This window comes from Arthrobacter sp. P1_B4 (assembly GCF_056406555.1).
The window spans coordinates 1-112,345 of record NZ_JBFTZW010000006.1 but is presented as its reverse complement, the minus strand read 5'-3'; the positions used below and the strand labels follow the sequence as shown (position 1 = coordinate 112,345).

Sequence of the window (112,345 nt, the reverse complement as noted above, 5' to 3'; positions counted from 1 at the left end):
GCAACGCCGCGTCCGCCGCGTCCGCCGCGGCCCCGGCCGCCGCCCCGGCCGCCGCCATGGCCGCCGCAGGAGTGTTGGCGGCGGAGTCCTCCCGGCCGAACCGCGGCAGGACGTACGCCGTGAGGGCGAGGGCCACCATGGCACCGACGGCGCCGGTGAGCACGAAGCTGACGCGGACCGGCACCAGGGCGCCCAGGAGGCCGCCCAGGGCCAGCGCGCCAATGGAGACGGCACGCGTCATCCCGCCGACAATCGCCATCGCCTGGCCGCGCCCGCTCTCCGGAATCCGCAGGATCGCGATCGCCCCGAAACAGGCGTTCAGGACGCCGCAGGCCACTCCCGTCCCTGTGTAGGCCACAAAAAGCAGTTCCACGCTCGGGACCATCCCGGTGAGGACCAGGCACGCCGAGGCTCCGGTCATGGCGGCCAGCAGCACGCGCAGCCGGACCCGAGGCGTCCTGATCCTGCCGGCCATCGCGGCCCCGGCCGCCATGCCGAGGCCGAAGGCTGCGGACAGGAGGCCGTACTGGATTTCGGTGGCGCCAAGTTCGTTGCGGGCCAGGAACACCTCGAGCACGTTGGTGGCTTCGCCGACGACGATGAAGAACATCGCCCCCAGGACCAGGGCCCAGACCAGGCTGTCCCGGCGGATCAGGCGCAGCCCGTCCAGCAGCGCGGGCTTCGCCTGGCCGGCACGTTCGGCCGCCGTGCCGCGGCGGGTGCGGATCAGCAGCGCGCCCAGCCCCATGGCGACGTAGCAGCCGCTGGCCACGGTGAACACCAGCCCGGTCCCGCCCCAGCCGCTGAGCAGGCCGCCCGCGGCGGGACCTGCCATCCCCGCGATCATGATGGTCGCCTGCATGGTCCCCATGGCCCGGGGCGTGCGGTCCTCTCCGACGATCCGCGGCAGCAGGGCCTGCCAGGTGGGGCTGGCCACGGACTGGGCCGCGTCGAGCAGGAACGTCATGGCAAACAGCACGGGCAGATAGTTCTCCAGGTACTGCATGCCAAGCCCCATGCCGGCGACGGCGGCGGCGCTGACCGCCGAACTCGCCGTCGCCAGCGTGCGCGAATCCATGGTGTCGGCGAGCCGGCCGGCCCACGGGGCCAGGAGGACCAGCGGCAGCGCTGAGCACAGCAGGTACGCGGCCACGAGCCAGGGCCCGGCGACAGGAGTTTCGCCGGCGGCGGCCGCGTTCTGCAGATGCAGCATGACGCTGACGACGACGGCGCCCATCCCCGCCGTCGCCACGAACCGGGCGGTGCCGGCAATCAGGAAGTCGCGGTTGCGCCACAGGGGCCGCGCGCCGGTTGCGGGTGCCGGCAATTTATGAAGTGTATGTTTCATAAAAAGGAACCTAGTCCGGCGGCAAAACAAATGTCAAGCATTTCTTTCATAGTTTGGCGGGGCTGGATACACTGGAGGAGTGAACGCAGAAACCCCGACGGCGGAGTCAATGGCTCCGCCGGCCACCAGGCGCCGGCACCGTCCGGAGAAGCAAGTGGAAATCACCGACCCGAAGGCGATCCGTGCCTTGGCCCACGCCGCCCGGCTGGAGGTCATTTCCGAACTGTATTCCACGCAGGTGAGCCGGACGGCCACCGAGCTTGCCGCGCAGACCGGGCTGACTCCCAGTGCCATGAGCTACCACCTGCGGGCACTGCAGAAGTGGGGCATCGTGATTCCCGCCGCCACCGCGGGGGATGCCCGGGAGCGGCGCTGGCAGGCCGCCGGTACAGATTTCACCATCCACTCGCTGGGGGGAGTGGCCAGCCCCGAACTCGCCGTCCTGGACCTCGAGCTCGACGCCTACCGCCGCCGGGTCCGTGCCTACGCCACGGCCCGCAACGCCCGGCGCGAGAGCGGCGATACCGCCGACGGACCGTCCTCGGTGGTACTGGCCAGCAATCTGCTGTACCTGACGCCGGACCAGCGCGCCGAACTGACGCGGCGGATCTTCGACCTGCTGCGGGACTACGAACTCGAGGATCCGGACCACCTGCCCGAAGGTGCCGAACGTATGGCCACGATGTGGTCGATGATTCCGGACGACCGCGGCCCGGCGGCCGCCAAACCCGCCGCCGGCAAGCCCGCCGCCGGCAAGGACTGAGCCCGCCGCCGGGAGGGCCTGAACCGGTCGCGGGCACGGCGCCGAACCGCATCCGGGGCCCGCGCAGGGGCCGGCCGGCACGTGGCCCTATTGCGGCCGGAAGCCGCGTCCGCCGGGCCGTCATTTCCGGCCGGATGCGCGGGATTCTGCAAAATATGGTGAACTAGGCGGGTATGGGCGCATCTGCCCGAGCCACCTTTTTCTGTAGGAGCACCGTGCCAAGCAAGGCCAAAACCGGCAAGAAACTCGTGATTGTGGAGTCTCCCGCCAAGAGCAAGACCATCGCCAAGTACCTCGGCGAAGGCTTCATAGTGGAGGCCTCCATTGGTCACATCCGCGACCTCCCGCAGCCCTCGGAGCTCCCCGCGGAACTGAAGAAGACCCCGCTGGGCAAGTTCGCCGTCGACATCGACAACGACTTCAAGCCTTACTACGTGGTGTCCTCGGACAAGAAGAAGAAGGTCGCCGAGCTCAAGGCGCAGCTCAAAGACGCCGATGCTCTCTATCTCGCAACCGATGGGGACCGCGAGGGCGAGGCCATCGCGTGGCACCTGCTGGAAGTGCTCAAGCCCAAGGTTCCCGTCTACCGGATGACCTTCGGTGAAATCACCAAGGAAGCCATCCACCGGGCCATGGACAACCTGCGCGATGTCGACCAGGACCTGGTCGACGCCCAGGAGACCCGGCGCGTCCTGGACCGGCTCTACGGCTATGAGATCTCCCCGGTGCTGTGGCGCAAGGTGGCCCGCGGCCTCTCCGCAGGCCGCGTGCAGTCCGTCGTCACCCGCATGGTGGTGGACCGCGAACGTGAGCGGATGGCCTTCAAGGCCGCCTCCTACTGGGACCTCACCGGCCAGTTCGGCGCCGGTTCCGGCTCCTTCAAAGCCAAACTCGCCGCCGTCGACGGTGCCAAGGTCGCCAGCGGCCGGGACTTCAACGACAACGGCGAGCTCACCTCCCGCAACGCCGTCCACCTCAACGAGGAACTCGCCACCTCGCTCGCGGCGGGGCTGCAGGACGCCGACTTCCGCGTCCGCTCCGTCGACACCAAGCCGTACACCCGCCGCCCGGCGGCGCCGTTCACCACCTCCACCCTGCAGCAGGAGGCCGGCCGCAAGCTGCGGTTCTCCTCGAAGAGCACGATGCAGGTGGCCCAGCGGCTCTACGAAAACGGTTACATCACGTATATGCGTACGGACTCGTCCGCGCTGAGCAACGAGGCCGTCACGGCCGCCCGGCGCCAGGCCTCCGAGCTGTACGGCCCCGAGTACGTGCCGCAGTCGCCGCGGGTCTACAGCGGCAAGGCAGCGAACGCGCAGGAAGCCCACGAGGCCATCCGTCCCGCCGGCGACTCCTTCCGCACCCCGGCCCAGGTGGCCCAGCAGCTCTCCGGTGACGAATTCCGCCTGTACGAGCTCATCTGGAAGCGCACGGTCGCCTCGCAGATGGCTGACGCTAAGGGCTCCACCGCCACGATCCGCCTCGGCGCCGTCACCGTTGGCGACCCGGCCGACCGCCGCGATGCCGAATTCTCGGCGTCGGGCACCGTCATCACCTTCCCCGGCTTCCTCGCCGCCTACGAAGAAGGCAAGGACGAAAGCCGCGGCGACGACGAGTCCGAGGAAGCACGCCGGCTGCCCAACGTGGCCAAGGACGACGCGCTCACTGCCAGCGACATTGTCGCCGTCGGCCACGAGACCTCGCCGCCGCCGCGCTACACCGAAGCCTCGCTGACTGCGGAGCTGGAAAAGAAGGGCATCGGCCGCCCGTCGACCTATGCCTCCACCATCTCCACGATCCAGGACCGCGGCTACGTCCGGAAGCAGGGCTCTGCGCTGGTCCCGAGCTGGATCGCGTTCTCCGTGATCCGGCTCCTCGAACAGCACTTCCACGACTACGTGGACTACGAGTTCACGGCCGACATGGAAGCGGACCTGGACAAGATCGCCAACGGCCAGGCGGCCGGACCCGCGTGGCTCAAGCACTTCTACTTCGGTGAGGACTCCGAGCCCGGCCTGCTGAGCATCGTGAACAACCTCGGCGAGATCGATGCCCGCGAGATCAACTCCATCCCGATCACGGACGCGATCACCCTCCGGGTCGGCAAGTTCGGCCCGTACCTGGAAAGCTCCACCGCGACGGTGGATCCCGAGACCGGCGAGGTGGTTGAGGCGGCCCGCGCCAACGTCCCCGAGGACCTGGCCCCGGACGAGCTCACGGCCGCCAAAGCCGTTGAACTCATGGAGACCGCTGCCCCGGAGGAGCGCGTCCTCGGCGCGGACCCGCACACCGGGCACACGATCGTGGCCAAGAACGGCCGCTACGGCGCGTACGTCACCGAGATCATCCCGGAGATGACCGAGGAACAGCTGGCCAACCAGCCCGTTGAGTATTACAAGAACGGCAAGCCCAAGCCGCCGAAGAAGCCCGTCAAGGCCAAGCCGCGCACCGGGTCCCTGTTCGCGTCCATGAGCGTGGACAGCATCACGCTGGACGAGGCGCTGCAGCTCATGAGCCTGCCCCGCGTGCTTGGGCAGGACGCCGACGGCAACCCGATCACGGTGCAGAACGGCCGGTTCGGCCCGTACCTGAAGAAGGGCACGGACTCCCGCTCCATCGGCTCCGAAGAGGAGATCTTCACGATCACGCTCGAGGCGGCGCTGGAGATCTACTCGCAGCCCAAGCAGCGCGGCGCCCGCGCCGCCGTTCCGCCGCTGGCCGAATTCGGACCGGACCCGGTCTCGGAGAAGAACATCGTGGTGAAGGAAGGCCGGTTCGGCCCGTACATCACCGACGGCATCACCAACATCACGGTGCCGCGCACCACCTCGATCGAGGAGCTGACCCGGGAACGCGCCGTCGAACTCCTCGCGGAGAAGCGGGCCAAGGGCCCGGTCAAGCGCACGACGACGGCCCGCAAGGCGCCCGCGCGGAAGGCCCCGGCCAAGAAGTAGGCAGCACGCCGAAATCGCCGGAAACCTGCCGATTCGCCGGAAATTACCGGCGAATCCGCAGGTTTCCGGCGATTTTGCGTTTGCGGACCGGCCGTGGACGTGATCGAGTAGGAATATGACTGAACAGCCCGCACACCTGGACAACCAGCCGCTGAACGAACTCGAGGAGCAGCTCGCCCGGGGGGAGCAGCCGGACGCCAACCCGGTGGACGTGATCCTGGCCTTCCTCAACAACGAGGTCTATGTGGTCAGCTCCGACGCCCTCGAGGGCCCCGACTCGCAGGTGGAGCCGCTGGTCCTCGCCAACTCCTCCGGCAAGCCCGTCCTGGCCGTTTTCTCGCACCCGAGCCGCGTCACCGAGCAGTATCTCGCCGCCGCGCCGAACGTGCTGGGCACGCAGGGCGCCGCGATCATCGGCAACCTCGGCGCCGAGCTCGGCATGGTGATCAACCCCGGCGCCGCCTACGGCTTTGAAATCGACCCGGAGGGCGTGGCCAACATCCGCCGCGACTTCAAGCCAACCGACGAGCCCGCTGACGGCACTGCCGACCCGGCTTAGGCCCCCGATCGGCCAGACTGCGACGGCGGTATTCTTCGCGAATACCGCCGTCGCAGCTAGGCCGGCCGCTCCGTGGGGGGGAATAATGGCAGCATGCGTCTAGGCGTCCTCGACATCGGGTCCAACACTGTCCATCTCCTGCTGGTCGACGCCCATCCCGGCGCCCGGCCGGTCCCCTACGCCTCGCATAAACGGCGGCTGTCGCTCGTGCAGTACCTCGACGACGACGGCAACATTGACGACGACGGGCAGCATGAACTAGTCGAGTTCGTCCTCGAGGCGTGGGAATTCGCGGCCAAGCACAAAGCCGACGACCTCCTCGCGTTCTGCACCTCGGCCATCCGCGAGGCCACCAACGGCGCTGACGTCCTGGCCCGCGTCAAACATGAAACCACCGTCACCCTCCGGGAGCTCACGGGCAGCGAAGAGGCGTCCATGACCTTCTTTGCCGTCCGGCGCTGGTACGGCTGGGGTGCCGGGCCCATCCTGAACCTGGACATCGGCGGCGGCTCCTTCGAGATGGCCCTCGGACAGGACGAGCTGCCCGAGCTGGCAATGTCCGTTCCGCTCGGTGCCAGCCGGCTGACACGCGACTGGCTGCCCGAGGACCCGCCCTCGGCCAAGAGCATCAAGGAGTTGCGCCGCTACATCCGCTCCACGCTCAAACCCGCGGTGCGCAAATTCGAGAAGCTGGGCCCGCCCAACCTCGTCGCGGGCACGTCCAAAACTTTCCGGTCCCTCGCCAGGATTGCCGGGGCCGCCCCCAGCGGCGCCGGGCCCTACGTCAAGCGGGAGCTGCTGGCCCTCGACCTCGGGCTCTGGGCGCAGCGGATCTCGGCCATGGAGATAGGGGACAGGCTCCACCTGCCCGGCGTCTCCGAGGCCCGCGCGCCGCAGGTCCTCGCCGGCGCCCTCGTCGCGGAAGCGGCACTGGAAATGTTCAAGTTCGACAGCATGGTGACCTGCCCGTGGGCCCTGCGTGAGGGACTCATCCTCCGCCGCCTGGACCAGCTTGTGTTTGAGGGGCCGATCGATCCCGCGCCGCATGTGGCAGAGCAACCGCCGGCGCGGCTCCAGTCGCCGGAAAAGGCTCTCTGAGACGGCTTGGGCCAGTGGCGGGTGTCGCGACTGTGTCGATCCGGAGCGTCCTCGATCGTGTAATTGCTGAGAGGCCGGCACGGCGCCGGCTGATTCGACAAGGAGGCACCCGAAATGACGCAGTACCTGCTCAGCATTTACCAGCCGGACGGCCCCGCCCCGGACCCTGAGTTCCTCGAACCCATCATGCGTGACCTGGCGGCCCTGAACCATGAAATGCAGGCGGCGGGGGCCTGGGTGTTCGCCGCGGGTCTCCACCCGGCGGAGTCCGCGACAGTCCTGCGGCCCAACGGTGGCGAGATCCTGGTGACCGATGGGCCGTTCACCGAAGGCAAGGAGCACCTCGGCGGATTCACCGTGATCGAGGCCGAGGATCTGGACGCGGCCCTTGGCTGGGCAAGGAAGCTGGCCGGCGCCACCACACTTCCCGTTGAAATCCGTCCGTTCCAGCACTAGCCGCCGGGTCGGGGGTGCTGGTGTGGGTGACCGCCGTGGAGATGAGGCAGCGACCGAGGCGGACATCGCCCGGGTGTTCCGGCGCGAGTACGGCCGCGCCGTAGCCGTTCTGACGCGGACGTTCGGGAACATCGATATTGCCGAGGACGCCGTCCAGGATGCCTTTACCGCGGCGGTCCAGCACTGGCCCTCGGCCGGCGTCCCGCCCAGCCCGGCTGGCTGGATCATCACGACGGCACGGCACCGGGCGATTGACCGGCTGCGGCGGGAAGCCTCACGCGAGGACAAGCACGCACAGGCGGCCCTGCTCGCGGCGGCGCGGTCCGGGGCCGGACCCGCGCCGGCCGCCGAAGAGCAGTTCCTGGCGGAGCAGTCAGGGGTCGAGGACGTGGACGACGATACTTTGCGGCTGATTTTCACGTGCTGCCATCCTGCCCTGGCCGGGTCCGCCCAGGTGGCGCTGACGCTGCGGCTTCTGGGTGGATTGACGACGGCGGAAATCGCCAGGGCCTTCCTGGTCCCGGAAACGACCATGGCGCAGCGGCTGGTCCGGGCCAAAGCGAAAATCCGGGATGCCAAAGTCCCCTACCGGGTCCCGCAGGGCGCCGACCTGCCCGAACGGCTGCAATCGGTGCTGGCGGTGGTCTACCTCATCTTCAACGAGGGCTACAACGCGGGCCCCTCCGACGGCCCGGAACGTGAGGAGCTCTGCACGGAAGCTATCCGGCTCGGCAGGCTGTTGGCGTCGCTGATGCCGGACGAGCCGGAAGCGGCGGGACTGCTGGCGCTGATGCTGCTCATCGAGTCCCGCCGCGCCGCGCGATTCACGCCCGACGGGGGACTGGTGCTGCTCGCGGCCCAGGACCGGGGGCACTGGGACGGCGCCCTGGCCGCCGAAGGCCGTGAGCTGGTGCGCCGGTGCCTGCGCCGGAACCGGCCCGGACCGTATCAGCTCCAGGCGGCGATCAACGCCGTCCACAGCGACGCCGCGACCGCCGGGGACACCGACTGGGCGCAGATCCTGCAGTTGTATGACCAGCTCCTGGCCGTCGCGCCGGGTCCTGTCGTGGCGCTGAACCGCGCCGTGGCCCTGGCAGAGCTCCACGGGCCCGTTGCCGGGCTGGCGGCGGTCGAGGGCCTGGGACTGGACAACTACTACCTCTTCCACGCCGTCCGCGCAGATTTCCTGGTGCGCCTGCGCCGCTATCCGGAGGCCGCCGAAGGCTACAGGCGGGCGCTGGCGCTTGCCGGCAGCGCGGCGGAACGCCGGTTCCTGGAAGGCAAGCTTCGCAGCCCGGTGTTCGGCGGGGCCGCAGACGGTTAGAAAGCAGACGGTTAGAAAGCAGGGCCGGGCCGCGCCCCGTGACGGGGCCGTTCACGCCGGTTAAAAGAGTAGGGCCGGGCGATCTGGAGCAGGACTTGGGGGAACTCTGCTGCAAATCGCCCGGCGCACCGCCGGCTCCGGGGGAACCGGCTATCATCACTCGCACCTGTTGAGGCACTTTCAAAGATAATGGCCGATCATGGGTGCGCAGCGAGTTTTCCCTGTGTGTTCGCTGGCAATCCGACGGCGCCCGCCGGGTGGTGGCCGGCTCCGCCGCAGGGGCTTTAAACGGCAAAGGCACCGGCGGTACGCTGCGGGAAAATGGGAAAACCCGCTGCAACCACCGGTGCCGCGCAGGCATCCGCATGCCTGCTGCATCACTCGCACCCTCAATGAGGTAGTTACAACGTTAGGTTCCAAAGTTGTGCGCTGACTGCGCTGAAGGTGGGAGCTGGCTGGGAATCACGTCAGACTGCAATGATGGGGACATGAGCAACCGAATCGCATTCCTGGGCTGTGGGTCAATGAACGAGGCAATTATGGCGGGGCTGATCGACGGCGGCGTCGACCCGGGCGACATTGTCGCGACAGTCCGCCGGGCCGGGCGCGCGGCCGAGCTGGCCCAGCGCCACCACGGGATCACCGCCATCGCGGGCGAAGAAGAGCCCGACAACAATAAACAGGCCGCCACCGGCTCCGCCGTCGTGATCCTGGGAGTCAAACCCGTGGGGATCGCGGACCTGGCCCGGGAAATCAGCGGATCCCTTTCACCCGGAACGATCGTCATCAGCGTTGCGGCCGCCGTGTCACTGGAGCAGCTGGAGGCGGCGCTGCCGGCCGGCCAGCCCGTCATCCGCACGATGCCGAACACACCGGCGAAGCTGGGCCGCGGCGTCGTCTCCGTCTCGCCCGGGACCAGCTGCTCCGCCGGGCAGCTCCAGCGCGCCAAGGACATCCTCGCCGCCGCCGGCACGGTCGTGGAGATCCCGGAAGAGCAGGTGGACGCCCTCTCCGCGATCAGCGGCTCGGGCCCGGCCTACGCCTTCTACCTGGCGGAGGCCATGGCCGAGGCCGGGGCACGACTGGGCCTGGACCCGGAGCTGTCGCTGTTGCTGGCCCGCGAGACCGTCGCCGGGGCGGGCTTCATGCTGGCTGAGCCGGGCGCGGATCCTGCCGCATTGCGCAAGGCGGTCACGAGCCCGAACGGCACCACGGAACGGGCCATCGCCACCTTTGACGAGCGCGGACTGCCGGCCATCATTGCCGACGGCGCCCGCGCGGCGGCTGAGCGCGCCGCAGAAATCACCCGACAGCTCGCCTGAGCCGGCCCGGGCGGACACCGGAGCAGGCCGCGGCTCCGGTTTCCGCAGGCTCCGGTTGTGGCCTAGGGGCGGGCAGCGAACCGTTCGAGCAGGTCCACGTGGCCCGAAACGATGAGCATGTCCCGCGAGGAAACCTTGGTTTCCGGCCGCGCGTAGGTGAAGTCCTCGCCCGGGGACTTCACGCCCACGATCGTGACGCCGTACTTGGACCGGACCTTGGACTCATCGAGGGTGAAGCCCACGGTCTCGCGCGGCGGGTACATCTTGACGATCGCGAAGTCGTCGTCAAACTCGATGAAGTCCAGCATGCGCCCGGAGACCAGGTGCGCGGCACGGACGCCGGCGTCGGCCTCCGGGTAGATGACGTGGTTGGCGCCGATGCGGGTGAGGATCTTGCCGTGCGAGGGCGTGATCGCCTTGACCCAGAGGTGTTCGATTCCGAGGTCCACGAGGTTGACGGTGATCAGCACCGAGGATTCGATCGAGGTGCCCACGCCCACGACGGCGGAACTGAATTCCTGGGCGCCGAGCTGGCGGAGGGCATCGATGTTGGTGGCGTCGGCTTCCACCACGTGCGTCAGGACGCTCGCCCACTTCTGGACGAGGCTGCGGTCGCGTTCGATGGCCAGGACCTCCCGGCCCTGTTTGACCAGCTGTTCTGCGGTGGATGCACCAAAACGGCCCAGCCCGATCACCAGCACGGGGGCGTTGTGGGCGGGGCGGTTGACGGCGCCTGAGGAACTAGCCAATGATCGGTCTCTCTTCCGGGTAGTGGTACAGCTGGCTGCGCTGGCGCAGGGCCAGGCCGGCGGCAAGGGTGACCGTCCCGACGCGCCCGGCAAACATGAGCAAAGCGAGGACGTAAACCCCCTCCGGCGGCAACTCTGCACTGAGGTTGGTGCTGAGGCCCACCGTGGCGAAGGCGGAAATGGTTTCAAACAGGACCCGGTCCAGGGAGGCATGGCTGATGTGCAGGAGCAGGAGGGCCGAGACCGAGACGAGGGTGGCGCCGGCGACGATCACCGAGATGGCCACGCGCATGGTGCCCTCGGGGATGGTGCGGCCGTAGATTTTCACGTCCGCGTCGCCGCGGGCCTCGGCGGTGATCGCCAGGAACATCACGGCGATGGTGGTGACCTTGATGCCGCCCGCCGTGGATGCGGAACCTCCGCCGGCGAACATGAGGGCATCGGAGAGCAACATGGTGGTGGACTCCATGTGGTTCTGGTCCACGAGGTTGAAGCCGCCGGAGCGCAACATGACTGAGGCAAAGAGCGCGTGCGTGATCTTGTCGCCGAGGTCCATGTCCCCGATGGTGCGCAGGTTGTCCCACTCCAGGAAGCCCCACAGGACCGTGCCGGCGGCCAGGAGTATGAAGGACACCTGGATGGTCAGCTTGGTGTGGAGGTTCCATTTCTTCCACCGCAGCCCGTTCTGGTGCAGCACCATGACGACAGGGAAGCCCAGGCTGCCCAGGAACACGCCGAGCATCAACGGGACGAGGATCCAGAGATCGGTTTCGTAGGGGACGATTCCGTCCGAATGCGGCGTGAAACCGGCGTTGTTGAACGATGAAATGGCGTAGAAGACCCCGTGCCAGACGGCCTGCGGGAAACTCTCCCCAAGGAGCAGGAAGCGGGGGATCAGGGTCACGGCCAGGGCCGCCTCGATCACGACGGAGGTCACGATCACGATCCGGAGCAGCGTGCCGACTTCGCCGAGCCGGCCGGCGTTCATGGCCTCTTGGGCGATCAGCTTGCCGCGGACACCAAGTCTCTTGCTCACCATGAGCGCCAGCAGCGACGCGAGGGTCAAGGTGCCCAGGCCGCCCACGAAAATGCCGACCAGGATCACGAGCTGGCCGAAGAAGGACCAGTGCACAGCCGTGGAGACCACGGTCAGGCCCGTGACGCAGACAGCTGACGACGCGGTGAAGAACGCCTGATGCAGCGGTGTGACCTGTCCCGTCGCGGAAGCTAAGGGCAGCGAGAGCAAAGCGGTGAAGACCAAGATCACGACGCCGAACGCCGAGAGCGCCAGGCGGGCGGGCGAGCTGTTCGCGATGCTGTCAATGAAGTCGCGCAGGCGTGTGAAGATCCACAGGCCTTCCCGCTCCGGCATGCCTGGCTGCCAGCTGGCCGGGCTCGTGGACCTCGACTGGCTTTGCGTCATGTTCTTCCTCGGTTGAAACTTCTTCCCCAAGTAGTAAACCACTAAACACCGGGTAATGGCCGGGGGAACGCCCGTGCGCGCGCGGGAAGCCGGGGACCGCTCGGGTAGCCTGTGATTGATGACATTCCTGCCCGGACTCGCTCAGACCGCGCTGCCAACGACGGTGGTGTGGGCCCCAGCCATGACTGCCTACAACTTTGGCCACTCCCACCCGATGGCGCCGGAGCGCATGGAGCTCACAGCGAAGCTGGCCGGCAGCCTTGGACTGCTGGATCTGGAGCACGTCTCGGTGGCGGCTCCGGACGTCGCCACCGACGCGGAGCTGTGCGCGGTCCACAGCCCGGAGTTTGTGGCCGCCGTGCGGCGCGTGAGCGCAAACCCGGACACCTCCGACCACGCCAGGGGTCTCGGAACCGAGGACGACCCCGCCTTTGCCGGCATGCACGAAGCCAGCGCGCGGCTGGCCGGCGGTTCCCTGCTGGCGGCCGCAGCTGTCCTCGACGGCAGCGCCGTGCGGGCCGTGAACTTCGGCGGCGGGATGCACCACGCCTCCCGGGAGCGCGCGAGCGGTTTTTGCATCTACAACGACGCCGCCCTCGCGGTCCAGCGGCTGCTCGACGGCGGCGTCCGGCGGGTGGCCTACGTCGACGTCGATGCGCACCACGGCGACGGCACGCAAAGCATCTTCTGGGACGATCCGCGCGTCCTGACCATTTCGCTGCACGAATCCGGACTGACCCTCTTCCCGGGCACCGGGTTTGCCAACGAGATCGGCGGACCGAACGCGCAGGGCAGCGCCGTGAACGTCGCCCTCCCGGCCGGCACCGTTGACGCCGGGTGGCTGCGGGCCTTCCACGCCGTCGTGCCCCAGCTCATTGGCGCGTTCGAACCGGAAGTGATCGTCAGCCAGCACGGCTGCGACTCGCACCGGCTTGACCCGCTCACGCACCTGAACATCAGTGTGGACGGCCAGCGCGAGGCCGCCACGGCGATCGGCAACCTCGCCGCCCGCTATTGCGAGAACCGGTGGATTTCCACCGGGGGCGGCGGCTACAACGTGGTCAGCGTGGTCCCGCGGTCCTGGAGCCACCTCATAGCCATCGCCGCCGGCCGCCCGGTGCCGTTGCGCACCCCGGTTCCGGAGGACTGGCGCAACTACGTCAGAGACAAGTACGGCGCCAGGTTCGGCGTGGAGCCCCCCGAGACGATGGGCGACGACGTGGACCTCTGGTGGCGGTCCTGGGAAGTGGGTTTCGACCCCAACGACGAGGTGGACCGCACCATCATGGCCACCCGCAAGGAAGTGTTTCCCCTGCACGGACTGGATCCCTGGTTCGACTGAATCCGGGCCGGGCTTGGGGGCTTGCACCAACGGAACAATTCGTGGATGCCATCTGGCGTATATGTCGCTAGTGTGGAGGGCATGGTGACAGACGACGTATTTGCCGTCATTGCTGAGGCAACCAGGCGTGACATTCTGATAGCCCTCCGCAAGGGGGACAAAGCGGTGGGGGAACTGGTCCAGGAGCTTGAAGCAAGCCAGCCCACCATTTCCAAGCATCTCAAAGTCCTCCGCGAAGCGGACCTGGTGAGCATGCGCGCCCAGGGCCAGAAGCGGTATTACACGCTCAACCCCAAGCCGCTCGCCGGGATCGCCACCTGGCTGCAGGCGTTCGACGTCGGCCCCGCCGCGACGGCGGACGCGGCCGCCGCCCTCCACCCCGAAGCCGGCCCCGCCGCCGTCCCGGAAGGCCTGGCCGCCGCGGTTCCGCAACCTGCCGTCCCGCAACCGGTCGCCGCGCAACCCGCCGCAGCACTGGCGGGCCGCCCTGCCGGCAGCCCGCTGAGCCCCGCCGTCGTCATTCCGGTGGGAACGGCGGGGGACGACAAAATGCCCCAGCAGATCGGGCGGACCGTGGGCCGGGCCGCCACCAGGGCCGCCGATCTCCTGGCCAACCTGCCCAAGTTCGGCCGCAAGAAGTAGGCTGTCCTGCCCCGCGTATGCCGCCCTGGGTATGCGCTGCGGCCATCCGTTTCGCCCAAAGTGGCACCCGGCCGATCGTTTGGGCGCCCGTGGCTTGCCAGGGGTGCTAGGTGCGGAGGATCCGCACGTGCCCGGGCGTGAGCTCCGCGACCCGGCTGACGCCCAGCAGTGCCATGGTGCGTTCCATGTCCTTCTCCAGGATTTGGAGGGCACGGTCCACACCGGCCCGCCCGCCGGCCATGAGCCCGTACAGGTAGGCGCGGCCGATCAGCGTGAAGTCGGCGCCGAGGGCGAGGGCGGCGATGATGTCCGCGCCGCTCATGATGCCGGTGTCCAGGATGATCGCCGCGTCGCTGCGGTCCGCCTTCAGCGCCGCGGAGACCTCCGGGAGCAGGTGGAACGGAATCGGTGCCCGGTCCAGCTGGCGGCCGCCGTGGTTGGAGAGCACAATCCCGTCCGCGCCATGGTCCACCACCTTGCGGGCGTCGTCGACCGTCTGGATGCCCTTGACCACGAGCTTGCCCTTCCACGTCTCGCGCAGCCAGTCGAGGTCGGCAAAGGTCAGGGTGGGATCGAACATGGAGTTGATGAGGTCCGCGACCGTGCCCGTGTAGCGGGACAGCGACGCGAAAGTCATCGGCTCGTGGGTGAGGAAGTTGAACCACCACGCGGGCCGGTAGGACGCATCCAGTACGGTCTTGAGTGTCAGGGCGGGCGGGATGGTCATGCCGTTGCGGACGTCGCGGAGCCTGGCGCCGGCGACGGCGGTGTCCACCGTGACCATGAGCGTGTCATTGCCCGCCGCGGCGGCACGCTGGATCAGTTCCAGTGAACGCTCCCGGTCCGTCCACAGGTACAGCTGGAACCAGTTGCGGCCCGTGGGTGCGGCGGCGGCCACGTCCTCGAGCGACGCCGTGCCCATGGTGGAGAGGGTGTACGGAATGCCGGCGGCTGCGGCGGCCTGGGAACCGGCATATTCGCCCTCGGACTGCATCATCCGGGTGAAGCCGGTGGGCGCGATCCCCACCGGGAGGCGGGACGGCCCGCCCAGGATGTCAGTGCTGAGGTCGATGCTGGAGACGTCCCGCAGGACCCCGGGCCGGAATTCAATGTCCAGGAACGCCTGGCGGGCGCGGCGGAGGGAGATTTCGGCCTCGGCGGCGCCGTCCGTGTAATCGAAGGGCGCCTGGGGTGTGCGGCGCTTGGCCATGTCCCGCAGGTCCCAGATGGTGCTGGCACGGCGCAGCCTGGCGGCCCTGCTGAATTCCGGCTTCTTGAACTGCATCAGGGGAGCAAGGTCGGCGTACTTGGGCACGCGGCGCTTCAGCGCGGCAGGGAGCCCGCGGGCGGCCGCGGCTGTGTGCTGCCCGGACGCGGAGACAGCAGGGCCAGGGGCCGTGGCCGCGGGAGTGGTCGGAGCCTCGGGGTTGCCGGGCGGGACGGTGTGCGTCATGGCTGCCTCCATTTGCGGATCGGATGCTGTGCTGGGTTTCCTCACACTCTAGGTGGTGCCGGTGTGCCGCGAAATGTCATTTCGCGGCAGCGCCGGCGAACACTGCCGCGACGTGCCTGCCCGGCGACCACGTACTCCTGGCCGCCCGGAACTAGCCGCCCGCGAATTGTTACGCCCGGCGTTTGCTCCGGCCGCGGCTCCGGGGCTATCGTCAGCGCTATGACTAACCGTTGGTATGCGTATTTTTCGTTGGCTCTGGAGGGGCCCGCGTCTAACTGACACGCATCCAACTTTCCTTCAGAGCCAACAGGGCAGAGATTATTCTCTGCCCTTCGCCATTTCTTCGGCGGGTTCTGACCAGGGCCCGCTCCGCACCCGGAACAGGACCCGAATATGAGCATCGAAGCAGCCACCGGCCCCCAACACTCCACCTCGAACCTGCGCGTCAGCGAGTTCACCCCGCTGCCCACCCCGCAAGACCTCATGGCGGAACTGCCCCTGGAGGCCCGCCTGGCCGAAGTGGTCGGACGGGGCCGGGACGAGGTCCGGGCCATCATGGACGGTGTGGACGGCAGGCTGCTCGTCATCGTGGGCCCCTGCTCCATCCACGACCCCAAGGCGGGCCTGGAATACGCCCGCCGGCTGGTCAGCCAGGCAGAGAAGCACCGCGAAGACCTGCTGATCGTCATGCGCACCTACTTCGAAAAGCCGCGCACCACGGTGGGCTGGAAGGGCCTGATCAACGACCCCCGGCTGGACGGCAGCCACGACATCGCCGCGGGCCTGCGCGCGGCCCGGTCCTTCCTGCGCCAGGTCACCGCCCTCGGCCTGCCCACCGCCACCGAGTTCCTTGAGCCCATCAGCCCCCAGTACGTCGCGGACCTGGTCGCCTGGGGCGCGATCGGCGCCCGCACCACGGAGAGCCAGATCCACCGCCAGCTGGCCTCCGGGCTGTCGATGCCGATCGGCTTCAAGAACGGGACCGACGGTGATCTCCAGGTGGCGCTGGACGCGTGCAGCGCCGCCGCTGCCGCCCAGGCGTTCCTCGGGATCGACGACGACGGCCGGGCGGCGCTTGTGGCTACCGCCGGCAACCCGGACACCCACGTCATCCTCCGCGGCGGACGCAAGGGCCCCAACTACTCAGCCGCCGATGTTGAAGCGGCCTCAGCGAAACTCGCCGCGAAGCAGCTCAACCCCCGTCTGATCGTCGACGCCAGCCACGCCAACAGCGGCAAAAACCACCACCGCCAGGCCGAGGTCGCCCTCGAAATCGGTGCGCAGCTCGAAAGTGCCGGAGCCGCCGCCGGGGCCATCGCCGGCGTCATGCTCGAGAGCTTCCTGGTGGGCGGGGCCCAGAACCTTGATGTCAACGCCGTTACCGGCTCCGGACGGGACGGGCTGGTCTATGGCCAGAGCGTCACGGATGCCTGCATGGACTGGGACGTGACGGCGTCGGTACTGGGCCAGCTGGCCGCCTCGGCCCGCACGCGGCGGACCCGTGCCTGAGGGAAGAGCAGGAGGAGGGGCGTGCCGCGGGATTTTCGAGATTCCTGCGGAAACCGTGTGGGGATTCCTGAGGAAGTCTTTCACTTTGGCACCATGAGCAACTAGTGTTGCTAACACATGGTTGTTTGATGGCTCAGCATCGGCACACCGCCATGTCAACAGGTGGGGCTGCCGTTCGCTTGAGCAAAGGAATAGGGAAATGTCTACGGAGGCCAACTTCTCCAAGGCCCGTTTTTTGACCGTGGCCGAAGTCGCGGAACTTATGCGGGTATCGAAAATGACTGTGTACCGTCTTGTGCATTCGGGGGAGATGCCGGCCGTGCGGTTCGGCCGCTCCTACCGCGTGCCGGAAAACGCCGTCGAGCAGTACCTCAAGGGTGCCGTCGTCGACCGGAATGACGGCCACGCCGGAACTGGCTGATCAGTCAGCGGCAACATTCACAGCGTGAATCGACTGCTTTGGGTCCCGCACGGGACCCGCGGTCGTGGGGTGCCTCGCAGAGGCGGTACCCTGTTAAGGAACGTTTTACGTCATTGTAAGAACCTGTCAGTTGCTTCAGTCTGCTGCTTAGCCCGCGGACCCTTCCCAACAGGCAGGTACTGCATCTAGCCGGTAAGGAACTTTCGTGGGTTCAGTTATTAAGAAGCGTCGCAAGCGTATGGCCAAGAAGAAGCACCGCAAGCTGCTTCGCAAGACGCGCCACCAGCGTCGCAATAAGAAGTAGCAATACTTCGAAATGCATGAAATGCCCGTTGCCTTCCAGGCGACGGGCATTTTTCTTGCTCAGGCCTCGCCCGGATCCCCGGCGTCGGCCCGGAATCCCAGCGGAAAGCCGCGGGCGGCCTAGCGGCTGGGGCCGCGGAAGCGGGAGAACCCCCGCCACAGGCCGTAGATGGCCCCTCCGACCGTCGCGGCCTTGAAGCCCAGAGTGGCGGCGCGCCGGCCGGCACGGAAGTCGTAGACCGGCCAGTTGTGCTCGCGGGCGTAGCGGCGCAGTTTGGAGTCGGGATTGATGGCAACGGGGTGCCCCACCATGCTCAGCAACGGGATGTCGTTGTGGGAATCGCTGTACGCCCAGCAGCGGCTCAGGTCCAGGCCCTGCTCCTCAGCAATGTGCTGGACCGCGACCGCTTTGGCCGGTCCATGGAGGATCTCGCCCACAAGCCGTCCCGTGTACGAGCCGTCCATGATCTCGCCAACTGTGCCCAGCGCCCCGGTCAGGCCCAGCCGGGCGGCAATGACAGTGGCCACCTCGATCGGCGTCGCCGTGACGAGCCATACTTTGCGCCCGACCCGGAGATGCTGTTCGGCCAGGGCCTTTGCCCCCGGCCAGATCCGCGACTCAATCATCTCGTCGTAGACCTCTTCGCCCAACGCCTCGATGTCCTTGGCCGTGATGCCGGCGGCCAGCGTCAGGGCGGAATCGCGGACTGCGTGGACGTCATCCATGTTTTCGCCGCGCAGCACGAACATGAACTGCTTCCAGGCGAACCCGGCAGCCTGCGGCAGGGTGAAGGCGCCACGCTGGTAAAGCTTGCGGGCGACATGGAAAAGGCTTGCGCCCTTCATGAGGGTGTTGTCGACGTCGAAAAATGCGGCCTCGCCGTGCTGCGTCGATGCAGCAGGCTCATTGGCCACAATGACGTATTTCTCCTCGGGCATGCCACGAGTCTAGTCAATGACAGGCCCCCGGCCGCCCGCGGGACGCGCGACGCGACGGCAGGACGGGCCCGGACCCGGGCGGACTGCGCCGCGCGTCGACGCCGAAGTGGCCGCCGGGCTACGGTGGATGCATGGCCAAACCCGCACACTTACCCGATGTAGTTCTGATCACCAAGGCTGACTGCCACCTGTGCACAGAGGCGCGCGCCGCCGTCGGCCGGGTCACCGCTGCGCTCGGAATAGATTGGTCGGAAAAATCGGTGGACGACGACGCCGGGCTGCGGGAACGTTTCGCCGAGGAGATCCCGGTGGTGCTGGTCAACGGCGTCCAGCGGGATTTCTGGAAGATCGACGAGGCCCGCCTGACCCGGACCCTGCAACGGGTCCTCGACCAGCCCTCCTGACGGCGGGGTGCTTTGTTGCGTGATGCGCGGGGGCTCTAGAGTGGGAAGCACAACGCGACGCAATGGAGCAGATAGTGACTTCGCTGGATTCATCTCCCGGGCCTGTTCCCGGGGAAGCCGGGACTGCGGCCAAACAGATTCCGCCCGCGGCCGTGGCCCGGCTGACCATCTATCTGCGCGCCCTGACCACGCTGCTGGCTGACGGTGTGGACCGGGTCTCGTCCGAGTCGCTGGCCGAGGCCTCCGGAGTGAGCTCCTCGACGCTGCGCAAGGACCTATCCTATGTTGGCTCCTACGGAACCCGGGGTGTCGGTTATGAGGTCCAGTACCTCAACCGCAACATCGCCGCCGCCCTCGGGTTGACGCACGACTGGAAAGTCGCGATCGTCGGTGCGGGCAACCTCGGCAAAGCCCTGGCCCGGTACGGCGGATTCGAGTCTCGAGGCTTTGACATTGTGGCAATTTTCGACGCCGACCAGATGGTGGTGGGCAGTGAAGTCGGTTGGCTGCGGGTCAGCGACGCCGCCGACCTTGAGCCGGTACTGCAACGGACCGGTGCCAACATGGTGGTCCTCGCTTTGCCCGCGGCGGTGGCCCAGGACGTCTGCGACCGGGTGATAGCCGCCGGCGTGCGGAGCATCCTCAGCTTCGCGCCGGTGATGCTGCAGGTCCCGCCGGGAGTCAACCTGCGCAAGGTGGACATGGCAACGGAACTGCAGATTCTGGCCTATCACGCACAAAGGGCGCAGGACCCGGAAGACGCCGACTAAGATCCGCCAGCCCTCCGGTTCCCGCGCCCGCTGAGTGGTACCCCCCTGGGTGGTTCTTGGCGACGCTACTTCCCGAAGGGGGCTCCGGGCTGTCCATAGGGGTTGGCAAAGGGCTGCCGCTTCTGGAAGTACGGCGCTGCCGCGGGCAAGTAAAGCAGCACGATAGCCGCAATGCCCACGAGTGCCGCCAGGGTGGCGAGGCTGAGCGGGATGATGTTGAAGACCGACAAGGCGGCGAACACGGTGCCCAGGATGCGGGCCCAGTTCCTGCCCTTGCGGACATTGAATGCCACGAGGGCATACAGCCCGGCGCTGATAGCGGCAAACACCACGATGGTGCCGATCAGGACACCCTTGATGGATTCGAAGTCGACGCTCGTGCCGCTCGCTGCCATCTGCTGCTCGAACATGTCCCTGACGGCAGGGGTGTCCAGGGTTCCCAGGGACACCAGCATGGAGATGACCCACAAGGCTCCGGCTGCGATGATCAGCCAGAACGACGTATTGACCAACTGGGGAACCGCGCCCTGAGCCTGCGGCTGGTCGGACGGGTACTGGGCGTAGGGGGACTGGCCGTACGGGGACTGGCCGTACTGCGGTGCCTGCGGGGCGTTCTGGCCGTAGGCGGGAGGTGTCTGCTGGCCGTACTGCGGCGTCTGGGGGGCGTTCTGGCCGTAGGCGGGAGGTGTCTGCTGGCCGTACTGCGGCGTCTGGGGGGCGTTCTGGCCGTAGGCCTGGGGTGTCTGCTGGCCGTACTGCGGCGTCTGCGGGGCGTTCTGGCCGTAGGCCGGGGGTGTCTGCTCGCCGTACTGCGGAGTCTGCGGGGCGTTCTGGCCGTACTGCGGTGCCTGCGGGGCCGGCGTGGATTCCCCGCCCGGCTCGGAGCCGTTGGGAGGCGGGGGCTGGACTGGGGGATTGCTCATGAAGCGGTCCTTTGCGTGTCGATCGAATCGGCCACCGGGATCAGAGATCCTGCCCTGCCCCCAGCATGGTTTAGCTCAACCGTACCGCGGGCCGGCCGCCGTGTGGATCATTCCGGAGAGGTATTCTCAAGCCCCATTCGCTGGCCGGCGCGTGGCGGCGGGGGCGACCCGGCGCTGCCACGATTCCGCGGGTGCCCTGTGCAGCGGCAGGCCTAGATTCGGCCCCGGTTGGCGGCAAACCAGGCCTGTGCGTTCGGCAGCCACATGAGCACGGTCGCAACGAGGCTGATGAGGAAGCCCGGCAGGCCTCCGCCCGCCCGGCCGTCGGCTATGCCGGAACTGATGAGTGCCAGCACCAGGGAGATGCCGGCAAGGATGGTGAGGGCGAAGCGGGCCCATTCCCGGCCTTCCTTCATCTTCATGGCCAGAATGATCTGAGCGGTTGCCAGTGCGAGCGCCACGATCACGAGCAGCAGCACCAGGAGCCCGATTGCCGGCGCAAAGGCGACCAGGACGAAGGACCCGAACAACCCGATGACTCCACCCAGGAGGCCCAGGAGCCCGCCGATCAGCCAGATCCAGTAGGAGACCTTCAGCTCGGTGGGCATTGCGGCAACCTTGAACATGCCGGAGAGCCCGCCGGCAGGCAGTGCATCGCCGAAGTTCCTGGGGCGGTCGGTGGGCATCTCGAAGCGGAATCCGCCGGCCGACGCCGGCTGGCCCTGGTACCCGGGAGGGGGTGCCTGATACCCCGGCGGCGGTGCCTGGTACCCGGGAGGGGGTGCCTGGTATCCGTGAGGGGGCGGCGGGTTGGCGGGAAGCTGCGGTGGGCCGGCGGGCGGGACGCTGCCCGACACCGGCGGCTGGGCGCCCGGCTGCTGCGGAGGTACATCACTCGGGTTGCTCATGGCTCTCACTGTAGACCGCCGTTTCCCTGTTATCTAGGGAATCTGGAGCCGCGTCGCGGTGCCCGACGGCGGCGCCCGAGAGGGGCAGACAGCAGCGGCGAAAAACAACAGCGCCCCGCTTCATCGCGAAGATGAAGCGGGGCGCCGGACCCGGCTGACCGGCGTCGGCCGTCAGGCGCGGACGGGAGTGACCGGGCCGCGACCGTGCTTGATGCTGGCTATGCTGCGGGAGCGATGAAGGCCAGTTCCAGGTTGATGGCAACCTTGTCGCTGACCAGCACGCCGCCGGCTTCGAGGACGGCGTTCCAGGTCAGCCCGAAGTCCTTGCGGCTGATCGTGGTTTCGGCGCTGAGGCCGGCGCGGGTGTTGCCGAAGGGATCGACGGCCACGCCGTTGAATTCGGTCTCGAGGGCCACGGGGCGGGTGATGCCCTTGATGGTGAGGTCGCCCTGGAGCTCGTAGGCGTCGCCCTTGGGGACGATGGTGTTGGAGACAAAGGAGATCTCCGGGAACGTCTCGACGTCGAAGAAATCTTCGCCGCGGACGTGGCCGTCGCGGTTGGCGTCACCGGAGTCGAAGCTTGCGGTCTTGATCGAGGCGTTGACCTTGGAGTCGGTGACGTTCTCGGCGAGATCCAGGGTGGCGGCGGCGTCGGTGAACTGACCGCGGACCTTGCTGATGCCGGCGTGGCGGACGGTGAAGCCGATCTCGCTGTGCGACGGGTCGAGGGTCCAGGTGCCGGTGGTGACGTTTGCGGGAAGTGCCATGGTGGTTCTCCTTGAGTCGGGTTGGTACTACGGTGATTCGTCTGATCGCTAGTTGAAGCATCATTGGTTGAAATCTCAACTAACTGCTTCACCCAGTATAAACATGCATTTGCATCTTTTATTCCAACTCCGGGGAACATTTTTCCAAACTCATCAGTTCTACCTCCCGTAGAAGATTTCAGATCGACCGGCATCTTTGAGAAACTGGTAGACATGCCCCAAGCCACTGTTCATTTGCTCCGCCACGGCGAGGTCCACAATCCCGATGGTGTCCTGTACGGCAGGCTGCCGGAATTCCACCTCTCCGAACTCGGCCGGGAGATGGCCCGCACCCTGGCGGAACACTTCAGGGAGCGGTCCGCGCAAGGGGCCAGGATCGTCCACCTCGCCGCGTCCCCACTGACCCGCGCTCAGGAGACGGCGCAGCCGATCGCCGACGCCCTGGGCCTGGAGATTGCCACCGAATCCCGCATCATCGAGGCCGCCAACTACTTTGAGGGCCTCCGCGTCTCGAAGGCGGAGCTGCTGCGGCCCAAGCACTGGGCCCGGCTGTACAACCCGTTACGGCCCTCCTGGGGTGAGCCGTACAAGGAGCAGGCCGCGCGGGTCATCGCGGCCATTCAGGACGCACGCGTCCGTGCCATCGAACTGGGCGGCAACGGGGCCGAAGCCATCCTTGTCAGCCACCAGCTGCCCATCTGGGCCACGCGGCTCAGCGCCGAAGGCCGGCCGTTGTGGCACGACCCGCGCAAGCGCGAATGCACCCTGACGTCCCTGACTTCCCTGGTGTTCGACGACGCCGGCGGCCTCGTGCGCGTCGACTACAGCGAGCCCGCTGCCGCCCTGCTGCCCGGTGCCGCCAGCACCCCGGGAGCCTGACCATGGCCGCGAACCGCCGCGAAAACATGCCTTTGTCCCGCCGCAGCGTCCTGACCGCCGGCGGGGTCGCGCTGGCCGCGGTGTTCGGGCTGTCCGGCTGTGCCCAGGACGACGCCCTCGCCAAACAGGCCAAGGCCGGGGACAACAAGAACTACGTGGCCGGCGACGGGTCCGTGACCGAGTTCGCCGTCGCGGACCGCAAGAGTCCCGTGGCGCTCAAGGGGACGCTGTTCGACGGCACGGCCGTCACGTCGGCGGACTTCCCCGGCAAAGTGACCGTGCTGAACTTCTGGTTTGCCGCCTGCGCCCCCTGCCGGGTCGAGGCGCCCTCCCTCGAGGCGCTGAACCAGGAATTCAAGACCAAGGGCGTACAGTTCTTCGGCGTGAACCTGCGCGATGAGAAGGCCACGGCCGACGCGTTCGACAAGACCTTCAACCTGACGTACCCGAGCTTCAACGACAAGGACGGCGCCGTGCTGCTGGCCGTCTCCGGCCTCGTGCCGCCCGGCGCCGTGCCCACCACCCTCGTGCTGGACAAGCAGGGCCGCGTCGCCTCCCGGGTCCTGGGCGAAATCCAGCAGGGCACCCTGAAGTCCCTCATCGCCGCCGCCGTGGCCGAGTAGCGCGGCCCACCGTGAACAGCCCCTTCGCTGAAGCCATCCTGAACGGATCGCTGCTGCTTGCCATTCCCGTCGCGCTGCTGGCCGGACTGGTCTCCTTCCTCTCGCCCTGCGTCCTCCCGCTGGTGCCCGGATACCTGGGCTACGTCACGGGTCTGACCGGCGTCGACCTGCAGAAGCAAAAGCGCGGGCGCATGCTGGCCGGCATCGGGCTGTTCGTCCTCGGTTTCTCCGTGATCTTCGTGCTGCTCGGCGGCGCCTTCGGGCAGCTGGGCAGCTTCATCACGGGCTCGCAGAACATGTGGATCACCCAACTGCTGGGCGTCCTGGTGATCGTCATGGGCGTGGTGTTCATGGGCGGCTTCGGCTGGCTCCAGCGCGATGCCAAGATTCATGCCAAACCCCCCGCCGGTCTGTGGGGTGCGCCCTTACTGGGCATCACCTTCGGGCTGGGCTGGGCACCGTGCATCGGTCCGACATATTCGGCCGTCCAGCTGCTTAGCCTGTCCGGCGGCTCCTCGGCGGCCAAGGGGGCGTTCCTGGCGTTCGTCTACAGCCTTGGGCTGGGAATCCCGTTCCTGCTGATCGCCCTGGCCGTGCGCCGCGGCATTGGCGTGATGTCCTTCTTCCGCAACCACCGGCTCGCCATCCAGCGCACCGGCGGAGGCATCCTGATCCTGCTTGGGATCCTGATGGCGAGCGGTGTGTGGGGCACCTGGGTCTCCGGGTTGCAGTACTGGTTCCAAACCGATGTGAATTTGCCAATCTGATGAGCGAGCGCGTGAACGAAAAGAAGAAGTCCCCGAAGCCCGAGGCCGTCCTGCCCACGCTGGGTCCGTTGGGCATGCTCCGGTGGGCGTGGACGCAGCTGACCAGCATGCGCACAGCCCTGTTCCTGCTCTTGCTGCTGGCCGTCGCCGCCGTGCCCGGCTCGCTGTTTCCGCAGCGCCCGGCTAACCCGGCGATTGTCACGCAGTACATCAAGGACCACCCGGACTACGGCTCGATCCTGGACTCGGTGCAGCTCTACGACGTCTACTCCTCGGCCTGGTTTTCCGCGATCTACATCCTGCTGTTCGTCTCGCTGATTGGCTGCGTGATCCCGCGCGCCATCGCGCACTACAAAGCGATGCGCTCCCAGCCCCCTCGCACGCCCGCCCGCCTGTCCAGGCTCCCCGAATACGGCACTCTGGTGATTCCGGCCGACGCCGGGATCCCGGCGTCGGCCGCCATCACCGACGCCGCCGAGCTGCTGAAAAAACGCGGCTACCGCGTCGACGTGCGGGACCGCGACGGCGTCCGCCCGTCCTTGGGTGCCGAGCGCGGCTTCCTGAGGGAAGTCGGCAACCTCGTCTTTCACACCGCGCTGATCGGAGTGCTGGTTTCGGTGGCGGCCGGCGGCCTCTTCGGCTACAGCGGGCAGCGCATCTTGGTGGAGGGCGACACGTTCGTCAACACCCTCGTCGGCTACGACCAGTTCACCCCCGGCACCAATTTCCAGAGCAGCCAGCTGCAGCCCTATTCGGTCCAGCTGGACAAGTTCGACATCACCTTCGACCGTGAATCGAAGGGCAAGTTTGGTCAGCCCATCGACTTCACCGCCGCCGTGACCACGAAGGAAAACCCGGACGCACCCGCCAAGAAGGAGGTGCTCAAGGTCAACGACCCCCTCAGCCTCGGCGGCACCAGCGTGTACCTCACCGGCAACGGCTACGCTCCCGTCGTCACGATTCGCGACGGCGCGGGCAATGTTGCCATGCAGGGACCCGTGGTGGCCAAGCTCCAGGGCGAGAACTACTACTCCTCCGTGGTGATCAAGGTTCCGGACGCCAAACCCGAACAGCTCGCCTTCGCCGGGTTCTTCCTGCCGACGGCGTTTGTCACTGACAAGGGCGTGTCCTTCAGCGGTGATCCGGAGCTCATCAACCCGCAGCTGACCCTGAACTCCTACTTTGGCGACCTCGGCCTGGACGCGGGCTCCCCGCAGAACGTCTTCGAGCTCGACGTCAAGAAGCTCACGCCGCTCAACGCCCGCAACCTGGACACCAAGGGCATCGTCCTGGCACCCGGGAGCAGCTACACGCTGCCGAACGGGAAGGRTTCCATCAGTTTCGACGGCGTCAAGCGCTACATCGGCGTGGACATCCACCACAACCCCGGCCAGCTGTACGCCCTGATCTTCGCGCTCCTGGCCGTGGCCGGGCTCGTGACCTCGCTCTATGTGAACCGCCGCCGCGTCTGGGTCCGCACCGGCGCACACGAGGACGGCCGCACCATGGTGGAGTACGGTCTCCTGGCCCGCGGTGAGGACCACCGCCTGGCCGGGGAGGCCGCGGCAATCCGCAAACTCCTTTCCGACGATTGGCTGTTGGGCGATGAGGCCGCGACCGGCTCCCAGCCCGCTCCCAGCGCAACAGCGGATAATGACCGGGCGGATAAGGCCAGCACGGCAACAGGCAGCACGGGTGCCGGCGGCACGCACGCCGCTCCTGAACAACCCGCAGAAGACTTCATCCAGTCAACAGCCGGCTCTTCCGAGTCGAAGAAGGATCAGTAATGCCGTTCTCGATCAACGAAACCATGGGCCAGTACAGCGAGCTGTTCATGCTGCTGGCCGCCGGCACGTACACGGTGGCGTTCATCGCCTTCGCCTGGGACCTGGCCAAGAGCAGCAAGACGCTGCGCGCGGTGGACCTCAAGGCCGCGGAGCTCTCCGGTGCGGCGGCCGAGGCCAATGCCGCCCGCGTTCCCGTCGGCGTCGGCGCGGGGGCCGCCGGAGCCGACGTCGCCCGCTCCGATGCGGACGTCAGCGGCCCGGCAGGCCGTGCCGAGCGTCCGACGTCGGCCACCTCCCGCCCGGGCACCGCCGCAGGCGCGGGCCAGACCGCCGACGGCAGCATGCGCTACGCCGGTGAGCGGCGTGCCCCCGCCCGCGTCGCCGTCGCGCTGACCGTCCTCGGCGCCGCGATTCATGCGGCCGGCGTGATCACCCGCGCGCTCGGTGCCGGCCGGGTGCCGTGGGGCAACATGTACGAATTCCTCACCACGGGCGCGTTCGTGGCCGTGGCCGTCTTCCTGCTGGTGCTGATCCGCCGCGACCTGCGCTTCCTTGGCACGTTCGTGATCGGCCTGGCCATCATCATGCTGGTTGCCGCCTCCATCGCCTTCTGGACCCCCGTGGGCCATCTCGTGCCGGCGCTGCAGAGCTACTGGCTGATCATCCACGTTTCCATCGCGGTAATGTCCTCGGCCCTGTTCACCCTGACCTTCGCGATGTCCGCGCTGCAGCTCGTGCAGTCGCACCGGCAGAAGACCATCGCCGCGGGCGGTGCCGACAAGCTCGGGTTCATGCGCCTGGTCCCGAACGCCCTGAGCCTGGAGAACCTGTCCTACCGCATCAACGCGATCGCGTTCGTCGGCTGGACGTTTACGCTCATGTTCGGCGCCATCTGGGCGGAGAAAGCCTGGGGCCGGTTCTGGGGCTGGGACACGAAGGAAGTCTGGACGTTCGTGATCTGGGTGGTCTACGCCGGATACCTGCACGCCCGCGCCACCCGCGGCTGGACCGGAACCCGAGCCGCCTGGCTGTCGATCGTCGGCTACCTGTGCGTGGTCTTCAACTTCACGATCGTGAACCAGTTTTTCAACGGCCTGCATTCCTACTCGGGACTGTAAGCCGCACCCCGGCCCATAACCGCACCCGGGCCGTAACCGCACCCGGGCCGGCTGCTTCCGGGGTTGCGCGGAGCCCGCCCCCATCGATTCGCCACAGATGGCCTCTATGCCCCGTGACTAGCGGCCATCTGTGTCAGGTGGGCGCGCTGCGCGGGGGGTGGGGTAGTGCGGCATGGCGTGGCGTGGCGGGCATCTGCGTGCTGGCAGCTGGGCGCGCTGGGCATGGCTGAGGGGCTTCGGGCGGGTGTTTCCGGGGCTGCGCGGGCCCGCCCCCCATCGATTCGCCACAGATGGCCGCTAAGCCGAGGCGCTTAGCGGCCATCCGCGTCAGATTGGTGCGCTGCACGGCGATTATGGCAGTGCGGCATGGCGTGGCGTGGCGGGCATCTGCGTGCTGGCAGCTGGGCGCGCTGGGCATGGCTGCGGGCCTCGGGCGGGTGTTTCCGGGGCTGCGCGGGCCCGCTCTCTCTCGATTTGCCACAGATGGCCTCTATGCCCCGTGACTAGCGGCCATCTGTGTCAGGTGGGAGCGGTTGGGGGCGGGCACGGTGACGTTGCCCGGGCTTCGGGCCTGGGCCGGGAGTCCAGCCGCGCTCCAGCAGCGCCGCACGCACCCGGGTAGCCGCGGCAGGCTCCATCCCAGGGCCGGGCGGGGTCAAGTGCCATTGGGTCAAGACGACGACGCGCCACCCGGCATCCCTGGCGTTCTCATCCCGGAAGATGTCGCTGCGACGCTGGGCCGGACTGGCGTGATGCCCGCCGTCGTACTGAATCGCGATCTTTTCTTCTTCGTAGGCGAGGTCCGGGTCCTGGATCCAGCCGCCGGTCTCATCGAACATCGGGAGGTTGATTGCGGGTTCGGGCAGGCCATGCCGAATCAGGAGCAGCCGGAGTTCGGTCTCTTTGGGGGAGTCCGTGTCGGCGCGTATCAGGGACCGGGCCTGCATAGCCCGCCGGTAGCCCGCCCTGCCTTGCTTCCCGGCGAGGAACGCGTCCAGCTCATGGATCGTGGTCAATGAATTTCTCCGCCGCAGCWGGAAATCCCCGGCGATCACCAAGTCATCGAGGCCTAGTATGCCTGCGAGATCGAACCACGTCCGCAGTGGGGAGGTGCAGCTAACCCTCACCCCAGCTACGATCTCCTCCGGTTCGAGTGCCTGCTGATGGCCCACCACATTCTTATGTCGCACCGCCCGCTGGCCCGGCCGACTCGTCAGATGGATGACAGCCAGGTTCTCCAAGGCCTGCGGCAGGGGAAATCCCCACAACACTGCCGCAGACAGGTGGCTCACGATTGCGCCCGTCACGGCAGTCAGGGCATGCACACGTTTCAGCAGACTGTCCGGGGTGGCGGCCGTGGCGCGCACCCCGTAACAGGGGCTGACGAGATCCCTGGCCCGGGTCCGTCGTCGCCCCACCCCGGCAGTGCGGGCCTCGGCCACAGTGAAGGGCTGGTTTCGAAGATGCGGGGGGAGCTCACTGGGCGGGCGCATACGGGCATTCTGCGCCCGCGCCGAAGGGGCTTGCAGGTTATCCACAGCGCGGGCAGGGTGTGGGGGAGGAGTGGCCGGTGTGGGCAGCAGGGGCGGTCGCGGATGAGGGGCGGCCATTTGCCGGAGATGGCCGCTAAGAGCGTGGGATTCCGGCCATCTGCGGCGAACGGCCGCAGTTGGATGCCCGGGGTGTGACGGGGGACGGCCGGAGATGGGAATGGGGCGTCTGGGCCTGGTGCGCGTACACAATGGCCAGAGGTGGTGTGGGCAGCAGGGGCTGGCGCGAATGAGGGGCAGCTGTTTTCCCGTGGCGGCCATTTGCCGGAGATGGCCGCTAAGAGCGTGGGATTCCGGCCATCTGGGGCGAACGGCCGCAGATGGATGCACGGAACGGTGCTACTGGACTGCTACGTGACTGTTACTTGACCTCGTCGGTGCCGGGCGTTCCGGCGTCGCCGGGTTCGTGGGCACCGCCGGCGCCTTCGCTGCCGCCGGCTTCCGCGTTGCCGGCGTCGTGCTTGCGGTCCTTGGCGTCAAGTTCTTCCTTGAGCTTCTTGAGCCTGTCGGCCTCGGCCTGGTTGCGGTGGCGGATCTCAAGGTTGCGCAGGAATTCGGGGTCGTCATCGGGCGCTACCGGGTGGCTGTACGCGACCGGTGCGGTGTCCGTGGCGCGGGGGCGTCCCATGAGAAACCACAGGGTGGCGCCGACCACGGGGAGGAGGACCTGCACGAAAATCCAGGCGGTCTTGGAGATGCCCCTGGTCAGCCGCGCGTCAGTGCGGATGAGGTCCACCAGTCCATAGACAAACACGGCCAGTATGACGATCGGAACCACTACACGGAGCATATCTTCAGTCTAGCCGTCGGGCGCCTCGACGGCGCCGGTCACTATGCCCGGGTGCTGGCTGCCGGGACCGCGGACGAGGGGAGCGGGATAGCCGAAGCAGCGCGCCGTCCTGGCGGCTAAACTTGAGGCGTGGCTTTCCTCAAATACACCCTTATTCGACTCGCGCTGTTTGCGCCCTTGTTTGCGCTCTTTCTCTACCTGCAGCTGGGAGTGCTCCTGGCCGCCCTGTGCGCCGGAATGATGTCCTTCGCCGTCAGCTTCCTGTTCTTCCAGAAGCAGCGCGACGCGGCCACCGCAACGCTCCACCACCGGTTCTCGGGCAAGGCCAAGCCGATGCGCAGCGCAGGCGAAGTGGCCGACGCCGAGGCCGAAGACCGCCTCGTGGACGAGAACCCCGACATTGCCGTCCGCACGGACAACCGCCCCAAAGATTCCCGGCAACCGGGGGCCTGAGCCCCCGGGTTCGTCCCCTGCAGCCCCGGGGAGCCCCGGGAGACCGCGGCTCAGAGCCCCCGGGCTGGTCCCCTGCCGCCCCGGGGAGCCCCGGGAGACCGCGGCTCAAAGCCCAGGCTTAGAAGCCGTGGCTGAGGACGAGCCCGAGTGAAAACAAGGCGGCGAAGCCGAGGTTGATTAGTCCGGTCTGCTTCAGGACCGGGATAAGGCTCTTGCGGCGCCGCCCGGCGATCATCAGCCAGGACGGCATGAGGCTGGCGGGGATCAGCAGGAGCACGATCAGCATCCATGGCCGGGCGGGGGCCAGGACGATGACCAGCAGGATCGCGACGGCCAGCATCAGCACATAGCTTTCGCGCGCATGCTTGTCCCCGAGCCGAACGGCCAGGGTCTTCTTCCCCGCCTTCCTGTCGGTCGGGATGTCGCGGACGTTGTTGGCCATCAGCAGGGCGCACGCGATCAGCCCCGTGCCGATCGCACCGATGATCGCGGCCAGGCTCAGCTGCCCCGCCTGGGTGTACGTGGTGCCCAGCGTTGCGACGAGGCCGAAGAACACAAACACGAAGACGTCGCCCAGGCCGAGGTAGCCGTACGGGTTCTTGCCGCCGGTATAGCCCCAGGCGGCCAGCACGCAGCCGACGCCGACCAGGATCAGCCACCAGGCCTGCGTGATGATCACGAGGATCAGGCCGAACAGCATCGCCAGCCCGAACGCCGCGAACGCGGCCCGTTTGACGTGCTCCGGGCTGGCCGCGCCCGAGCCCACCAGTCGGAGCGGACCCACCCGGTCCTCATCCGTGCCCCGGATCCCGTCCGAGTAGTCGTTGGCGTAGTTGACGCCGATCTGCAGGAGCAGGGCGACCAGGGCGGCCAGCACGGCGTTCAGCAGGATGAACGAATCCATCTCGTAGGCGGCTGCGCTGCCGATCAGCACCGGTGCGATTGCGGCCGGCAGGGTGCGCAGTCGGGCGCCTTGGATCCATTGTGCGGCTGTGGCCACGGTCAGTACCTCGTTGGTTGGTTGAATGCTCGTTGGTGGTTTGAGTTGCCGGCCGGAAGCCGGAAGCGCTTGTCTATTTTCCCTGATGGAGGGCGTCCAGCAGGACCGTCATGCCCAGCCGGTCCGGTTTCCCGTTGGGCAGCATGAGCAGTTCCGCGGCGGGCAACACTGTTTTCGGGGCCAGTGCGCCGAGCGACGGTGCCCAGGTCTGGTTCCGGCGGTCGGCGAACGCCGCGAGCCCTTCCGGGGAACTGTCGGCCACTGCGACGTACGCGGCCAGGGCGTGGCCCCACTCTGCGGACGGCACGCCGGCGACAAAAGCCGCCCGCACGCCGTCGAGCTTTTCCAGCTCAGCCTGGACATGGGCGGCGGAAACTTTGACGCCGCCGGTGATGACGACGTCGTCGGCCCGGCCGAGCACGGTGAGCCGGCCGTCGGCGTCCAGTTCACCGAGGTCATTGGTCCGGTACCAGCGGACGCCGTCGGCTTCGATGAACGCCACTGCCGAGAGCTCTGGGGCCTGAAGATAGCCGGCGGCAATGGTTGGCCCGCCCAGCAGGATGCGGCCGTCGTCCTCCACCCGGACCAGGACGTCCTCGAGCGGGAAACCGTCGTACACGCACCCGCCGCAGGTCTCGGACGAGCCGTAGGTGGTCACCACCCGCACGCCGGCGTCCCGGGCGGTGTCGAGCAGCTCCGCGGACGCGGGTCCGCCGCCGAGCAGGACGGCGTTGAAGCGCCGCAGCACCGCCAGCGTCTCGGCGGAGGGTGCGTCCAGCAGGCGCTGGAGCTGAGTGGGCACCAGCGAGGTGAAGCGGAGCTTGTCCGTGAGCTCCAGCGCCGCGGCGGTGAAGGCCTCCGGCGTAAAACCGCCGGACAGGTCCATGACCCACGGGCGGGTCCCGGCAAAGAGCGAGCGGACCAGCACCTGGACGCCGGCAACATACTGGACGGGAAGGGCCAGCAGCCACTGGCCCTCGCCCTTGAGCGCAAAGGCTGTCGCCACAGACGAGGCCGCCAGGGCATCGACGGTCAGGACGGTCGCCTTCGGCGTGCCGGTGGACCCGGAGGTCCGGACCACGACGGCCGCGTCCTCGATGCCGGCCGTGTCGGGGAATCCCAGCACCGGCGAGCCGTCCGGCCCGGCGGAGAGTTCGACGGCGGGTCCCTCGCCGTGGAGGGCAGCAGCCAGCGCCTTGAGCGCAGGCTCGATGTTCATGGCTCCGGAAGTCACAGCGCGCCTTAGAAGTAGTACGGGAAAGCGGACCAGTCGGGATCGCGCTTCTCAAGGAAGGCTTCCTTGCCCTCCACGGCCTCGTCCGTCATGTACGCCAGGCGGGTCGCCTCGCCGGCGAAGACCTGCTGGCCGGCCAGGCCGTCGTCGGCCAGGTTGAACGCGAACTTGAGCATGCGGATGGCCTGCGGGGACTGCCGGGCAATGTCGGCGGCGTACTCCAGGGCGACCTCCTCGAGGCGTTCGTGCTCCACGGCCTCGTTCACGGCGCCCAACCGGACCATGTCCTCGGCCGAATATTCACGGGCCAGGAAGAAGATTTCCCGGGCGGACTTCTGGCCGATCTGGCGGGCCAGGAGGGCCGAGCCGTAGCCGGCGTCGAAGCTTCCCACGGTGGCGTCGGTCTGCTTGAACTTGCCGTGCTCGCGGGAAGCGATGGTGAGGTCCGAGACCACGTGGAGGGAGTGCCCGCCGCCGGCTGCCCAGCCGTTGACGACGGCGATGACCACCTTGGGCATGGTGCGCATGAGCCGCTGGACTTCCAGGATGTGCAGCCGGCCGGCGCGGGCGGGATCGATGGATTCCGTCGTTTCGCCCTGTGCGTACCGGTACCCGTCGCGGCCGCGGATCCTCTGGTCCCCGCCCGAGCAGAACGAGTGGCCGCCGTCCTTGGGGGAGGGGCCGTTGCCGGTGAGCAGGACTGTGGCCACGTCCGGGGTCATCCGGGCGTGGTCCATGGCGCGGTAGAGCTCGTCCACGGTGCCGGGCCGGAAGGCATTGCGGACCTCGGGACGGTCGAAGGCGATGCGGACGGTGGGCAGGTCCCGGACCACCGTCCCGTCGGCGGAGCGCTCCACCTGCCGGTGGTAGGTCATGTCCTGGAAGTCGTCGAAACCGGACACGGTGCGCCACCGGGAGGGGTCAAAGACGTCGGATACCTTGGCGGGGATTTCGTTGCTCACAGTCCGAGTCTAGTAATCGCGTCAGCTGATGCAGAACTCGTTGCCTTCCGGGTCCGCCATGGTGTGCCAGGAATGCGGCCCCTGGTTGGCGGACCAGAGGAACGTGGCGCCGCGCGCTTCAAGGGCCGCCCGCACGGCGTCCTTGTCCCCTCCCGCGAGCCGCACGTCCCAATGGACCCGGTTCTTGACCGTCTTTTCCTCCGGGACAATCTGGAACAAAACGCGGTGGGCGGGCGCTTTGGCGTCGAGTTCCTCGGGCGGGCGGATCGCGGCGCCCTCGCGCCACACGAGCTTGCCCCGGTGCGTGGTGGTCTCCGCCTCCGTCGCGAAGCCCTGCTCGATCATGGAGTGGATGAAAGCCTCATCCTGCGGCTCCACGGCCCATTCCAGGGTTTCGGCCCACCAGTCGGCGAGCTCGTGCGGGTTTTTGCAGTCGACGACTATCTGGATTTTCAGTGTCATGGGAAGAACCTACGACGTCGCGGCCTGCGGCGGTAGGGTTCAGGCGCCGCAAGGCACCGGAGGCCCTTGCGGCGTAAGGGAGTCCGCGATCCGCCAGATCGATCCATCCCAGGTCATCAGGTAGTCGAGCTTCCATTCCGAGCAGGACTGCCCGTCGGGACCGTGCTGCGCGTCCTGAACGGTCCTCAGCCGGACGGACGCCGTGAGATCGGGCCCGGCAGCGGATACGTCCTCGACCTCCAGCGTGCGCCAGAACGACGAGCCGAGCCCCTCCCGCCATGTCACGAGTCCACCCATCCGGTCCTGCATCTCGGGTGTCAGTATGGCGAACGCGAGGTCGTATGCGCCGCGGTTGATGGACTGGCCATGAAATACCAGGCTCTGGGTGATGTTGGCGGCCTGCGGGTGATCGGAATTCACCGTAACGTCTATCGCGCTGGTGTCTGCCGGTGCCGGCAGGCCGCAGCTTGTCGGGGACAGCGAAGTGGTGCGGTTCTTCCAGCTCTCGACGGCGAGGACAGCCTTGCGGGCATCCACAGCGAAGGCCGTGCCCTCGGCACTGTAGTTACCTTCGCTGCCTGCACCGAAAACCCAGGCCCGCTTGGAGCTCACGACTCCTGCCACCTTGCCGTCCATGGTCAGCAACGGGCCGCCGCTGTTTCCAGGATTGATGGCGGCGTCGGTCTGGATCAGGTTGCTGACCGTTCTTGCGCCGATTGTCTGCTCCCGGTTCAGTCCGCTGACGCGTCCCGCGGTGAAGGTCAGGTCGGCGTCCAGGGGAAAGCCCAGCGCCGCCACGTCTTCGCCCAGTGCCGGGGGAGCGCTGACGAAGTCGAAGATGTGGCCGCTGACCGGKCGGGCGGTGCGCAAAAGGGCAAGGTCGGCCGCCTCATCAATTCCAAGTACCTGCGCGCTCGAGATTTCTGTTCCGAGGCTGATGCTGATGGCGGCTTGGTCCTTCACGACGTGTGCGGCGGTGACGATGAGGTCATTCTCGATGAGGAAACCGGTACCGACGCCGCCGGCGTCGCACAGCGTGACGTTGATCTTTGCTACTCCGGAGCGGACACTCGCGACGGTGCCGGCCCACCCGCCCGGCTGTCGGCTTCCGGTAGCGACCGGGTCTGGTGCTGTGACGGCCGCCTGGCTGGTTGGCGGCGGGGTCGCCGGCGCTGCAGACGTGGCCGTTGGGGTGGCCGGTGCAGCCGGTGCAGTCGGTGCGGCGCCGGGAAGGGACACGCAGCCGCTCAGCGCGAGAAGTGTCGTCATCGCCGCAGCTGCCGGGAGTGCGAACATTCGGTGGGCGTGGGCTTTCATGGCAGTCCTCCCCAATACAAGGTTGCCGCTCCAGCCCTCCCAAACCATCGCGAAGTGCCCTCAAGATAACGCATGCGCCGGCGAACAACCAGAGGGGAGCCGGGTGCCATGCGTCGCCGCCTTGCTTCGGTTACCCCTGCACTTGCTGCAGCTGTTCAAGCACCTCGGGCGGAATGGCGTAGATGAAGATGACCGCCAGGAGGTTCTTGGAGGCGTGGACGAAGTAGGAGAACATCACGTTCTTCCCGGTCCAGACGTACACGAACACCAGGACGGCGCCCATGGCGAGGTACGGCATCAGCACCTGCAGGGTCATTTGCTCCTGGCCCACGATGTGCAGGGTCGCGAACAGGACCACGGACATGATGCAGCAGACCCAGAGGTTGACCCGGCGGCTCAGCTTGCCGATCAGCAAATGGCGGAAAATGTACTCCTCGACGAACGGGCCGACCAGCACCAGCAGCGGCACCATGAGCCAGACCGGGACCTGCTGCATGAGCGCCTGAAGGCCGGCCTGGTTGGCGGAGGTCTGCACCGGTCCGCTGAGGGCCACGAGAACCGCGGTGAGGATGAGCATCGCCACGACGGTCAGCGGCACCATCAGGGCCGTGAACCAGGGCCTTGTGGCAAGGACGCGGAGATCGCGGACCGCAACATGCCGCGCGGCGGTCAGGGCAAGGACGCCGACCGTTGCGTAGAAGATCAGGTTCACCGCGTAGGACGCCACCGCAGGATTGGGCGATATCTGCAGCAGCAGCGGCTCCAGCAGGCTGCCCGCCACAGCGAATAGACCGGCCACGGCAACATAGAGTCCAACAGTGATGAAATCCAGCGGGGAGAACCGGTAAAGCTCCGGCTGCGGCGCGGGTGGTGTACGGAGAGCTGTGCCCATGCCCCCAGCCTAGCGCCGAGGCAGGAGGACGCGGTCCAGCTGATCCGCGGCGCCATCGCAGACCTGGCGCCCGACGGCGGCACCCGCCTCAGTGCCCAGGGCCTCAGGGCCTCCGTGCCCAGTGACGGCCGGCGGTGCCATACTGAGGACGCAAGCCGCCGTCGGGCAGGCTGGCACCTACTGCGAGGACTCCTTGAGCGAACATCTCCGCCTTTCGGGCGTATCCCACGGCTATGGGGACCGCCAGCTCTTTGCCGGCGTCGACGTTGCCATCACGGCTGGCGAACATGTGGCGATCGTCGGCGAAAACGGCGCGGGCAAATCGACGCTGCTGCGGATCCTGGCCGGATTCGAGGCCCCGGACGAGGGCACGTCCGTCAGCCACGGCCGCGTGGGCTACCTCGCCCAGACCCATGGCCTGCCGGAGCAGTTCACTGTCAGCGACGCGATCGATGCCGCACTGGAATCGCTCCGCGCGCTGGAGGCCGAGCTGGACCGCCTGGAGGACGGGCTGGCCGGCGCGGAAGCGGACGAACTGGAGCGCTACGGAAACCTGCAGACGCAGTACCAGCTCCGGGAAGGCTACGCCGCGGAATCCCGGGTGGAAGCGGCGCTGGACAGGCTCGGCCTGGGCGGGCTGGACCGGATGCGGACACTGGGCTCGCTCTCCGGCGGGGAACAGGAACGGGTGGCGCTGGCCTGCGTTCTCGCCGATCCCGCCGACATTTTGCTCCTGGACGAACCCACCAACCACCTGGACGCGTCCGGCACGGCCTGGCTGGAGGCGCGGCTGGCCGCGCACCGCGGCACGGTGGTGGTGGTCTCCCACGACCGCGTGCTGCTGCGCAAAGTGGCCTCAACCGTGATTGAGGTCGACGCCGAGCGCCGGTCGGTCAACCGGTATGGCAACGGCTACGAGGGCTACCTGCGCGAGAAGGCTGCCGAGCGCCAGCGCTGGGCACAGCAGTACCACGGGTGGCTGGACGCGATGGCGGCCGAACGGCTCCAGGCGGACACGGTTGCCGGCAAGATGGGCTACGCCCGCCAGCGCGACGGCGACAAGATGGGGTTCGACTTCAAGGCCGGCACGTGGCAGAAGGCGGCCACCAGCAAGGTCCGCAACGCCCAGGAGCGTCTGCGCCGGCTGGAGGCAAACCCCATAGACCGTCCCCCGGTGCCCCTGAAACTGGCAACGGATCTGCGGGCGGACGTAGCTGTTGGCCCGGCGCTCGAGGCGAAGGGGGTCGCGGTGCCCGGCCGGCTGGCACCCACGGACTTCCGGGTGGAAGCCGGCCAGAAGATCCTCATTACGGGCCCCAACGGTGCCGGGAAGTCCACGCTGCTCTCCGTCCTCGCCGGCACGCTGGAACCGGCCCAGGGCAAAGTGGTCAGGCACGGCCGGATCGGCTACCTGCAGCAGGAGTTGGAACTCCCGCAGCGCCCGGGACTGCGACTCCTGCCCGCCTCTGCCGCGGGCCTGGGCGGCAACATCGATGAGCACGCCGAGGCGCTGCTGCGCCTGGGGCTCTTCCGGACCAGCGAATTCCACGTGCCGGTGGGCAGCCTTTCCGCGGGGCAGCAACGCAGGCTGGCGCTGGCCCGGCTCCTGCTGGGCGGGTTCGGGACGATGCTGGTGGACGAGCCCACCAACCACCTGGCGCCCGTGCTGGTGGAACAGCTTGAAGCGGCCCTGTCTGAGTTCGCGGGGACACTGGTCATGGTCAGCCACGACCGCGCGCTGGGTGAGTGGTTCAGCACCTGCGCCAGGCGAGGAACGAGCCGAGAAACAAGGCACGGCGCCAGGCAGGAAACCGGGCACGGAAACGGCGCCGGGAACTGGCTCCGGTACACGATGCGGGACGGCGCCCTGGCGTAGCAGAACGATTCGCCGGAGCTGGCGCGGTTCAAATAGAACATTATTCGGCCATTTGACGGATTAGGTGTCATTAATTAGGCATAGCGCCTGACTGCTGTTGCCCGCGTCACGGCCGGTCCGGGAATTCCAGTACGATGGATGAGCCGCGCGAGGGTTTGACTCCTTGTGGGGTTCGGTACATCTTGCTGTCCCACCGGGCAGAAACCCGAATGGAATGTAACCGAATCCCGGTCCCGTCCCGGCCATAATCCGACCTACAAGGAACCGTTGTGCCATCAATTACCCCCACAGAACTCCAGAGCGCGCCCGCGGAATCCGCCGTCGACTCGACCCTCAGCGCCGAGGGCTATAAGAAGACCCTGAGCGGGCGCCACGTAACGATGATCTCGATGGGCGGCGCGATCGGCGTCGGCCTGTTCATGGGCGCCGGCGGACGCCTGGCCTCCACGGGCCCGGCGCTGATCTTCTCCTACGCCATCGCCGGCGTGATCGCCTACCTGCTCATGCGGGCACTGGGCGAGCTCATCATGTACCGCCAGACCTCGGGCTCCTTCGTCAGCTACGCCGGCGAAATGTTCGGCAAGAAGGGCGCCTTCCTCTCCGGCTGGATGTACTTCATCAACTGGGGCATGACCGGGATCGCCGAACTGATCGCGATCGGCCTGTACTTCCAGTTCTTCTTCCCCAACGTGCCGGTGGAAGCCTCCGCGATTGCCGCCCTCGCGCTGCTCGTGGCCGTCAACCTGCTCAGCGTCAAGGCGTTCGGCGAGTTTGAATTCTGGGCGTCCTGCCTCAAGGTCGGCGCCATCCTGATCTTCCTGGCCGTTGGCACCTTCATGGTGGTCACCAACGCCAAGGTCGGCACGGGCCACGCCTCCGTGACCAACCTCTTCGCCGACGACGGCGGAATGTTCCCCAAGGGCGCCCTCGTCATGGTCCTCGTGCTCAACGCCGTGATCTTCGCCTACAACGGCATCGAACTCGTCGGTATCACCGCAGGCGAGATGCAGAACGCCAAGCGCGAAGTGCCCAAGGCGATCCGCGCCGTCGTACTGCGCATTGTGGTGTTCTACGTCGGTTCCGTACTGCTGCTGGCCATGCTGCTGCCCTCCGACCAGTACAAGGCCGGCGTGTCCCCGTTCGTCACCGTGTTTGGCCAGATGGGCCTCGGCTGGGTGGGCGACGTGATGAACATGATCGTCATCACCGCCGCGCTGTCCTCCTGCAACTCGGGCCTGTACTCGATCGGCCGTGTCTTCCGCACGATGGCCAACAACGGGCATGCCCCGCAGTGGCTCACCAAGATGTCCAAGCGCCACGTGCCGTACGCGGCCATCCTTGCGATCGCCGCTTTCTACCTCGTGGGCATCATGCTGAACATCTGGCTGGGCGGCTCGCACGCCTTCGACCTCGCGCTGAACACCGCCTCGATAGGCGTGATCTTCACGTGGGGCGCCATCTTCGCCAGCCAGATCGCGCTGCGCCACCAGAAGGGCCGCGTCTCCAGCCTGCCCATGCCGGGCTCGCCGTGGACCAGCTGGGCCGGGCTGGTCGCACTGCTGGCCATCACCGTGCTGATCGGCTTCGACACCATGACCAGCAAGACCGGCGAGGTCTTCCACCTGGGCCTGTGGACCCTGGCGACCGTTCCGTTCTTCGCCCTGGTGCTGTGGCTGGGCTGGCAGAAGGTCAAGAACAACGCGCCCAAGAGCGAGCTCTACAGCTGAGCCCCACCGGTCCCGGCACGCAGAAACGCGACGGCGGCAGCCACCTGGCAAGGTGGCTGCCGCCGTCGCGTTTAACCGCGCATAATGCGGAGAGCCTTCAGTAGCTGGCGGGGGTGCCGCCGGGCTCAGCCACCGCGTCCGGTGGGATGAAGTCGGCGGCGAGGGCCTCGGAGCCGCGGGCCAGGATGGACACGTCGGCCCCCACCAGAACGAACGCCGCGCCGGCGGCCATGTAGCCACGGGCCGTTGACGGGTTGAAGGCGTTCACGCCGGCAGGCTTTCCGGCCGCTGTGGCGGCGGCAAGGCAGTGTTCGACGGCGGCGCGCACCCGTGGGTGTTCCTGCTGGCCCAACAGGCCCATGGAGGCGGCGAGGTCGGAGGGCCCCAGGAAGATCGCGTCCACGCCCTCCACCGCCAGGATGTTCTCCACAGCGGCAACCGCGGCTTCGGATTCAATCTGGACCGTGACGCTGACGGTGTCGGAGGCGCGGGCGAGGTAGTCCGGGATCCGGTTCCAGCGCGCGGCCCGGGCAAGGGCCGAGCCCACCCCGCGGACGCCGTGGGGCGGGTAGCGGGTGGCGGCCACGGCGGCCTCCGCCTCGGCTGCCGAGTTCACCATGGGGATCAGCAGGTTCTGGACGCCCAGGTCCAGGTACTGCTTGATGAGCACCGTGTCATTCACCGGCGGCCGGACCACCGGATGGACCGGGTAGCCGTGCACGGCCTGCAGTTGGGCCAGGATGGATTCGAGGCCGTTCGGGCTGTGCTCGGCGTCGATCAGGAGCCAGTCCAGGCCGGACCCGGCGCAAAGCTCAGCCACCAGGGGACTGCCCGAACACACCCACATCCCGGCCAGCGGCCGGCCGGCAGCGCCGGTTTGGTTGCGCAGGGCGTGCTTGAAGGTTGCGTCGGGTTCTACTCGAAGCGGCATGTGATGCTCCCCAGGGGTCCGTAGTCGGCGTGCACGGTGTCACCCTTGTAGACCCAGAGGGGTCGGGTGAAGGAGCCGGCGAGGATGATGTCGCCGGCTTTCATGCCATCGCCGTGGGCGGCAATCTTGTTGGCCAGCCAGTGCACGCCGTTGGCCGGGTGGTCCAGGACCCCTGCCGCGACGCCGGTTTCCTCCACGGTCTGGTTCTTGTAGAGGATGGCGGAGACCCAGCGCAGGTCCACGGCGTCCGGGCGGACGGGGTTGCCGCCGATCACCATGGCGCCCATCGCCGCGTTGTCCGCGATGGTGTCCACGATGGTCCGGCCCTCCATTTCGATCCGGGAGTCCAGGATTTCCAGGGCCGGGACCACGTAGTCCGTGGCGGTCAGGACGTCGAAGATGGTGCAGCCGGGACCGGCGAGGTCGGTCTTCAACACGAACGCGAGCTCCACCTCCACGCGGGGATGGGTGTACCGGTCCCAGTCCACGGAGCAGCCGGTTTCCAGCACCATGTCATCGAAGATGGCGCCGTAGTCCGGCTCGGTGATGCCGGTCGCGGCCTGCATCGCCTTGGACGTGAGGCCGATCTTGCGGCCCACGAGCCGGCGTCCGGCGTCCTCGTTGCGCCGCCGCCACAGCCGTTGGACTGCGTAGGAGTCCTCCACCGTCATCCCCGGGTAGCGGGTGGTCAGGCGGGGGACCGGTTTGCGGTTCCGGCCGGCTTCCAGCAGTTCGTCTGCGATGGCCTCGATCGTCGCGGAATCCAGCACGCTAAACCTGCGCCCCGAGCTTGAAGCCCGTCGCTTCTCCGGCGGAGCCGTCCTCTTCCTTTTCCTTGCGGGTGTACGAGAACCCGTCGGCGCCCACGGTCACGGCCATCTCGCTCTTTTCCTCGCGGACGATCACGGGCTGGGGGTTGCCGTCGAGGTCCAGGACCAGGGAGGCTTCGGTGTACCAGGAGGGGACCACGGGGTTGCCCCACCAGTCGCGGCGCTGGTTGTCGTGGACGTCCCAGGTGATGGTGGGGTTGTCCGGGTCGCCGGTGTAGTAGTCCTGGGTGTAGATCTCGATGCGGTGGCCGTCCGGGTCCAGGATGTAGAGGTAGAAGGCGTTGGAGACGCCGTGCCGGCCGGGGCCGCGTTCGATCCGGTCCGAGATGCGCAGGGCGCCCATCTTGTCGCAGATCTGGATGATGTTGTGCTTCTCGTGCGTGGCGAAGGCAATGTGGTGCAGCCGCGGGCCGTTGCCGCCGGTCAGGGCGGTGTCGTGCACAGTCTGCTTGCGGTGCATCCACGCGGCGTACGTGACGCCGTCGGAGTCCTTGATGTCCTCGGAGACGCGGAAGCCCAGGTCCTCGAGGTACGCCCGGCCGCGCGGGACGTCCGGGGTGACCTGGTTGAAGTGGTCCAGCCGGACCAGTTCGCCGGCAGAGTAGAGGTCGTAGCGCTGGGTGAGGCGCTCGACGTGTTCGGTCTCGTAGAAGAATTCGTAGGGGAAGCCCAGCGGATCCTCGACGCGGACGGCGTCGCCAATGCCCTTGGTGAAGCCTTCCTTGCGGCGCTCGGTGCGGCAGCCCAGTTCCTTGTAATAGGCCTCGGCCGCGTCCACCTCTGCCGGCGACTTCACCCGGTAGGCGAAGGCGGCCGCGGCGGCCACGGGCCCCTTGCGCAGCACCAGGTTGTGGTGGATGAACTCTTCCAGGGACCGCAGGTAGATGGTGTTTTCGTCTTCTTCGGTGACGTGCAGGCCCAGCAGGTCCACATAGAACTGGCGGGACTTGGCGAGGTCCGTGACCACGAGTTCCAGGTAGGCGCAGCGGACGATGTCCGGGGCCGGGACAGTGGGGGTGGGGACGAAGTTGGTCATGGTGCTCTCTCTTCTTTGAAAGGGGTCTGGGTGGCGCCGGCGGGAAACTTAGGCGCCGAATTTGGGCGTGTGAACGGTGCCGAGGGTGATGTGGACGGCCTGCTGGTCGGTGTAGAAGTCGATCGAGCGGTAGCCGCCCTCGTGGCCCAGGCCGGAGGCCTTGACGCCGCCGAACGGGGTGCGGAGGTCGCGGACGTTGTGGCTGTTGAGCCAGACCATGCCGGCCTCGACGTTCTGGGAGAAGTTGTGCGCGCGGGTCAGGTTCTGGGTCCAGATGTACGCCGCGAGCCCGTACCTGGTGTTGTTCGCCAGGGCGAGGGCTTCGTCGTCGGTATCAAACGGTGTGATGGCGACGACGGGGCCGAAGATTTCCTCCTGGAAGATCCGCGCGTCCGGGGCGACGTCGGCGAACACGGTGGGGGCGATGTAGTTGCCTGCGGGCAGGTGGTCGGGGCGGCCGCCGCCGGCCAGCAGCCGGCCTTCGGTCTTGCCGATTTCCACGTAGGAGGCCACCTTGGCGTAGTGCTCCGGGTGGACCAGGGCCCCGACCTCGGTCTTGGGGTCGTGCGGGTCCCCGACCACGATGTTTTTGGCCCGGGCGGCGTACTTGTCGCAGAATTCCTCGTACACGCCGCGCTCCACCAGGATCCGGGAGCCGGCGGTGCAGCGTTCGCCGTTGAGGGAGAAGACGCCGAACAGGGCGGAGTCGATCGCGGCGTCGAGGTCGGCGTCGGCGAACACGACGCACGGTGACTTGCCGCCGAGCTCCATGGAGAGGCCCTTGAGGTTGGCCGCGGCGTTGCGGAAGATCGTCTGGCCGGTGGTGGTTTCGCCGGTAAAGGAGATCAGCGGGACGTCCGGGTGCTTGACCAGGGCGTCGCCGGCTTCCTCGCCGAGGCCGTTGACGAGGTTGAACACGCCGTCGGGGAGGCCGGCGTCCTTGAAGATCGTCGCCCACAGCGAGGCCGAGAGCGGGGTGAATTCGGCCGGCTTGAGCACCACGGTGTTGCCGGTGGCCAGGGCCGGGGCGAGCTTCCAGGACTCGAGCATGAACGGGGTGTTCCACGGCGTGATGAGCCCGGCGACGCCGATGGGCTTGCGGTTGACGTAGTTGATCTGGGCGCCGGGGACCTTCATGGCGTCGTCGAACTGGGCCACGATCAGGTCCGCGAAGAAGCGGAAGTTCTCGGCCGCGCGCAGCGCCTGGCCCTTGGCCTGGGTGATGGGCAGGCCGGTGTCGAACGTTTCGAGCTCGGCCAGGCGGGCCTCCTGGGCCTCGACGGCGTCGGCGATCCTGTTCAGGACGCGGGCCCGCTCGCGCGGCTTCATCTTCGGCCATGGGCCGTTGGTGAACGCCTCGCGGGCCGCGGCGACGGCGAGGTCGATGTCTTCCTTCTGGCCGGCGGCGGCGGTGGCGTAGTTGGTGTTGGATACCGGGTCCAGGACATCGAAGGTTGCCCCGCCCACGGAGTCGACGAATTCGCCGTTGATGTAGTGCTGGATGTGGGTGGGAAGGCCCTGCGGGACGTAGTGGGTGGTGGTTTCTGCGGCGGTGAACGTCATTGTTTTTCCTTACTGATAGTGCAACGCGGGGTCACTTACGGCCCATGCCGGGCGCCTCAATGGGCGCTAAGTGACCCCGCGTTGGTTTGGGCGAGGTACGCGTCGAGGGTGGCGCTGCGGTGCCGGCGGGCGGCCTTTTCGATGTCATCCGGGCTGGCGCCGGATTCGATGAGCTGCAGCAGGGCCTCGTGTTCGTCCACGGATTCGTGGGCCCGGCCCGGGACGAAGCGGAACGTGGAGGACCGCAGGGATGCGAGCCGGTTCCAGCCCCGGTGGACGAGGTCCAGGATGTGCGGGTTGGGGCAGTGCTCGAACAGGACGGAGTGGAAGTCCTGGTTCAGCCGGGTGAACCGGACGGGGTCGAAGTGCTGCAGGCACTCGCGCATCTCGGCGTTGACGGCCCGGGCGCGGGCCACGTCGGCCGCCCCGATCAGCGGGGCCGAGAGTGCCGTGGCGGCGCCCTCGACGATGCTGAGGGTCTGCATCGTGTAGAGGTATTCGGTGGGGTCGATTCCGGACACGGTGGCGCCGACATTCCGCTCGAACTTGACCAGGCCCTCGGCCTCGAGCCGGCGGATCGCTTCACGGACCGGCACCACGCTGACGCCCAGGTCCTCGGCGATCTTGGCCAGCACCAGCCGGTAGCCGGGGGAGTAGGTCCCGTCCACGATCCGGGCCTTGACGGCGGCGTAGGCCTGCTCGGATTTGCTGCCGGAGGTTGCCGGCGTGGCTGCGGCCCTGGTTGTGTCAGTCATGGGTTTTGCCTGCTTCCCATTCCTGGTACCGGGTCCGCCAGGCGGCGTTGAGCGGGTAGAGGCCGTCCACGCTGTGGCCCTGCTGCACCATCTCGGCGATGAAGGTTTCCTCGCGTTCCTGAGCGATGGAGTCGTCCGCGAGCTCATCGGCGAGGGCCGGCGGGATCACCAGGATCCCGTCTGCGTCAGCGACGATGATGTCCCCGGGCTGCACGGTGGTGCCGCCGCAGGCGATGGTGATGTCCGTGTCCCAGGGGATGTGCCGGCGGCCCAGGACGGCCGGGTGCGGGTTGGCATAGTAGGTCGGCATGTCCATGGCGGCCACGGCGGTGAAGTCGCGGACGCCACCGTCGGTGATGATGGCGGCGGCGCCGCGGACCTGGGCGCGCAGGGCCAGGATGTCCCCGATCGTGCCGGTGCCCTTTTCGCCGCGGGCCTCCATCACCAGGATCTCGCCCTCGTTGACGGAGTCGATGGCCTTCTTCTGAGCGTTGAAGCCGCCACCGTGGGTCGTGAACAGGTCCTCACGGTTGGGCACGTAGCGCAGGGTCCGGGCCAGGCCCACGATCCGCTTGTCCGGGCGGGTGGAGGTCAGGCCGTCGATGCTGACGTTGTTCAGGCCACGCTTGCGCAGCTGGGAGGACAGGGTGGCGGTGCAGACAGACTCCAGTTTGGCCTTCAGCTCCGGGGACAGGCCCGGCATCCCTGACGACTGGGCGGCAGCAAGGCCGGCCGCTTCACGGGAACCGTAGGCTTCCTCCCGCTGGAGATCATCGGTCTTGGGCCGGGCGCCGAAGTCCGCGAACGGCGTCGTGCCTTCCGACACCCGGGTGACCAGCCGGCCCGTGGAGAGAGCGGAGAGTTCGCCGGCGCTGACTTCCACCTCGACGACGTCGCCCGGTGTGGCAACCGACGCCCCTGCGGGGGTGCCGGTGAGGATGATGTCGCCCTCTTCGAGGGTGAGCAGCTGGGACAGGTCGGCCACGAGCCGGGCGAACGGGAACAGCAGGTCCCCGGTGGTGTCGTCCTGGACCAGTTCACCGTTGTGCCACGTGCGGATCCGCAGTTTGGCGGGATCGACGGCGTCTGCCGCGATCAGGCCCGGGCCCACGGGCGTGAACCCGTCACCGCCCTTGGAGCGGAGGTTGGAGCCCTTGTCCGCGTAGCGGAGGTCGTAGACGCCGAGGTCGTTGCTGGCGGTGACCCATTCGACATGGCTCCACGCATCCTCGAGGCCCACGCGGCGGGCGGTCTTGCCGATGATCAGGGCGATCTCGCCCTCGTAGCCGAGGAGTTCGCAGCCGGCCGGGCGCTCCACGGTTGAAGGCGCTGCTGCCGAACCGAGAGCCAGCGACGACGACGGCTTCAGGAAGTAGGAGGGCTGCCCGGGTGTGCGGCCGCGCTGGGCTGCCCGGCTGGGGTAGTTGATATGCACCGCGATGACCTTGCGGGCCGCGGCCAGGATGTGGTCGGTGACCTGTTCCAAGTGTTACTCCTCATCGAGTACGAAATCGTATACGAAACACTATGGACCGGGAATCGGGGAGCGTCAACCCCTTGCGCGGGGATGTTTGCGGGGGTATTTGCCGGGACCATCTGGCGCACTTGTAACCTGCGTCATATCTGACGTACAGTTTTGGATCAGGGACCGAAATTCTATTATCGAACGTCACGTTCTAATATCGAACACACTAAGCCGGCGACAGGCCGCCACACAACGAAGTGAGGAAAGCCCGTGCATTTCCACCACCACGGCTACGTATCCGGTGACCCGCGGGTCCAGCCGGCCGCCGGCACCGGCATCGACCGGCCCACGCAGCTTCCCGACGAGGTTGATGTGCTGATCGTGGGCTCCGGCCCTGCCGGCATGCTCGCCGCGGCCCAGCTGTCCCAGTTCCCGGGCGTCACCACCCGGATCGTGGAACGCCGGCCGGGCCGGCTCGCGATCGGCCAGGCCGACGGCATCCAGGCCCGCAGCGTCGAGACCTTCCAGGCCTTCGGTTTCGCCGAGCGGATCATCGCCGAGGCGTACCGCATCACGGAGATGGCGTTCTGGAAGCCGGATCCCGCGGACCCCTCGAACATCGTCCGCAGCGCCCGCACCCTCGATGACCCGGGCGGGATCAGCGAGTTCCCGCATCTCATCGTCAACCAGGCCCGCGTGCTCGACTACTTCGCCGAGTTCATGGCCATGTCCCCGAGCCGCATGAGCCCGGACTATGGGCTGGAGTTCCGCGGCCTGGAGGTCACCGGCGAGGGCGAGTACCCGGTCGCCGTGACGCTGGCGCACACCGCCGGTCCTGACGAGGGGCGGGAGCGCGTCGTGCGGGCCAAGTACGTGGTGGGCGCGGACGGCGCCCGCAGCAAGGTGCGCGACTCGATCGGCTGCACCATGGCGGGCGACCAGGCCAACCATGCGTGGGGCGTCATGGACGTGCTCGCCTCCACGGACTTCCCCGACATCCGGCTCAAGTGCGCCATCCAGTCCCACGACGGCGGCAGCATCCTGCTGATCCCGCGCGAGGGCGGGCATCTCTTCCGCATGTATGTCGATCTCGGCGAGGTCGCCGCGGACGACCGCGGTGCGGTCCGCAAGACCACCATCGAACAGATCATCGCCAAGGCCAACGCGATCATGCACCCCTACACGCTCGACGTGCGCAACGTGGCCTGGCACAGCGTGTACGAGGTGGGCCACCGTCTTACCGACAGGTTCGACGACGTCCTCCCGGAGGAGTTGGGCACCCGCACGCCGCGAGTGTTCATCACCGGCGACGCGTGCCACACGCACAGCGCCAAGGCCGGCCAGGGCATGAACGTCTCCATGCAGGACGGCTTCAACATCGGCTGGAAGCTCGGCCACGTGCTGGAGGGACGCAGCCCGGAGAGCCTGCTGTCCACGTACTCGGCCGAGCGGCAGGTGGTCGCGAAGAACCTGATCGACTTCGACAAGGTGTGGTCGACGCTCATGGCGAAGAAGCCCGAGGAGTTTGAAAACCCCTCCGAGCTCGAGGACTTCTACGTGCGCACCGCCGAGTTTCCTGCCGGCTTCATGACCGAGTACTCGCCGTCGATGGTCGTCGCCGAGGCGACGCACCAGCAGCTGGCCACCGGCTTTCCCGTCGGCAAGCGCTTCAAGTCCGCGCCCGTTGTGCGGGTCTGCGACACCAACCCGGTCCAGCTCGGCCACCAGGCCACGGCGGACGGCCGCTGGCGCATCTACGTCTTCGCGGACCAGGCGGCGCCAGGACAACAGGCGGGCGTCCCGTCGCCCGCCTCGGACCTCGCCGCGTGGCTGGCCGCCGCGCCGGACTCGCCGCTCGCCGCCACCCCCGCGGGGTCCGACCGTGATGTCTGGTTCGACGTGAAGGTGATCTACCAGCAGGATCACACGGGCATCGACATCGGCAACGTCCCCGCGGTGTTCAAACCGGAGGTGGGGCCGTTCAGGCTCCCCTACCTCGAAAAGGTCTACGGCACCGACCCGGCGGCGGACATCTTTGAGTTGCGCGGCATCGACCGCGGCGGCGTCATCGTGGTGGTGCGCCCGGACCAGTACGTGGCCAACGTCCTGCCGCTGACGGCGACGGCGGAGCTTGCCGCGTTTTTCGCACCCCTGCTGCGGGCAGGGCGGGCCGCGGCGGTGTGACCGTGGGGTGGCCTTCTTCGCAAGGTTTGTCCAGGCTGGCGGTCAGAGGCCGGCCGCCTGCCTGGACCTGTATTCCGCGGCGGGGTAGACGCCAAGGATGCGCACCTCCGTGGTGAAGAACTCCAGTTCCTCCAGCGCCAGGCTGAGCGGCAAATCCTCGGGGTGCCCCTCGACGTCGGCCATGAACATCGTGGCCGCAAATTCATTGCCTACCATGTAGCTTTCCAGCCGCGTCATGTTCACCCCGTTCGTGGCGAATCCTCCCAGCGCCTTGTAGAGGGCTGAGGGGACATTCCGGACACGGAATACAAAGCTGGTGACTGCCGGTCCGGACAGGATGTCCCGGGCCGGCAGCGGCTCTTCCCGTGCCAGAACCACGAACCGCGTGGTGTTGGAAGGGTCATCCTCGACGGCGGAGGCGAGCACTTCCAGGCCGTAGAGCTGGGCCGCGAGTGGAGGAGCGAGCGACAGTTTTGTGGGATCGTTCCAGTCGCGCACTTCGCGGGCGGACCCGGCGGTATCGCCGGCGATCACGGGGCGCAGGCTGGCGGAGCGGATCAGCCGCCGGCACTGCCCCAACGCGTGGAGGTGGCTGTGGACCTCGGTGGCTGCCTCGATGGTGCTGCCCGGGATGCCCAGCAGGTCGAAGTGAATGGGCAGAAAATACTCGCCGACGATCTGCAGCCCGGACTGTGGCAGCAGCACATGGATATCGGCCACCCTGCCGGCAATGGAGTTTTCGATCGGAATCATGGCCAGGTCGGCGGTGCCGACAGCCACCAGTTCAAAAGCGTCTTCGAAACTCGCGCAGGGAACGCTCTCCAGTTCGGGGAACATCTGCATGCACGCAATATTGGAGTTGGCGCCCGGTTCACCCTGGTACGCAATCTTCTGGGCCATGCTCCGTATGGTTTCACGCCGGGCGCCCTCTCACCCAAGTAAGTCGCGGCAGGGCCGTTTGAGGACCAAAAGCCCCTGCTGCGACTCAGCTGGGGTTCAGATGCTTGGCGAAGTGGTCCTCGATCCGCTGCCAGGCTTCCGGGGCCGATTCCGGATCCGGGCCGATGCCCATGACCCGCATGAGCGGCCGCAGCACCTTCGGCCCGGTCTCCACGTCGTTGAGGAAGGCGTGCCCGGCGTGCGGGAACTCCTTCACGTCGTTCTCCACGCCCAGCCCGTCGAGCACGGCCGCGAGTTTCGCCGCTTCGCCGGGCAGGGTGCGGTCCCGGCCACCGAAGTTGGCCACGATCGGGCAGGCGCCGGCGAGGGCCTCCCCGGGGTCTTTCGGGCGCCGTCCGTAGTTGACGGCGGCGGCGTCGAAGCCGTCGTTGGCCAGCAGCAGGGCGAAGCCGCCGCCCATGCAGAAGCCGATGACGCCGATCTTGCCGGTGGTCCGGCCGGTTTCGCGCAGCCAGTCCCGGGCGGCGGCCAGATCGGTGAAGGCCCGGCCCTCGCCCGCGGACAGCGCGCGCATGGTGGCGACGAGGCAGCGGCGCGCCCCGCCGTCGCTGTACAGGTCAACGGCCAGTGTCAGGTACCCGGCCGCCGCCATCCGGTCGGCGTGGCGGACGGTGATGTCGTCCAGGCCAAACGCCTCATGGACCATCAGGACCGCGGGAAACGGCCCCTCGCCCTGCGGCGTCGCCAGGTAGCCGCGCAGCGCCGGGGAACCGCCGGCGGCGGCGCCGGACCGGCTGAGGTCGGTATTGCTGAGATCCCGGGTGGCGGGCTTATCGCGTCCTGCGTGTGTCCGTGCCATGCTGACCCCTCCGTCGGCTGTGGGGCCATTCTTGCACGGGCACAAAAAAGCGGCGCCGGAAATCCCCCAAAGGAAGATCCGGCGCCGCCAACGTTCTAGGGACTAGTCCTTCTTGAAGGCGTCCTTGACGTTTTCGCCGACCTTCTTCGCGTCGGCTACAACCTGGTCCTTCTGGCCCTCGGCGCGCAGCTGGTCGTTGCCAGTGGCGTTTCCGGCAGTTTCCTTGGCCTTGCCGCCGAGGTGCTCTGCTTCGTTCTGAATCTTGTCTCCGACACCCATGGTGTAGGCCACCTTTCGTTCCGGTTGAAAATACTGTCCGATCAGCCTAACACAAAGCATGCTTACTAATTCAAGGGGTCTCGCGGGGTAATTCTCCGGAGCGTCGTCCGCGGCAGCGGCGGGGCGGTTCGCAAAAGGATGAAATCCCCCCGGCCTGCGGGCTAGGCTCGACGTCATGGACCACACGACCACTCTCACGCAGCACATCAAGGCTCCGGCGGACGCGGTCTGGGCGGTGGTGTCGGACATTCCCGGATCTGCCGCGACCCTGTCCGGCGTCGAATCGATCCAGATGCTCACCGACGGACCCTATGCCGTGGGCACCCGCTGGAAGGAAACCCGCACCATGATGGGGCGCGCGGAAACGGTGGAGATGTGGGTTGCCCAGTCCGAGGCGCCGTCGAACGGCCGGGGCGGCAGCACCACCGTGAAGGCCCTCCAGGGCGGCGCCGGCTACACCACCAGGTTCGCGCTCGCCGAGCGCGGCGGCGGAACCGACCTCACGCTGACCTTTGGCGCCGAAGTCATCAAACCGACCCGGTTCAGCAGGATCATGCTCACCGTGTTCGGTCCGCTCGGGATGCGCATCACCCGCAAGGCGCTTGCAAAAGACCTGGCGGACATCGCGGCCAAGGCCGAGTGCCAGTGATGGTCCGGCGCACCGCGGCGGAGAAAACCCCCAAGGTCACCGCCCCCCGGCTCGCGCCGGTCCGGCCCGGGGATCTGCAGGACGACCCTGCCCCGGAGTTCCGTCGGGGTGTTCGGTACGACGGCGTCCGCTACAGCCGCGCATCGGCAGACGGTCTGGACCTGGGCGGTACGGACTTTGCCGAGTGCGAATTCACCGGGGTGTCCTTCAATGAGACGCAGCTGCGGGGCGCGACTTTCCGTGACTGCATTCTGACCGAGACATACGCCCCGGTGCTGATGGCGGCCCGGACCAGCCTGCGGGATGTCGAGATCGGCAACCCCCGCTGGGGATCGGCGGAGCTCTATGAAAGCGGCTGGCAGTCCGTGCGGATCGACGGCGGCAAACTCGACTACGTGAACCTGCGCGGATCCAAGCTCACGGACGTGCAGATCAGCGACTGCATCATTAACGAGCTGGATCTGGGCTCCTGCACCGCCACGCGCGTCGCCTTGAAGAACTGCACGATCGGCACCCTCGATTTCACCGGAGCCCGGCTCAAGGACTTCGACCTCCGGGGCACCGACTTCCGCACCATCAGCGGTCTGGGCAGTCTGTCCGGCCTCGTCGTCGACGATCACCAGCTCACCCTGCTCGCTCCATTGCTCGCGGCTCATCTGGGCGTCGTCGTCGCGTAATCCGGCGGCATCCGGTTGACCCCCTTGCTCCGCCGTGTAATCTTTATAGAACGAACGGTCGGTAAATTACTCTGCTGCCGGCCCCGCTTTCTTGGTGAAGGATGTTCTCATGGTCGAGGCTTTTCTTGTTGGCGGCGCCCGCACTCCCGTGGGCCGCTACGGCGGCGCCCTCTCCGCAGTCCGCCCCGATGACCTGGCCGCACTGGTAGTCCGCGAGGCTGTGGCCCGCGCCGGCATCGATCCGGACACCATCGACGAGGTCATCCTCGGCAACGCCAACGGTGCCGGCGAAGAGAACCGCAACGTGGCCCGCATGGCCACCCTCCTTGCCGGGCTGCCCCTCCACATCTCCGGCATCACCGTGAACCGGCTCTGCGCCTCCGGGCTCAGCGCCATCATCATGGCCAGCCACATGATCAAGTCCGGCGCCGCGGACATCGTGATCGCCGGCGGCGTCGAATCCATGAGCCGCGCCCCCTGGGTCCAGGAAAAACCCCGGACCGCCTTCGCCAAACCGGGCGAAATCTTCGACACCTCCATCGGCTGGCGTTTCGTCAACCCCCAGTTCACCAAGGGCGAGCTGTCCCGGGACGGCAAAATGACCTACTCCATGCCGGAGACGGCAGAAGAAGTGGGGCGGGTTGACGGCATCTCGCGGGAGGACGCCGACGCCTTCGCCGTCCGCTCCCACGAACGCGCCCTGGCCGCCATCGCCGCCGGCCGCTTCGCCGAGGAAATCGTCCCCGTGACCGTCAAGACCCGCAAGGGCGAGACCGTGGTGGACACCGATGAGGGCCCCCGCGCCGGCACCAGCATGGACGTCCTCGCCGGGCTCCGGCCGGTAGTCAAGGGCGGCTCGATCGTCACCGCCGGCAACTCCTCCACCCTCAACGACGGCGCCTCCGCCATCATCGTTGCCTCGGAGGCCGCGATCCAGAAGCTTGGCCTCACGGCCCGCGCCCGCATCATCGACGGCGCCTCAGCCGGCTGCGAGCCCGAGATCATGGGCATCGGCCCGGTCCCGGCCACCCAGAAGGTGCTCGCCCGTTCCGGGCTCAGCGTCGAGGACCTCGGCGCCGTCGAGCTCAACGAGGCGTTCGCGACCCAGTCCCTGGCCAGCATGCGCCGGCTCGGCCTCGACCCGGAGATCGTGAACCGCGACGGCGGCGCGATCTCCCTGGGTCACCCGCTGGGGTCCTCCGGATCCCGGATCGCCATCACACTGCTGGGCCGGATGGAACGCGAAAACGCCAAAATCGGCCTCGCCACCATGTGCATCGGCGTCGGCCAGGGCACGGCCATGCTGCTGGAGCGCGTCTAGTGGCGGCCCCGGCCCTCGACCCGGCTGGCTTCGGCACGCTCCTGGTCGAAGAGCGCGAGGACCGCGTGGTGGTGGTGCTCAACCGCCCCGAGGTCCGCAACGCGATCGACCAGCAGATGGTCGATGAACTCCACACCGTCTGCGCCCATCTCGAGCGGCACCCCAAAGTCCTCATCATCGCCGGCACGGACGGGGTGTTCGCCTCCGGCGCCGACATCGGCCAGCTGCGCGAACGCCGCCGCGACGATGCCCTGCAGGGCATCAATTCCACCATTTTCGTCCGGATTGCCAAGCTGCCGATGCCCGTCATCGCGGCACTGGACGGCTTCTGCCTCGGCGGCGGCGCCGAACTGGCGTACGCCGCCGACTTCCGGATCGGCACCCCGTCCGTCCGGATCGGCAATCCCGAAACCGGACTCGGCATCCTGGCCGCCGCCGGCGCCAGCTGGCGCCTCAAGGAACTCGTGGGGGAGCCCGTCGCCAAGGAAATGCTGCTCGCCGGTTCCGTGCTGCGCGCAGAACGTGCCCTCGCGGTCAATCTCATCACCGAAATCCATGACCCGTCCGATCTGATGGCCGCGGCCCACAGCGTCGCCGACCGGATTGCCACGCAGGATCCGCTCGCCGTCCGGATCACCAAATCCGTGTTCCATGCCCCGGCCGAGGCGCATCCCCTCATTGACCAGCTGGCACAGGGGATCCTCTTCGAATCCCAGGCCAAGTTCGACCGTATGCAGGCTTTTCTGGATAAGAAATCAGAAAAGAAGTCAGCCAAAGAATCAGGGAAGCAGAAATAGACATGGGCAACTCCGCACTCCCCGCCAACCTTCCCGCCAGTGATCTTCCCAACAGCAACCTTCCCCACTCCGTGGGAGTCCTCGGTGGCGGCCGCATGGGCGCAGGCATCGCCCACGCCTTCCTGATCAACGGAGCCAACGTCGTGGTCGTCGAGCGCGACGAGGCGTCGGCCGAGGCCGCCCGGGAGCGGGTCGAGTCCGCCGCCGCCAAGAGCATTGAGCGCGGCGCCGTGGACGGGAACCTGGACGAGATCGTTTCCCGGCTCGAGGTCACCGTGGACTACGACGACTTCGTCGGCCGGCAGCTTGTGGTCGAGGCCGTTCCGGAGGACTGGGACCTGAAGATCACCGCGCTGCGCGGCATCGAGGAACGGCTCGCCGACGGCGCCTACCTCGCCTCCAACACGTCCTCGCTCTCCGTCAACGGTCTGGCCCGCGAACTGAAGCGGCCGCAGAACTTCCTGGGCCTGCACTTCTTCAACCCGGTGCCGGCGTCGACGCTCATCGAGGTGGTCCTCGGCGAGCAGACTTCCGACGCCCTGGCCCAGGCCGCCCGCGGGTGGGTCGAGGCGCTCGGCAAGACCGCCGTCGTGGTCAACGACGCGCCCGGCTTCGCCTCCTCCAGGCTGGGCGTCGCGATCGCCCTCGAAGCGATGCGCATGGTGGAAGAGGGCGTGGCCACCGCGGAAGACATCGACAACGCCATGGTGCTGGGCTACAAGCACCCCACGGGACCGCTGCGGACCACCGACATTGTGGGCCTGGACGTGCGCCTCGGCATCGCGGAGTACTTGCAGTCCACGCTTGGTGACCGTTTCGCTCCGCCGCAGATCCTCCGCGACAAGGTCGCCCGCGGCGAACTGGGCCGCAAGTCCGGCAAGGGCTTCTTCGACTGGACCAAGTGACCGGCATTCGTGCCTGCCCCTAGGATGGTGCGGTGACCTCCCTGGACCGCCCCGCGATTGCGCCCATCACCCTGACCGGCAAGTACGTCGTCCTTGAGCCGCTGAGCCAGGACCACCATGACGGCCTTGTCGAGGCGGCACGCGACGGCGAGCTGTGGCACCTCTGGTACACCAGCGTGCCCGCCCCGCAGCACATGGCCGCCGAGATTGAGCGTCGCCTGGCCCTGCGGGACAGCGGCGCCATGCTGCCCTTCACCACGCGGCTGCTGGACCCCGCCACGGGCGGGCCGGGCCGGGTGATCGGCATGACCACCTACATGAACATCGACGCCGCCACGCCCCGGGTGGAGATCGGCTCCACCTGGAACGCGGCGTCCGCGCATGGCAGCGGCAGCAACCCGGACTCCAAGTTGCTGCTGCTGCGGCACGCCTTCGAGACGCTGGGCTGCCCCGCCGTCGAGTTCCGGACGCACTGGCTCAACCACCAGTCCCGCGAGGCGATCACGCGGCTGGGGGCCAAACAGGACGGCGTGCTCCGCAGCCACACGCGCAGCGCCGACGGGGCGCTGCGGGACACCGTGGTGTATTCCATCCTGGAACATGAATGGCCGATGGTCCGGAACTCCCTCGAAGCCCGGCTGGCCAAGCGGCGCTAGCGTGCCGAGTAGGCCTTGGCCCCGTTAAGCGATGCGAAGTACGCCTCGTATCCCCGGGCGTTCGGGTGGAAGTTTTCGGGACTGGCGAGGGCCGTACGGCTGAAATTGATCCACGGGGCCGCAGAGTTCACGCCGTGACCTGCGAAAGCGGCCCGCACATCGACGTACTCAGCTCCGGTGGCCCGGGCGGCGGCGGCGATGGAGCCGTTCAGGCCGTCCGCCAGGACCGTGGCCTTGTAGATGAACCGGGACATCGGATCAGCCTGGCCGGGCGCGACCGGATCGTAGAGGTAGGGGTAGCCCGTCACTACAACCTTGGCGTTGGGGGCCGCAGCCTTCACGCGCTGGATCATCGCTGTCACGTCGCTGGACAGCCGATGGCTGGAGATCTGGCCCTCGGCGTAGGCACTGGCTGCATCGCACAGCGGCCCCGCAGCGGGATTGACCATGGCGGCGCCGCAGGAGGCGAGGATTTCCGCAAACCGGAGGTTGTTGCCGCCGGCGGTGATGGTGACGAGCCCGGTGGTCCTGGTCAGCCGCCTGAGCTGGGTGTTGACGACGTCCTGGGTCGTCTTGCCGCTGCAGGCCGCGTTGGCGACGAGTTTGATGGTCTTCGTGTGGGCAGCGAGTTCGGAATAGCTGTTCTCGCTGCGGTAGCAATCATCCAGGTACGGCCCCGCCCCCAGCCCGGCGGCATAGGAGTCTCCGAGCGCGACGTACCGGGTCCTGTCCGCCGCCTCCGCCGGTACCGCCGCCACACCGGCCGCCATGGCCAGGGCGGCGAGACCGGCCGCCAGAGCGGTCCGCCGGCGTCGTAGTTTCAGAGGTCCCATGGTGTTCTCCTCAGTGGCACCCTGGGTTCAGCGCCCGTGCCGTGAAAAAGGTGTTGCGAAGCGTTAACCCCGCACCATGCCAATGGTCCCATTGTGTATAACGTTTGTGAATCCTGCCGCGGATCGCGCCGGTGCGTGTGCTTAGCTTTCTGGATGATGATTCCTGCAGCGCCCCTGGGCCAAGCCAAGGGGCAGGCGGTGCCCGGAACCGTGGAGTGGGAGGGGGCCGTCAACGCGTGGCACGTGGCCGGGGACGTGTTCCGCATGGGACGGCGGGAGTGGCTCACCGAGTCCGGCTGGCGGCAGGTGCACCGCCGGGGCATCCGGACCGTCATCGACCTCCGCAACGAAGCCGAAATCCGGCGTCGGGAGACCGATCCGCCGGTGCGGGCTGAGGCCCTGGCCGGTTTCGACGTCGTGCTGGCCCCCACCGAAGACCCGGACAACCGCGAATTCCGCGAGCTCTGCGTGCCGTACCTCAACGACCCCTCCTGTTATGCGGACAACGCCAGGCTGTTCCCGCACCTGCTGGCCCGGGTCTTCAAGGCGGTGGCCGCCGCGGAGGGCGGTGTGGTCATCCATTGCTCCGCGGGGCGGGACCGGAGCGGCATGATCGCCGCGATGCTCCAGGACCTCGCCGGTGACAGCGACGAGGCCATTGTGAGCGGCTACCAGCGCTCCATGCGGGGCATCAACGAGCACCTCCGGCACGCCGCCGTCCCGCATCCCCACGAGCGTTTCTTGCCTGAGAACGTGCTGGTGCCCCTGCTGGAATCCCGGGGCAAGAGCCTGCTGCAATTTGTCCGCTCCCTCAACACCGCGGACTACCTCTTCCGCCACGGCGTGACGACCCCGGAGCTCGCGGCCATCCTCGGAAAGCTCGACCGATAGGGTGGGCGCAGTTAGGGTAGGCCAGTGAAGACTCCGAAGTTCCAGCCGATGGTGCGGGCCGCCGCTGCCCTCGCGATTGCGCTTGCCGGTACCGTGCCTGCCTTTGCGCTGACCGCGGTCCCGGCCATGGCCGAAGCCAACGCCCCCGCCCCAGTCCCTGCAGACCCGGCGCCGGCTGCGTCGGCGATCGCGACGCCGGTTTCGACGGCGGTCCCGGTCCCGGCTGTGTCTGCGGTCCCGACGGCGGTCCCGGCTGGCGCGCCTTTGGCCGGTTCTTCTCCGGTGCCGTCCGTGACGCCGATCAGCGACGCCGGCCTCGCCGAGGCCGTGCGGCGGGACCTTGGCATGACCCTCGCGGAATTCGACGCCGCCGGTGCGCTTGCCCGCCGGGCCGCCGACGCCGCGCCCTCCCTGCGTGCGCTTCCCGGCTATGTGGGGATCAGCCTCGCCGGCGGCAAGATCGCGGTTGAAGGCAGCGGCGCCGAACTCCGGGCCCGCGTGGCCGAACTGAACGGGTCCGGCCCGGCCGACTTCCTGCTTGCCGCCCCCGCGGCCGCCGCCGCTGTCCCGTCAGCCGCGGAGCTGCTGGCCTCCAGCACCCAGCAACTGTTCGAGGCCTATGTCCGCGAGGTCGGGGCCGCCGGGCTGCAGGCTGTCACCTACACAGACGGCCACTTTGTCATCCGCACCGGCGGCACCAACACGGCGCAGTCCGTTCCGGCTGCCGACGCCCTTCCCGCCGCCGCTGTTCCCGCCGCCGCTGTTCCCGCCGCCGCTGTTCCCGCCGCCGCTGTTCCCGCCTCCGGCACGGGTGTGCAGCCGGCGAAAGCTCCGGGCCCGGTGCCGAAGATGTCCGCGGGCGAATTCGTGGCCCGCTACGCCAACGTGACGCTGGAACAAGGATCCCGGATCACCACCGAGGAGGACTACTTTGGCGGCCAGGGCTACATCGTTGACGGCCTAGCCCTGTGCTCGGCCGGGTTCGGGGCCTTCAGCCCCGCGGGCGAGCCTCTGGTCCTGACCGCCGGGCACTGCGCCGGTGACGGCTCCGCGAAGCAGGCCGAGATCGAAAATCCGGCAGGGGCGCCAGCGGCCGGGGGTGCAGGTTCTGGCGCGGCCGCCGGGATCCTGGGCACCTTCGGGTTCAGCCAGTTCGGCGGCACCGGCAATTCCAAAGTTGCGCCGGACGGCACCAACGTCGGCACGGACATCGCCGTCCTCCACGGCATCAGGAGCGGCCTGGACCTCCAGCCCGCCGTCACCCGATGGGACAAGCCCTCCGACCCGGGGCCGACGTCCGTGAAGATTGTGGGAACAGTGGCTCCTTTCCAGGGCCAGCCCGTGTGCCGGTCCGGCCGGACCACCGGGTGGAGATGCGGCACGGTGGACTCGGTCGGCATCTGGGCCATGGTTGGGCCAAATTCACTACCGCCCGATTATGACAACGATCTCCGGGCGGTCCGGGGCTTCGACTCAACGTCCGTCACCTCCGGCGGCGGGGACTCCGGCGGCCCGTGGATCAGCGGGAACTTCGCCGTCGGGCTGCACACGGGGGCGGAAAGTACCGATCAGGGCGTCCAGACGCGGGCCATCGCGACCAGCCTCGAGGACGCCATGGGCCAGGTCCCCGGCGGTGTCCAACTGCAACTGTTCCTGGCCAAGCCAGCGCTCGCTGCGGCCTCCAACGGAACCGTCACGGCCGGTGAGCCGATTACCGGGCACATCGATGCCGGTCCGGCCTCCGTGGTGGCTCCGAATTCCAAGGTCCGCATCACCGTCCTGAACCAGAAACCAGGCCAGACCTCAGGCCAGAAGGACGGCCAGCCCCTGGAAGTACCGGTCGACGCGTCGGGAAACTGGCAGCTCCCTGCACCGTCGTTGGCCGGGCCCTTCAAGTTCTCGGCTGAGACCGTGAACGGCTTCAGCGGCTCCGGCGCCGTCGCCCTGTCCGTCGATGTCTCCCGCCTCGCGGCTCCGGCCATCACCTCACCGGTGGACGGCCAGCCGGACGGCCCGGGACTCACCGCCATCGAAACCATCGAGGGCACCGGAGAAGCCGGAGGCACGGTGCGGCTCTCCGGCGACTTCACCGGGACCGGGCTCGTCGACGCAGACGGCCGCTGGAGCATCAACGTGGCCGATCAGCCGGTCTTCGGAAAAATTTCGGTCACGGCAGTGCTCACGGCCCCCGGAGAAATGGACAGTCCCGCGGCGACCCGCACCTACACCGTCATTCCGCCGGCTCCGGCGGTGTCGAACCTCAGGGACGGCCAACACCTGCGACAGGACGCCCTGCCAGCCACCATCTTTGGCACGGCCCTTCGAGGTGCCGGCGTGGCCGTGGCTGTGGACGGGGTGGCCGTGGACTCCGTGCAGGCCGGTTCCGGTTTCGGAGCGGGCAATGCCGCGCTCGAGCCCGGGACCGCGCAGACCTTGGCCGGCAGTGCCCGGTGGAGTGTCACGTTCCCCGCGGAACTGGCCGCCGGTGCGCACACCTTGACCGTGACGCAAAGCATTGACGGCGCCGCATCGCCGCCGGCCGCCGTGGCGTTCAGCGTCGACGCCGCGCCCGTTTCCGGGGAAACTCCGGCCGGGCCGCCAGCCGGGACAACGGGATCCGTGCAGCCGGCAACGCCTGGCCAGCCGGCGGTCCCGCAACAGCCCGCCAACCCGGCCGGGGCTCCCGCCGGACCGGTCAAACCGGTGCAAGCTCCCGCCCCGCCGTCGGACACCTCCGTCATTATGGGCRGCACAGCACCGGACAACACGGCACCAGGCAACACGGCACCAGGCAACACGTCGGGCACCACAGGCCAGCTAGCGAGCACGGGCGCAGGCGGGCTCCTGCCCTTGGCGGGTCTCGGCGCCGGTGTCCTGCTGCTCGGCGCGGCCTTCGTGGCGTTCGGCCGGCGCCGGGCGGTGCGTTAGCCGGGGGCTCCAAGCCCGGGCTCGCCGGAAAGCCGCGGGGTCGCCGTACGGCTACGGCGACCCCGCAAGTTTTGGGCGAATCCGGGCGTTCGGGAGGAAACAGCGAGCCGCGGGTTACTGGAAGTCAGCCAGCCAGAGATCCGGGCCGAAAACCTCGTACTGAATGTCCTTGGCGGGGACGCCACCGGCAATCAAGGCGCTCCGAACCGACTTCAGGAACGGCAGGGGGCCGCAGAGGTAGTACTCGGCGTCGTCCGGGAGTTCGACGTCGCTGACGTCCATGAAACCGGAGAGCACGGAACCGGACGCCCCGCCGGTCTCGCGCGCCCCGCCGGTCTCGCGCGCCTCGCCGGTTTCGCCCGCCTCACCGGTCCCCGCTGTCTCCGCGGGAGTCAGGAACCACGTCTTCAGGGTCCCGTCCGCGAGTTTCGCGAGATCGTCCGTGACCTGCGCGCGGAGCGGGAAGGATGCCTCGCTGTCGTCGGCATGCAACAGCATCACCTGGCGTCGTGAACCGGACTGCACCAGGTGGGAGAGCATCCCGGCCATGGGCGTGATGCCGATTCCCGCGCTGGCCATGACCAGGGGCCTGTCCGTGTACTCCAGCACAACGTCGCCGAACGGAGCCGAGAGCACCACCTCGTCGCCTACCTGCACTTCATTGTGGAGCAGACTGGACATCTCGCCGTCGGGAGTCGGAAGCCCGTGGACCCTCTTGACGGCGAACTGCCGGTGCTGGCCGTCATCGGCCTTGGTCAGGCTGTATTGCCGGGGCTGCTGTACGCCGTCGGGCATGGTCATCTTGAGGGTCACGTACTGCCCGGGCAGGGACGGCTTGACGTCCCGTTCGTCGGTCCGCTCGACGACGAACGAGACGACGTCGGCGGTCTCCTGGATCCGCTGCACAACCCGCCACGTCCGCCAAATGGTCTCGGGGGAGAGGTGCACTGCGTTGTACAGCCCGCGCTCCTTGTTGATAAGCAGGTTCGCCATCAGCCAGTAGACCTCGTCCCAGGCGGCGGCGACCTCGGGAGTGACGGCATCGCCCAGAACATCCACGATCGCCCACATGAGGTGGTCGTGGACAATCTGGTACTGGTCCGGGCTTAGTCCCAGCGAGACGTGTTTGTGGGCCACCCGGGAGAGCAGATGGTCCGGCACCTGGTCCGGTTTCTCTACGAGCATGCCGGCGAAGGCCGCGATGGATCCGGCGAGCGCCTGCTGCTGGCGGCCGTCCGCCTGGTTTCCCCGGTTGAAGAGCCCGTCCAGGAGATCCGGCTGCGCCTCGAACATATGTTTGTAGAAGCGCTTGGCGATTTCCTCGATGTGCTCACCGACTACGGGCAGCGTTGCCTGAATGACGGGAAGTGAGGTGTCTGAGAGCATGGTGGATCCCTTCCGGTGAGACCGGTGATACCCGGCGGTGCCGGGCGACTCAGCACTTCCAAGCTAACAGCCGCGGCACCGTGCCTTCCGGGCCGATCGGCCCTACAGCGGGGGCGGGGTCCGGTGTAGGCGGGTGCTCACGCCCTCGGCCCGAGTTCGCCGGAAAGCTCCCGGGTCGCCGGAAAGATACGGCGAACCCGCACGGTTCCGGCGACTCCGAGGGTCGGGGCAGAAGTCAGGCCTTGCGGTCCAGCAGCAGGTTGGTGATCCGCAGCGTGCAGATTCGCTGGCCGGTCTCGTTCGTGATCAGCACCTCGTGGGTGGTCAGTGTGCCGCCCAGATGGATAGGGGTGGCCGTGATCGTGATCAGTCCCTCGCGGGCCGACTTGTGGTGCGTGGCCGAGACGTCGACGCCCACCGCCGTCTTGCCCAGGGTGCTGGCGTGGATGACGGCGGCCCAGGACCCCACGGCCTCGCCCACGGCCAGTGAGGCGCCACCGTGCAGGAGCCCGAACGACTGCCGGTTGCCCTCCACCGGCATGGTCGCGACCACGCGGTCCACGGACTCCTCGACGATCTTCACGCCCATCTTCTCGTCGAGTTCCCCCAGGGTGATTTTCCACAACTCGGTGCTGCCGGTCTCGGGCGTCATAGCGTCTCCTTTGTTGCCGGCCGGCCGGGTCCCGGACGGTCGGTGCCGCCGCGGCTAGTGTGCGGCAGGCCTCCTTCATGTACTGTAGATCATATTACCGAACGGACGGTCAGTAATGTTCCGGCCGTGTTGATCTTGCTCCCCCGTTGGAAGGACCCGTCAACGATGACCACCACAGCCGCACCCGCAGTAGACACTGTCGAGATCGTTCCCAGTTTCATCCGGGGTTCCTGGTGGACTCCCGACGACGCCGCCGCCGCCGGCGCGGCGCCGGTACTGGACGCCAGCACCGGCGAACTCCTGGCGAAGGTGAGCACCGAGGGGCTCGACCTCGCCGCCGTCGTGGATTACGGCCGCACCACCGGCCAGACGGAACTTGGCACGCTGACCTTCCACCAGCGCGCGCTCAAGCTCAAGGAACTGGCGCAGTACCTCAATGGCCGCCGCGAGGAGTTCTACGCGCTCTCGGCGCAGACCGGCGCCACCAAGATCGACTCCATGATCGACATCGACGGCGGCATCGGCGTCCTGTTCACCTTCGGGTCCAAGGGCCGCCGGGAGCTGCCCAACTCCCAGGTGGTGGTGGATGGCCCCATGGAGGTGCTGTCCCGCGACGGCTCGTTCGCCGGTGAGCACATCTACACCCGCATCCCCGGCGTCGCCGTGCAGATTAACGCCTTCAACTTCCCGGTCTGGGGCATGCTGGAGAAGCTTGCCCCGGCCTTCCTCGCCGGCGTCCCCACCATCGTCAAGCCCGCCACCCCCACCGGGTACGTGGCCGCCGCCGTGGTCAAGGCGATCGACGAATCCGGCATCCTGCCCACCGGCTCGCTGCAGCTGATTTCCGGCTCGGTCCGCACGCTGCTGGACCACCTGGACTACCGCGACCTCGTGGCCTTCACCGGCTCCGCGTCGACCGCCAACACGCTCAAGTCGCACCCCAATGTGGTCAAGGGCGGGGTCCGCTTCACGTCCGAGACCGACTCCCTGAATGCCGCGATCCTGGGCCCGGATGCGGTCAAGGGCACACCGGAATTCGACGCCTTCATCAAGTCCCTCGTCACCGAGATGACCGCCAAGGCCGGCCAGAAATGCACCTCGATCCGCCGCGCGATCGTGCCGCAGGAACTCGTCGCCGACGTCACTGCCGCCGTGGGGGACCGCATCCGCGAACGCGTCGTGCTCGGTGATCCCCGCGCCGAGGGCGTCACCATGGGCGCCCTGGCCTCCCTCGAGCAGCTCGCCGACGTGCGCGCCGCCGTACAGTCCATGCTCGACGCCGGCGGGGAGCTCGCCTACGGCACGCTCGACGCGCCCAAGGTCACCAGCGCGGACGGCAGCATCGGCGTCGTCGACGGCGGCGCCTTCATGTCCCCGGTCCTGCTGAGCTGGGCCAACCCGGAGGCCGAGGAAGTCCACTCGCTCGAGGCCTTCGGCCCGGTGTCGTCGGTGATCGGCTACACGGACCTGGCCGACGGCGTCCGCCTCGCCGCCCGCGGCGGCGGCTCGCTCGTCGCCACGGTCTGTACGAACGATCCCGCCGTGGCCCAGCAGCTGGTCACCGGCATCGCGGCCCACCACGGCCGCGTGCTCATGCTCAACCGCGAGGACGCCCGCAGCTCCACCGGCCACGGCTCCCCGGTCCCGCACCTGGTCCACGGCGGTCCCGGCCGCGCCGGCGGCGGCGAAGAGCTCGGCGGGATCCGCTCGGTGATGCACCACATGCAGCGCACCGCCATCCAGGGCTCGCCGAACATGCTCACCGCCGTCACCGGGCTCTGGCACACCGGAGCGGACCGCAACTTCACGCTCGAGACCGAGGGCCAGCACCCGTTCCGGAAATCCCTCGCCACCCTGCACATCGGCGACGCCATCCGCTCGGAGCTGCGCGAGGTCTCGCTGGAGGAAATCACCAAGTTCGCGAACTCCACCGGCGACACCTTCTACGCCCACACCAACCAGGAAGCTGCCGCGGCCAACCCCTTCTTCCCGGGCATCGTGGCGCACGGCTACCTCCTGCTCAGCTGGGCCGCCGGCCTGTTCGTGGAGCCCGCGCCGGGACCGGTCCTGGCCAACTACGGCCTGGAGAACCTGCGGTTCATCACCCCCGTGGCCGCGGGCGATTCCATCCGCGTGACCCTGACGGCCAAGAAGATCACCCCGCGCGAGACCGACGAGTACGGCGAGGTGGCCTGGGACGCCGTCCTGACCAACCAGAACGACGAAATCGTCGCGACTTACGACGTCCTGACCCTCGTCGAGAAGTAGCCTCACCCGACGCTCCCTCACGTCCTGCGGGTCCAGCGCGGACGCTCCCTCACTAGTGCGGGAGCGTCCGCTGTTGTTCTGCCGCGAGTGGGGGAGCGTTGCTTGTTCGGAGGCGCAATTTGTAGGGGCTTTCGACCCCGCTCCGGCGTAAAATCTTGCTCGTAGGAGGTGGCGAAATGACCCTAGTACTCAATAAAGCCACAACAGTCCTGCCAGTTGATGATGCAGAGCGTGCCCGGCATTTCTACGCGGACACTTTGGGGCTCCCGCACCGTGGCGTGGCAGATGACGGAAGCGAATTGTTCGGCTCAGAAGGCGGTCCAATGCTGCAGCTGATGCCAGTCAAGGATGGAATGCATTCAGAGCACACCACCCTGAGCTTCGAAGTCAGCGAGATCGAGCGCACGGTCCAGGAAATGGAAGCCAAGGGCGTCATGTTCCAGGACTACGATCGCCCGGACCTCAAGACCGAGAACCATATTTGTACAACGGATTCAGAGAAGTGCGCCTGGTTCATGGACTCCGAGCACAATATTCTGTGCGTGCACGAGAACATCACCACGGCAGCTGATTACCAGCTCTAAACGGCGGGCAACGGCGGATTTTCGGGCGCTCCGGCTCAGCGGGGCGCCCTTTTCTGTTGCCCGCCGTCATCCAGGGCGCCTCGCCGCCTTCCGGTGGCGCGGGCTGGTCAGCTTCCGTTGTACTCGTCGTCGGTGATGTGCTCGCCCCACGTGGTGGTCGTCGCTGCGTCCTCGCCGTTCTGGAGCATGGCGATATGTTCCATGAAGCAGCCAGGGGCGGCCGCGTGCCAGTGCTCCTCGCCGGGCGGCGTGTAGAGCGTCTGGCCGGGGTGGACTTCGACGATCTTGCCGTCCCGGGTTCCGAACCGGCCAACACCCTGGGTGACGCGGAGGTACTGGCCGTGTTCGTGGGAGTGCCAGGCGGTGCGGGCCCCGGGCGCAAAACGGACGGTCGCGACCACCATCGTCTGATCCGGCTCGTGCGGGAGCGCGATCGGATCGAGCCAGACGTCGCCGGCGAACCGGGCCGGCGGGTTCTTCGCAGTGGGGACAGTGGGTTCGATGTTCATGGTGATCCTTACTCGCTCTCGGTGAAGAGTCGCTTGGCGACGCCCATGGCGGCCATGCCCTTGGGCCAGCCTGCGTAGAGCGTGACATGGGTGATGGCTTCGATGAGTTCTTCCCGGGTGACGCCGTTCTCAATGGCGCGGCCAAGGTGGAAGCCGAGCTGTTCGGTGTTGCCGCCGGCGGTGAGTACGGCGACGGTGATGAGGCTGCGGTCACGGGCCGGAAGCTCCGGGCGGTTCCAGACGTCCGCGAACAGGACGTCGTCGGTGAGCTCGGCGAGCTTCGGGGCGAAGTCTCCGAACATGTTCCGGCCTCCGCCGATCTGTTGGGGTTGGTCAGTCATGATTTTCCTTCTTTCAGTGGAAACTGGAATTGCTGCACAGGGCTTCATGCAGGGCTTCAACCGCCTCGTTGGTCACAGTTGTTTGCGTCGCCGCGCCAGGGGCGTGAGTTCGTTGGCGCCATAGCTGTTGTCGTCCGGGTTGACGGTAACGCCGGGTGCGACGAGCTGGTCGATGCGGTCCAGCACGTCGCTGGCCAAGGTGATGTCCGCGGCGGGCAGGTAAGACTCGAGCTGTTCCATGGTGCGCGGTCCCACGATGGCGGCCGTGACGCCGGGGTGGTTGATCACGAAGGCGATGGCCAGTTCGATGAGCGTCAGCCCGGCTTGTTCAGCGAGGCGGGCGAGTTCTTCTACGATGTCGAGCTTGCGCTGGTTGGCCGGGCTCGTCATGTCGAACCGGGCGTTCGGCCGCGCGGTTGAGGTGGGCGCGGAGGCTGCGTTTTTACGCCAGCGCCCGGAGAGCCAGCCGCCGCTGAGCGGGCTGTAGGTCAGGGTGCCCATACCGTGGCGCTGCACCGTGGGAAGGATGTCCTCCTCGATACCGCGGACCAGGATCGAGTACGGCGGCTGCTCGGTGACAAACCGCTCGAGGTTGCGTTCCCGGGATGCCCATTGGGCTTCCACGATCTGCGACCCGGAATACGACGAGGAGCCGACGTACCGCACCTTCCCTTGGCGGACCAGGTCGGTGAGGGCGCCGAGAGTCTCCTCGACGTCGGTATCCGGGCTGGGCCGGTGCACCTGGTAGAGGTCGATGTAATCGGTGTTCAAGCGGCGAAGGGAGTCTTCGACCGCCCGCATGATCCAGCGGCGGGATCCACCCCGCTGGTTGGGATCGTCCTCGCTCATGGGCATGAAGAACTTCGTGGCGAGGAACACGTCCTCACGCCGGCCTTCCAGTGCCTGCCCGACGATTTCCTCGGATCCCCCGCCGGAGTAGACATCGGCGGTGTCGATGAAGTTGATTCCCGCGTCGAGGGCGCGGTGGATGATTCGAATGGAGTCCGCGGTGTCATTGTTGCCCCAGGGGCCGAACATCATCGCGCCGAGGCATAAGGGACTGACCCGCACGCCGGTGCGGCCAAGGGGACGGTATTCCATGATGGTGCCTTCTCTCTGTCTCAGGCTTCGGGGATGACCATGGCGAAGCGTTCTTCGCGGGCCTCGTCGGGATCCGGTCCGTTGCGCACGCCGGTGTCGAGTGCGTCGATGGCGGCGAGTTCGTCGGCGCCGAGTTCGAAGTCGAAGACGTCGAAGTTCTCCGCGATGCGTGCGGGGTTGGTCGACTTCGGGATGGCTGAGCGGCCCTGCTGCAGGTGCCAGCGGATCATGACCTGGGCGGGGCTTTTTCCGTGTGTTTGTCCGATGCCGGTGATAGTCGGGTCTTCCATCACGTTCCTGCGCTTCTCGCCCCATCCGGGGTAAAAAGTGATGCCTCCGATCGGTGACCACGCCTGGGTAAGGATGCCGTGTTCGGTGTCCTTTGCCTGGACGGCGGGCTGGGCGAAGTACGGGTGCAGCTCAATCTGGTTCACCGCCGGGACGACGTCTGTGGCCGCCAGCAACTGCACCAGGTGGTGCGGCATGAAGTTGCTGACACCGATCGCCCGGACGCGCCCGTCAGCAAGCAGGGTCTCCAGTGCCTTGTACGCGCCGACAGTTCTTTCGAAGCGGTCGGGGGCGGGCTGATGCAGGATGAACAGGTCCAGGTAGTCGACGCCCAGCTTGCCAACAGCCTTCTCCCAGGCGTGCAGCGTCTGGTCGTACCCGTAGTCGCTGACCCAGACTTTGGTCTCGATGAACACGTCGGAACGGTCCAGGCCCGAGTTGCGGATGCCCTCACCGACCTCCCGCTCGTTGCCGTACGCCGCGGCAGTGTCGATGTGCCGGTAGCCGGCCGCCAGCGCCGTTTCGACGGCCGCCGTCGTTTGCTCCGGTGCGCTTTGGAAGACGCCCAGTCCGAGGGCGGGCATCGTGACGCCGTTATTGAGAGTAAGTTCCATGTTCATGCCTTTCACGGTATTCAGGTGTGCGGGATTGTGGGAGGGCACGTGAGTACCCCCTTTTCGGATGTTGACAGGTCAGCGGGCGGCCTCGGCCAGGGGTGCGGGTGCGGCCCCGAGCGGTGTCCGGGCCCGGCGGGCGGCCAGATCAGCGGGCAGAATGAGGGCCGCGGTGACAGCCAGGGCCAGGAGCAGGAGGACACTGCCCGTGGTGAGGGCAGCGCTGACCTGCGTGGCCAGGTGCCCTGCGGCAGCGCCGGCGGCCGGGACAGTGGCTGCGGCCGCGACCGCGATGCCCAGCCCGAGGCAGGTGGCCGGGGAGGCCCAGCCCCCGTCGGCGGTGTTGATGATGCCGAACACGAGCGCGCCGACACCCAGGGTCGCGCTGAGCGCGCCGAACAGGTCGAAGCGGCGGCCGGCCCTGCCGGTTTCCGGGAGGAACCGCGGAGCGAGTGCGATCATCGCGGCGCCGATGGGTACGTTGACGAAGAACCCGGCACGCCAGGAGATCCAGTGGGCCAGCGCCCCGCCGATGACCAGTCCCAGGCTGGCACCCATCCCTGCGGTCGCGCCGTATAACGCCACGGCCCGCGTGCCCTCACGGCCTTCCGGGAAGCTCGCCATGAGCAGGGACAGGGAGGCGGGCGCGACGATCGCCGCCCCGATGCCCTGGATCGCCCGGCCGGCGATCGCCCACCAGCCCGCCGGGGCCAGCCCGATCAGCAGGGACGCGACCGAGAACACCACCAGCCCGAACACGAAGACACGCCGGCGGCCGAGGAGGTCGCCGGCCCGGGCGCCGAGAACCAGCAGGCCGCCGAAGACCAGCGTGTACGCGTCCTGGAGCCAGGAAAGCTCCCCGGTACCCAGCTGGAGATCGGCCTGCAGGCTCGGCAGGGCCGTGAAGATGACCGAGTTGTCCAGCAGGATCATGAAGTAGCTGGCGAGGATGATCGCCAGGATCGCCGCCGGGCGGCCAGTAGCTGCGGGTTCAGGATTCATGTTTTCCATGGAACCGTGATTTCTCAACGGCGGGGAGTCACGGACGTTCCGGGTAATGCCAGTGCCTCCCTCGTCGCATAGGCCGCGGGTAGCGTGGAGGCCATGACACACAGCGACGACGTGCGGAAGTTCCTGACCTCCCGCCGTGCCAGGATCACGCCAGAGGAGGCCGGCCTCCCGGTCTACGGCGGAAACCGCCGCGTTACCGGGCTGCGCCGCGAGGAAGTCGCGATGCTCGCCGGGATGAGCATCGATTACTACATACGCCTTGAGCGCGGAAACCTCTCCGGCGCCTCGGACAGCGTCCTTGAAGCCCTCTGCCGGGCACTTAAGCTTGACGACGCCGAGACGGCCCACCTTTTTGACCTGGCCCGCGCGGCCACGGCCGCTCCCCGGGTGCGGCGAAAGCGCAGCCCGCAGACGGTGCGGCCGAGCGTGCAACGCGTCATTGATGCGATCACGACGGCGCCGGCCTGGGTCCGCAACGACCGCGGGGATGTCCTTGCCGCCAACGAACTCGGCCGTGCCCTCTACCTGGACATGATGGCTGAGCAGGTGACTCCGCCGAACAGTGCACGGTTCACCTTCCTGAACCCGAAAGCGCGGGAGTTCTTCGCCGATTGGGAACGCAGCGCGGACGACATCGTCGCGGTCCTGAGGTCCACCGCCGGGAAAAACCCCTACGACAGGGACCTCACGGACCTGGTCGGAGAGCTTTCGACCCGCAGCGAGGAGTTCCGCACCCGGTGGGCGAGGCACGACGTGAAGTACCACCGCACCGGCCGCAAACGGCTCCACCACCCGATCGTGGGGGACCTGGACCTGAGCTTCGAAGCATTGGAACTGCCCGCGGACCCGGGGCTGCGCATCAACGTCTACACAGCAGATCCCGGGACACCCTCCGAGGACGCCCTGAAAGTCCTCGCCAGCTGGGCCGCCACCCAGCGCGAAACGGCAGCGGCCGCAGTCAGGGAGAAGAAATGACCGACCGTTTCTCCACCGCGCTCATTGTTGGCGCCACCCAGTCAATGCCCGGGTCCGGTGACAATCTTCTTTCGTTCGGATTCGTGCGCGCCGCCCTTCTTCGCCAGCGTTGAGCACGCCTCCTCGATATCCCGGGCGAGCGTGTCGACGTGCTCGCGGCTCATCGTTTCCTTGACCAGCGCACGCATGATCGTCACGTTCTGGGCGTTCGGCGGCAGGGTGTAGGCCGGCACCATCCAGCCGCGTTCGGCCGAGAGCTGCCAGGCAATGTCGAACTCGTCGTACCCGGGGTCGGCGGCGAGCCGGAACGCGACCAGGGGAAGTTGCTCCTCGTCGGGGCCGATGATCTCGAACCGGCCCATGGCCTCCAACTTCTCGGCGAGGGCGCGGGCGTTGGTCTGCATGTTCTGCATGATGTAGGTGTAGCCGGCGCGGCCGTAGCGCACGAAGTTGTAGTACTGGGCGAGGACCATCGACGAGCCGGTGGAGAAGTTCAGGGTGAATGTCGAGTCGGTCTTGCCGAGGTAGTTCTCCTCAAAAACAAGGTCCTTGGCCAGGTCGGCCTTCTCCCGGAAGATCAGCCAGCCGATGCCGGGATAGACCAGTCCGAACTTGTGTCCGGAGACATTGATCGAGCGGACCTGCTCGAGCCGGAAGTCCCACTTGGAGTCCGGGTACAGGAAGGGCCAGACAAACCCCCCGCTGGCCCCGTCCACGTGCAGCGGCACATCAAGGCCCCGCTCACCCTTGATCCGGACCAGCAGGTCGTTGATGCCGGCGATGTCGTCTTTGTGCCCGGTGAACGTCGTGCCCAGCACGGCTGCGACGCCGATCGTGTTCTCATCGATATGGGCCTCCACGTCCTCCGGGCCGATCGTGTACTTCCCCGGCTGCAGGGGCACGATCCGCGGCTCGACGTCGAAGTAGCGGCAGAACTTCTCCCACACAACATGCACGTCGCCGCCGAACACCATGTTAGGGCTCGACGTCGATGCGCCGGCGGCCTCGCGGCGTTTGCGCCAGTTCCACTTCAGGGACAGGCCGCCGAGCATGATCGCCTCGGACGATCCCTGGGTCCGGGCGCCCGTCGTCTCGCCGGGCGCGTGGAAAAGGTCTGCGAGCATCCGAATGCAGCGCTGCTCGATTTCGGCCGTGCGGGGATATTCGGCGTGGTCGATGAAATTGCGGTGCAGGTTCGCTGCGATGATCTGCTGGGCCTGCGGCTCCATCCATGTCGTTACGAAGGTGGCCAGGTTCCGGGCCGGATCACCCTCCAGCGCCAGGTCCTCCGACACCAGCCGCAAAGCGTCCTCAGCAGGAATGCCGGTCTCCGGGAACTCACGGCTCGGAACCTCCTGGGTGACAAATCGGTTGCCGAACAGTGCCACGTCGGCGTCCGCCGGCTGGGAATTTATTGACATCACTTCTCCTCACGAGACTGTTGAAAGGGGGTTACGGATGAGCTCCCCGGTCCGCGGGAACCGAGACGGCGGCGGATTCTGGACTCAGCATCAGAATCGCGCCGGTGAGGAAGCACAGGGCTCCTACGAGGGTGCCGAGAGTGGCCAGGTCGGCGTTCCAGACATCGCCGCTCGACGGTATGACAAAGGCCGCCAGAGCCGAGACGCCGAACGCAACAGAGCCGGCCAGGTTGATCACGCCGATTTTCCACACCCGGGGCCTGGGCCTGCCGGCAATGGCGCGACCGGCATCCCGCAACGCCACACCGCTGGCAACGAGGAAGGCGACTGAACCCAGCGCATCGGGTCGCCACACCCGCTGCTCGGTCAGCGCCACACTGAGATTGACCCGCAATGCGTTTCCCGTACTCCAGTTGAACCACAGCGTGCCGGCAAGTTGAACTGCGCAGGCGAGCCAGCCGAGATTCCGTGGCGCCCACACCCAAAACCAGTGGCGGCGCTTGGCCCCCAGGAACGGGAGGGCGTCAACGGCTTCGCGGTACTGCAGGAAAGACGCACTGGTGAAGAACAGCGAACCGACGAAGAAGGTGATCGCGCACAAGCGCAATCCCACGGCCTCGGCGTATGACGGAACCGCCCCCAAGGCGAACAGACTCGAGCCAATGATGAACAACCACGCGATCCACCGGTCCCGTCCGGTCGAACCTCCCGCGCTCGACATCTCACTTGCATGGCCGGACTTCGAGGCGGCCCGATGGTGGACCTTCCCGCCAGCGTCAGGCGCCGCGGGCCCTTTCGGGCCCGGGACCGGGAGCACGTTGGAGATCACGAAGGCCACCGCCACAGCCACCACCACCTGCGGTGTTACCGCCACACCGTCCACTCCCAGCAGCAGCGTGGCCAGCAGGGTCGACGTCAACGGCAGCCGCAGCATGGCTGCGCACATGGCTCCCATGCCCAWGCCGAGTCCTGCCGCGAGATTCATTCCGGGCAACCCGCTCGCGACAATACCGAGCGCCGCACCGATGAACATCGAAGGGAACACGGGCCCACCACGAAATGCGCTCAGCGAGAGCCCGTAGGCAAAGGCCTTACAAGTGATCAGCAGGAGGAGCGCCGAAAGCGAGTAGTCCGTGGCGTGTTCGACCAGATCCGGAAGGGCGTCCTGCCCCGAGAACAAGACCTGCGTGAAGCTGTTCCCAGAGATCAACTGGTAGGCCATCGCGGCAAGACCGATCAGCAGGCCGAGCCCAGAGGTCACCAATATCCGGTTCAGGTGCACGACCGGACGAAGCGAGAGCCCGACCCAGCGGATCAACCATCCCAACAGCGCGCCGACGACGCCCATGATCACCGCCCAGCCCAGCGTCGCCAGGGTCGGCGGCACCGCAGGCGGCACGACGGGCAGCGCCAGCGAGAAGCTGCCCAGCCCGGTCCAGCCGTCCAGGCCGACGAACACCAGCGCCCCGACGCCGGAAGCGAGCAGTCCGGGCAGGGCCATCAGGCTCAGCGTCATTCCCCCGATCCCGGCGGCCTCCATGATCAGGAATGCACCGAGCACGGGGGATCCGAGCAGGGTACTGATCGCTGCGAAGCTGCCGGCCGACGCCATGATCGTCAGGGCCATCGGCGGAGCGTCCTTCTTCGCCAGGTGCACCGCCAACGCCCCGAGGCCGCCACCGATCGCGATCAGCGGACCCTCCGGCCCGAGCACCGCACCCAGGCTGAGCGTGGTCAGTGCCGCGAGAATAATGCCCACGAGCTCCCGGCCGCTGGGCGGACCGCCGCCCGTCTTGAATCCGAAAGCCGGTGAGTGGCCCGCGGTTCCCGGAAGATACCGTATGGTCGACGCCGTCAACAGCCCACACAGCACCAACCAGGGAACCGGCCACCAGGCAGGAACGGGACCCCCGAGGACTTGTTCCGGCAGGCCGACAAAGACGTACTGCTGGACCACCGCGACCAAAGCGAGAAAGCCGTACGCAATGACCGAGATGGGAACGCCCAAGACCGCAGCCAGCACGAGCGCAGAGATGTACGCCCTGGAACGAATGACGACGGCCGGATCGAAACTGGGCGGCGATGCGGCAGGCTCGCTCATTCCCGGCAACCCGGCGCGGCTGTGACGATTCGGGTGACCCCGAATGTCCTTTTTCCAACTCGGGGCGGCGTGCCCGTCCGGCAACACCGCGGGTCACCGATGATCAACGAGCAGAACATCATCCCTCCTCCTTCCGCCAGACGGCGGGAGCCTTTAGCGAGGTCTCACAAGCGATAGAGGTGGTCCTTCAGATGTTCTCCAAGCTAACCCTTCCAGTGGGGGCGGTCGTCACCCAATGCGGGTGAAAGAGAACCAAAGCGCTGCGGTTCACACCCCAGGTGCCCCCGGTGCCCCCGCTCCGTCCGGGCGTGACCACGGCGTGACCGGGCGCTCCTGCCGGACGCCGTCCACCGTGATGTCCACTCTCTCATTGAAGAAACTGACAAGTCCGTGGATCTGGGCGGCGTCGAGGAGCCGCCGGTCATAGCTCCACGCGACGTTCCTGCCTTGCCCGGAAGCAGGGTAGCTCCAGTAGCTCGCCTGGCCCTTGTACGGGCAGATGGTCCGTTTGGGGCTCTCTTCCATCAGATCCAGCCGCACATCCGACGGCGGAATGTAGTAGCGCACCGGCAGCATGGTTTCGTAGAGCAGCTGCGCGCCGTTCGTCGTGGCGAGAGTGACGCCGTCGAGCCCTACCTCAACGGTGAGCGAGGACGCCCGGATGTCCACACGATGGAACGGATCACGTGGGTGGCCGGTGATCTCCTCGTCGTCCTCGAGCCAGTCGAAGGCGTTGAAATCCAGCACCACGTAGCCGGCGAGGTCGGGGTCCGCCGGCCGGAAGGCGGCGCGGGGCAGCCTCGCATGGGGGGTGACGACGTCGAGCTCCTCACCGGCCGCCGTGTGCCTGCCGAACCCCGTGCGCGGATCCAGTGCCCGCGGCCCCTCCCGGCTCACTCTGAAGCCGTGTTCCGGGACATCGCCCGCCTGCTGCCCCGGCGGCGCCAGTTCGGCCCGGAGGTCGCCTTCGGAAACTGCGTAGATGGGGGTGATGCGTTTGGGCTCCCACACCAAGAGCGCACCCAGAGTGTCGACGACGGCACGCCCGCCCACCATGGCACGGACCCTTTTTGCGGTGGGCTGGTAACGCAAATCGGGGAACGTGCTGAAGAGGACGTCAGATATCTTCGTGGCCATGACTACAGGGTGGGCGTCCGTTATCCTGCCGTCAACGACTGTCCCGGCCACCCGCCGGCCGGCGGGCGGTCAGCGGGGGACGTGTAGGCCGTGGAACGCCATGGTGATGACGTCGTCGGCCAGCTTCTCCGGGGACAGCGAGCCGCCCGGCTTGTACCACTCGACGATCGAGTTGATGGTGCCGAACAGCAGCCGGGTGACGGTGCGGGGGTCAATGTCCTGGCGGAGCGAGCCCTCATCCCGGGCCTCGGAAATCAGTGCGGCGACCTTGTGGTCGAAGGTGCGGCGCCGTTCCAACGCATCCCGCTCGATCTCCGTGTTCCCGCGCAGGCGCAGCAGCAGCGTCACGAAGGGCAGCCGCTCCACCAGCACCGAGATGGTCTGGCGGACCACGAACTCCAGCCGGGCATCGGCCGAACCGGAGGTTGCCCCGGGCTGGTCCAGGATCGCCTCGAGCCCGCCCAGGGCGTGGTCCAGGGCTAGCTTCAGCAGGTCACCCTTGGACGGGACGTGGTGGTAGATCGCGGACTTGGAGATGCCCAGGTTCTCAGCAAGGATACCCATCGAGGTGGCATCGTAGCCGTGGCGGTTGAAGACGTCGACGGCGATGACCAGCACCGACTGCTGGTCATAGCCGGGGCGGCCGCGCTTGGTGGTGGTTGCTGTGCTGGGCATAGTGGCTAGTTTCTCACGATCTGGTGCTCACTCAGCCCTTGGGGCGCATGTCGTAGATCCGGCGCAGCTTGCCGTTGGACCGCTCCAGCGAACCGGGGTCGACGACGTCGACGGTGCAGGAGGAACCGACGTGGATCTTGATCTGCTGCTGCAGGGCCTTGGCAGCCGCCGCCGCGCCCTCGACGCTGACGGCGTCGCGGCGCTCGATCTTGACGGTCATCTGGTCCATCCGATGGCCCTCGGGCCGGGTCAGTTCCAGCTGGAAGTGCGGGCTGAGTTCGGGGATGCGCAGGGCGATCTCCTCGATTTGGGAGGGGAACAGGTTCACGCCGCGCAGGATGATCATGTCGTCGCTGCGGCCGGTGATGCGGCCCATGCGGCGGTGCGCCGGGCGCGCGGTGCCCGGCAGCAGCCGGGTGAGGTCCTTGGTGCGGTACCGGATGATCGGCAGCGCTTCCTTGGTGAGTGAGGTGAAGACGAGCTCGCCCGGTTCGCCGTCGCCCAGCACCACCGTGGGGTCGAAGGCATCAATGATCTCCGGGCGGAAGTGGTCCTCCCAGATGTGGCTGCCGTCCTGCGTTTCGACGGCTTCGCCGGCGACGCCCGGGCCCATGACCTCGGAGAGGCCGTAGATGTCGCAGGCCTTGAGGTTCATGGTGGTCTCGAGCTCGTGCCGCATTTCCTCGGTCCACGGCTCGGCGCCCAGGACCGCGTACTTCAGCGACGTGGAGGCCGGGTCGATGCCCTGCTTCATCATCGCGTCGGCGATGGTCAGCAGGTACGTGGGGGTGGCCAGGATGGCGTCGGGCTTGAAGTCCTGGATGAGCGTGATCTGGCGCTCGGTCTGGCCGCCGGAGATCGGGATGACGGTGCAGCCGAGGGCCTCGGCGCCGGCGTGGGCGCCCATGCCGCCGGTGAACAACCCGTAGCCGTAGGCGTTGTGCACCTTCATGCCGGGCCGGACGCCGGAGGCGCGCAGCGAGCGGGCCACAAGCTTGGCCCAGTCGGCGAGGTCCTTCTTCGTGTAGCCCACCACGGTGGCGCGGCCCGTCGTGCCGGAGCTGGCGTGGATCCGCGCGACCTCGTTCTGCGGCACGGCGAACATGCCGAAGGGGTACTCGAGGCGGAGGTCCTCCTTGGTGGTGAAGGGGAACTTGCCGAGGTCGGAGAGCTCACGCAGGTCCGCCGGGTGGACGCCGGCCTCATCGAACTTGCGCTTGTACAGGGGGACTCGGTCATAGGCGTAGGCCACCGTGTGCTGCAGGCGGCTGAGCTGAAGGGCCTCGAGCTCGTCGCGGGAGATGGTCTCCTCGCGGTCCAGGACAGCGTCAGTTGTGGCGGCGGCAGTTTCTTGGGTCATCAGTGGTTCCCTGTTTCTATTTCTTGGAGATGGTGCGGCTGCGGCCGCGGAACTCGGCGATGAGTTCCCACGTAGGGGCGTCGGTATCGGTGGGGAGCTGGCCCGGTAGGGTTGCTGCGGGGGCCGCGCCGGCCGGTGCCGCCGCCGGGATGCCCGCGCCAGGGTCGGCGGCGTAGATCTGGATGTCGTACAACCCGCTGCGTCCGGTGCTGGCGCGGCGGTTCGCGACGGCGGTCAGCACCTGTCCGCGGAAGGCGGGCTTCAGGAAGTTGATGTCGACGCCGGCAGCAACCGTGATGTTGGAGTCCTCGCCCGGGAGCGGGTTGGCCGGGTTGCAGGCGAGGGCGAAGGCGGTGTCGCCGAAGGCGAAGATCATTCCGCCGTGGGCCATGCCGAAGCCGTTGAGCATTTCCTGCCGGAGCGTCATGCGGATCGTGGCATGCCCGTCGTCCAGCGCCAGGACTTCGATGCCCATCCATTCCGAGGCGTAGTCGTCTTTCAGGATGGGGTGGGTGCCCCCGGAAACCGTCAGTTCAGCCATGCGTCGTTGCCTCCAGCTTTATTTACCGAATGTTCATTAGGTAATCCCATGTGGGTGCCCGCTGTCAAGGGGTGTAAGTATGCTGGGACACATGGCCAAAGGAATTTACGTCAGCGCGACCACCCCGGGCTCCGGCAAGTCCCTCATAGCGCTGGGGCTGGCGGACACCCTCCACCGGCACGCGGACCGGATCGGCTTCTTCAAGCCTGTGGTTCACGGCAACGACGCCGCGGCGGACCCGATGGTGGCGCTGATGAAGGCCCGGTTCGATCTTGATGACCAGCGCTGCCGCGGCGGCCTGACGTTTGCCGAGGTCCGCGGGCTGCTGGCCGAGGGAAACAGGGCCGAGATCGACGCCCGCTGCGTGGAGATCTTCGCCGAAATGTCCCGCCACTGCGACGTGGTGATTGTGGAGGGGACGGACCTCACCGGCCAGGATGCCGCCGTCGAATTCGACCTCAACGCTCGCCTCGCGAACAACCTGGCCGCCTCGATCGTCGCCGTGGTGGGCGCGAAGGGGCGGACCGTCGCGGAGGCTGCCGACGCCGTCGAGGTTGCCCGCAAGGAACTGGCGGCGGAACACTGCAGCCTCCTGGCCATCATGGTGAACCGCGCCGACCCGGAGGACGTGGACGGGATCGTCGCCGCCGTGAAGCCCGGCGCGTCCGGCCGCCCCGTCTACGTCTTCCCCGAGCTGGACGACATCGCACGGCCCACCACCGGGGAGGTGGCCTCGGCCCTTGGGATCCGCCAGGTGGCCGGCCGGCAGGACATGGAACGCGACGTCCATTCCATCAAGGTGGCGGCGATGAACGTGGCCAACTTCCTGCACGTGCTCGACGACGGCGCCCTCGTGATCGTCCCGGGTGACCGTGCGGACGTGATGGTCGCGTGCCTCGCGTCGTCGTTCTCGCCGGAGTTTCCGGTGCCGTCGGCGCTCATCCTCACCGGCGGCCTGGCCCCGGACCCCAACATCTACTCGCTGCTGGCGCAGGCACCATTCCCCGTGTTCGCGGCCCCGGACGATACCTACACCACCGCCAAACGGGTGTCCGAGGTCCGCAGCGAGATCTGGTCGGGGCACCGCCGCAAGGTGGCCTCGGCCGTGGGGCTGTGGGCTAAGCGCGTGGACGAGGCCGAGCTGGTGGAGCGGCTGCACCTGCCGCGGCTGGAGCGGATGACGCCGCTGCGGTTCCTGCACGACCTCATTGAGCGGGCCCGGCTGCAGCGCCGGCACATTGTCCTGCCCGAGGGGAACGACGTGCGGATCCTGCGGGCCGCCGAAATTCTGCACCGGCGGGACGTCTGCGACCTCACGATCCTGGGCAATGAGTCGGCGGTCCGGGAGCTGGCGTCCACCCAGGGCATCGACCTCTCCGGCATGAGCATCGTGGACCCCGCGACGTCGGAGCTGCGCCAGCAGTTTGCCCAGAAGTACGCGGAGCTGCGGGCGCACAAGGGCGTGGACCTGGCCCGGGCGCTGGAAGTCATGCTCGACGGCAGCTACTTCGGCACCATGATGGTGCAGCTCGGCGTGGTGGACGGCATGGTGTCCGGCGCCGCGCACACCACGGCCCACACCATCCGTCCCGCGCTGGAGTTCGTCAAGACCCGGGACGGCGTCAAGATCGTCTCCTCGGTGTTCCTGATGCTGATGCCGGACCGGGTGCTGGTCTACGGCGACTGCGCGGTCAACCCTGACCCGAACGCGGAGCAGCTGGCGGATATCGCGCTGGCCTCAGCCGAGACCGCAGCCCAGTTCGGCGTGGAGCCGCGGGTGGCCATGCTGTCCTACTCCACCGGCGGATCCGGGACCGGGGAAGCAGTGGACAAAGTCCGGCAGGCCACCGAAGTCGTGAAGGACCGCCGCCCGGATCTCGCCGTTGAAGGCCCCATCCAGTACGACGCCGCCGTCGACGCCGCCATCGCCGCGTCCAAGATGCCGGGCTCGTCCGTGGCAGGGCAGGCGACCGTGTTCATCTTCCCGGACCTGAACACCGGCAACAACACCTACAAGGCAGTGCAGCAGTCCTCGGGTGCGGTCGCCGTCGGGCCGGTCCTACAGGGCCTCCGCAAGCCGGTTAACGACCTCTCGCGCGGGTGCACCGTGGAGGACATCGTGAACACGGTGGCCATCACCGCCGTGCAGGCGCAGTCCGTGGAGCCCGCTACCGAGCCGGAACCTGCGGCTGCCCGCGCATAGTCAGCTGTTTTCCTGGTCAGCTGTTTTCCGGCTTCGCCGGACTTTCGGGGTCTTCCTCCTTGGCCGGCTCATCGGCCAGGCCCGCCGGCGTGAGATCCAGGTCCTCCAGATTCTCGGGGGCCTCGGGCGCTTCGCCGACCTCGGCGGCTTTGGGGTTTCCTGTGTCGTCCAGGGCCGGGTTCGCGCCGACGACGCCGGTGGGATCCTGTTTACCGGAACCGCTGGCGGGTTCGGTGCCCGCTGGTTCGGTGCCCTCCGGCTGGGTCGCGTCGTCAGTCATGGAAATCCCCTTCGTGAGTTGTCCAGTTGGTCCGCCGACTCTAGGCGCCCGGCCAGGCTTTCGCAACGGACCGGCTTTCGCAACGGATGGGCGCCACTGGCGTTCCGGCAATTTGGTCCGGCAATTTATAGTGGATCCCACGGAGCGCTCGGCCAGGCTCCGGCGTGATGCCAGTCCCGGCGCACCCTCGGGTAGCGTCGAAGCCAAGGCTTAGGAGGCCCCATGCTCGTGCTCGTCATCAACTCCGGCTCGTCTTCGCTCAAGTACCAGGTGCGCGACGTCGAGGCCGGCAGCGTGCTCACCGAAGGCCTGGTCGAGAAGATCGGCATGGGTGCCGGCGGTGAGGGCGACGGCCAGATCGAGGGCCCGCGCGACCACGCCGAGGCGCTGGAACAAGTGGACGCGGCCATCCACGACGCACTGGGGGACCGCGTACTGGATGCCGTCGGCCACCGCGTGGTGCACGGCGGGGAGCGCTTCGCCGAGCCGGTGCTGGTCAACAACGAGATCACCCGGGCCATTGAGCGGCTGAACCCGCTCGCCCCGTTGCACAACCCCGCCAACGTCCTTGGCATCCGCGCGATCTCGAAGAAGTGGCCCGAACTGCCGCAGGTGGCCGTGTTCGACACCGCCTTCCACCGCACCCTGCCTGAGCACGCCTGGCGCTATGCGGTGCCGGACGAGCTCTACACGAACCATGGGATCCGCCGCTACGGCTTCCACGGCACCTCGCACGAATACGTTGCGCACCGGTCGGCGGCGCTGCTGGACGTTCCGGTCGAGGAGTTCGACGCCGTGATCGCCCACCTGGGGAACGGCGCCTCGGTCACCGCGATCCGGGGCGGCCAGTCAATCGACACGTCCATGGGATTCACGCCCCTCGAGGGACTCGTCATGGGCACCCGATCCGGCGACCTCGACCCGTCCATCCTGGTCTTCCTCGGCCGGAACGGATGGTCACCCGAGGACCTGGATTCGATGCTGAACCGGCAGTCCGGGCTCAAAGGCCTGGCCGGCAACAACGACATGCGCTCCGTGGTCGAGGCCGCGGAAGCCGGCGATGCAAAGGCGGCCATGGCCCTGGCGGTCGCGTCCTACCGGCTCGCGAAGTACATCGGCGGCTACCACGTGGCCGTGGGCGGCGCGAAGGCCCTTGTGTTCACGGCCGGAATCGGCGAGAACTCGCACCAGTTCCGGAACCTGGTGGCGCAGCGGCTCGGTGCCCTCGGCGTCGAGCTCGACGCCGGGCTGAACCGGGAACGGTCCAGGGAACCCCGCGTCATTTCCACCCCGACGTCGGCCCTGCCGGTCCTTGTGGTTCCCACCGACGAGGAACGGGCGATCGCGGAGGCAACGGCCGCCGTCGTCGCGCAGGCCTCCGTTGCTCCGTAGCCGCCCTTTTGGCCGCGCAAAACGGCGCTTCCGGAGCAGCGGATGGGTAGCGTTGGGGACATGAATGAACCCAAGCCGCTGCCTCCGCTGCCCATCCGCACCGAGCGGCTGGTGCTGCGGCGTTTTGCAGCTGCCGACCTCGATGCCTTCCATGCCTACCACTCGCTCCCGGAAACCGCCCGGTTCCTGCCCCGCGAGGCCAAGAGCTACACCCAGTCGATGGAAACGGTGGGGCGATACGCCAACTTCGAGTTCGAGAAGGAGGGTGACTGGGTGGCCCTGGCGATTGAGGCCCAGGATTCGCCCGGGCTCCTCGGCGAGGTGGTGCTGAAGTGGCTGGAGGGGTGCGGGCAGGCCGAGATCGGCTGGAGCCTGGCCCCGGAGGCGCGGGGACGGGGCATCGCCAGCGAGGCCGCCCGGGCACTGCTGAAGCTCGGCTTTGAGGACCTGGGCTTCCACCGCATCGACGCCAAGCTCGATGCCCTGAACACGGCCTCGGCGGCACTCTGTGAACGGCTCGGCATGCGCCTGGAATCACGGCAGGTGGACAAATGGCATTACAAGGGCGAATGGGCCACGGAGGTGGTGTACGCCATCCTCGCGGACGAGTGGAAGGCCCGCTGACCGGGCCCGGCGCTTGAACCCGGGCACCTCCGCCTGGTGCAGCGTAGCGGCCGACTCAACAGTCGGTCTCAAGCTCAACCACGGGCCTCAGGTGCCGGACGAACCAGGCTCATAGGTCCCGTACGTCGGAAGCCCCGCCGACTCATAGACAAGAATCGCGAGTCCGCCCGGCGTCGCCTCATTGCCGACCAGACGCAGGCCCGCCGGGGCGCCTCCGGCCGGAAACAGTTGCCTGCCGTTACCCACCACCACAGGGGCGATCACCAGCCTCAGTTCGTCGATCAGCCCCTTCGCCAGCAGCGACTGGGCCAGCCGGGCACTCCCGTGGATCTGTAACTCCCGGCCGGGCTGCCTCTTCAACTCAGCGACCTGTGCGGGGACGTCCCCGGACAGGATGGTCGTGGGCGTCCAACCAGCCTGCGCCAGGCTCTGCGAGACCACGTACTTCGGCAAACCGTTCATCTTCTCAGAGAACGGATCATCAGGGTCCGTGATTCTCGGCCAGTCCCTCGCAAAGTTGACGTAGGTCCGGCGGCCGAACAGCAACGCATCCGCCTCACCCAGCCAGTGCGCCGCCTGCTGGATGAATTCCTCGTCAAGGTAGGGGACGAACCAACCTCCTTGTGAGAAGCCGTCGCTGGTATCCTCCTCGGGCGATCCAGGACCCTGCGCCACGCCGTCCAATGTGAGGAACTCTGTCAGCGTTAGTCTCATCGTGTTGCCTCTCCGTGCTGCGTGCTGCGTGCTGGGTGCTGGGTGCTGGGTGCTCCGGGTGCCGGGTTCACCGGCCCGGGCTGGGCCTGGAATCACGGCAGGTGGCACTACAAGGACGAACGGGCCACGGAAATGGTGTACACCTTCCCCGCGGATGAATGGAAGGCCCGGCAGCAGGTATCCGGCATCCGACGGCGCAACGAGGCCCCAATCTAAGGGACGCGTCAATCTAAGGGAAGCGCCAATCTAAGGGAAGTACCGACCTGACGGGGAAGCGCTCTGATGCGGTGGCGGTCTGTCGAGACGCCGATCTGACGCAGATGGCCGGAATGAAGTCCTCATTCCGGCCATCTGCGTCAATTCGGGCCCAAGCCGAACCCGATTCGGGCCCAAGCCGAACCCGATTCGGGCCCAACCCGAACCCGATTCGGACCCAAAATCGGTCCTCGCCTTAGGGCGCCGGCGGCGCGGTGGATGCCGGCGCCGGTGAGACCGCGCCCGGTGCGGGAGCCGCGGGTTGCGTCAGCTGCTGCCCTGCCGGCTCCGTGGCACCGGAGCCCGGGGCGGGACCGGACGACGTCGTACCGTCACCCGGCGCCGTGGCTCCCGTGGRCCCCGGGGCCGGGGCCTGCGTGCTGCCGGGGGTGGTTTCGGCAGTGGCTCCCGACGTCGTACCGGGCGTGGCAGCGGTACCGGCACCAGGCGTGGCGGCAGGAGTGGCGCCCGGCGTCGGGGCTGTACCGGCGGACCCGGCCGGGGTGGCGCTCGGATCGGCCTTGATGACCGCCATGATCTGTTCCTTGTACGCGCTGAGCCGGCCCTGGATCTCCGAGAGCGGCTGGTTCCGCAGGTCCTTGCCGTAGGCGGCGATCTCCTGCCACAGCTCGTTGAGCCTGGCCGTGCCGTCGCTGCTCAGGGGCCCATCCAAGGTCAGGACAAGTTGGCTGGCCAGGGCGTAGGTCAGGCACCGGACGCAGTTATAGTTCGCCGACGCCGAGAGATTTTCCGGAACGATCACATCGGTCTGTCCCACAATCAGGACCACCTGGAAGCCCACCGCCACGGCGGCGCAGTCCGCGCAGCTGGCAAACGCGTAGGCCTCATTCCGTGTGTCCACAGTGTCACCGTCCTCGGCCCAGACCAGGGCGAAGGCGACGTCGTAGACCACGGAACCGTCAGTGGTGTTGACCGCTAGCGACTGGTTGCCGTCGTCCTCCGGAGCGGCCGGCTTGTCGAAGGGGAAGACCCAGGAAGGGCCAGCCGGCGCCGCCGCGGGGGCGGCCGTGCTGGCCGTGTCGGACTGCCGGGGCACCAGGACCATGCTCAGCTGCGGGTCCTCGCGTGTGGGCCTCCGGGCGCCCTCCGGCCACAGTGCAACGGTCGTTCCCGACTGGCCCTCGGCCATCCGGGACGCGGCGGAGGCCGGGAAGACGGCGGTGGTGGCGTCGGCCAGGGTGCCGCGCTCGTAGGGCTGGACCGGGCGGTAGGTGTCAGCTCCCGGCCACCAGGCCCAGGCGAGGCCCGCCGCCACCGCCGCGATCGCAACGATGGCGGTGGCACGCTGGAGGGCCTTTCCGCGGGTCTTGCGCCACAGGCCGGTGGCCAGCTGGCGGACCAGGCGCAACAGGATGTAGAAGATGCCCAGCACCGGCAGCGCCAGGCAGGCGATCGCGATCACCCGGACGGCGGCGTCGGCGAGGTCCCCGGTGGCGACGCTGTGGGAAAGCATGGCCTGCTGCTTCAGGCCGTTATCCCAGGCGGTGCCCAGGACGCGCGGCAGGGTGAGCACCATGGTGGCCATGCTGAAGAGCAGCAGGGGGACCGTGACCAGCACCCAGATGGTGACCACGGCCCGCGCCCAGGGCTTCAGGAGCCCGGCTTCGGGATCGGTCTTCCGCCACGGCACCAGGGCCAGCAGCGTGGGCTTGATGCGCTGGAACAGGTCCGGGACACCGGTAGCGTCGGCCAGGATATGGTAGCCGTCGAAGCGGACCAGCGGCATCAGCTGCCGGACCATCTGCAGGATCTGGGTGACCACCACCAGCAGCAGCGCATCGAAGCCGGTGGCCCACCAGATGCCCATGATCGCGACGGCCACGATGGCGTTGAAGTACAGTCCGCCGAGGTCCGTGCGCAGCCGGCCGCCGCGCCCCAGCCGGTAGGAATCCGTGACGTCGGTATAGAAGGCCGGCCACATCAGATACAGGCCGGTCCCCATGGCGCCGGGGGTGGCCCCGCCGCGGCGGGCGGCGGCGGCGTGGCCGAACTCATGGAAACCGGCCGAGAGCACCGTGACCACCAGGATCAAAAGCACCAGTCCGGGGTTGGCAAAGGCCTCATGCGTGGCCGATGCCAGACCCTTGACCATCAGCACCCACCAGCACGTGGCCAGGAAGGCCGCGGTCACGGCCACCACGATCAAGGGGTTGAATAGCGTGGCGAACGGCGCGGTGATCTTCCGGGTGCGGTCCGGATCGGTAACCGAGTACCGGAAGCGCATACCCAGCAGCGGGTTCGATTTCTTTACCGCCGGCTCGGAACCGTCCGCCAGCTGCAGGAGGCCGAGGGGGAGCAGCTGGGAAGTGATCAGGGTGCGGACGTTCTCGGCACTGACGAGCCGTCCGAAACTGTCACTGGCGTGCCCGGCGATTTCTTCCAGGCCCCGCTCGCCGTCGATCGCCTCGAGCACCAGGTACAGCAGTCGGGTGAGCTGGATGGTCTGGCCGTCGGAGCGGCGCACGAGGGACGGGGCTTCCTTGTAACCGGATCCCTTCGCCTCGCCGATCAGCTGGACGCCGGCGGCCCGCACGGGAACCGGCTGCAGGCCGACCGCGGCGGACGACGGCGGGCCGGCAGCGTCGCCGCGTGCGCCGGCGTCGGGCGATGTGGCGCCGCCGGTGGCAGGCAGGGCCGGAGGGCCGTCCTGACCGGACGGCCCTCCGTGCACAGTGCTCATCTAGGTGCTACTGCTTCAGGTCGGACTGCTGGTCAGCCGACGCCGTAGCGTCGCCATGGATGTCCTGGTTGATGATGGCATCCTGCTGGGCGACGGCGAACGCGTTGCTGTCGATGGAGCCGATGTTGGCGCCGACGGCAGCGTCGATCGGCGCGGCCACGTTGGCGTTGGCGGCCACCGCACCATTGATCGGTGCCGCGATGCCGGCGTTGGCGTCCAGGTTCACATCGACGTTGAGCAGGTTGCCGCTGAGGGCACCCGCGGCGCCGGCGGCGGCCCCGACATCCGTCGGCAGCGCACCGCCCAGGTCCGGGGCCGTGCCATCCGGCAAGACGCCGGTGGCATCGGCGGGTACCGTGCCGGCCGGTACAGCGCCGCCGAGATCGGCCGTGGCAGCAGGCGTGACCGGATCCGTGGCAGCGGGCGCTGCGGCAGAACCTGCTGTGGTCCCGGCGTCCGCACCGGTGCCCTGGTCGATGACACTGTCCTGGGTGGAGTCTGCCGTGGCATCGCCCGTGACGCCCTGGTTGATAATGGTGCCCTGGTCTGCGAGGGCCTGGGACTCGGATCCGACGGAGAGGACGTTAGCCGAAGCGCCTGCGTCAATCGGGGCGGCCACGTTGGCGTTGGCCGCGATGCCGAGGTCGATCGGCGCCGCGGCGCTGATCCCGAGGTTCAGGTCGGCGTTCAGGTCCAGGACGGAGGCGACTTCCTTGTCCGGGAGAGCCGTGCCGCCCTGCGCCATCAGCTCATCATCAGTCAACGGGGTCATTCCCTGCTCAACGCTCATAACAAACTCCATCTCCGGCACCCAGTGCCCGGTCAAAGCCCTACGACGCCCCGCCCCCAGCGGACGGGTTCCACGTCGAAATGCCCATCATGCCAGTAAATAGTAAGCATGATGACCAAATATCGGTAGCGGGCTCCCGGATTAACGCCGGAAAGCCCGCTGACCGGCCGGAAAACGCATCGATTGCTCCATAAGTGCCCTAATGGAGGTCCAAAAGGGCGGCTACGGAGCAACCGATGGGGTTCTTACTTCAGTCCGGCCCCGGGCAGCAGTTCGGTGGCGCCGAGGGAATCGGCGACGAACGCGTAGTCCCAGGCCCGTTCGCGCCACTGCACGTATCGGCCCGACGCGCCGCCGTGGCCGCCTTCCATCTCGATTTTCAGAACGACGGGTTCGCCGCCGGTGTTCACCTCGCGCAGCCGCTGCACCCACTTGGCCGGCTCCACGTAGAGCACGCGGGTGTCGTTGAAGCTGGTGACCGCGGCGATCTTCGGGTACGCCACGGCACGGACGTTCTCGTACGGCGTGTACGACTTCATGTACGCGTACACGTCAGGGTCGGTGATCGGGTTGCCCCATTCCTCCCACTCCAGCGCCGACAGCGGCAGGTCGGGGTCCAGGATGGTGGTCAGTGCGTCCACGAACGGGACGGCGGCAACGATCGCCGCGTACTTTTCCGGCGCCAGGTTGGCGACCGCGCCCATGAGCAGGCCGCCGGCGGAGCCGCCCATCGCCGCGATCCGTGCCGGGTCCACCCAGCCGGAACCGGCGAGCCAGTCCGTGGCCGCAATGAAGTCGGTGAACGTGTTTTTCTTGTGCAGCTTCTTGCCGTCGTCGTACCAGTGCCGGCCCAGCTCGCCGCCGCCCCGGATGTGGGCGATCACAAACACGATGCCCCGGTCCAGCAGGGACAACCGGGGGATCCCGAAGCCCGGATCCATGCTCATTTCGTAGGAGCCGTAGCCGTACACCAGGCCGGCCGCCGTCGAATCCTGCCTGACGGAGGCGTGGCGGAGGACCGAGAGCGGAATCCGGGTCCCGTCGGACGCCACTGCCCATTCCCGGGTGGCGACGTAGTCCGACGGCGTGTAGCCGCCCAGCACCGGGCTTTCCTTGCGCAGCAGGAGTTCACCGGCCGGGAGCTCCGGGGTGGGCAGCACAAAGTCGTAGACCCGCGACGGGGTGAAGTAGGAGGTGTAGCCCATCCGGATGACGGGCGCCTCGTAGTCGGAGCCCGCGACGCCGGCGGTATACAGCTCTTCGGTGAACGCAGGCTCCACGGCGGCGCCCTGCTCCGGGGTGCCCAGTCCTGCCAGGGGCAGGACCTGGACCCGTTCAATGGTGTCCTTGCGGACGGAGACCACCGCGTGGGTCGACGTGACGCCGGCGCCGTTGACTCGGACCTGGTCGGAATGGGCGACGACGGTGTCCCAGTGCTGCTCGGCGAGCGGCTTTGCGAGCTCGGCCGGGTCCACCAGCGAGACCATGGAATTGATGGCGTCCCTGTTGTGCGTGAGCAGGATCCGCTCCCGGCCCCGCCCCGAGGCGTCCGCCAGCAGGAACGGCTCGGCCTCGTAGAGGATGCGGTCGTCGCGGGAGATCACGGTGCGCAGGCCGGCGTCGGGGTCATCAAAGCGCAGCAGGCGGGTCTCGCTGAACTCGGAGCAGCCGATGCTGAGCACCAGGTGCCGCCGGTCGGCAGAGAGCTCGAAGCCGAGCCACATGGCGACGTCGTCCTCCTGGTAGATGACCGTGTCCTCGCCGACGGGTGTGCCGAGCACGTGGGACTTGACCTGGTACGGCCGCCACGAATCGTCCACCACGGTATAGAAGATCCGGCTGCCGTCGGGGGAGAAGGAGATGCCGTAGAAGACGTTGTCGATCACATCCGGCAGCAAGTCGCCGGTGCGGAGGTCCTTGATGCGCAGGGTGAAGCGCTCGTCGCCGGCGTTGTCCACGGCGTAGGCGTAGAGGGTGCCGTCGATGGTCGTGGCGGCCCCGCCCACGGCGAAGAACGGCTTGCCCTCGGCCTCGAGGTTGCCATCGAGGAGGACCTCCTCGCCCGGGATGACGACGCCGGCCTCCACGGCCGGGGGAGTCCAGTCCGCGACGCGGTCCCCGGTGTCCTGGCCGCGCACGCGGCAGTGGATGCCGTACTCCTTGCCCTCGACCGAGCGGGTGAAATACCACCAGCCGTCCCTGCGGTTCGGGACGGAAAGGTCAGTTTCCTGGGTGCGGCCCTTGATTTCCTGGAAGATCGCCTCGCGCAGCGGCTCCTGGTGCGCGGTCACGGACTCCTGGTAGGAGTTTTCCGCCTTGAGCAGGTCCACGACCTCTGCGGACTCCTTGTCCCGGAGCCACTCGTAGTTGTCCTCGAACGCGTCGCCGTGATGGGTGCGCACCGAGGGAACTTTCCGGGCGACGGGAGGCTGCGGGGACGGCTGGGCGGGAGTCTGGGTCATGGACCCAATCTACCGAAGAGCGGCGCCTCAATTGCCGTTCTGCAGATTGTTGGCCGCCACGTAGCCGGCGAGCGTTCCCGAGCGCAGTGCGGCGGCGAGCGCTGCGGTCGCGGCAGGGTCCTTCAGGACAATCGACTGGCCGTCCCGGCTGGTCCCGGTGCCGGCGGTCGGCAGGGTGAAGAACACGCCGCGTCCCGGCGGCGTGCTCCGCAGGCCGAAGGCGAGGTTTTCCAGCGACTCCAGGGTGAAGCTTGCGTCCAGGGTCACGTGCGGCAGCACCTTCTTGATGAGTTTGCGGACGGTGCCGCGGTCCGCCAGGCCGCCTTCGGAAGCCAGCTTGGCCATCATGGCTTTCAAGAACGTCTGCTGGTTCCGGACCCGCTGGTAATCGCCATCGGCGAAGGCATGGCGCTCGCGGACAAAGGCCAGGGCCTGCAGCCCGTTGAGGTGGTTCACGCCCGCCGGAAAGTGCACTTTGTCATCTGCTGTGGCGGTGAATGACTGTTTGATGTTGACGTCGACACCGCCGAGCGCATCCGTCATGGCCGCGAACCCTTGAAAATCCAGCATCACCGTGTGGTCGATGTGCGCACCCAGCAGCGCCTCCACCGTCCGCGTMATCAGCGGCAGTCCGCCCAGTTCCAGCGCGGCATTCACCTTCGCGGTTCCGTGGCCGGGGATGTCTACCCAAAGATCGCGCATGATCGAGATGCCGTAGACGCTCTTCCGGTCCGCCGGGAGGTGGATCAGCACAAGGGCGTCGCCGCGCTGGTCGGAGGTGGTGCCGTTGGCCGCCGCCGCCCGCTCATTCACCCGGCTGTCGCTCCCGATCAGCAGGATGTTGAGGGCGACGGCGGGTGGTTCCGGGGTGGGCGTGGGGGTGGGCGCCGGCGTGGGACTGGCCGCCGTCGCGGTCGCGGGCGCGGGGGCGGCGGCCGGTGCCGTAGCTCCGGCCGGGCCGGTGCCACCGGGACGGGGCCCGGGGAGTATGTAGGCCGCGACCGCGACGGCCACCGCGACGGCGACCGCGAGCAGTGCCCCCAGCAGCAGCGTCCGACGGCGGGCGCCTGCCACGGTGGGCGAAGGAGGGGGCGGGGACGCCGCGGAAGCCGCTGCTGCTGGCTCCGGAGCGTTCCCCATAAGCGGACGCTACCATCGCGCCCGGCCACGGACTATGGGTCCAAGGGCCTCTCTGGGCGCCTCACCCGGCCGGGCTTAGTTGCCGTTCTCGAACTTGTTCGCCGCGACGTATTCCCCCAGGGTGCCGGAGGCCATCGCTGCGGAGATCTTCTGGATGGCGTCCGGGTCGGCCAGCACGATCGACTGGCCGTCCGCGGACGTTCCGACGCCGTTGGTGGGCAGCGTGAACATGACGGTGTTCTGTGCCCGGATGTCCTTGAGCTCGAGTCCCAGCCCGGCCACGGCTCCCGAATCAAAGGTCTTGTCCACAGTGACGAACGGCGACACGGCGCCCACCATGTTGTTGATGGTGATCGGGTTGCTCAGCGTCTGGCCGGCGGTGGATTTCTTGATGATGGCCCGCAGGAACTCCTGCTGGTTGCGGACCCGCTGGTAGTCGCCGTCCGCGTAGGCGTGACGTTCGCGGACGAAGGCCAGGGCTTCGGTTCCGTTGAAGGTGTGTTGGCCCGGGGCGAAGGACTGGCCCTTCAGATCGTTCGACGTAAACGGCAGCTTGGTGTTAACGGTCACCCCGCCCAGCGCGTCGGTGAGCCCCTTGAAGCCCTCGAAGTCGATCATCGCCACGTGATCGATGCGCTGCTGGAAGATCGACTCGATGGTCTGCACCATCAGCGGCGTTCCGCCAAGGGCCAGCGCCGAGTTGATTTTCGCCTCGCCGTGCCCGGGGATGTCCACCCAGAGGTCACGCATGACGGACATCGTGTAGATGTTCTTGCGGTCAGCCGGAATGTGCACGAGCATCAGCGTGTCCGCGCGCTGGTCAGTGGGCGTGCTGGCGGTGTCGGGCTCGGCAGCGCCGCGGCTGTCACTGCCCATCACCAGGATGTTCATCGAGGTGTCCGTCTTCTTCGGGCGCGTGGACTCCACCGGGAAGGCCTGGTCGATCTTTCTGCTACCGGAGTCGAAGGTGTGGGCGAGGTTGAAGAGATAGCCGCCAGCCACCACCGCGACGAGCGCCACCACCACGGCGACGGCGATCAGCACGATGCGGCCCCGGCGTTTCTTCGCGGGCCGCCGCTCGCGGAGTTCCGCCCTGCCGGCGTCGTCTGGGCTGTCGAAGGGGTGTGTCATGTGTTCCTCTAAGTTGGCCGGGCATGGTGCCCGGATTCCATTTTGACCAATGCCAGGGCCGCACGGGCGCCGTGGAGGCCCTCAATACAGTACACCGGGCCCGTCTATCAACACTTCCGGCGGTGCGTGGCCTGGTCATCTGGACTGCCTCGGCCCGATAGTATCGGGCGGTGGCCTCACAGAGGGGTCCGGATATCCCCGTGGGGAGGGGCAGATGAAGCATCGCGGCGCGCGGCGTTCGGCCACGGTTGGAGATGCCCGAGTGCCGGGCCGCGGACTCCTTTATGCAGCGTTCCTGCCGGCTTTCCTGTTCCTGCTTGTTGCGGGCCCGGCCATGGTTGCGGACGCCGACCCGATCGGTGGTTCCGTTGCTGGTCCGGCGGCCGAACCGGCACGTGCCTCGTCCGGTTCAACGGGTCCGGCGGAGGGTCACGGTCCTCTCCTCGGTGCAGCATTGCAATGGGGCGAGGATAGCGCGGCGGGGTTCTCTGAACGACTGGGTTCCTCGCCGGGCATATTCAGCCACGATGTCACCCTGCCGGTCCGGGAATCCGAGAAGGCGGATGTCCGCAAGTTCGTCGAGCAGGCAGGCTCCCTGGGCGCCCATGCCCAGCTGACGGTAAAGCCCGCTGTTCCGTTGGAGCAGATCGATGCTGTTAGGGCTCTTGCCTTTGCGCAGGAGATCGGCCGGCTCACGGAGGGGATTCCCGGGAAAGTGTTCATCCGGTTTGCCCCGGACATGAACTCCAGCTGGGTGAGCTGGGGCCAGCAGCCAGCTGCCTATGTGGCCGCCTTTCGGGCGGTGGCAGCCGCGTTTGGCTCCATTGACGACGCCGGCACTGTCATGGTCTGGGAGCCCTTCCTGGCCAAGGATTACCCCTTTGAGCGGAACCGCAACGCGCCCGGGCCCGGCTCTGACGGGTATCGGATCCTGGACTCCAACGGGGACGGTGTCTGGGATGGTGCTGATGACGGCTACTCGCCGTATTATCCCGGGGACGACGTCGTTGAGTGGGTCGGGCTGAGCGCCTACCATGACGATACCCGTGGCGGAGCCGCCGTGAACTCGGTGCCGGCCTCCGGGGAGCTGGCAGACATGCTGACCGGTCACGAGGCCGGTGGGTCCTTCGGCAATTTCTACGGCGCCTACGTCCAAGGACGTGCTAAGCCACTGATGCTCCAGACTGCAGCGTTCTACAGCCCCACAGTGGGCGGCGCAGAGGAGTCCGCCATCAAGCTTTCCTGGTGGGGGCAAGTGCTTGCTGAGTCCTCATCAGAGCGGTTCAGCGGTGTCGAGGCCGTGGTCTGGGATGAGAAAATGAGCACCAGGGACAACGGTGTGGCCGCTATCGACTGGCGGCTGACCGGACGGCCGGACCTCGCGGCAGCGGCCGGAAACCGCTTGGAAAGCTCCACCCTGGTAACGGGACCCGTCACCGCCACCAAAGACCCGAGTGCTTCCGTGCCGGACGCCGGTCAGGTCCTTTCCGGCGGGGCAGTCTGGGGCGTTGGTGCCGCTGTGGTGTTGGTGTTGTTCCTGTTGTGGGCCGCTCCCCGGCGTTTGCGCCGCGTTTCGGGCTGGTCGTACAAGGACCCCTCGTCCCGGGATTCAAGGGTGGACCTCCTGCGTGGGCTCGCCATTGTGTTTGTTGTGGTCAATCACTTGGGCATGACTTCGCTTTTTCAGTTGTTCACCCAGGAGGCCGTGGGCTTCGTGTCCGGGGCGGAACTCTTTGTCCTGTTTTCCGGGTTGGTCCTGGGCATGGTGTTCGGTCCGCGGGTCACGGACCATCTTGGTGACGTGGTGGACCATGCCGGGAGGCGCGCGGGAAAACTGTACGGCACGGCCTTGGTGGTTCTGCTCGGCGTCTTCCTCTTTTCGCTTGTGCCGGCTGTCAATGCGGATGCCCTGACGTCATTCGTTGACCAGGGAACGGGCGCCGCGGGGCGCGGGGGATCGGGCCGCGCCTATGACCTCTACGCGGGAATGGGGTCCCTACTGCAGTTCCCGGTGCCCCCCGAAGTGATCCCCGGGATCCTGCTGTTGAGGTTCGGGCCCTGGCAGTTCAACATCATGGGCCTCTATGTGGTGCTGCTCATCGTCAGCCCCCTGGTACTGGCGGCTCTGTCCCGGGGAAAGGTGCTGTGGGTGCTGGCGTCGTCCGCAGCTCTCTACGCGGCGGGTGCTGTGTTCAGGATCCGGCTGCTGCCCTCGCAGTTCGAGGACTCCTTTCCGCTGATGGTATGGCAGGTCCTCTTCGTGCTCGGTCTGGTGGCCGGGTACCATCGGGCGGCCATCATCGCCTGGCTGGGCCGTCGGACCTGGGTGGTGGTCGCTTGCACGGCGGCCGCGGCCGCACTGGCTTTCCTGTCCTTCTGTAATCCGTATCTTGCCAACGGGTTTGATACCCGGCTGGCCGTCATGCCGGACGCCACCTACCGTGCCATGTACGATGCCTTTTTCGGCCGCACCTATCTGGAGCCGGGAAGGTTGCTGAACGTCGTGCTGTTGGTAGTGGCGGTCTACGCGTTCCTAACGGCCTATTGGAAGCCCGTGGAGCGTATTTTGGGGTGGTTCTTGATTCCCCTCGGACGGGCCACACTCTACGTTTTCATCATGCATGTAGTGCTGATCGCTGTCATATCCAATATCCCCGCCCTGCAGGATGGCCGAGTCCTGGTGAACACGGCCGCGTACGTGGTGGTGCTGGCCGTTCTTTGGGTGATGGTCCGGACACGCTTTCTGTTTCGCGTCATCCCCACCTGACGGGCGCCGCGGCGGCCAGAACCGCCACCAGCCTCCCCAGAGGGTGTGCTACGCGGCCACCTGAAGGCGGGTGAGGAAGATAGCTGTGACGTCGTCATCCGGTTGGGTCTCCCGGTGGAGGTCCTGCAGGAGGGCGGTGAGCTGTGCGGGGGTATGGTCGCGGACGAGGGCTGCGAGGTCATCGAGCGCGGCCAAGGTACCGTCGTAGAGGTCCAGGAGCCCGTCGGTGAAACTCGCGAGGGTCTCTCCCGGGGCGAGGAAAGCATATGCCGTGCCCCACGAGCCTGGTTCACCGAGTCCCAGCGGCAGCCCGCGACAGGGCAGGCGGCGGTAGGAGCCGTCACGGGCGACGATGATGCTCAGGCCGTGACCGGCGTCGGCGTACTCCAGGCGCCCGCTGGCCGGCTCAAGCCTGGCCAGGAAGGCCGTCGCAAAGGTAGCCGTGTTCTCCAGATCCACTGCGAGGAGCCTGCTGGCCCGGTCCAGAACCGCACTGGGCGCGTTGCCTCCAGCACTGCGTACCGCGCTGCGGACGGTGGCGGCCATGAGCGCCGCAGCCGTCCCCTTGCCCATCACATCGGCAAGCATCAGATCCACGCCGTCTTCCGATTCACTCCACGAGTAAAAGTCCCCGCCCACGTCCCCTTTCGGCAGGCAGATCCCGGAAATCTGATAGTGCGGTGCGCCCGGGGTGGAGGATGGCAGTAGGGCCTGCTGCACGGCTCGGGCACGGTCCCGGTCCGCGGAGTCTTGGAGCTCACGTTCGGCCCAGCTTCCGAGTTCATCCAACTGCCGGAGCTGAACCTCGGAAAGCTCACGCGGCTGGGTGTCAAACAGGCAGAGAGTGCCGACCCTGCTGCCCGCATCCACGCTCAGCGGCCGGCCGGCATAAAACCGGACACCGCGCCCGCCGACGACGTCAGGCAGGTCCAAGAACCGCCGGTCCGCCATCGCGTCCGGGACCATCAGGATTTCCGGTTGGGCAATCGCGGCGTCACAGAAGGTGTCCTTCCGGTCGATCTCCCTCAAACCCGTTCCTTGCGGTGACTTCACGAACACCCGGTCGCTGTCCAACAGATTCACTGCGGCTACGGGGACATTGAACAGTTCACGGGCGGCACGGGTGATCCGGTCAAAGCGTTCCTCCGCCCGCGTATCCAACAGGGATAAGCCGTGCAGGGACACCAGCCTGACACGCTCATTCTCGTCGGCTGTTGTCAGATCCACATTCATTTGCCGTCCTCCCAGACCGTCACCGTCAAGAGTACTGTCCAAGACCGGTTCCGGCGCCGGTGAACCGCGGCTCAAGGAGGCGAAGTCAGCTGTGGAGGCGGGCGAACCGCAGAATAGAGAGGATGGCCGGTGCGAGTTCGTCCTCCATCTGGTCGTAGAACTCCTGCCCGCGCCGGTAGGGATCAACGACGTCGTTGTCGGCGGCGTCCGGCGCCAGTGCCAGGTGCCGAACTGACGCCGCCCGGCCGGGGAGTTCCCGCCAAAAGGATGGAGTGTCGCTGGCGGGGGAGGGTGCGGGGGTGTCCGCGTCGCGCTGCTCAAGGACCTTCAGCATCCGGGCAAACTCGCGGATAGTAAAAGTTCGCTTCAGCAAAGAGGCATCCATCTGCATTACCTCGCCGCGGTGTTTAGCGGTCATCGCCAACACCAGATCGGACTCCCGGAGGATCTTTTGCGTCAGTTGGCGCGCCGCAAAACCGTCCGGGGTGCCGCCATACGTCCTGATGATGTCCGCAGAGCTCGGCTGGATCGGATCGCCCACCATGGCCCGCGTGCCGGCGCTTCGAACCACAAAAGTACCGGGCTGCACTTGATCCAGGCCCGCCTGAAGCAGGCGCTCGGCCACCGGCGAGCGGCAGATGTTGCCGGTGCAGACCGTGAGGATCCGAACGGGGCGAGGCGTATCCAAGGTTTATCCAACTTCCATTAGCGAGACTCTTGCCAGCGACGTGGTTTCCGAGTCTAGCCGCGACGGGCCATTCACATCTCCGGGAGAAGATAGGGCCGAGTTCTGTCGTTCTTGAAAATAAAGCATCTTGATATTGAAGATTCACGCTTTTCTGCGTACAGTCGTCCAAGGATGCCGAAACAATCGGCAGGAGCTTGCCCGACTGGGTTCTCCGCCGCACTAGAACTTGGGGTAAATAGATGTCGGAGATCAAGAGCCTGGCCGCACCGAAAGCGAGTTTCGACCGCCGTTCCGTCGTAAAGACCGCCGCGTGGAGCGTGCCTGTTATCGCGGCAGCTATTGCAGCCCCTGCCGCTGCGGCGTCGGGGCGGACTGCGACGGCGGCCTTCGGCGCGTTGGGTTCCGTGTCGTACAAAGGATCGCCGACGAAAACCGGCACGGCCCCCACGGGTTTGGCCATCCACAACACGCCCGGGGCTGCCATCAACGGCAACGCGACCGTTACGCTCACCATCACGCCGACTACTACAGGCAAACCTGGAACCGGTATAGGAACGCTCGCGGGGGGGACGGTGACCGTTGCCGGGAAATTCTCTGCCACCAATGTGTACACGATTACGTTCGTCTGCGCTACGAACATTCCGGGGGGCCAAACTCAAAGCTTTGCCTTCGGGTCATATTCCTACAACGGCAAAAACACTGATCCGGCCGCCAATTACACCATTGCGATGGACGTCACCCTCCCGGGCGGCCGCGTTATGCCAACAACTTCCTCGACGATGCACCTGAACGCGTAGATTCCTCCGGCGCCACGAGCCCAACTGTCCCCTTTGTATTTTACAAGTGATGTAATGGCAGTTATTAATGTGCCGGACTTCGGTGGAGCTGTGCCGAAGCGGGTCTGGCGGGGGCGTTTGGGGGCGGCTGGGGCGGTTCCCGAAAAATCATTCCGGGATTGGGGAAATAGTTGAAGGTCTCCAGTGACCTGAATATTGACGTATTAGCCACCAGTTTCACAGTTCGTTGGGGTGCCGCTGTCACAGACGTGCAGCGGCAAGCAATGACCCGGGCCTGGAGCCGGTGCTTGAGCAGCCCGCGCCCCGTTGCCCCAGGAGGTGCGCCGGTAACGTCAGACCTCCCCTTCACGGCATCCCTTTATTTCGATTCGAAACTGCCGGGCGACGGCGTTAGGCACCTCGGCTCTGACACCTTTGAGGGCCTGGCCGAAGCCGTGACGTCGGAAGTCACCGTCGCCGCCATCCTGGAACGTGCCGGCGAGCTGACCATGCTCCATGCCTGCGGTGTCGCCGATCCCGGCGGCGCCGTGATTGCCCTCGTGGCAAGATCCGGCACGGGCAAGACAACGGCTTCCTCGCAGCTCGCCCGGACCTTTGGCTATGTAACCGACGAAACCGTTGCCATCCGGGTGGACGGCACTGTTGTGCCGTATCCCAAGCCCTTGTCAGTTAAGCAGGTGACGGAAGGTGCCGCCAAACTCCAGGTAGGCCCGGACGAGCTCGGCCTGCAAGTTGCGCCGGACAATCCCCGCATCACGGCCATCGCCCTGCTCGACAGGGTTGCCGGCAGGAAGTACCAGTTGCCTGTCATTGAGCCGGTCCCTCTGGTGGATGCAGTGCTTGCGCTGATTCCGGACACTTCCTCCCAGGCCGTCGTCTTCCAGCCGCTTCAGTCGCTCTGCCGGCTGATCGACAGCGTGGGCGGAGTGTTCCGCGTCAGTTATTCCGAAGCGGCGGACCTAACGGACAGCCTGGCGCCGCTGTTTTTAGCGGAGCCCGCTAACCGGCCGGAAGCCATCACTGCATGGTCTCCCGCCCTGGTAGAGCCGGAAGCGGAGCAGGCAGATCACCAAGCAGGTGAAAAGAAGGCGGAACCCATCCCCACAGGCTGGCTGCGGAGGGCCGAAGCCGTCGACGCGGTGGCGATCGGCGAGGACTTGCTGGTCCTGACGGATACCGAACTCACCCGGCTCAGCGGCATCGGACCCATCATCTGGCAGTCCGCCCGCCGGCCGGTCTCGATGCAGACTCTAGCGAGCCGCATCGAAGCCCGGCATGGCCTGCCTGAGGGCTATGAAGCGTTGCTAGACGCGGCTGTTGACGGACTCGTCGGCCGGGGACTGCTCCTGCGAGGTTAACGCGGTTAATAAGCACACCAACGCGGTCGCCGTACCGTACAGTAAATTTTCGTGTGGGTCGTTGGGGCCAGGCACGGGGGAGAGGACCAAGGCGTGACTGGTTTTGATACGGCCGAGAATAACGGGCAGACACCTGCAGGGCTTGCGCTGGAGGACTACCTGCGCATTGCCCGGGCACGGTGGAAGGGTATTTTGGCTTTCACCTTGGCGCTCACCGTGCTCGCCTTCTGCTGGACCCTCCTGCAGCCTAAGATCTACTCCGCGCAGTCCAGCGGGATCGTCGTGGCAGGCGGCTCGGATAACCTCAGCCTCTCGCTAATGAGCGAGAACCTGGCCCAGACCAAAGCCGCCAAGTACGAGTCTGTGGCCAAGTCCAGGCTGGTGGCCGAGCGCGTCGTCAAGTCTCTGGGCCTCGCCACCTCGCCGGACGCTCTTCTGGGGTCCGTTTCCGTGTCCGTGCCGAAGGAAAGCGCCCAGCTTGCCGTCACTGCCACGTCCACCGACCCCGCAACAGCGCAAAGGGTCGCGGATGCCTGGGTTAAGGGCCTTGCCGAGCAAGTCAAGGAGATGGAAAGCATCCCCGCCGTGGAAGGTTCGAACGTCGTTCCCGTTCCGGTCATCCGGGTGGTAGCACTGGGCGAAGCCGTCCTGCCCACCTCTCCGACATCCCCCAACGTGAAGCTGGCTCTCGGAATCGGTGCCCTGGTCGGTCTGGCCCTCGGACTTCTCTATGCCATGCTTCGCCACCGTCTGGACCGTCGGCTCCGCAGTGCCACTGCGATCGAACGCAGGTTCGGCGTGCCCGTTCTGGGCACGCTCCCGGTGGACCACCGCTTGGACGGCAAGAGCACGGTGCTGGACGACGGGTTCAGCCCCGTCGCGTCGGGCGAGGGTTCGCATGCCATCACCGAGGCCCTGCGGGAGCTCCGGACAAATCTTCAGTACGTCGACGTCGACAATCCCCCGCGGATCATCGTGGTGACAAGTTCCGTGCCGGCCGAGGGCAAATCGACCGTGACGGCCAACCTGGCGGTCACCATGGCCGCCGCTGGCGAGAACGTTGTAGTGGTCGACGGCGACCTGCGCCGCCCCACGCTGGTGGATGTCTTCGACCTGATCCCCGGGGTCGGAGTGACCGACGTGCTGAGCGGCCATGCCGAGCTCGAAGACGTGCTGCAGGAATGGAGCGCGATGCCGAACCTGCGCGTGCTCGGGTCCGGCCGGATCCCGCCGAACCCCAGTGAGCTGTTGGGCTCGCAAGCCATGAAGACGTTGCTCATGACCCTCGCAGAGGACGCCATTGTGCTGGTTGACGCCCCGCCGTTGCTCCCCGTGACGGACGCCGCCGTCCTCGCGCGCATTGCCGACGGAGCAATCGTTGTGGTCAGGTCCGGAAAGACCACCGATGAAGAGCTTGGGAAATCCCTCGGCAACCTCGGGCGGGTCAACGCCAACGTCTTCGGCACCATTCTCAACCGCGTGCCCACCACCGGCGCGGGCTCGTACAGGTACTACACCGCTTATCAATCCGTCGAGCCGGTGGCAGCGCGGTAGCACTGGAGCGACATAGCACTGAAGATATCCCCTTCGAGCAACCGCTCTGAGGGGATATTCATTTCCTGAGAAGTCAGCCCACTCCGCCGGCACGGTCAAGCGGCCAAAACCTTGCCGCCACCTGACCGACTACGGCCGAGGACTTGATGGTCCTCATGCAGTCACCCGCCACAACAGTCAGGTTCCGGCAGGCGATGGCGGAATCCACCGAGACCGAACGGTGGTCTCCCAGCACCACGAGTTCTCCCTCGGGGACCGTGAACGCGGGAACACACCTGAGCGAACGGGGGCTGGTCTGGCAGTCGATGCTGCCTGGCCGAAAAGGCAGATCTTCGAAAATGTAGGGCTCGTCGAGGGGCTGGCCGTCGATTCGCAGTTTGCCATCCTCGCCACAGCAGCTGATGGTTTGGCCGCCGGTCGCCACCACCCGCTTCACCAGGAATCGCTCGTTGGAGGGCCCGATCCCTGTCATATCTCCGAAGGACCGGGCAAGCCCGGCGATGCCGCCGCCGCGTGCCACCGCCGATTCGGACTGCCAGCTGTCCGGACGGGTGAACACCACGATGTCGCCGGGGTGAGGTTCTGAGCCGGCGTAGGAAAGCCGGTTGACCAGGATTCTGTCGCCGCCGCCCGCGGATCCCTGCAGCGTCGGCTCCATCGATCCGGACGGTATCCGGTAGGCCTTCACCAGGAACCCCTGGACCAGGGCGACGGCCACCAGGGCAATCAGCATGTTCAAGACCACGGAGGCCCAGAGGGGGAGCTTCTTGACTGCGCCGATGTTCACGAGTTCAAGCTATCACCGGCGGTCTGGACTCATGACGCCGGCGCAGGCTCGTCCTGCAGCCGGTGATGCAGTCCCTGCCGCGGCGGTAGGGGGGGGCGCCCCCAATACAGTACGCCGGGGCCGCCGATCAACACTTTGTGGCCAACAAACCGGCACATAACGCGAGGTTTCCCGGATATGAAGCACAGTGTTGCCTACGTCACACTCCCTGCCTAGGCTGGGTTGCGGTCGCAGCGTCGCGGCCAAACCGGTCGCAGCGTCGCGGCCAAGCGGTGAATGCACGAACAGGGGAATCGTTTTGAACCACAAACTCCGGGTTCTTGTCAGGCTCGACCTCGATTGCGGTCAGGCAGAAGTAGCAGCGCAGGGACATGTGACGGCGAGGAGCCTCCAGGCCCTGTACGTGGTGGTCAAGCGGGCAAACCACCTGAAAGAAGGACTCCACCTCGTGTTGGATGTCAGCCACGCCGTGGTGGAACCGGCGGCCCTCGAGCAGCTGCGGGAGTGCTCAGCCTCCCACCACCTGCCGGCCGCCATTGATCCGCTTCAGTCTGAATGCCAGCTCAGCATCGTTGCGCCGATGGAATATGCGCCGGCCCCGCGGGTCCGAAGGCTGGCGGCGGCCTAGAGTCCAGCCGCGCCGGGTTCGCCTATCGAACACGTTCCTATCTAAACGCTCGCGTGGCCCCAAGTCCAAAATGTCGACGGGATGGCGCTAGTCGGCAGACGGCCGCTGTCGTTGACGTTTCGTCTCTGCCCGCTGTCCCTTTGCGGCGAGGCGCCGACGGTTCGAGCCCCGGGTGGGTTTGGTGGCACGGCGGCGAGCACCTTCGGGAGCAAGCCCCTCTGCCACGAGGGCGGAGAGCTTGGCCAGGGCGATCTCGCGATTGCGCAGCTGGGAGCGCCGCTCCGACGCCGTCACCGTGATCACCCCGGCGACGAGGCGTTGTCCGAGACGCCTGAACAGCATCAGTCGTTGGTCATCCGAAATCGCCGCCGAGTCGGCAACGCTCCACGAGAGTTCGACGCGGCTGTCCGAGGTGTTGACGTGTTGACCGCCCGGCCCGGACGAGCGCGAGAACCGCCAGCCGAGTTCCGACGCGGGAATCGTGAGCGCGGGTGACACCTCCAGATCCATGCCACTAGCCTTGCACGATATGGGCGAGGGCTGACATTCTCTGTTGTGCGGAGGCCCTGCTGCTTAGATGAAGCCGAAGACGGGCGGGAAGACCACCACCACGACTGTTGCCCAGGCGCTGTAGATCGGCAGGTAGCGTGTTTGCCAGCGCTCGACCACGGTAAACGGGAGGCGGCCGCGCAGGAATCCGACGGAGAGCCACGCCGCGCGCAACAAGTGCACCAGCAACAGCAGGTTCAGGCCGAGCGCGGCGATCTTGTTGGGACTGTAGCCGAACTCGGCGATGCGGGTGAGCATGGCGGTCAGCATCACGGCGTCGACTGCAAGGGCCGCGATGACGAGGGCCAACTGCAAAGCATCGAACAGTCCGGGCGGGGCGAGCGGTTCGCGGGCGGAAATCGAGTAGAGCAGCAGACAGAGGACCAGCACCAGGATCGCGTCCATGAGGATGAGCAGGGTGCGGTCGATCTCGACGAAGCCGCCGGCGGTGGCAAGCACGGCCAGAAGGACCAGCAGCATGGCAATGGTCAGCGGTGTGAAGACGCGGGTCAGGACGGGGGCGATGTTTTCGACCACCTGCTGCTTGGCCTCGACGAGCCAGGTGGCCACCACCAGGGCCCCGGGTACGGCGAACGGCAGGACCCAATCGTCCACGACCGGCTGGAAATTGGCGCCAATGATCCGGAGGGTCGCGAGCGTCAGGGCGATCAGGACCGCGCCGCCGAGCGCCAGCAGCGTGTAGTAGATCGCAAGCTCGCCGGTAAACCGCACGAAGTCCATGCGCCGCGTATCGGATCGCCATCTCCCCCCGACGTACGCCATTCCGGTCAGCACCCACAGGAAGACGGGAGCGTGCAGGGCGGCGAGCATCCCGGTGGCGCCGCCTGGGGCGAAGGGATACAGGTTGAGCACTGCCGCCAGGACGGCAAACGGGACCACCAGCGTCGCCGCCACCTTCCAGGTGAAGCGCCGCTTCCACGCGAAGTATCCGGCCACGAAGGGGAAGACGAGCAGGCCCAGGTTGCGCATCAGGGCGGCGCCATCCTCGATCCAGGCAGCGCCAGCCTTGACCGCCACGCCCGCCCCGACGGCAAGTGCCAGGACGACCACCAGCTCGCGCCATGGTGACGCGTTGCCATCGTCGGAGCCCTCCGGCACCAGGACGAGCTGCTTCCACAGCCGCTCGGAGTGCTCGCGGGCAAACTCGTGTGAGACGGCGTCGAGGTTGCCCAGGCGCTTGATGGCGACCAAGAAGGCCTCCTCGTCATCGAGGCCGGTGGCCTGCCGGTCGGCGATTTGCTCGCGCAGGTGATCCTCCAGCTCGTCCACGTCGGCGGGGGAGATCGCCCGGTTCCGCTGAACGTATCCGCGCCAGCGGTCGATCTGCGCCTCGAGCTCAGCGTGTGGCGCCATCACGCCCACCCCTCAGCCGCGGCCGCGGGCCCCTGGGTGCTCTGCCACACCTGCCGTAGCGCGTCTGCGACGACAGTCCACTGCTCCTGGCGGTCGGCCAGGGCGTCCCGGCCGGCCGCGGTGATGGTGTAGTGCTTGCGCCGGCGCCCGGCATCGGAGGTGCCCCACAGTGAGGACACGTAACCCAGCCGCTCAAGCCGGTGCAGCAGCGGGTAGAGCATCCCGTCGGTCCACTGCATGCCGCCGCCCGAGAGCTCACTCACCCGCTTGAGGATGGCGTAGCCGTACAGGTCGCCCTCGGCCAAAATGCCCAGCACCAGGGGCATGGCCGAGGCGGCGACCAGGTCTTTATCAATCCGCACCGCGCCTCCTATACCTAGAACTGAAAGGTATCAAACCTAGCAGCTCTAGGTATAGATGGCCGGGGCGCAGCGGATTAGCCGCCAACCGTCCTTGACGCATCTCCGGCCTTCCGCATATCCTGAACGAACGGTCGGTAATTATTTATCGGAAATCATTAGGAGCAACCATGGCATCGCAGACCCTGCAGTCAGTGCCCGCCGAGCCATCGCCGGCACGGCATGAACTGAGCCCCGAGGACGCGGCCCGGCTCGACGCCGAGGGCCAGGCCTATTTCGACAAGGTCATGGCGGAAGATTCCCGGATCGAGCCGCGTGACTGGATGCCGCCGGCCTACCGCAAAACGCTCCTGCGTCAGATCTCGCAGCACGCGCACTCGGAGATCATTGGCATGCAGCCCGAGGCTAACTGGATCTCCCGCGCCCCGAGCCTGAAGCGCAAGGCCATCCTCATGGCCAAGGTCCAGGACGAGGCCGGCCACGGTCTCTATCTGTATTCCGCCGCCGAAACCCTCGGCCAGCCGCGCGATCAGATGATGCAGGACCTGATGGACGGCAAGGCTAAGTACTCCTCCATCTTCAACTACCCCGCCCGCACCTGGGCCGACATGGGTGCCATTGGCTGGATGGTCGACGGCGCCGCTATCGCCAACCAGGTGCCGCTCTGCCGCGCCTCCTTCGGCCCCTACGGCCGGGCCATGGTGCGGGTCTGCAAGGAAGAGTCCTTCCACCAGCGCCAGGGCTTCGAGATTCTGCTGGAACTCTCCCACGGCACGCCCGAGCAGAAGCAGATGGCCCAGGACGCGGTGAACCGCTGGTACGCCCCGGCCCTGATGATGTTCGGCCCACCGGATGACGATTCGCCCAACTCCAAGCAGTCCATGGCCTGGAACATCAAGCGGTTCAGCAATGACGAGCTCCGCAACCGGTTTGTCGGCATGATGATGGAGCAGGTCAAGGTCCTCGGCCTGACGCTTCCGGACAAGGACATCCGCTTCAACGAGGAAACCAAGAAGTGGGAGCACGGCCCGCTGGACTGGGCTGAATTCCATGAAGTCCTGGCCGGCCGCGGCCCCTGCAACGCCCAGCGCTTGGAACGGCGCCGCGAGGCACACCACAACGGCACCTGGGTCCGCGAAGCCGCCGCCGCCTACGCGGAAAAACAGAGCCGTAAGCAAGCAGAGAAGGAATCCGCAGCATGACCACCCCCGAACCTCACGCAGGAAACGTCTGGCCCATCTGGGAAGTCTTTGTCCGCTCCAGCCGCGGCCTGTCCCACGTCCACGCTGGTTCCCTGCACGCGCCGGACGCCGCCATGGCCCTGCGCAACGCCCGCGACCTCTACACCCGCCGCAACGAGGGCGTGTCCATCTGGGTTGTCCCGGCTGACGCCATCGCTTCGAGCGATCCGGACGCCAAGGGCTCGTTCTTCGAGTCGCCCCAGGGCAAGGACTACCGGCATGCCACGTACTACACCAAGAGCGAGGGCGTGAAGCACCTGTGAGCACCTCACCCGAAACTGCGGCCGCTGCGGCTCCCGCAGAAACAGAAACCGGCGGCCACGGCGACATCTCCGTCGGCGTCAAGGGCTCCAGCGGCAGCGGTGAGGCCACGGCCAGCGCCACCCGCATCACCCCCGGCAACGCCCTCCGCCCGGAGGACATCGCCCTGGCCGTGAGCCGCGGCACCGCGAAGCCGAGCGAGGACGCTGCCGAGTTCGCCCTGCGCCTGGGTGACGACGCGCTGGTCCTCGCCCAGCGCCTGGGCCACTGGATCTCCCGCGCCCCGGAGCTTGAGGAGGACATTGCCCTCGGCAATATCGCCCTGGACCAGCTGGGCCACGCCCGCTCCTTCCTCAGCTACGCCGGCGGACTCGACGGGCGGAGCGAGGACGACCTCGCCTACTTCCGCCGCGAGCCCGAGTTCCGTTCCGTCGAGATCTTCGAACTCCCGAATGGCGACTTTGCCGTCACTATCGCCCGCCAGTTCGTCGTCAGCTACTACCAGTTCGAGCTGTACAGCCGGCTGACGCAGTCCACCGACGAAACGATCGCCGGCATCGCCGCCAAGGCCGTCAAGGAAGTGGACTACCACCGCGACCACAGCGCCCAGTGGGTCCTCCGCCTGGCCCAGGGCACGGACGAGTCCCGCGAGAAGATGATCCACGGTTTCAAAGTCGTCTGGCCCTTCGTCGATGAGCTGTTCCGCGACGACGAACTCACCGGACGCCTCAGCGAAGCCGGCGCCGCGCCCCAGCCATCGAGCCTGCGCGAGGACTTCGACCGGCTCACCGGCGAGATCCTGGCCGAAGCCGAGCTCGAGGTCCCCAACGTCCAGCCATCACCGGGCGGGGGCCGCCGCGGCCTGCACTCCGAACACCTCGGCTACCTCCTCGCCGAGATGCAGGTGCTCGCCCGCGAGTACCCCGGAGCCAGCTGGTAGAGACCATGGAAATGTTTGTCTCCGATCCGGAAACCGCCGAGCGCCGCAACGCCGCCAAGGGCAATACTGCCCGGGAGAAGGCCTGGGCGGTCGCTGCCACCGTGTGCGACCCCGAAATCCCGGTCCTCACCATCGCGGACCTCGGCATCCTGCGCGATGTCCAGGTCTCGACGGAACCAAGCACTGACGACGGCGGGATGGTTCCCGCCGTCCAGGTCACCATCACCCCGACGTACTCCGGCTGCCCCGCCATGGACGCCATCCGGGATGACCTCACCGCGGTTTTCCACCGTGCGGGGTACCCGAGCGTCCGGGTCGAACTTGTCCTCTCGCCGGCCTGGACCACTGACTGGATGAGTGCCGACGGCAAGGCCAAGCTGGAGCAGTACGGGATAGCCCCACCCTCGGGCCACTCGGCGGCCACCCGGCACGCCGGCCCGGTCCGGCTCTCGCTTGCCGTCAAGTGTCCCCAGTGCTCATCCCTGAACACCAAAGAACTCACCCGCTTCGGTTCCACCTCCTGCAAGGCCCTCTACGTGTGCCAGGACTGCAAGGAACCGTTCGACTACTTCAAAGTCTTGTAAGGAACAGGTGCTTCCATGAAGGTTGTCCGCCAGACCGCCGCGGAGTCGGCCGCAGCCACCGGCCGCCGTCGTGCGTCCTTCCACACCCTGACGGTGGACGAAGTCCGCCGTCTCACCGACGACGCCATCGAGGTGACGTTCGGGGTCCCGGCCGAGCTCGCCGGCCAGTTCGACTACCTGCCGGGCCAGTACGTCGCGCTGCGCACCACTTTGCCCGACGCCGACGGCCAGCCGCACGAGATCCGCCGCAGCTACTCGATCTGTGCCGAACCGCGCAGTTTCGCGGACGGCAGCAGCGAAATCCGCGTGGCCATCAAGAAAGACCTCGGCGGCCTGTTCTCCACGTGGGCCAATGCCGAACTCAAGGCCGGCGACGTCCTGGACGTCATGAGCCCCATGGGTGCCTTTGTCTCCAAGCACGGCCGCGACGGCAAGTCCGTGGAACAGAACGTCATGAACTCCATGAACCATCCGGAAGAGTTGGCGGGGGAGCCCGGCTCATTCGTGGCGATTGCCGCCGGCTCCGGCATCACTCCCGTGATCGCCATTGCCCGCACCCTGCTGGCGGCCCACCCGGAGACCCGCTTTGACCTCGTCTACGCCAACAAGGCTGCGATGGACGTGATGTTCCTTGAAGAACTCGCGGACCTGAAGGACAAATACCCGGCCCGGCTGGCGCTGCACCACGTGCTCTCGCGTGAACAGCGGATCGCGCCGCTGCTCAGCGGCAGGATCGACGCCGAGAAGCTGCAGGCACTGCTGGGCACTGCCATCCACGCCGACGACGTCGACGAATGGTTCCTCTGCGGCCCGTTCGAACTCGTCCAGCTCTGCCGGGACACCCTCGCCGAGCGTGGCGTTGCCCCGGAGCATGTCCGCTTCGAACTGTTCACTTCGGGCAAGCCGGAGCGCCCCGAGGGCAACATTGGCCGGCCCGTGGTCACGGACGAATCCAAGGAAACCTACAAGATCACGTTCAAGCTGGACGGGCTGCAGGGCGAGGTGGCCAGCCCCACCCATGCCCGCGAGTCCATCCTCAACGCCGCTCTCCGGGTCCGTCCCGATGTGCCGTTCGCCTGCGCTGGCGGCGTGTGCGGCACCTGCCGGGCCAAGGTGGTCAGCGGCAATGTCACCATGGACGAGAACTACGCCCTGGAGCAGGATGAGCTCGACAAGGGCTACGTCCTGACCTGCCAGTCCCACCCCACCACCCCGGAAGTCACGGTCGACTTCGACGTTTAAGCTTTTTCGACGTCCAGGCCTTTTCCAATCCAAGGAGCCCCATGATTTCCCTCTCCATCGCCGACGGCGTCGCCGAGGTCGTCCTCGACGCCCCGCACAAGCTGAACTCCCTCGACGAGCAGGCACTCGCGGATTTGTCCCGGGCGTACGACGACGCCGCTGACGCCGCCGCGCGCGGCGACGTCCGGGCGCTGCTGCTCCGCGGCGAGGGCCGGGCCTTTTGCGCCGGCCGTGACATTGCCGGCGTTACACCGGAGAGCGATGACGCGCAGGCCTACCTCGGCGGGCTCGTCCAGCCGCTGCTGAAGAAAATGAGCGCCTTCCCCGCGCCCACGTTCGCCGCCGCCCAGGGCGCCTGCCTCGGCGTGGGGCTGGGGCTGCTGCTGGCCACAGATGTGGTTTACGTGGCAGAGAATGCCAAGGTCGGCTCACCGTTCGCCAAACTCGGCGCCACCCTGGATTCCGGCGGGCATTGGTATTTCACCGAACGCCTCGGCATGCACCGGACCCTGGACCTGATCTACACCGCCGAGCTCATGAGCGGTGCCGACGCCGTGGCGCAGGGCCTGTTCAGCCGGGCCATGCCCGCGGCGGAACTGCTGCAGAATTCCCGCGCAATTGTGGCCAGCGTTGCCACCGGCGCCACGGGTGCGTTCCGGGCCAGCAAGGAGCTCGTCGCGCACATCCGGGACCAGCGGCTGGGGCTGTGGGAGGCCATGGAAGAGGAAAACGCAGAACAGGCACGGCTGTGCAAGAGCGAGGACTACGCCGAGGGTTTCCGGGCTTTCCAGGAGAAGCGCAGCCCGGTTTTCAAGGGTCTTTAGGCTCTCTTGCGGGCCCGACTACCACTTTGCACCTTTGATTTGTAAGGTGCAGCTATGACTTTGGGGAAATCAATCAGAAAAGCCGTCATTCCAGCCGCCGGATTGGGCACACGCTTCCTGCCTGCCACCAAGGCAATGCCGAAGGAGATGCTGCCGGTGGTTGACCAGCCGGCCATCCAGTATGTGGTGGAGGAGGCCGTCAGGGCGGGCCTGACCGATCTGCTGATGATTACCGGCCGCCAGAAGCGGGCGCTGGAGGACCACTTTGACCGCGCCCCGGTCCTGGAACGGACCCTGGAGCTGAAGGGCGATCTGGACCGCTTGGAGGCGATCCAGCACGCCTCCAACCTGGGACCGGTGCACTACGTCCGCCAGGGCGACCCGAAGGGGTTGGGCCACGCGGTCCTGTGTGCCCGCCAGCACGTGGGAGACGAGCCGTTTGCCGTCCTGTTGGGCGATGACCTTATTGACGAGCGCGACGAGCTGCTCAGCACCATGATCGAGGTCCAGGCGAGGACAGGTGGTTCGGTGGTCGCCCTGATCGAAGTGGATCCGGCCCAGATCAGCGCCTATGGCTGTGCGGACATCTCCGCGGTGGAGGGCGAGGACTACTTCCGGGTGAACCGCCTCGTGGAAAAGCCTGCCGTGGAAGACGCTCCGTCCAACCTGGCCGTGATCGGGCGGTACGTGCTCCATCCGGAGGTCTTCGATGTCCTGGAGGAAACGGAACCTGGACGTGGCGGGGAGATCCAGCTGACGGATGCCCTCCAGACCCTGGCCGTGTCCGACTGCGAGGGCGGCGGCGTTTACGGTGTGGTCTTCAAGGGCCGCCGGTACGATACCGGCGACAAGCTCAGCTACCTGAAGGCGGTTATTTCCATCGCCTCAGAGCGTGTTGAATTCGGTGAAGAGCTGAAGACCTGGTTGAAGGAATTTGTAAACTAGGCAGCAAGCTAAACGCGAGACTTCGGCAGGCCCGGCGCTGAAATGCGCCGGGCCTGTTGATGTCTTAAGACCCTGAGCACGGCAGCGGCAAACAGGGCGCCTGCCAGGCAACCCGCGGTGTTGGTCAAAACATCCAGTGGGCTCGCGAAGCGGCTGCTAAGGAACAGCAACTGGCCCAGTTCCATACACGCGGAGGCCAGCAGTCCCAGGGCCGCGATTTGCCACCATTTCCGGCCGGGAAAGGCCAAAGTGGCCGCGATTCCCACGGGGATAAAAAGCACCACGTTGGCGGAGGCCTCCACGAACGCGTAATTAAACCAGCCGGGAAAGCCAAGCGCATGGAGCAAAAATAGAAAGGCGGCAAGTTCGCCTTGGACGGGCCGGTCCACGGGGCTGGGCCAAAAGCCGATAATCGCCAGCAGGATAAATGCACCGCCCAGGACTCCTTGCCAGAGCCGGGGCCGTCCCAGCGTCCTCACAGTGGCCCTAGGAGGTCTTCAGAACGGCCAACGCCGCCGTTCCCAAGGCGACGGTGGCCAGGAGCGTCAAGAGGATGTAGGGGAGCGCCTGTCTGGTGGGCAACGGTATAACAAAGCCCGGATGCCATCTTCTTTTTGTGCGCCAATGTCTCCCCTTAAATTCCGGTCTCCCCATAGCCTTAGTAAATACCACAACTGGCCATGACAGGCCCCATGACGTGTTAACACGAATGGTGGTGGGATTCATCGGTATCCCGATGAACCCCACCACCATCTTTAATGTGGATTGGCTTGGAGCCTAGACTGCAACCTCGGCCTTGGCGCGGCGGCGAACCACCACAACGGAGGTTACGCCGGCTGCCAGGGCACCTGCGCCCACCAGGGACCAGATCATGAGGTTGGAATCAGCGCCGGTGTTGGCCAGCCCGCTAGTTGCGGTGGTGGTCGTGGTCGAAGCGGCCGCTACTGCGGCGCCTTCCACCGTGATGCTCGAGGTAGCGGTGACGCCAGACTCCACACCAGTCGCGGTGATGGTGTAAACGCCCGGCTCGCTGATGCTGAGCGGGAGGGCAAAGGAGCCATTGCCATCGGCCTTAGCGGAGAACTGCTGCGGTGCCAGCGGCAGAGTCATCTTGCCGGGAACGCTCATGCCACGGCCGTTGACGCTTGCCCCCGTCGATGCAGGCTTAGTCCCGGGCGTGACTTTGATGACGAGGCCTTCGCCGGCCTTAAAGCCCTTGCCACGGAAAACGAACTGGGCACCCGGTCCAACAACGCCGTCGGAAACGGCGGCGTTTGCGGGAGGTGCCGGGTAGTGACCGTTGTCGTTGCCGTTGCCCTTGCCGTTGCCCTTGCCGTTGCCCTGGCCGTTGCCCTGGCCGTTGCCGTTGCCCTGGCCCTGACCTTGGCCCTGGTTGTCTGCCATTGCCGGCATTGCGCCCATGAGTGCGATGGAGCTCGCGAGTGTGATTGCCGCAAGTGTTTTTTTCATTCTTGTCCCCCTGAGACCGTGAATACGTGTGTCACGCGATTGTGGAGACTTCCGGCCCCCCGAGCGGCCGCGGATTGAAATCTCATTTGATAAGCCCATGCAGAGACTAGCATCTAAAACGAGTGTGACCAAAGTGAATCAAGTCGCTTTACTTACTGTTAACTTGGCATTTACGTCCCCGCCCCGCAGGCGGAATTCTCGGTGGCCCGGATGACGTCCTTGACAGGCTGAACGGTGGGCGTGACAACCACGGTCGGTTCCGCATGCTGAACGATCTTGCCGAAGGTCAGTTCTACAGTGCTGCTCTGGCCTGGTGCCAGGGCAACGGTGACGGTTCCCACTGGCCTATCGGCGTGGCGGTGGGCGGCGAAGTCCGTCTTCTTTCCGTCAACCGTGGTTGATTCCACGTTGGCTTGCACCGGGCCGTAGGCAATCACATTGGTCTGGACTGTTCCGGGCGGTACGCCGTAAGTGCCGCCGCCTGTGACGTACGCAGGGAGTGACGTTGCTGCGTCGGCGGGGGCCGTGTTGGTGCTGGTGATGCGGACCTTGACCTGCCCGTAGCCGTCGGCCGTGCATTCCTTCACGAGTTGAACAGACCGCTTTACGTAGTAGTCCATCTTGGCGCCGGTTCCATCGTTGAAGTAGACGCCGAACTGCGCGGGGGCAACACTCTTGCCTGCGATAGATCCGCTGAGCGGATAGTTCGCGATGATGTTTTGTTCCGCGGTACTGCCGGACCAGACGAGGACCCGGCCTTCCGCCGCGCCCCGGGTGATGCCTTTGATCAAGCTCTTGGCTTCACCCTTGCCGCTTGATAGGGCTCCGAAGACTTCCTTGGCCACGCCGGCAAAATAGGCGTCCTGCAGTTCGGGGCGTTCGATCTTCGCGTAGACGTCTGAGACAAGCGTCTGAACAACGTTCTTACTTGTCAGCTCAGTAGGGAGCCCGGCCTTTGCTGTAGCAGCCAGCCCGGGATCAGTGATCCGAACGGGGCCGGTCGCATCCAGGATATAGCCCAGCGCCACGGGGTCCAGGGAGAGTACACCAYCCACGTGCACTCCGGTCTTCCGTTCCCACATGGCCTGCGCAGTGGCTGCGGCGGTGGGGAAGTCAGGAGTGAGGTTGACGTCCTGCAAGTATTCGCCCAGCCGCGCGGAATAGATTTGTACCTGCTCGGCATCCACGGGCAACACCGGGGACATCACCCCGACGCCTCCAGCGTTGCTTTGGGCGCCTAACGTCAGCTTGCCGTGCTCCAGCGTCAGGATCGCGAGCGCGCCCGGTATGCCCCCGGAGGAGCGGGCTTCTGCATTGTTCTGAATCATGAGCAGATATTTCCGGTTGCCGTCGGCTCCCAGCATGCCCGGGGCGATTTGGGCCGCATCCGCGGATGCGTCCAGGGCGCCGGTCACTGTTTGGAGTTGATCCCGGGCCCGCGCCAGAGGTTCAGCAACCTGGGGCCACAGATTGCTGGCGTCGATTCCGTCCAGCCGTTCGGCCGAGGCCCGCACAGCGTGCGCAGCGGACGAAACGCTAGGGGAGGCCACTCGCAGGGGTTCCAGGTTTGTCCCCGCCGAGCTGGGCAGAAGGCTGTCCCAGTCAAGGGAATCGAAGACCTTCACTAGAGGCGCAACCCCCAAAGTGGCAACGTCCTCAGCTGATCGAGCCACTTCTGCGACGGCGCTGAAATTTGCACCGATCCAAGGAATCGACCCTGCGATGGTCCAAAGCGGATCATCCGCAGCATCGCGGGCGGCGGAGGCGTGGGATCGGAGGGTATCCGAAGTTTCTTGGGCCTGCTGTGTCTTGCCA

The 112,345-nt window shown here is 67.1% G+C and carries 105 protein-coding genes; 50 read left to right on the top strand and 55 right to left on the bottom strand.

Annotation, left to right across the window (positions count from 1 at the left end):
- Positions 1–1,348, bottom strand: a 1,348-nt coding sequence (locus AC1D1W_RS04930) for an MFS transporter (RefSeq protein ID WP_476943097.1), incomplete at its 3' end; no start/stop codon positions are given.
- Positions 1,349–1,427: 79 nt separating this feature from the next.
- Here AC1D1W_RS04930 and AC1D1W_RS04925 point away from each other — a divergent pair.
- From AC1D1W_RS04925 to proC, 7 genes are all read left to right on the top strand, one after another.
- Positions 1,428–2,111 carry an ArsR/SmtB family transcription factor gene (locus AC1D1W_RS04925; protein ID WP_476943096.1) on the top strand — a complete coding sequence of 228 codons (684 nt, stop codon included), beginning with the start codon at positions 1,428–1,430 and terminating at the stop codon, positions 2,109–2,111.
- 215 nt (positions 2,112–2,326) lie between these two features.
- Positions 2,327–5,065: a type I DNA topoisomerase gene (gene topA, locus AC1D1W_RS04920; protein ID WP_028277717.1), complete on the top strand. Its 2,739-nt coding sequence runs from the start codon at positions 2,327–2,329 to the stop codon at positions 5,063–5,065.
- A gap of 115 nt (positions 5,066–5,180) precedes the next feature.
- On the top strand, positions 5,181–5,624 hold the full coding sequence (locus tag AC1D1W_RS04915) for an SseB family protein (RefSeq protein WP_028277718.1): 444 nt from the start codon (positions 5,181–5,183) through the stop codon (positions 5,622–5,624).
- Positions 5,625–5,717: 93 nt separating this feature from the next.
- Positions 5,718–6,722, top strand: coding sequence for a Ppx/GppA family phosphatase (locus AC1D1W_RS04910; protein WP_043436435.1), 1,005 nt, complete (start codon positions 5,718–5,720; stop codon positions 6,720–6,722).
- Positions 6,723–6,836: 114 nt separating this feature from the next.
- Positions 6,837–7,178 carry a YciI family protein gene (locus AC1D1W_RS04905; protein ID WP_476943095.1) on the top strand — a complete coding sequence of 114 codons (342 nt, stop codon included), beginning with the start codon at positions 6,837–6,839 and terminating at the stop codon, positions 7,176–7,178.
- Between the two features lie 22 nt (positions 7,179–7,200).
- The gene (locus tag AC1D1W_RS04900; RefSeq protein WP_476943094.1) at positions 7,201–8,502 is read left to right on the top strand and encodes an RNA polymerase sigma factor; all 1,302 of its coding nucleotides are present in this window, start codon (positions 7,201–7,203) and stop codon (positions 8,500–8,502) included.
- A 488-nt stretch (positions 8,503–8,990) separates the two neighbouring features.
- Positions 8,991–9,824 (top strand): pyrroline-5-carboxylate reductase, encoded by an 834-nt coding sequence (gene proC / locus AC1D1W_RS04895; protein WP_028277720.1) that lies wholly within the window; start codon positions 8,991–8,993, stop codon positions 9,822–9,824.
- Between the two features lie 62 nt (positions 9,825–9,886).
- Here proC and AC1D1W_RS04890 read toward each other — a convergent pair whose 3' ends face one another.
- Both AC1D1W_RS04890 and AC1D1W_RS04885 read right to left on the bottom strand, forming a co-directional pair.
- Positions 9,887–10,525 (bottom strand): potassium channel family protein, encoded by a 639-nt coding sequence (locus AC1D1W_RS04890; RefSeq protein ID WP_028277721.1) that lies wholly within the window; start codon positions 10,523–10,525, stop codon positions 9,887–9,889.
- A 40-nt stretch (positions 10,526–10,565) separates the two neighbouring features.
- The gene (locus tag AC1D1W_RS04885) at positions 10,566–11,996 is read right to left on the bottom strand and encodes a TrkH family potassium uptake protein (RefSeq protein ID WP_243182131.1); all 1,431 of its coding nucleotides are present in this window, start codon (positions 11,994–11,996) and stop codon (positions 10,566–10,568) included.
- Between the two features lie 118 nt (positions 11,997–12,114).
- Between AC1D1W_RS04885 and AC1D1W_RS04880 the strand changes: the two genes are divergently transcribed.
- Both AC1D1W_RS04880 and AC1D1W_RS04875 read left to right on the top strand, forming a co-directional pair.
- Positions 12,115–13,338, top strand: a complete 1,224-nt coding sequence (locus AC1D1W_RS04880) for an acetoin utilization protein AcuC (protein WP_476943093.1) — start codon at positions 12,115–12,117, stop codon at positions 13,336–13,338.
- Positions 13,339–13,419: 81 nt separating this feature from the next.
- Positions 13,420–13,980 carry an ArsR/SmtB family transcription factor gene (locus tag AC1D1W_RS04875; RefSeq protein WP_243182144.1) on the top strand — a complete coding sequence of 187 codons (561 nt, stop codon included), beginning with the start codon at positions 13,420–13,422 and terminating at the stop codon, positions 13,978–13,980.
- Between the two features lie 106 nt (positions 13,981–14,086).
- On the opposite strand, the gene AC1D1W_RS04870 is transcribed toward AC1D1W_RS04875, so the two are convergent.
- Entirely contained in the window at positions 14,087–15,433 is a 1,347-nt protein-coding gene (locus AC1D1W_RS04870; RefSeq protein WP_476943092.1) for an alpha-hydroxy acid oxidase, read from the bottom strand.
- Between the two features lie 393 nt (positions 15,434–15,826).
- Between AC1D1W_RS04870 and AC1D1W_RS04865 the strand changes: the two genes are divergently transcribed.
- From AC1D1W_RS04865 to AC1D1W_RS04855, 3 genes are all read left to right on the top strand, one after another.
- Positions 15,827–16,942: a 3-deoxy-7-phosphoheptulonate synthase gene (locus AC1D1W_RS04865; protein ID WP_476943091.1), complete on the top strand. Its 1,116-nt coding sequence runs from the start codon at positions 15,827–15,829 to the stop codon at positions 16,940–16,942.
- 199 nt (positions 16,943–17,141) lie between these two features.
- Positions 17,142–17,363, top strand: a complete 222-nt coding sequence (locus AC1D1W_RS04860; protein ID WP_018775046.1) for a helix-turn-helix domain-containing protein — start codon at positions 17,142–17,144, stop codon at positions 17,361–17,363.
- Between the two features lie 205 nt (positions 17,364–17,568).
- Positions 17,569–17,667, top strand: coding sequence for a 30S ribosomal protein bS22 (locus tag AC1D1W_RS04855; RefSeq protein WP_003792170.1), 99 nt, complete (start codon positions 17,569–17,571; stop codon positions 17,665–17,667).
- 119 nt (positions 17,668–17,786) lie between these two features.
- Here AC1D1W_RS04855 and AC1D1W_RS04850 read toward each other — a convergent pair whose 3' ends face one another.
- The gene (locus tag AC1D1W_RS04850; RefSeq protein ID WP_243182128.1) at positions 17,787–18,605 is read right to left on the bottom strand and encodes an HAD family hydrolase; all 819 of its coding nucleotides are present in this window, start codon (positions 18,603–18,605) and stop codon (positions 17,787–17,789) included.
- A gap of 131 nt (positions 18,606–18,736) precedes the next feature.
- Between AC1D1W_RS04850 and AC1D1W_RS04845 the strand changes: the two genes are divergently transcribed.
- Positions 18,737–19,009: a glutaredoxin family protein gene (locus AC1D1W_RS04845; protein WP_476943090.1), complete on the top strand. Its 273-nt coding sequence runs from the start codon at positions 18,737–18,739 to the stop codon at positions 19,007–19,009.
- Between the two features lie 74 nt (positions 19,010–19,083).
- A complete protein-coding gene (locus AC1D1W_RS04840; protein WP_476943089.1) occupies positions 19,084–19,779 on the top strand; it encodes a redox-sensing transcriptional repressor Rex in 696 nt (231 codons plus the stop codon).
- A gap of 65 nt (positions 19,780–19,844) precedes the next feature.
- Here AC1D1W_RS04840 and AC1D1W_RS04835 read toward each other — a convergent pair whose 3' ends face one another.
- The 3 genes from AC1D1W_RS04835 to AC1D1W_RS04825 form a co-directional block, all read right to left on the bottom strand.
- A complete protein-coding gene (locus AC1D1W_RS04835; protein WP_476943088.1) occupies positions 19,845–20,702 on the bottom strand; it encodes a hypothetical protein in 858 nt (285 codons plus the stop codon).
- A 212-nt stretch (positions 20,703–20,914) separates the two neighbouring features.
- Positions 20,915–21,610, bottom strand: a complete 696-nt coding sequence (locus AC1D1W_RS04830; RefSeq protein WP_476943087.1) for a hypothetical protein — start codon at positions 21,608–21,610, stop codon at positions 20,915–20,917.
- Between the two features lie 218 nt (positions 21,611–21,828).
- Positions 21,829–22,377 carry a YceI family protein gene (locus AC1D1W_RS04825; RefSeq protein ID WP_028278101.1) on the bottom strand — a complete coding sequence of 183 codons (549 nt, stop codon included), beginning with the start codon at positions 22,375–22,377 and terminating at the stop codon, positions 21,829–21,831.
- Between the two features lie 213 nt (positions 22,378–22,590).
- Here AC1D1W_RS04825 and AC1D1W_RS04820 point away from each other — a divergent pair, with 213 nt between their 5' ends.
- From AC1D1W_RS04820 to ccsB, 5 genes are read left to right on the top strand one after another with little or no spacing between them, the layout of a single operon-like run.
- On the top strand, positions 22,591–23,256 hold the full coding sequence (locus AC1D1W_RS04820) for a histidine phosphatase family protein (RefSeq protein WP_476943086.1): 666 nt from the start codon (positions 22,591–22,593) through the stop codon (positions 23,254–23,256).
- 2 nt (positions 23,257–23,258) lie between these two features.
- Positions 23,259–23,879, top strand: coding sequence for a TlpA family protein disulfide reductase (locus tag AC1D1W_RS04815; protein ID WP_243182123.1), 621 nt, complete (start codon positions 23,259–23,261; stop codon positions 23,877–23,879).
- 11 nt (positions 23,880–23,890) lie between these two features.
- A complete protein-coding gene (locus tag AC1D1W_RS04810; protein WP_243182122.1) occupies positions 23,891–24,646 on the top strand; it encodes a cytochrome c biogenesis CcdA family protein in 756 nt (251 codons plus the stop codon).
- Positions 24,646–26,433, top strand: coding sequence for a cytochrome c biogenesis protein ResB (gene resB / locus AC1D1W_RS04805; RefSeq protein WP_476943085.1), 1,788 nt, complete (start codon positions 24,646–24,648; stop codon positions 26,431–26,433). Before AC1D1W_RS04810 ends, resB begins: the two co-directional genes overlap by 1 nt.
- A complete protein-coding gene (gene ccsB, locus AC1D1W_RS04800; RefSeq protein ID WP_459385545.1) occupies positions 26,433–27,551 on the top strand; it encodes a c-type cytochrome biogenesis protein CcsB in 1,119 nt (372 codons plus the stop codon). Before resB ends, ccsB begins: the two co-directional genes overlap by 1 nt.
- 503 nt (positions 27,552–28,054) lie before the next feature.
- Here ccsB and AC1D1W_RS04795 read toward each other — a convergent pair.
- Both AC1D1W_RS04795 and AC1D1W_RS04790 read right to left on the bottom strand, forming a co-directional pair.
- On the bottom strand, positions 28,055–28,567 hold the full coding sequence (locus AC1D1W_RS04795) for an endonuclease domain-containing protein (protein WP_243182119.1): 513 nt from the start codon (positions 28,565–28,567) through the stop codon (positions 28,055–28,057).
- Positions 28,568–29,462: 895 nt separating this feature from the next.
- Complete coding sequence (locus tag AC1D1W_RS04790; RefSeq protein ID WP_028276410.1) at positions 29,463–29,891, bottom strand: PLD nuclease N-terminal domain-containing protein; 429 nt, start codon at positions 29,889–29,891, stop codon at positions 29,463–29,465.
- Between the two features lie 129 nt (positions 29,892–30,020).
- Here AC1D1W_RS04790 and AC1D1W_RS04785 point away from each other — a divergent pair, with 129 nt between their 5' ends.
- A complete protein-coding gene (locus tag AC1D1W_RS04785; protein ID WP_018775060.1) occupies positions 30,021–30,344 on the top strand; it encodes a DUF4229 domain-containing protein in 324 nt (107 codons plus the stop codon).
- 118 nt (positions 30,345–30,462) lie between these two features.
- Here the strand turns inward: AC1D1W_RS04785 and AC1D1W_RS04780 are convergent, their stop codons facing one another.
- The 6 genes from AC1D1W_RS04780 to AC1D1W_RS04755 form a co-directional block, all read right to left on the bottom strand.
- Positions 30,463–31,344: a 1,4-dihydroxy-2-naphthoate polyprenyltransferase gene (locus AC1D1W_RS04780; protein WP_079554823.1), complete on the bottom strand. Its 882-nt coding sequence runs from the start codon at positions 31,342–31,344 to the stop codon at positions 30,463–30,465.
- Between the two features lie 73 nt (positions 31,345–31,417).
- On the bottom strand, positions 31,418–32,563 hold the full coding sequence (locus AC1D1W_RS04775; protein WP_476943099.1) for an AMP-binding protein: 1,146 nt from the start codon (positions 32,561–32,563) through the stop codon (positions 31,418–31,420).
- A 23-nt stretch (positions 32,564–32,586) separates the two neighbouring features.
- Positions 32,587–33,540: a 1,4-dihydroxy-2-naphthoyl-CoA synthase gene (locus AC1D1W_RS04770; RefSeq protein WP_243182118.1), complete on the bottom strand. Its 954-nt coding sequence runs from the start codon at positions 33,538–33,540 to the stop codon at positions 32,587–32,589.
- A gap of 21 nt (positions 33,541–33,561) precedes the next feature.
- Entirely contained in the window at positions 33,562–34,002 is a 441-nt protein-coding gene (locus tag AC1D1W_RS04765; protein ID WP_028276406.1) for a VOC family protein, read from the bottom strand.
- A 39-nt stretch (positions 34,003–34,041) separates the two neighbouring features.
- Positions 34,042–35,319, bottom strand: coding sequence for a S1C family serine protease (locus AC1D1W_RS04760; protein WP_243182117.1), 1,278 nt, complete (start codon positions 35,317–35,319; stop codon positions 34,042–34,044).
- Positions 35,320–35,449: 130 nt separating this feature from the next.
- Complete coding sequence (locus AC1D1W_RS04755) at positions 35,450–36,211, bottom strand: CPBP family intramembrane glutamic endopeptidase (protein ID WP_243182116.1); 762 nt, start codon at positions 36,209–36,211, stop codon at positions 35,450–35,452.
- Positions 36,212–36,404: 193 nt separating this feature from the next.
- Here AC1D1W_RS04755 and AC1D1W_RS04750 point away from each other — a divergent pair, with 193 nt between their 5' ends.
- Both AC1D1W_RS04750 and AC1D1W_RS04745 read left to right on the top strand, forming a co-directional pair.
- Positions 36,405–38,087: an ABC-F family ATP-binding cassette domain-containing protein gene (locus AC1D1W_RS04750; protein WP_476943084.1), complete on the top strand. Its 1,683-nt coding sequence runs from the start codon at positions 36,405–36,407 to the stop codon at positions 38,085–38,087.
- A 269-nt stretch (positions 38,088–38,356) separates the two neighbouring features.
- On the top strand, positions 38,357–39,814 hold the full coding sequence (locus AC1D1W_RS04745; protein WP_476943083.1) for an amino acid permease: 1,458 nt from the start codon (positions 38,357–38,359) through the stop codon (positions 39,812–39,814).
- Between the two features lie 97 nt (positions 39,815–39,911).
- Here the strand turns inward: AC1D1W_RS04745 and AC1D1W_RS04740 are convergent, their stop codons facing one another.
- The 6 genes from AC1D1W_RS04740 to AC1D1W_RS04715 are packed head-to-tail and all read right to left on the bottom strand — an operon-like array spanning position 39,912 to position 46,415.
- The gene (locus AC1D1W_RS04740) at positions 39,912–40,745 is read right to left on the bottom strand and encodes an aldolase/citrate lyase family protein (protein WP_459385539.1); all 834 of its coding nucleotides are present in this window, start codon (positions 40,743–40,745) and stop codon (positions 39,912–39,914) included.
- Positions 40,730–41,515, bottom strand: a complete 786-nt coding sequence (gene hpaH / locus AC1D1W_RS04735) for a 2-oxo-hept-4-ene-1,7-dioate hydratase (protein WP_243181941.1) — start codon at positions 41,513–41,515, stop codon at positions 40,730–40,732. The genes AC1D1W_RS04740 and hpaH overlap by 16 nt, the downstream gene beginning before the upstream one ends.
- A gap of 1 nt (position 41,516) precedes the next feature.
- A complete protein-coding gene (gene hpaD, locus AC1D1W_RS04730) occupies positions 41,517–42,611 on the bottom strand; it encodes a 3,4-dihydroxyphenylacetate 2,3-dioxygenase (protein WP_476943082.1) in 1,095 nt (364 codons plus the stop codon).
- A 48-nt stretch (positions 42,612–42,659) separates the two neighbouring features.
- Positions 42,660–44,174 (bottom strand): 5-carboxymethyl-2-hydroxymuconate semialdehyde dehydrogenase, encoded by a 1,515-nt coding sequence (hpaE, locus tag AC1D1W_RS04725; RefSeq protein ID WP_476943081.1) that lies wholly within the window; start codon positions 44,172–44,174, stop codon positions 42,660–42,662.
- A gap of 56 nt (positions 44,175–44,230) precedes the next feature.
- Positions 44,231–44,929, bottom strand: coding sequence for a GntR family transcriptional regulator (locus AC1D1W_RS04720; RefSeq protein ID WP_476943080.1), 699 nt, complete (start codon positions 44,927–44,929; stop codon positions 44,231–44,233).
- Positions 44,922–46,415 (bottom strand): fumarylacetoacetate hydrolase family protein, encoded by a 1,494-nt coding sequence (locus tag AC1D1W_RS04715; protein WP_476943079.1) that lies wholly within the window; start codon positions 46,413–46,415, stop codon positions 44,922–44,924. Before AC1D1W_RS04715 ends, AC1D1W_RS04720 begins: the two co-directional genes overlap by 8 nt.
- A gap of 249 nt (positions 46,416–46,664) precedes the next feature.
- On the opposite strand from AC1D1W_RS04715, the gene AC1D1W_RS04710 reads away from it, so the two are divergent.
- Entirely contained in the window at positions 46,665–48,578 is a 1,914-nt protein-coding gene (locus tag AC1D1W_RS04710) for an FAD-binding monooxygenase (protein ID WP_476943078.1), read from the top strand.
- A 42-nt stretch (positions 48,579–48,620) separates the two neighbouring features.
- On the opposite strand, the gene AC1D1W_RS04705 is transcribed toward AC1D1W_RS04710, so the two are convergent.
- From AC1D1W_RS04705 to AC1D1W_RS04695, 3 genes are all read right to left on the bottom strand, one after another.
- Positions 48,621–49,478, bottom strand: a complete 858-nt coding sequence (locus AC1D1W_RS04705; protein WP_476943077.1) for a prephenate dehydratase — start codon at positions 49,476–49,478, stop codon at positions 48,621–48,623.
- A gap of 85 nt (positions 49,479–49,563) precedes the next feature.
- Positions 49,564–50,337, bottom strand: a complete 774-nt coding sequence (locus AC1D1W_RS04700; protein ID WP_476943076.1) for a dienelactone hydrolase family protein — start codon at positions 50,335–50,337, stop codon at positions 49,564–49,566.
- Between the two features lie 102 nt (positions 50,338–50,439).
- Complete coding sequence (locus AC1D1W_RS04695) at positions 50,440–50,616, bottom strand: CsbD family protein (RefSeq protein WP_043435744.1); 177 nt, start codon at positions 50,614–50,616, stop codon at positions 50,440–50,442.
- A gap of 175 nt (positions 50,617–50,791) precedes the next feature.
- Here AC1D1W_RS04695 and AC1D1W_RS04690 point away from each other — a divergent pair, with 175 nt between their 5' ends.
- The 6 genes from AC1D1W_RS04690 to AC1D1W_RS04665 all read left to right on the top strand — a co-directional run bounded on the left by AC1D1W_RS04690 (position 50,792) and on the right by AC1D1W_RS04665 (position 55,621).
- Positions 50,792–51,265, top strand: a complete 474-nt coding sequence (locus tag AC1D1W_RS04690; protein ID WP_476943075.1) for an SRPBCC family protein — start codon at positions 50,792–50,794, stop codon at positions 51,263–51,265.
- On the top strand, positions 51,265–51,942 hold the full coding sequence (locus tag AC1D1W_RS04685; protein WP_476943074.1) for a pentapeptide repeat-containing protein: 678 nt from the start codon (positions 51,265–51,267) through the stop codon (positions 51,940–51,942). The genes AC1D1W_RS04690 and AC1D1W_RS04685 overlap by 1 nt, the downstream gene beginning before the upstream one ends.
- Before the next feature lie 109 nt (positions 51,943–52,051).
- Entirely contained in the window at positions 52,052–53,263 is a 1,212-nt protein-coding gene (locus AC1D1W_RS04680; protein WP_476943073.1) for a thiolase family protein, read from the top strand.
- On the top strand, positions 53,263–54,060 hold the full coding sequence (locus tag AC1D1W_RS04675) for an enoyl-CoA hydratase/isomerase family protein (protein WP_476943072.1): 798 nt from the start codon (positions 53,263–53,265) through the stop codon (positions 54,058–54,060). The genes AC1D1W_RS04680 and AC1D1W_RS04675 overlap by 1 nt, the downstream gene beginning before the upstream one ends.
- 2 nt (positions 54,061–54,062) lie before the next feature.
- A complete protein-coding gene (locus AC1D1W_RS04670) occupies positions 54,063–54,965 on the top strand; it encodes a 3-hydroxyacyl-CoA dehydrogenase family protein (RefSeq protein WP_476943071.1) in 903 nt (300 codons plus the stop codon).
- A gap of 32 nt (positions 54,966–54,997) precedes the next feature.
- On the top strand, positions 54,998–55,621 hold the full coding sequence (locus AC1D1W_RS04665; RefSeq protein WP_476943070.1) for a GNAT family N-acetyltransferase: 624 nt from the start codon (positions 54,998–55,000) through the stop codon (positions 55,619–55,621).
- Here AC1D1W_RS04665 and AC1D1W_RS04660 read toward each other — a convergent pair.
- Positions 55,618–56,454, bottom strand: a complete 837-nt coding sequence (locus tag AC1D1W_RS04660; RefSeq protein WP_476943069.1) for an SGNH/GDSL hydrolase family protein — start codon at positions 56,452–56,454, stop codon at positions 55,618–55,620. The genes AC1D1W_RS04665 and AC1D1W_RS04660 overlap by 4 nt on opposite strands.
- A 153-nt stretch (positions 56,455–56,607) precedes the next feature.
- Here AC1D1W_RS04660 and AC1D1W_RS04655 point away from each other — a divergent pair, with 153 nt between their 5' ends.
- The gene (locus AC1D1W_RS04655; protein WP_476943068.1) at positions 56,608–57,345 is read left to right on the top strand and encodes a tyrosine-protein phosphatase; all 738 of its coding nucleotides are present in this window, start codon (positions 56,608–56,610) and stop codon (positions 57,343–57,345) included.
- Between the two features lie 24 nt (positions 57,346–57,369).
- Positions 57,370–60,273, top strand: coding sequence for a S1 family peptidase (locus tag AC1D1W_RS04650; protein WP_476943067.1), 2,904 nt, complete (start codon positions 57,370–57,372; stop codon positions 60,271–60,273).
- Positions 60,274–60,387: 114 nt separating this feature from the next.
- On the opposite strand, the gene AC1D1W_RS04645 is transcribed toward AC1D1W_RS04650, so the two are convergent.
- Entirely contained in the window at positions 60,388–61,659 is a 1,272-nt protein-coding gene (locus AC1D1W_RS04645) for a globin domain-containing protein (protein ID WP_476943066.1), read from the bottom strand.
- A 235-nt stretch (positions 61,660–61,894) separates the two neighbouring features.
- Positions 61,895–62,311 carry a PaaI family thioesterase gene (locus AC1D1W_RS04640; RefSeq protein ID WP_223913660.1) on the bottom strand — a complete coding sequence of 139 codons (417 nt, stop codon included), beginning with the start codon at positions 62,309–62,311 and terminating at the stop codon, positions 61,895–61,897.
- 165 nt (positions 62,312–62,476) lie between these two features.
- Between AC1D1W_RS04640 and paaZ the strand changes: the two genes are divergently transcribed.
- Entirely contained in the window at positions 62,477–64,579 is a 2,103-nt protein-coding gene (paaZ, locus tag AC1D1W_RS04635) for a phenylacetic acid degradation bifunctional protein PaaZ (RefSeq protein WP_476943065.1), read from the top strand.
- A gap of 176 nt (positions 64,580–64,755) precedes the next feature.
- Complete coding sequence (locus AC1D1W_RS04630) at positions 64,756–65,163, top strand: VOC family protein (RefSeq protein WP_028276383.1); 408 nt, start codon at positions 64,756–64,758, stop codon at positions 65,161–65,163.
- Between the two features lie 107 nt (positions 65,164–65,270).
- Here AC1D1W_RS04630 and AC1D1W_RS04625 read toward each other — a convergent pair whose 3' ends face one another.
- The 5 genes from AC1D1W_RS04625 to AC1D1W_RS04605 form a co-directional block, all read right to left on the bottom strand.
- Complete coding sequence (locus AC1D1W_RS04625; RefSeq protein ID WP_476870370.1) at positions 65,271–65,672, bottom strand: (R)-mandelonitrile lyase; 402 nt, start codon at positions 65,670–65,672, stop codon at positions 65,271–65,273.
- A gap of 8 nt (positions 65,673–65,680) precedes the next feature.
- Positions 65,681–66,013, bottom strand: a complete 333-nt coding sequence (locus AC1D1W_RS04620) for a carboxymuconolactone decarboxylase family protein (RefSeq protein WP_476943064.1) — start codon at positions 66,011–66,013, stop codon at positions 65,681–65,683.
- 72 nt (positions 66,014–66,085) lie between these two features.
- The gene (locus AC1D1W_RS04615) at positions 66,086–67,114 is read right to left on the bottom strand and encodes an aldo/keto reductase (protein WP_243181920.1); all 1,029 of its coding nucleotides are present in this window, start codon (positions 67,112–67,114) and stop codon (positions 66,086–66,088) included.
- 20 nt (positions 67,115–67,134) lie between these two features.
- The gene (locus AC1D1W_RS04610) at positions 67,135–68,016 is read right to left on the bottom strand and encodes an aldo/keto reductase (RefSeq protein WP_476943063.1); all 882 of its coding nucleotides are present in this window, start codon (positions 68,014–68,016) and stop codon (positions 67,135–67,137) included.
- A 78-nt stretch (positions 68,017–68,094) separates the two neighbouring features.
- Entirely contained in the window at positions 68,095–69,027 is a 933-nt protein-coding gene (locus AC1D1W_RS04605; RefSeq protein ID WP_476943062.1) for an MFS transporter, read from the bottom strand.
- A gap of 93 nt (positions 69,028–69,120) precedes the next feature.
- Between AC1D1W_RS04605 and AC1D1W_RS04600 the strand changes: the two genes are divergently transcribed.
- On the top strand, positions 69,121–70,002 hold the full coding sequence (locus AC1D1W_RS04600) for a helix-turn-helix transcriptional regulator (protein ID WP_476943061.1): 882 nt from the start codon (positions 69,121–69,123) through the stop codon (positions 70,000–70,002).
- A 41-nt stretch (positions 70,003–70,043) separates the two neighbouring features.
- Here the strand turns inward: AC1D1W_RS04600 and gad are convergent, their stop codons facing one another.
- Both gad and AC1D1W_RS04590 read right to left on the bottom strand, forming a co-directional pair.
- Entirely contained in the window at positions 70,044–71,423 is a 1,380-nt protein-coding gene (gene gad / locus AC1D1W_RS04595; RefSeq protein WP_476943060.1) for a glutamate decarboxylase, read from the bottom strand.
- Positions 71,424–71,454: 31 nt separating this feature from the next.
- On the bottom strand, positions 71,455–73,296 hold the full coding sequence (locus tag AC1D1W_RS04590) for a chloride channel protein (protein ID WP_476943098.1): 1,842 nt from the start codon (positions 73,294–73,296) through the stop codon (positions 71,455–71,457).
- 112 nt (positions 73,297–73,408) lie between these two features.
- Between AC1D1W_RS04590 and AC1D1W_RS04585 the strand changes: the two genes are divergently transcribed.
- The gene (locus AC1D1W_RS04585) at positions 73,409–73,549 is read left to right on the top strand and encodes a hypothetical protein (protein ID WP_476943100.1); all 141 of its coding nucleotides are present in this window, start codon (positions 73,409–73,411) and stop codon (positions 73,547–73,549) included.
- Positions 73,550–73,791: 242 nt separating this feature from the next.
- On the opposite strand, the gene AC1D1W_RS04580 is transcribed toward AC1D1W_RS04585, so the two are convergent.
- From AC1D1W_RS04580 to AC1D1W_RS04565, 4 genes are all read right to left on the bottom strand, one after another.
- Positions 73,792–74,661, bottom strand: coding sequence for a DUF427 domain-containing protein (locus tag AC1D1W_RS04580; RefSeq protein WP_476943059.1), 870 nt, complete (start codon positions 74,659–74,661; stop codon positions 73,792–73,794).
- 69 nt (positions 74,662–74,730) lie between these two features.
- Positions 74,731–75,336, bottom strand: coding sequence for a TetR/AcrR family transcriptional regulator (locus AC1D1W_RS04575; protein WP_028276376.1), 606 nt, complete (start codon positions 75,334–75,336; stop codon positions 74,731–74,733).
- Positions 75,337–75,367: 31 nt separating this feature from the next.
- Entirely contained in the window at positions 75,368–76,696 is a 1,329-nt protein-coding gene (gene paaK / locus AC1D1W_RS04570; RefSeq protein WP_028276375.1) for a phenylacetate--CoA ligase PaaK, read from the bottom strand.
- A gap of 16 nt (positions 76,697–76,712) precedes the next feature.
- On the bottom strand, positions 76,713–77,237 hold the full coding sequence (locus tag AC1D1W_RS04565; RefSeq protein WP_476943058.1) for a hotdog fold thioesterase: 525 nt from the start codon (positions 77,235–77,237) through the stop codon (positions 76,713–76,715).
- Between the two features lie 91 nt (positions 77,238–77,328).
- On the opposite strand from AC1D1W_RS04565, the gene pta reads away from it, so the two are divergent.
- Positions 77,329–79,440: a phosphate acetyltransferase gene (gene pta / locus AC1D1W_RS04560; RefSeq protein ID WP_476943057.1), complete on the top strand. Its 2,112-nt coding sequence runs from the start codon at positions 77,329–77,331 to the stop codon at positions 79,438–79,440.
- A gap of 16 nt (positions 79,441–79,456) precedes the next feature.
- Here pta and AC1D1W_RS04555 read toward each other — a convergent pair whose 3' ends face one another.
- A complete protein-coding gene (locus AC1D1W_RS04555) occupies positions 79,457–79,720 on the bottom strand; it encodes a hypothetical protein (protein WP_243181910.1) in 264 nt (87 codons plus the stop codon).
- Between the two features lie 222 nt (positions 79,721–79,942).
- On the opposite strand from AC1D1W_RS04555, the gene AC1D1W_RS04550 reads away from it, so the two are divergent.
- The gene (locus AC1D1W_RS04550) at positions 79,943–81,112 is read left to right on the top strand and encodes an acetate kinase (RefSeq protein ID WP_243181909.1); all 1,170 of its coding nucleotides are present in this window, start codon (positions 79,943–79,945) and stop codon (positions 81,110–81,112) included.
- Positions 81,113–81,172: 60 nt separating this feature from the next.
- Positions 81,173–81,736 (top strand): GNAT family N-acetyltransferase, encoded by a 564-nt coding sequence (locus AC1D1W_RS04545; protein ID WP_079554917.1) that lies wholly within the window; start codon positions 81,173–81,175, stop codon positions 81,734–81,736.
- A gap of 87 nt (positions 81,737–81,823) precedes the next feature.
- Here AC1D1W_RS04545 and AC1D1W_RS04540 read toward each other — a convergent pair whose 3' ends face one another.
- The 6 genes from AC1D1W_RS04540 to AC1D1W_RS04515 form a co-directional block, all read right to left on the bottom strand.
- Positions 81,824–82,450, bottom strand: coding sequence for a dihydrofolate reductase family protein (locus AC1D1W_RS04540; protein WP_476943056.1), 627 nt, complete (start codon positions 82,448–82,450; stop codon positions 81,824–81,826).
- A gap of 451 nt (positions 82,451–82,901) precedes the next feature.
- Positions 82,902–85,406 carry a hypothetical protein gene (locus AC1D1W_RS04535; protein ID WP_476943055.1) on the bottom strand — a complete coding sequence of 835 codons (2,505 nt, stop codon included), beginning with the start codon at positions 85,404–85,406 and terminating at the stop codon, positions 82,902–82,904.
- Between the two features lie 7 nt (positions 85,407–85,413).
- Complete coding sequence (locus tag AC1D1W_RS04530; RefSeq protein ID WP_476943054.1) at positions 85,414–86,196, bottom strand: peptidoglycan-binding protein; 783 nt, start codon at positions 86,194–86,196, stop codon at positions 85,414–85,416.
- A 245-nt stretch (positions 86,197–86,441) separates the two neighbouring features.
- The gene (locus AC1D1W_RS04525; protein WP_476943053.1) at positions 86,442–88,658 is read right to left on the bottom strand and encodes a S9 family peptidase; all 2,217 of its coding nucleotides are present in this window, start codon (positions 88,656–88,658) and stop codon (positions 86,442–86,444) included.
- A gap of 27 nt (positions 88,659–88,685) precedes the next feature.
- Entirely contained in the window at positions 88,686–89,798 is a 1,113-nt protein-coding gene (locus AC1D1W_RS04520) for an LCP family protein (RefSeq protein ID WP_476943052.1), read from the bottom strand.
- A gap of 75 nt (positions 89,799–89,873) precedes the next feature.
- The gene (locus tag AC1D1W_RS04515; protein WP_476943051.1) at positions 89,874–90,929 is read right to left on the bottom strand and encodes an LCP family protein; all 1,056 of its coding nucleotides are present in this window, start codon (positions 90,927–90,929) and stop codon (positions 89,874–89,876) included.
- Positions 90,930–91,143: 214 nt separating this feature from the next.
- Here AC1D1W_RS04515 and opgC point away from each other — a divergent pair, with 214 nt between their 5' ends.
- Positions 91,144–93,696 carry an OpgC domain-containing protein gene (gene opgC / locus AC1D1W_RS04510; RefSeq protein ID WP_476943050.1) on the top strand — a complete coding sequence of 851 codons (2,553 nt, stop codon included), beginning with the start codon at positions 91,144–91,146 and terminating at the stop codon, positions 93,694–93,696.
- 48 nt (positions 93,697–93,744) lie between these two features.
- Here opgC and AC1D1W_RS04505 read toward each other — a convergent pair whose 3' ends face one another.
- Together AC1D1W_RS04505 and AC1D1W_RS04500 are read right to left on the bottom strand one after the other, a co-directional pair.
- Entirely contained in the window at positions 93,745–94,929 is a 1,185-nt protein-coding gene (locus AC1D1W_RS04505) for a PP2C family protein-serine/threonine phosphatase (RefSeq protein ID WP_476943049.1), read from the bottom strand.
- 85 nt (positions 94,930–95,014) lie between these two features.
- The gene (locus AC1D1W_RS04500; protein ID WP_476943048.1) at positions 95,015–95,617 is read right to left on the bottom strand and encodes an arsenate reductase/protein-tyrosine-phosphatase family protein; all 603 of its coding nucleotides are present in this window, start codon (positions 95,615–95,617) and stop codon (positions 95,015–95,017) included.
- Between the two features lie 239 nt (positions 95,618–95,856).
- Here AC1D1W_RS04500 and AC1D1W_RS04495 point away from each other — a divergent pair, with 239 nt between their 5' ends.
- The 3 genes from AC1D1W_RS04495 (at position 95,857) to AC1D1W_RS04485 (ending at position 99,326) form a co-directional block, all read left to right on the top strand.
- Positions 95,857–96,414 (top strand): hypothetical protein, encoded by a 558-nt coding sequence (locus AC1D1W_RS04495; protein WP_476943047.1) that lies wholly within the window; start codon positions 95,857–95,859, stop codon positions 96,412–96,414.
- A 287-nt stretch (positions 96,415–96,701) separates the two neighbouring features.
- Positions 96,702–97,772, top strand: coding sequence for a hypothetical protein (locus tag AC1D1W_RS04490; protein ID WP_476943046.1), 1,071 nt, complete (start codon positions 96,702–96,704; stop codon positions 97,770–97,772).
- 93 nt (positions 97,773–97,865) lie between these two features.
- Positions 97,866–99,326: a tyrosine-protein kinase domain-containing protein gene (locus AC1D1W_RS04485; RefSeq protein WP_476943045.1), complete on the top strand. Its 1,461-nt coding sequence runs from the start codon at positions 97,866–97,868 to the stop codon at positions 99,324–99,326.
- Positions 99,327–99,399: 73 nt separating this feature from the next.
- Here the strand turns inward: AC1D1W_RS04485 and lepB are convergent, their stop codons facing one another.
- A complete protein-coding gene (gene lepB / locus AC1D1W_RS04480; protein WP_476943044.1) occupies positions 99,400–100,113 on the bottom strand; it encodes a signal peptidase I in 714 nt (237 codons plus the stop codon).
- A 298-nt stretch (positions 100,114–100,411) separates the two neighbouring features.
- Between lepB and AC1D1W_RS04475 the strand changes: the two genes are divergently transcribed.
- Positions 100,412–100,741: a hypothetical protein gene (locus AC1D1W_RS04475; RefSeq protein ID WP_476943043.1), complete on the top strand. Its 330-nt coding sequence runs from the start codon at positions 100,412–100,414 to the stop codon at positions 100,739–100,741.
- Between the two features lie 87 nt (positions 100,742–100,828).
- Here AC1D1W_RS04475 and arfB read toward each other — a convergent pair whose 3' ends face one another.
- From arfB to AC1D1W_RS04460, 3 genes are all read right to left on the bottom strand, one after another.
- The gene (gene arfB / locus AC1D1W_RS04470) at positions 100,829–101,251 is read right to left on the bottom strand and encodes an alternative ribosome rescue aminoacyl-tRNA hydrolase ArfB (protein ID WP_476943042.1); all 423 of its coding nucleotides are present in this window, start codon (positions 101,249–101,251) and stop codon (positions 100,829–100,831) included.
- 63 nt (positions 101,252–101,314) lie between these two features.
- Positions 101,315–102,664 carry a permease prefix domain 1-containing protein gene (locus tag AC1D1W_RS04465; protein WP_476943041.1) on the bottom strand — a complete coding sequence of 450 codons (1,350 nt, stop codon included), beginning with the start codon at positions 102,662–102,664 and terminating at the stop codon, positions 101,315–101,317.
- Positions 102,664–103,026 (bottom strand): PadR family transcriptional regulator, encoded by a 363-nt coding sequence (locus AC1D1W_RS04460; RefSeq protein ID WP_476943040.1) that lies wholly within the window; start codon positions 103,024–103,026, stop codon positions 102,664–102,666. Before AC1D1W_RS04460 ends, AC1D1W_RS04465 begins: the two co-directional genes overlap by 1 nt.
- A gap of 167 nt (positions 103,027–103,193) precedes the next feature.
- Between AC1D1W_RS04460 and paaA the strand changes: the two genes are divergently transcribed.
- Genes paaA through galU form a run of 7 tightly spaced genes read left to right on the top strand, consistent with a single transcriptional unit; the run spans position 103,194 to position 109,060 of the window.
- The gene (paaA, locus tag AC1D1W_RS04455; RefSeq protein WP_476943039.1) at positions 103,194–104,225 is read left to right on the top strand and encodes a 1,2-phenylacetyl-CoA epoxidase subunit PaaA; all 1,032 of its coding nucleotides are present in this window, start codon (positions 103,194–103,196) and stop codon (positions 104,223–104,225) included.
- On the top strand, positions 104,222–104,527 hold the full coding sequence (paaB, locus tag AC1D1W_RS04450; RefSeq protein ID WP_024367847.1) for a 1,2-phenylacetyl-CoA epoxidase subunit PaaB: 306 nt from the start codon (positions 104,222–104,224) through the stop codon (positions 104,525–104,527). The genes paaA and paaB overlap by 4 nt, the downstream gene beginning before the upstream one ends.
- Positions 104,524–105,465, top strand: a complete 942-nt coding sequence (gene paaC, locus AC1D1W_RS04445) for a 1,2-phenylacetyl-CoA epoxidase subunit PaaC (protein ID WP_476943038.1) — start codon at positions 104,524–104,526, stop codon at positions 105,463–105,465. Before paaB ends, paaC begins: the two co-directional genes overlap by 4 nt.
- Before the next feature lie 11 nt (positions 105,466–105,476).
- The gene (paaD, locus tag AC1D1W_RS04440) at positions 105,477–106,049 is read left to right on the top strand and encodes a 1,2-phenylacetyl-CoA epoxidase subunit PaaD (RefSeq protein ID WP_459386029.1); all 573 of its coding nucleotides are present in this window, start codon (positions 105,477–105,479) and stop codon (positions 106,047–106,049) included.
- Between the two features lie 15 nt (positions 106,050–106,064).
- Positions 106,065–107,291: a 1,2-phenylacetyl-CoA epoxidase subunit PaaE gene (gene paaE / locus AC1D1W_RS04435; RefSeq protein WP_476943037.1), complete on the top strand. Its 1,227-nt coding sequence runs from the start codon at positions 106,065–106,067 to the stop codon at positions 107,289–107,291.
- Positions 107,292–107,332: 41 nt separating this feature from the next.
- On the top strand, positions 107,333–108,115 hold the full coding sequence (locus tag AC1D1W_RS04430; RefSeq protein ID WP_476943036.1) for an enoyl-CoA hydratase/isomerase family protein: 783 nt from the start codon (positions 107,333–107,335) through the stop codon (positions 108,113–108,115).
- A gap of 54 nt (positions 108,116–108,169) precedes the next feature.
- Positions 108,170–109,060: a UTP--glucose-1-phosphate uridylyltransferase GalU gene (gene galU, locus AC1D1W_RS04425; RefSeq protein WP_476943035.1), complete on the top strand. Its 891-nt coding sequence runs from the start codon at positions 108,170–108,172 to the stop codon at positions 109,058–109,060.
- 8 nt (positions 109,061–109,068) lie between these two features.
- Here galU and AC1D1W_RS04420 read toward each other — a convergent pair whose 3' ends face one another.
- The 3 genes from AC1D1W_RS04420 to AC1D1W_RS04410 all read right to left on the bottom strand — a co-directional run bounded on the left by AC1D1W_RS04420 (position 109,069) and on the right by AC1D1W_RS04410 (position 111,945).
- Entirely contained in the window at positions 109,069–109,539 is a 471-nt protein-coding gene (locus tag AC1D1W_RS04420) for a VanZ family protein (protein ID WP_476943034.1), read from the bottom strand.
- Positions 109,540–109,837: 298 nt separating this feature from the next.
- Positions 109,838–110,530 carry an LPXTG cell wall anchor domain-containing protein gene (locus AC1D1W_RS04415; protein ID WP_476943033.1) on the bottom strand — a complete coding sequence of 231 codons (693 nt, stop codon included), beginning with the start codon at positions 110,528–110,530 and terminating at the stop codon, positions 109,838–109,840.
- Between the two features lie 170 nt (positions 110,531–110,700).
- Entirely contained in the window at positions 110,701–111,945 is a 1,245-nt protein-coding gene (locus AC1D1W_RS04410) for a DUF4012 domain-containing protein (protein WP_476943032.1), read from the bottom strand.
- Between the last annotated feature and the right edge of the window lie 400 nt (positions 111,946–112,345).

What these genes read in the sequence shown, in the direction of transcription:
- AC1D1W_RS04865 (WP_476943091.1), top strand. Translation starts at nt 15,827, where the DNA reads ATGAGCATCGAAGCAGCCACCGGCCCCCAACACTCCACCTCGAACCTG.
- AC1D1W_RS04585 (WP_476943100.1), top strand. Translation starts at nt 73,409, where the DNA reads ATGACCGAGATGGGAACGCCCAAGACCGCAGCCAGCACGAGCGCAGAG.
- AC1D1W_RS04515 (WP_476943051.1), bottom strand. Translation starts at nt 90,929, where the DNA reads ATGACACACCCCTTCGACAGCCCAGACGACGCCGGCAGGGCGGAACTC.
- paaB (WP_024367847.1), top strand. Translation starts at nt 104,222, where the DNA reads ATGACCACCCCCGAACCTCACGCAGGAAACGTCTGGCCCATCTGGGAA.
- AC1D1W_RS04550 (WP_243181909.1), top strand. Translation starts at nt 79,943, where the DNA reads ATGCTCGTGCTCGTCATCAACTCCGGCTCGTCTTCGCTCAAGTACCAG.
- AC1D1W_RS04870 (WP_476943092.1), bottom strand. Translation starts at nt 15,433, where the DNA reads ATGACGCACACCGTCCCGCCCGGCAACCCCGAGGCTCCGACCACTCCC.
- AC1D1W_RS04850 (WP_243182128.1), bottom strand. Translation starts at nt 18,605, where the DNA reads ATGCCCGAGGAGAAATACGTCATTGTGGCCAATGAGCCTGCTGCATCG.
- AC1D1W_RS04580 (WP_476943059.1), bottom strand. Translation starts at nt 74,661, where the DNA reads ATGGCCACGAAGATATCTGACGTCCTCTTCAGCACGTTCCCCGATTTG.
- AC1D1W_RS04860 (WP_018775046.1), top strand. Translation starts at nt 17,142, where the DNA reads ATGTCTACGGAGGCCAACTTCTCCAAGGCCCGTTTTTTGACCGTGGCC.
- paaD (WP_459386029.1), top strand. Translation starts at nt 105,477, where the DNA reads ATGTTTGTCTCCGATCCGGAAACCGCCGAGCGCCGCAACGCCGCCAAG.
- AC1D1W_RS04680 (WP_476943073.1), top strand. Translation starts at nt 52,052, where the DNA reads ATGGTCGAGGCTTTTCTTGTTGGCGGCGCCCGCACTCCCGTGGGCCGC.
- AC1D1W_RS04605 (WP_476943062.1), bottom strand. Translation starts at nt 69,027, where the DNA reads ATGGAAAACATGAATCCTGAACCCGCAGCTACTGGCCGCCCGGCGGCG.
- AC1D1W_RS04830 (WP_476943087.1), bottom strand. Translation starts at nt 21,610, where the DNA reads ATGAGCAACCCGAGTGATGTACCTCCGCAGCAGCCGGGCGCCCAGCCG.
- AC1D1W_RS04720 (WP_476943080.1), bottom strand. Translation starts at nt 44,929, where the DNA reads ATGACTGACACAACCAGGGCCGCAGCCACGCCGGCAACCTCCGGCAGC.
- AC1D1W_RS04430 (WP_476943036.1), top strand. Translation starts at nt 107,333, where the DNA reads ATGATTTCCCTCTCCATCGCCGACGGCGTCGCCGAGGTCGTCCTCGAC.
- AC1D1W_RS04765 (WP_028276406.1), bottom strand. Translation starts at nt 34,002, where the DNA reads ATGACACTGAAAATCCAGATAGTCGTCGACTGCAAAAACCCGCACGAG.
- AC1D1W_RS04540 (WP_476943056.1), bottom strand. Translation starts at nt 82,450, where the DNA reads ATGAGACTAACGCTGACAGAGTTCCTCACATTGGACGGCGTGGCGCAG.
- AC1D1W_RS04575 (WP_028276376.1), bottom strand. Translation starts at nt 75,336, where the DNA reads ATGCCCAGCACAGCAACCACCACCAAGCGCGGCCGCCCCGGCTATGAC.
- AC1D1W_RS04610 (WP_476943063.1), bottom strand. Translation starts at nt 68,016, where the DNA reads ATGGAACTTACTCTCAATAACGGCGTCACGATGCCCGCCCTCGGACTG.
- AC1D1W_RS04700 (WP_476943076.1), bottom strand. Translation starts at nt 50,337, where the DNA reads ATGGCACGGACACACGCAGGACGCGATAAGCCCGCCACCCGGGATCTC.
- AC1D1W_RS04630 (WP_028276383.1), top strand. Translation starts at nt 64,756, where the DNA reads ATGACCCTAGTACTCAATAAAGCCACAACAGTCCTGCCAGTTGATGAT.
- AC1D1W_RS04915 (WP_028277718.1), top strand. Translation starts at nt 5,181, where the DNA reads ATGACTGAACAGCCCGCACACCTGGACAACCAGCCGCTGAACGAACTC.
- AC1D1W_RS04740 (WP_459385539.1), bottom strand. Translation starts at nt 40,745, where the DNA reads ATGCCGCTTCGAGTAGAACCCGACGCAACCTTCAAGCACGCCCTGCGC.
- AC1D1W_RS04690 (WP_476943075.1), top strand. Translation starts at nt 50,792, where the DNA reads ATGGACCACACGACCACTCTCACGCAGCACATCAAGGCTCCGGCGGAC.
- hpaD (WP_476943082.1), bottom strand. Translation starts at nt 42,611, where the DNA reads ATGACCAACTTCGTCCCCACCCCCACTGTCCCGGCCCCGGACATCGTC.
- gad (WP_476943060.1), bottom strand. Translation starts at nt 71,423, where the DNA reads ATGTCAATAAATTCCCAGCCGGCGGACGCCGACGTGGCACTGTTCGGC.
- AC1D1W_RS04615 (WP_243181920.1), bottom strand. Translation starts at nt 67,114, where the DNA reads ATGGAATACCGTCCCCTTGGCCGCACCGGCGTGCGGGTCAGTCCCTTA.
- AC1D1W_RS04545 (WP_079554917.1), top strand. Translation starts at nt 81,173, where the DNA reads ATGAATGAACCCAAGCCGCTGCCTCCGCTGCCCATCCGCACCGAGCGG.
- AC1D1W_RS04525 (WP_476943053.1), bottom strand. Translation starts at nt 88,658, where the DNA reads ATGACCCAGACTCCCGCCCAGCCGTCCCCGCAGCCTCCCGTCGCCCGG.
- AC1D1W_RS04880 (WP_476943093.1), top strand. Translation starts at nt 12,115, where the DNA reads ATGACATTCCTGCCCGGACTCGCTCAGACCGCGCTGCCAACGACGGTG.
- AC1D1W_RS04820 (WP_476943086.1), top strand. Translation starts at nt 22,591, where the DNA reads ATGCCCCAAGCCACTGTTCATTTGCTCCGCCACGGCGAGGTCCACAAT.
- AC1D1W_RS04530 (WP_476943054.1), bottom strand. Translation starts at nt 86,196, where the DNA reads ATGAGCGTTGAGCAGGGAATGACCCCGTTGACTGATGATGAGCTGATG.
- AC1D1W_RS04815 (WP_243182123.1), top strand. Translation starts at nt 23,259, where the DNA reads ATGGCCGCGAACCGCCGCGAAAACATGCCTTTGTCCCGCCGCAGCGTC.
- ccsB (WP_459385545.1), top strand. Translation starts at nt 26,433, where the DNA reads ATGCCGTTCTCGATCAACGAAACCATGGGCCAGTACAGCGAGCTGTTC.
- AC1D1W_RS04875 (WP_243182144.1), top strand. Translation starts at nt 13,420, where the DNA reads ATGGTGACAGACGACGTATTTGCCGTCATTGCTGAGGCAACCAGGCGT.
- galU (WP_476943035.1), top strand. Translation starts at nt 108,170, where the DNA reads ATGACTTTGGGGAAATCAATCAGAAAAGCCGTCATTCCAGCCGCCGGA.
- AC1D1W_RS04845 (WP_476943090.1), top strand. Translation starts at nt 18,737, where the DNA reads ATGGCCAAACCCGCACACTTACCCGATGTAGTTCTGATCACCAAGGCT.
- AC1D1W_RS04640 (WP_223913660.1), bottom strand. Translation starts at nt 62,311, where the DNA reads ATGACGCCCGAGACCGGCAGCACCGAGTTGTGGAAAATCACCCTGGGG.
- AC1D1W_RS04905 (WP_476943095.1), top strand. Translation starts at nt 6,837, where the DNA reads ATGACGCAGTACCTGCTCAGCATTTACCAGCCGGACGGCCCCGCCCCG.
- AC1D1W_RS04755 (WP_243182116.1), bottom strand. Translation starts at nt 36,211, where the DNA reads ATGGGCACAGCTCTCCGTACACCACCCGCGCCGCAGCCGGAGCTTTAC.
- AC1D1W_RS04625 (WP_476870370.1), bottom strand. Translation starts at nt 65,672, where the DNA reads ATGAACATCGAACCCACTGTCCCCACTGCGAAGAACCCGCCGGCCCGG.
- AC1D1W_RS04910 (WP_043436435.1), top strand. Translation starts at nt 5,718, where the DNA reads ATGCGTCTAGGCGTCCTCGACATCGGGTCCAACACTGTCCATCTCCTG.
- AC1D1W_RS04565 (WP_476943058.1), bottom strand. Translation starts at nt 77,237, where the DNA reads ATGGCTGAACTGACGGTTTCCGGGGGCACCCACCCCATCCTGAAAGAC.
- AC1D1W_RS04465 (WP_476943041.1), bottom strand. Translation starts at nt 102,664, where the DNA reads ATGGCGCCACACGCTGAGCTCGAGGCGCAGATCGACCGCTGGCGCGGA.
- AC1D1W_RS04505 (WP_476943049.1), bottom strand. Translation starts at nt 94,929, where the DNA reads ATGAATGTGGATCTGACAACAGCCGACGAGAATGAGCGTGTCAGGCTG.
- paaE (WP_476943037.1), top strand. Translation starts at nt 106,065, where the DNA reads ATGAAGGTTGTCCGCCAGACCGCCGCGGAGTCGGCCGCAGCCACCGGC.
- AC1D1W_RS04670 (WP_476943071.1), top strand. Translation starts at nt 54,063, where the DNA reads ATGGGCAACTCCGCACTCCCCGCCAACCTTCCCGCCAGTGATCTTCCC.
- hpaE (WP_476943081.1), bottom strand. Translation starts at nt 44,174, where the DNA reads ATGACGTTCACCGCCGCAGAAACCACCACCCACTACGTCCCGCAGGGC.
- AC1D1W_RS04705 (WP_476943077.1), bottom strand. Translation starts at nt 49,478, where the DNA reads ATGGCCCAGAAGATTGCGTACCAGGGTGAACCGGGCGCCAACTCCAAT.
- AC1D1W_RS04415 (WP_476943033.1), bottom strand. Translation starts at nt 110,530, where the DNA reads ATGAAAAAAACACTTGCGGCAATCACACTCGCGAGCTCCATCGCACTC.
- opgC (WP_476943050.1), top strand. Translation starts at nt 91,144, where the DNA reads ATGAAGCATCGCGGCGCGCGGCGTTCGGCCACGGTTGGAGATGCCCGA.
- paaK (WP_028276375.1), bottom strand. Translation starts at nt 76,696, where the DNA reads ATGACCCAAGAAACTGCCGCCGCCACAACTGACGCTGTCCTGGACCGC.
- AC1D1W_RS04655 (WP_476943068.1), top strand. Translation starts at nt 56,608, where the DNA reads ATGATGATTCCTGCAGCGCCCCTGGGCCAAGCCAAGGGGCAGGCGGTG.
- AC1D1W_RS04685 (WP_476943074.1), top strand. Translation starts at nt 51,265, where the DNA reads ATGGTCCGGCGCACCGCGGCGGAGAAAACCCCCAAGGTCACCGCCCCC.
- AC1D1W_RS04885 (WP_243182131.1), bottom strand. Translation starts at nt 11,996, where the DNA reads ATGACGCAAAGCCAGTCGAGGTCCACGAGCCCGGCCAGCTGGCAGCCA.
- paaA (WP_476943039.1), top strand. Translation starts at nt 103,194, where the DNA reads ATGGCATCGCAGACCCTGCAGTCAGTGCCCGCCGAGCCATCGCCGGCA.
- AC1D1W_RS04775 (WP_476943099.1), bottom strand. Translation starts at nt 32,563, where the DNA reads ATGAACATCGAGCCTGCGCTCAAGGCGCTGGCTGCTGCCCTCCACGGC.
- AC1D1W_RS04790 (WP_028276410.1), bottom strand. Translation starts at nt 29,891, where the DNA reads ATGCTCCGTGTAGTGGTTCCGATCGTCATACTGGCCGTGTTTGTCTAT.
- AC1D1W_RS04660 (WP_476943069.1), bottom strand. Translation starts at nt 56,454, where the DNA reads ATGGGACCTCTGAAACTACGACGCCGGCGGACCGCTCTGGCGGCCGGT.
- AC1D1W_RS04620 (WP_476943064.1), bottom strand. Translation starts at nt 66,013, where the DNA reads ATGACTGACCAACCCCAACAGATCGGCGGAGGCCGGAACATGTTCGGA.
- proC (WP_028277720.1), top strand. Translation starts at nt 8,991, where the DNA reads ATGAGCAACCGAATCGCATTCCTGGGCTGTGGGTCAATGAACGAGGCA.
- AC1D1W_RS04825 (WP_028278101.1), bottom strand. Translation starts at nt 22,377, where the DNA reads ATGGCACTTCCCGCAAACGTCACCACCGGCACCTGGACCCTCGACCCG.
- paaZ (WP_476943065.1), top strand. Translation starts at nt 62,477, where the DNA reads ATGACCACCACAGCCGCACCCGCAGTAGACACTGTCGAGATCGTTCCC.
- AC1D1W_RS04835 (WP_476943088.1), bottom strand. Translation starts at nt 20,702, where the DNA reads ATGAGCAATCCCCCAGTCCAGCCCCCGCCTCCCAACGGCTCCGAGCCG.
- pta (WP_476943057.1), top strand. Translation starts at nt 77,329, where the DNA reads ATGGCCAAAGGAATTTACGTCAGCGCGACCACCCCGGGCTCCGGCAAG.
- AC1D1W_RS04600 (WP_476943061.1), top strand. Translation starts at nt 69,121, where the DNA reads ATGACACACAGCGACGACGTGCGGAAGTTCCTGACCTCCCGCCGTGCC.
- AC1D1W_RS04645 (WP_476943066.1), bottom strand. Translation starts at nt 61,659, where the DNA reads ATGCTCTCAGACACCTCACTTCCCGTCATTCAGGCAACGCTGCCCGTA.
- AC1D1W_RS04495 (WP_476943047.1), top strand. Translation starts at nt 95,857, where the DNA reads ATGTCGGAGATCAAGAGCCTGGCCGCACCGAAAGCGAGTTTCGACCGC.
- AC1D1W_RS04555 (WP_243181910.1), bottom strand. Translation starts at nt 79,720, where the DNA reads ATGACTGACGACGCGACCCAGCCGGAGGGCACCGAACCAGCGGGCACC.
- arfB (WP_476943042.1), bottom strand. Translation starts at nt 101,251, where the DNA reads ATGGATCTGGAGGTGTCACCCGCGCTCACGATTCCCGCGTCGGAACTC.
- AC1D1W_RS04695 (WP_043435744.1), bottom strand. Translation starts at nt 50,616, where the DNA reads ATGGGTGTCGGAGACAAGATTCAGAACGAAGCAGAGCACCTCGGCGGC.